This window comes from Nocardia sp. NPDC102475 (assembly GCF_055584605.1).
Genome location: NZ_JBVJLS010000004.1, coordinates 1 through 115343, shown reverse-complemented (window position 1 = coordinate 115343; position 115343 = coordinate 1). Strand labels below are relative to the sequence as shown.

Genomic DNA, 115343 nt, shown 5'->3' with positions numbered 1-115343 from the left:
TTCCGCCCGCTCGGCGGTCATCTTCCCCGCACACACCGCCGCCGCCAACGAGGCAGCCACCAGTCCGGACGTCCGGACCCGCCGCCGCAAATACAGCTCGACCGTCGCGACATCGCGCACCACGCCGGACGCCACCGCCTCCTCCACACCGCCGGAATGCACATGTCCCCCGATCGGCAGCCGCGAGTCCGCCAACGCGAACAACGTCGCCAACCCCGTGGTCCCCGCATCCGATCCGTGCACCCGTCGATCCTATGCGTGACACGGCCGGGCTCCCTCACCCCGACCGGGCCACACATGATCTTCGGACCGGAGCGGGCTCGGGATGTCTCCTGCCACCGCTGGGGGTCTGGAAACATCGACGCGATGGGGTTCGATGAGAACATCATGCGCGTCGTCTCGGTCCGGCGCGCCGACGCGGTGACGCAGGTGATCCAGAGCATCGGCAATGCCGGAATGCGCATCGAGGTACTCGAGATCGTCGCGCTGGCCGGGGTATTGGCCGTGGTCGCGACGCGGAGCTGGCGGGTCGGTGGTATCGCGGCGGCGAGTCTGTTGCTGGGCGATTTCATCGCGCATTGGCTGAAGCAGGTGGTCAGGCGGCCGCGGCCGGGTGGAGAACTGACCTTGTGGCCCGAAATCCACAGCTGGGCAATGCCTTCCACGCATGCTGCGGCTACGTCGGCACTGGCGATGGGCATCTTCCTGGCGGTGCAGTGGCGCTCGCCCCGCATGCGCCGCGCGGCGGGCACCGCGCTCGTTGTGGTGGTGGTGTTCGTCGGCGGGTGCATGGTGTATCTCGGTGCGCACTGGCCGACCGATGTGCTGGCCGGTTGGCTGCTCGGCGCGGGCGTCGGCGCTGCCGTCGCGTGGACGGTCGACAAGTTGCGCCCGAACCGCGATATCGCCAACCACTTACCATCCGACACGCCCGGAGTGCGATGAGTTTCGGGGGTCGGCGCGGTCTATCTTCCTGAGGCCGTATCGGTCTCGCGGTTACGAGGAGGGCCGATGTCGGATAAGGAACCAACTGGACAGCGACGATTGGCGGAGCATCCAACCGTCAAGCGGATGACCGAAATGGCGCGCACGACACCGGATCCGGTGCTGAATGCGGCGCGGCTGCGCGAGCTCTGCCTCGCGGCCGGAGCCGACGATGTGGGCTTCGTACCGGTCGACGATCCGAGGGTGGCGGTCGAACTCGAGCATGCGCGCGAAATCCTGCCCTCCGCACGCACTTTCGTGACCTTCTGTGTCCGGATGAACCGGGACAACCTGCGCAGCACCATGCGCAGCCTGGCCAATACCGAATTCAACCACGCCGACGACGAGACCAACGAGGTGTCGCGCCGCATTACCAGGGCCCTGCAGGATGCCGGGTACCGCGCGGTCTACCCCGCGCCCGGATATCCGATGGAGGTCGACAAGTTCCCGGGTCGGATCTGGGTGATCGCGCACAAGGTGGTGGCCGAGGCGGCCGGATTGGGCGTCATGGGTATCCACCGCAACGTGATTCACCCGAAGTTCGGCAATTTCATCCTGCTGGGCACGGTGGTCACCGATGCGGTGATCGACGAGCCGAGCGCCGCATTGGATTTCAATCCGTGTCTGGAATGCAAGCTGTGCGTATCGGCCTGTCCGGTCGGCGCGATCACCAATGACGGCGGCTTCGATTTCCAGGCCTGCTATACCCACAACTATCGAGAGTTCATGGGCGGCTTCACCGATTGGGCCGAAACCATCGCCGACAGCGATAGCGCCGCCGACTACCGCGAACGCGTCACCACCGGCGAATCGTTCTCGATGTGGCAGAGCCTGTCATTCAAACCCAACTACAAGGCCGGATACTGCATGGCCGTCTGCCCGGCCGGCGAGGATGTGATCGGCGCCTACCTCGACGATCGCAAAACCCACCTCGACGATGTCGTGCGTCCGCTGCAGAACAAGGCCGAACCCGTCTACGTCCTGCCGGGATCGGCAGCGGAGGAGCACGTCACGCGCCGATTCCCGACCAAGACGCCGAAGGCTGTGACCAATGGTTTCCCAGACGAGGTCAATGTCCTGCTCGATCAGATCGGCCCGCGGCCGCGCCGGACACGTGGCGTGTAACGATCAGCGAGGAACGCGTGTTCCATGAAACGCTGCGCCCGTCCTCGGGTCAGATCGGACCACGCCTGGACCCCCGGCGACCACCAAGGCGCGATCTTGCGTGGCTTGGCGGCGACGGCGTGACAGACCAGATCGGAGGCTTCGTCGACGGTTAGCCCGGGAACGCGACTGAAGTCGGTCGGCGCGCTCATCCTGGTGTGCACGAGCGGCATGTAGATAGCGGTTGTCGTCACCTTGTCGGCGGCGATTTCCGCTGCGGCACTGCGCAACCAGATATCGAAGGCGGATTTGGAAGCACCGTAGGCGGCCCACCGCGGGGCGGGCGGCATGAGCACGCCCCAGGTGGAGATATTGACGATATGGCCCTGTTTGCGTTCGCGCATACTCGGCAGCAAGGTGAGCAGCAGCCGGACCGGACCGAGATAGTTCACATCGATGGTGCGCGTGAAATCGTGGAAGCGGTCGTAGGATTCGTCGATCGAACGGCGAATCGACTTGCCCGCGTTATTGATCAGCACATCGATATGACTGTGCTGGGCGAGTATGTCGCGCCCGAGTTTTTCGACGGCGTCCATATCGGTCATATCCGTCGGGTACACGTGCGCGGTACCGCCCTCGGCGGTGATCTCGGCTGCCACCTGCTCCAGAGCGTCGACAGAGCGCGCAACCAACAGCACGATCCCACCGGCCGCGGCCAGTTTGCGCGCGCTCGCCTTACCGATACCGTGCGACGCGCCGGTTACCAGCACGGTCCGGCCCGCGACCTCCGCGCGCAGGGATTTCTCGCGCGGCCGGGAGGTCGGGTACAGCAGCCAGGACGCCACTCGCTCGGCGAGCGGGCGGCCGTTGCTCGATTCGGGAGTGTCGTTCACCTCTCGACTGTATGCGCCGACCTGCCCTGTTCGCGATCATTTGCCGAGGTGCGCAGGAGCTCGGGCAGATCCTGTCGGGGCAGGTAGGCCGCGATCCGCAACCCGTCTTCGGCACGGCGCACCAGGAAGTCGCTGTAGACGTCGAGGGACCGTTCGCCGAGCGACAGCGCCCACCGCGCCGAGGTCAGCCAGCAGTGTCCGCCCAGTTCGAAGGTGGTTTGCTCGACCAGACGAGTGCGCGGCGTCGACCCCGCACCGAACTGGTCGGCCCGCGCTCGGGCGGCGGCCACGAACTCCTCCCGGCTCACACAGCGACTCGATGTCGGGGTGGTCACCAGGATCACCGGCTCGAAAAGGCTTGGCAGTGCGGCGAAATCCGATGCCGCGACGATTTCGTCGTAGCTGCGGATGAAACCCTCGATCGAGGTGATGTCATGCGAAATCATGACATCTGATTATATCGCGAATCGCGGCCGAATCCGGGGAGGCGCGCCGTCAGCGCCGGGGTGCGAATGCGGCGACCGCCGCCATCACCACCAACAGCAGCGCACCGACCGAGGTCGCGACATGCATTCCGGAGACAAAGGATTCGCGTGCGGAATCGATCAGCGCGGAATTGCCGCCCGCATGCTGGATCGTCTCACCGAGGGTGTCCGCATAGTCGCCACCGGACCGGAAGACCAGTGCCGCAACCGAACCCAGCAATGCGAGGCCGAGCGCGTTGCCCAATTCGAAACTGGTCTCGGAGATCCCGACCGCGGATCCGGCCCGCTCCGCCGGCACCGAGGACACCGCCACTTCCGACACCAGGGTGAAGGCCAAGCCGTAACCGATGCCCGCAATCGTGGATCCCACAAGGTACCAGGCGATTCCGCCGTCCACGCCGACACCGATCAGCATCAGATTGCCGATAGCCGAGGCCAGCAGCGCCAGCACGAAGGTGGGACGCACCCCGAGCTTGTGTCCGACCCGCGCACCACCCATCGAGCACACGAATACCGCGATCGCCATCGGAATCCCGAGCAGCGCGGCCGCGAGCGGGTCACGGCCGGTCACCGATTGCAGGTAGACGCTGGTCAGATAGCTCATCGCGGCCAGCGACATCATGCCGACCAGGCTGGAGCCGATGGCGACCGAGAACTGCGCCCGCCGGAACAGTCGCATATCCAGCAGCGGTTCGGCCAGCTGCCGCTGGCGCCGCACGAAGATCGCGAGCAGCACCGCACCGATGAGTCCGATCACGAGCGGTTCGACATCGAACCCTTCCGCGGCGATCTGCTTCACCGCGTACACCACCGGCAAAATGCCGCCGATCGACAGCAGCACACTCGGAATATCCAGCGGACCGACCACCCCGGCGCGATGTTCCGGCAGCACGAACGGACCGAAGGCGAGCAGGATCAGCAGTACCGGAATATTGATGAGGAATACCGAGCCCCACCAGAAGTGGTGCAGCAGCAGGCCACCGAGGATCGGGCCGACCGCCGATCCGCCCGCGAAGAATGCGGTCCACACACCGATTGCGGCGGCACGCTCACGGGCGTTCGGGAACAGACTGGAGATCAGCGCCAGACTCGACGGCAGCAGCGTCGCGCCGCCCATCCCCATCAGCGCCCGCGCGATGATCAACACCGCTGCGCTCGGCGCGAAGGCCGCCATGATCGAGGCGATACCGAAGATCGACGCACCGACCAGCAGAATATTGCGCCGCCCGATCCGGTCGCCGAGATTGCCCATGGTGATCAGCAGGCCCGCGATGAGGAAGCCGTAGATATCGAGAATCCACAGCTGCTGCGCGGCCGAGGGGTCGAGATCGAGGGTGAGCGTCGGCATGGCCAGGAACAGCACCGAAATGTCCATCGACACCAGCAGCACCGGCAACAGCAGTACCGCGAGACCGAGCCGAGCACGCCGCGAACCGCTCGGCGCCGCCTGCGCGACCTCCACCTGTGTCATGTCGATTTCCTCTCCCGTGTCGCGTACGGCGTACGCATCAATCCGGGTACAGTGTACGCATGCGGTCCCAAAACCGGAAGCGAGTCATGGGATGACCGAGCCGAAGCTCACCCAGGCGGCCATTGTCGACACCGCGATCACCCTTGCCGACGAGGCGGGGCTCGACGGATTGTCCATGCGACATATCGCCGAGCAACTGGGTGTCGGAGCCATGTCGCTGTACCGGCACGTCGCGAACAAGGACGAACTGCTCGCGCTGATGACCGACGAGATCTCGGCCCGCAACCCGTATCCGTCGCCGGAGGGCAAGAACTGGACCTGGCGCGACCGGGTCCGCATTGCCGCCGAAATCGATTGGGCGCTCTACCAGAAGCATCCGTGGGTGCTGCTCACCTTCGCGATGCCTCGCTACAGCTTCGGCCCGCAGGGACTGGCCTGTTTCGCCTGGCTGGTCGAGGGGCTGCGCGAGCTCGATGTCTCGACACGGGAGGCGTCCACCATGGCCTTCGCGGTGTGGAACTACATCTCCGGGGCCACGCTGCCACATATCAGCGGTGCGCTGGTCGCGCGCAAGGGCATGAATCCGGAGGGCTCGAACGGACTGCGGGCGTTGCTGGAAGGAACATCACAACTGCCGATCCCGCCCGCACTCGCCGATCTGAACGGCAGTGGCGTCAGCGACCTGACCTCGGAGGATCTGCTGCATATCGGATTGTCCGCGCTCTGCGACGGATTCGAGGCACGATGCTCGAGGTCTGCCACCACTTGACCTGAACGGCACTTCAGGTTGCAGGGTGGGCTGGTTCGCCGACGAATTGGAGCCACCGTGCACGCCATCCGCCTTCACACCTTCGGACCAGCCGAAAATCTGCGCTACGAAACGGTTCCCGATCCGATGCCCGGATCGGGTCAAGTGCTCATCCGGGTCGCGGCGGCGGGCGTGCATTTCATTGATACGGCCTTGCGTCGTGGTGCGGCCGGTCCCTATCCGCCGCCCACGTTGCCGACGATCCCGGGGCGCGAAGTCGCCGGGACCGTGGACCAGATCGGACCCGACGTCGATGCGTCCTGGCTCGGTAAGCGGGTCGTCGCGCATCTCGGCCAGGAGCCCGGTGGCTACGCCGAGTTGGCCGTGACGGAAACGGCTCGGCTGCACGAGATTCCGGCCGAACTCGATCCGGCGGAGGCGGTCGCGATCGTCGGCACCGGGCGAACGACCATGGGGATTCTGTTGTTCACCGAACTCGGCCCCGACAGTGTTGTGGTGATCACCGCCGCCGCGGGCGGCATCGGGACCCTGCTTGTTCAGCATGCGAAGAATGTCGGCGCGACGGTCGTCGGGCTGGCCGGTGGACCCGCGAAAGTCGAGCTGGTGCAACGCAATGGCGCGGATATCGCGATCGACTACCTTCGTCCCGACTGGCCCGAGCAGGTGCGCATCCAACTCGGCGACCGCAGGGCCACTGTGCTGTTCGACGGTGTCGGCGGCGAAATAAGCCGCACCGCAATCGATCTGCTCGGCAAGGGCGGTCAGCATCTGATCTACGGCGCGGCCGACAGTGCTCCGCTATCGCTTTCGGAGCAGGAGTTGGCCACGCGCGGCATCACCTCCGAGATGGTCGTGGGACCCCGCATGCTCCAGCGCGTCGGCGGCGATCTGCGCCCGCTGGAGGATAAGGCAATGGCCGAGGCCGCAGCCGGGCGGCTGCGGCCCGCGGTCCAGCGTTTCGCGCTTGCCGATGCGGCAGACGCGCACCGCGCGCTGGAGTCGCGCGGCACCGTCGGCAAGGTGGTGCTTCAGGCGTAGGAGCGGTAGCCCGGATCGTTCTCCTCACGGAACCCCTCGACCGTTGCGCGCATCGCTCGGTCGAGGTTGTCCGTCGCTCGAAGTCCATGACGCACCCCGCCGCTGTTCGGTTCCACCCGATCACGCCCATCCGCCGCCCCCACGCCCGGATCACCGGCGAAATCGCGCACCGGAGATCCGAGCTGCCGTGTTCAGTCGAGGACCTCACCGTTGACCACGGCGTAGGCGAAACCGTCCCAGCCCTTGCTGCCGACGGTTTGCACAATGGTGGCGTCGAGGCTTGGCTCGGCGGCGAGCAGGTCCACCAGATCACGACTGGCCTGGACCGCCGGATCGTCCGAATGGTCGTCGGCGACAGCGCCATTGCGCACGACGTTGTCGACGATGATCACCGAGCCGGGCCGGGTCAGGCGCAGCGCCCAGAGCACATAGTTCGAATTGTTGACCTTGTCGGCGTCGATGAACACCAGATCGAACGGCTCCGGATCCTCCTCCGCCAGCACGGGCAGACTGTCCAGCGCCGCACCCACTCGGATCTCGACCCGGTCCCCGACCTCGGCCCGATCCAGATTCTCCCGCGCCACCCGTGCGTGCCGCGGCTCGAATTCCAGGGTGACGACCTGGCCGTCCTTACCCACTGCCCGCGCCAACCAGATCGTGCTGTAACCGCCGAGCGTGCCGATCTCGAGCACCCTCCGCGCCCCGATCGACCGCGCTATCAAATGCAGGAACTTCCCTTGCGCCGGCGATACGTCGATGGCGGGCAATCCGGCTGCCGCATTCGCGGCCAATGCCGTCGCGGTCGAATCCTCGCCTCCCACCAGAGAGTCCACGATGTAGCTGTCCACGTCGGCCCACTCGAACGTCGTCATGCCATGAAGTCTGCCACCGGCTGCCCGGATACCGCCGAAACTGAAGCCGACACCCGCAAAACTGGTCGCCGTCGATCTCGGCCTGAAACTGGACGACCGAACCTGCAGCTCCGATGTCGAGTCATCGCCCGGCAAACAGCCCTTCCCCGCACCAGTAATCAGAACAGGAAGTAGCGCTGGGCCATGGGCAATTCGGTGGCGGGCTGCTCGGTCCAGACCTCGCCATCGATGCGCACGGTGAAGGTGTCCGGATCTACTTCGATCCGTGGCATGGCGTCGTTGTTCGGCATATCGGCCTTGGTGACACGACGAACGTTCTTGACGGAAGCCAGTTTTCGGCGCAGGCCCAAGCGGTCGGCGAGGCCGTCCTCGATGGCGTGTTCGGAGACGAAATGCAACGAGGTCGCGGCGGCGGCCAGTGGTGCGGCGCCGAACATGGGGCGCGGCAACACCGGCTGCGGAGTGGGGATGGAGGCGTTGGCATCGCCCATGGCGGCCCAGGCGATCGCACCGCCTTTGAGGACGGCATGCGGGCGGACACCGAAGAACGCCGGATCCCACAGCACGAGGTCGGCGAGCTTGCCCACCTCCACCGAACCGATTTCGTGGTCGAGTCCGTGGGCAATGGCCGGGCAGATGGTGTATTTCGCGATGTAGCGCCGCACGCGGGCGTTATCGGCGGCGCCGTCGCCGGCCAGCGCACCGCGGCGGCGCTTCATGACGTGCGCGGTCTGCCAGGTGCGCATGACGACCTCGCCGATGCGGCCCATGGCCTGGGAGTCGCTGCCGATCATGGAAATCGCGCCGAGATCGTGCAGCAGATCCTCCGCGGCGATGGTGGAGGGCCGAATTCGACTCTCCGCGAAGGCCAGATCCTCCGGGATGGACGCGCTGAGGTGATGGCACACCATGAGCATGTCCAGGTGCTCGTCCAAGGTATTGACGGTATGCGGGCGGGTCGGGTTGGTCGAACTGGGCAGCACATTGAGATGTGCAGCGACGGTGATGATGTCGGGTGCGTGCCCGCCGCCCGCGCCCTCGGTGTGGTAGGCGTGGATGCCGCGACCCGCGATGGCGGCGAGCGTGTCCTCGACGAATCCGGCTTCGTTCAAGGTGTCCGAGTGCAGCGCCACTTGCACACCCGCCGCATCGGCGACGGTGAGGCAGGCATCGATGGCGGCCGGAGTGGAACCCCAGTCCTCGTGCAGCTTGAAACCCGCCGCGCCACCACGCAATTGCTCCCACATGGATTCGGCGCTGACGGTATTGCCCTTGCCCAGCAACACGATATTCATCGGCCAGGCGTCGGTGGCCTCCAACATCCGGGCCAGATGCCAGGATCCGGGCGTCACGGTGGTCGCCTTGCTGCCCTCGGCCGGACCGGTGCCGCCGCCGATCAATGTGGTGATGCCGCCGCCGAGTGCCTCGTCCATCAGCTGCGGGCAAATGAAGTGCACATGACAGTCGATGGCGCCCGCGGTGAGGATACGGCCGTTGCCCGCGATGATCTCGGTATTCGGGCCGACCACCAGATCCGGATGCACTCCGTTCATGGTGTCCGGATTGCCCGCCTTGCCGATGGCACTGATGCGGCCGTCACGAATTCCCACGTCGGCCTTGATGATTCCCCAGTGGTCGATGATGACCACGCCGGTGATCACGGTGTCGGGGGTGCCGTCGGCGCGGGTGGCGCGGGCTTGGCCCATGGATTCGCGCAGCACCTTGCCGCCGCCGAAGACGGCCTCATCGCCCGCGAGTCCCGGTCCGCCGCTGCGGTCTTCGGTGATCTCGATCAGCAGATCGGTATCCGCCAGGCGAATTCGGTCGCCGGTGGTCGGGCCGAACAGTTCGGCGTAGCGCGCACGGCTCAGATCACTCATGACGCACCGTCCAAACGTCCGGGGGGATTCAGGCTGATGCCGTGCACTTCGCGCGCCCCGCCGAGCGGAATCAGCGAAACCCGTTGGCCGAGACCGGGTTCGAAGCGGACCGCGGTACCGGCGGGAATATCGAGCCGACGTCCGTGCGCGGCCTCTCGATCGAAACGCAGCACGGCATTGGCCTGCGGGAAATGCACATGGCTGCCGACCTGGACCGGTCGGTCACCGGTATTCACGACATCGAGCTCGATGCGGTCGGCGCCCGCGTTCAGCTCGATAGTGCCCTCGGCGCAGAGGTATTCACCCGGAATCATGGTCGCCCTAGCCGATCGGATGGTGGACGGTGACCAGCTTGGTGCCGTCCGGGAAGGTGGCCTCGACCTGCACGTCCTGGATCATCTCCGGCACCCCGTCCATCACATCGGCACGCGTGAGGACCGTTCGCCCCGAAGACATCAGCTCCGCGACCGTGCGCCCGTCGCGCGCACCCTCGAGCACATGATCGGTGATCAGCGCGACCGCCTCCGGATGGTTCAGCTCGAGCCCGCGCGCCTGCCTGCGCCGGGCCAGTTCGGCCGCGTAGCTCAGCAACAGCCGTTCCTGCTCGTGCGGCGACAGTCGCATCCGGGCTCCTCAGCGCTCGTGGATCGGGTGACGGTAATTCTGGCACGCCCGTTCCGGGAACGCCGATCAATCCCGTGCGGGCAGGTTCTGCAGCCGGACCTGACCGCGCGCCACCGTGCGACCCTCGCCATCGGTCAGCACGACCTGCCACAGCTGCTGCAGGCGGCCGCGGTGCAGCGGCGTCGCCTCGCCTAAGACCTTGCCCTCGCGGACCGAGCGCAGGAAGTCGGTGTTGTTGTTCACCCCGACCACGGTGCCCTTATTGCCCTGGGCGTTGTACCAGACCCCACCGCCGACGCTGGCCAGCGTTTCGACGACCGTGCAGTACACGCCGCCGTTGACAATGCCGGCCAGCTGCAGCAGCTGCGGCCCCGCGGTCAACTCGCCGCGCACCCGATCCGGCGTGACCTCGGTGAATTCGAGGCCGATCAGATCGGTGAAGGTGTTCTTGCTGAGCTCGGTCATCAGCTCGGGCGTCACGTCGGCCAGCGACTCGATCTGGGCAACTTCCTGCTGTGTCATGCATTCACCTTGACACAGGGCGTCCAGGCCCTCGCACGACGGCTACTTCCCGGCGTTCGGTCGCGAGACAGAGCGGCGGGCTCCACACGCACATGGAGCCCGCCGCGGCAGTGGATCGGGGGTTCTCGGCAGCCCTCCGGAACACTCGGCCGATCCCAACGCCGAAATTACTATAGGTCAGGCTTACCTAAGTAAGCAACTCCTGCCGCTCGGACTCTGCATGCGGTGGCGCATTCGACCAAGGCCATGGACGTCCAGACACTTTCTGCCATAACCCATTCCACGCACGACTAGCGCCGCGATCGTCGACATGGCCCGACGAACCGGCTCGGCACGCAACCGGCAACCATGGCGATTCATCGCGGTGACCACCGAGACGCTGCGGGTAGCAGTCGAGCAAGCCGCTCACCTGATAGGGCCTACCGAACCAGGCACCCCATAACGCGTCGCACCGGCAAACCACGCTCTTCCAGCGTCGACAGCAACCCCTCACCCCGGCGCGCACCGATCAGCGAATCCGTCCGCGCCAGATCCGGCACGTAAGTGGCCGCACCGACAATGGATTCACCGACCAACGACCAGAATCGACGCTCGCCGAGCCCTGCGCAGCCCGCCAATGTCCGCTGGATCAACCGCAACGACGGCTCACACCGATGCACGAGCCAGACGTACATCGCCCGCTCGCACGGCAACGTGACGACCCCGGCCTCTCCTGCAAGCCGATCACCGTCGAGCACCCGAATCGTGGTGTCCGCCAAGCCCGCCCAGTCGATGCCGCCGTCATTGTCGGTGTGCAGCCACAGATTCTCGAGACCGGGATCCCAGACCCGCCCCTCGGCCACCAGCAGCGCGACCACCCGGCCGATCACCGCGTGGATCAGCGCGGTAGCCACCACCTCGGCGGCGGTATCGGCGCTGATCATCTCCGCGGCATGCCGCCGATACATCAGCTCGATCCGCCCCTCCCGCAATCCGTCGGCCAACCGCCACCAGCGCCGTTTGCCCTGCTCGGACATGGCGGCCACCGCATATACCCGCGGATGTTCGGGCTGCAACGAGCGCAACCGGGCACAGGCCCTGCCGAATGCCACCTGGGACTGGCGAGGCATATAGGTCGTGACTGGCTCGGACATCGAACCTCCTCGGGTCGGCTCAGTGATGGGTCGGATCGAAAAGATAGGTTAGGCTTACCAGACCTAGCAATCGGACACCAGATATCGAGTCAGGAGTAGTTCGTCGCCGTGACGGCATCAGGCACCATCGCGCAGGCGGCGCGACGAACGAATACGGCGCGCCGTCGCCGGCTCGGACTCGTCGCGTTGACCGCACTGCTCCTCGTCGCCACCGTGGCCAGCATCGCCATCGGCACCCGATCACTGTCCCCCGGCACCGTCTACGACGCCGTGCACAATGCCCTCAGCTGCCCAGGCGGGCCGTTCACCTGTCCGGCCGGGTCGACCGCGGAGGAGATCGTGCGCGGACTTCGCCTGCCGCGCACCGCACTCGGGCTTGTCACCGGGCTCGCACTCGGCATCGCGGGTGCGCTGATCCAGGGCTATACCCGCAACCCGCTCGCCGACGCGGGCCTGCTCGGCTTGAACGCGGGCGCGGCCTTCCTCGCGGCACTGAGCATTTACCTGTTCGCGCTGACCGCACCCGAGCAATACATCTGGTTCGCTTTCGCGGGGGCGCTGATCGCTGGGCTGGTGGTGTTCGGTGTGTCCGCGATCGGCGGCGGCAAGGCGAGTCCGCTCAGCCTGGTGCTGGCCGGCGCCGCGGTGACCGCATTCCTGCAGGCGATGACAAATGCCATTGTGCTCATGGACAATGCTGCGCTGGACACTTACCGATTCTGGGTGGTCGGCACGGTGAACGGGCGCGACGCCCAGGTGTTCTGGCAGGTGCTGCCGTTCTTGGCGATCGGCGTTGCGCTGGCCGTCGCGGCTGCACCGGGCCTGAATCTGCTGAGCCTCGGTGACGAGGTCGCGCGCGGACTCGGGGTGCATATCGGAGGCAGCCGTGCGCTCGGCCTGGCGGCGATCGTATTGCTGTGTGGTGCCGCGACAGCGGCGGTCGGCCCGATCGCATTCATCGGATTGATAGTGCCGCATGTCGCAAGGGTTTTCACCGGCCCCGACTATCGCTGGCTGATCCCGTACTCCGGACTGCTCGGTGCAGTGCTGCTGCTCGTCGCCGATGTGGTCGGGCGAATTGTGGCGCGACCGGGCGAATTACAGGTCGGCGTGACGATCTCGGCCCTGGGTGCACCGTTCTTCATTCTGCTCGTTCGTCGCAAGAAGTTGGTGAGCCTGTGAGGGAGATGTCACAGCGATCGCCGCGCACGAATTCGCGGGCGACCGGGGAGCATCCGTGAGCGAACGAATCATGGACGAAATCTCTGCGCAGAACACCGCGACCGGGCCCAGCGGTACTCCGCCGGCAGCGCCGTTGCGCCGCATCCGCCCCGCCCTGCGCCTCGGTCCGGTGTCGATTGTGTTGCGCCCCACCATGGCGCTCATAGTTCTGGCGCTCGCCGCGACCGTGCTCACACTGTTCTGCCTCGATATCGCTTTCGGCGACACCCACATTCCGATCGGCCGAGTACTCGATGTGCTCAGCGGGGGCGGCACTCGATCCCAGCGCTTCATCGTGCTGGAGTCCCGATTGCCGCGTGCGCTCACCGCCGCGGTCGTCGGTGCGGCACTCGGCATCGCGGGTGCGATCACCCAATCGATCCTGCACAACCCGCTCGCCGCACCGGATATGCTCGGCATCACCACCGGCTCGAGCCTCGGCGCGGTCGCGGTACTGGTCGGAACCGGCGGCGCGACAACGGGACTCGCCGCCAGCGTCGGCACACCACTGGCAGCGCTGACCGGTGGTCTGCTCACCGCGGTCGTGATCTACCTCCTCGCCTGGGGTCGCAGCGTGACCGGCGACCGCGGCGTCACGCCGATGCGATTGGTGCTGATCGGCATCGGTATGAACGCATTGTTGTTGTCCGGCATCAGCTTTCTGCTCACCCGCGCCAGCCTGCAGGATGCCGCCCGCGCGCAACTCTGGCTCAATGGCTCGCTCAACAGCGCGGACCGCACGAAACTCGTCCCGGCCGCGCTGGCCCTGGCCATCGTCGTCGTGGTCGCGGTGGGCTCCGCGCGAACCCTTGCCGCACTCCGTCTCGGCACCGACACCACCCGCGTGCTCGGCGTGCGGATCCAGACCCAGCAGACGCTATTGATCGGCGCGGCCGTCGTGGCCGCGGCCGTCGCCACGGCGGCTGTCGGCCCGGTCACTTTTGTGGCGCTCGCCGCACCGCAGATCGCACGCCGACTACTGCGAACTCCCGGCGAACCACTCATCGGCTCCGCGCTCATCGGTGCCATCCTGGTAGTCGGCGCGGATGTGGCCTCGCGCACGCTGTTTCCGGTCGATCTGCCGGTCGGTGTGGTGACCGCCGCCTTCGGCGGACCGTTCCTGCTCTACCTGCTCGTGCGTATGAATCGGAAGGCGACCCTGTCATGACCAGCGATACGCGGCTCTCCGCACAGGAAGTCACCCTCGGCTACGGCGACCGCATCATCGTCGACGGACTCGATATCGATATCGCACCCGGCGTCGTCACCACCGTCATCGGCCCCAACGGCTGCGGCAAGTCGACCATGCTGCGCTCGCTCGGGCGGCTGCTGCGTCCGCGACAGGGTCGAATCCTGTTGGACGGCAAGGCGATTTCGACGATGAAGACCAAGGATGTGGCACGCATCATCGGCATGCTCCCACAGTCTCCGGTCGCGCCCGAGGGGCTCACCGTCGCGGATCTCGTTGCGCGCGGGCGTCATCCGCATCAGTCCTGGATCCGGCAGTGGTCGGCCACCGACGAGGCCCAGGTCATGTCCGCACTCGCGGCGACGGGCATCGCCGACCTGGCCGATCGCTCACTCGACGAGTTGTCCGGCGGTCAGCGCCAGCGCGCCTGGATATCCATGGCACTGGCCCAGGGCACCGATATCCTGCTGCTCGACGAGCCGACCACCTACCTCGACCTCGCGCATTCGGTCGAGGTACTGGATCTGATCGACCGGCTGCACGACGACCTCGGCCGCACCGTGGTGATGGTGCTGCACGATCTCAACCTGGCCATTCGCTACAGCGACCGACTCATCGTCATGCGCGACGGACGCATCGTCGCCAAGGGCGCGCCCGCCGATATCATCGATGTCGCCCTGCTGCGCGAGGTCTTCGATCTCGACGCCTCGGTCCTCGAGGATCCGGTCTCGGGCCGTCCGATGATCGTGCCCATCGGAACCCGGCACGTTTTGCCCGGGTATGACAAATGACACACCAGCTATCAGGCAGTTACGACGGGGTGTAGTACGCAATTGTGTCGTTGAGTCCGTAAACTTGTGGAATGGCAGGACTTGGTGAACTCGAGAAAGCGGTCATGGACCAGCTGTGGTCCAGTGACGAGCCGCAGACCGTACGGCAGGTACACGAGGCTTTGGCCGCCCGCCGTGAGCTCGCGTACACCACGGTGATGACGGTGCTGCAACGGCTGGCGAAGAAGAATCTGGTGGTCCAGCGCCGCGACGACCGCGCCCACCGCTACGCCCCGGTGCACACCCGTGACGAACTGGTGGCCAGCTTGATGGTCGACGCATTGCAGCAGGCCGATGTGGCGGGCAGCCGTGCGGCGGCGCTCGTGCATTTCGTCGAACAGGTCGGCAGGGACGATACGGACGCGTTGCGGGAAGCACTCGCTAAGCTCGAGGCATCCGAAGATACTGCGCCACCGAAGCAGTAGTCTTGGGATCCTGGCCTCACAACGAGGTGAGACCCTGGCCCCACAACGCAGTGAGCTGAGTCGATGAACGCAACCGCGCCGGTCTTCGCCGGTCTCGCTTTGCTTCTCGCGGGGCCTGCCCCAGCGCTGCTGAGCCGCGCGACCTGGCCGTATCGGACTCCGCGCGCCGCGCTCGTGTTATGGCAGGCCATCGCGCTCGCCGCCGTGCTCAGCGCATTCGGCTCGGGCCTGGCCATCGCCGCCCAACTACTCGTCCCCGGACCGAACGGTCGCCCGACCACCTCCCCGGCCCGGGAAATCGACGCGCTCGGACTGCCGCTGTGGCTGGCCTATGTCTTCGTCTTCGCGCTGACCCTGCTGGTCGGCGCGCGACTGATGTACGCGATCGTGCGCGTCGGCGTGCACACCCGCAGGCGCCGGGCGCGCCACCGCATGCTGGTCGATCTGCTCGACCAGAGCGGACCGCAGCGCCGCGCCGCCGATATCCGGGTGCTCGCCTCGACCGAGCCGATCGCCTACTGTCTGCCCGGCCTGCGCCAGCGGGTCGTACTGAGCGAAGGCACGCTGACCAGCCTGCAGGACGCCGAGGTCACCGCCATCGTCAGCCATGAGCGCTCGCATCTGCGCGCGCGGCACGATCTGGTGCTCGAGGCGTTCACGGCGGTGCACGAGGCCTTCCCCCGGGTGGTGCGCAGCAAGGCCGCGCTCGGATCGGTGAAGCTGCTGATCGAACTGCTCGCCGACGACTCGGCGGTGAAGGTGACCGGCCCGAAGCCGCTGGCCCGCGCGCTGGTGGCGTGCGCCAAATCCACCGCTCCGCAGGGCGCGCTCGCCGCCGGCGGGCCGACCACCCTGATCCGCATCCAGCGCCTGGGGGGCCGGATCGGCGATATTCGGGTGGCCTCGGCGGCATATCTGGGGTCGGCGGCCATCCTGGTGGTCCCGACCATGGCCGTCGCGGTACCCTGGCTGGTCGAACTGGATCGACTGCTGCGTAACTGATTCCTCCGGTTCTCCCCGACACACCCGGTCCTACCGCATTCCGATGACCGGGCCCAACCATCTCGGCGGCACCACGCGTGCCCGGATCCGCCAGCGCCGAGACATGAAAGGCACACAACACCGTTGACCTCCTCCACCCCTGCCACCACCTTCGCGGAGCTGGGCCTACCCGCCGTGCTCGTCCAGGCGCTGCGCCGCGACGGCATCGAGGCCCCGTTCCCGATCCAGGCCGCGACCGCGACCGATGCGCTGGCGGGTAAGGATGTGCTCGGACGCGGCCCGACCGGCTCCGGCAAGACCCTGGCCTTCGGGCTGCCGATGCTCGCGCTGCTCGCGGGGGCCCAGGCCAAGCCTGGTCGTCCGCGCGGCCTTGTACTGGTGCCGACCCGCGAACTGGCGGCTCAGATCGAAAAGGCGCTGGACAATGTGGCACTGTCGCTCGGGCTGCGGATCGCCTCGGTGGTCGGCGGCGCGCCGATCAAGCGACAGGCCGACCGGCTCGCACGCGGTGTCGACCTGCTCATCGCCACGCCCGGGCGGCTGGAAGACCTGATCAACCAGCGCTCCGCCGACCTGTCCGAGGTGCGGATCACCGCACTGGACGAGGCCGACCACATGGCCGATATGGGCTTCCTGCCCCAAGTCACCAAGCTGCTCGACCGGACGCCGAAAGATGGTCAGCGCCTGCTGTTTTCGGCCACCCTCGACGGTGAGGTCGACAAACTGGTCAAGCGCTACCTGCGCTTCCCGGTCACCCATTCAACCGCGCCACCCTCGGCCTCGGTCGCGACGATGTCGCATCACCTGCTGTACCTGCGCAAGGCCGATAAGCGCGAGATCACCGCGCAGATCGCCGCCCGCGACGGGCTGACCATCATGTTCGTGCGCACCAAACACGGTGCGGACCGGCTCGCCAAGCAGTTGCGCGCGGCCGGAATCGCTGCAGGCGCGCTGCACGGCGGGAAGGCACAGAACAACCGCGTGCGGACGCTGGCCGCATTCGCCGACAATACGACTCCGGTGCTGGTGACCACCGATGTAGCCGCGCGCGGTATCCATGTGGACGGGATTTCCCTTGTCGTGCACGTGGATCCGCCCGGGGAATCCAAGGCGTACCTGCATCGCGCGGGCCGCACCGCCCGTGCCGGTGAGGACGGCGTCGTCGTCACGCTGGTCACCGAGGAGGAACGCACCGAGGTCGAGAAGATGACCCGCAAGGCGGGCGTCGATGTCGACGGCGTGCAGGTCCGTCCGGGCGATCGGCGCCTGATCCAGATCACCGGCGCGAAGCAGCCCTCGGGCGTACCGATCGTCGCGGCGAACTCGGCGGTCACGGTGGGTGACGAGGGTGAGTTGAACGTCGGTAGGTCGAGCCGCCGGTCTGGTCCGGGTTCCGGCGGTCGTGGTCGCGGCACACGGTCGGACGGTGCGGGCTCAGCCGGTGCCGGGCGGCGTGGTGCCGGTGCTGGTGCCGGTTCGAGTGGTCGCGCCGGAGGCGCGAAGAAGTCCTCGGGTGGTTCGTCGAGCTCCACCGCGACTTCGAATCGGCGCAGTGTCGCAACGTCGGGTCGGGGGACGACGGCCGCCCCTGCCACGGGTCGGACCACAGCAGCGGCGACGGCTGCCCCCCGCCGGAGCGCCGGGTCGGCGAACACGGCTCTGGGGCGGACCGCGAGCGCGGCATCGGCCGCGCCGGGTCGGGCTGCCGGGTCCGCCAAGGCAGCCCACGGAACGGGCTCATCCGCGCGCGCTACGTCTGCCGGCCATGGCGCAGGGGCCACTTCCGGTCGTGGCGCCGGAACCGGTCGCACCGCTGCGACCAGCGGCGACACGCCCGGGCGCACGCGTCGACGCGCCGGGCGAGCACAGGGGGTGCCGGGCGGCCGCAATCGCGGGGCAAACTGACCAGGTGGCGAATCATCAGGTGGGTGCGGTCGTCTGCGCACTGATCGGGGCATTGCTCTTCGCGGTGGCCGCGGTCGCGCAGCAGCATGCGGCGGCCGCGGTTCCCGAGGACGAGTCGCTCATGCGTTCACTGCTGCGCAATCCGCGCTGGTGGGGCGGAATCATCGGGGATGCGGGCGGTTACGCCATGCAGGTCGCCGCACTCACTCTGGGTGCGGTGCTGCTCGTCCAGCCGATTCTGGTGAGCATGCTGGTCTTTGCGCTCCCGCTATCGGCCCGCATCAACCGCCGCCGCATCACCCCGCGCACCTGGGCGACCGCCGTCGCACTCGCGGCAGCCCTTGCCGCCTTCTTGATCATCGGCGATCCGACCGAGGGCAATACCAATGCGCCCCTGCGTGATTGGATCCCGCCGCTCGCCGCCCTGCTCGGTGTGCTGGCAGTGGCCGTCGTCGTCGGCCTCGGGACCTCCGACCCGACTCGCCGCGCACTCCTGTTCGGCACCGCGGGCGGCGCCCTGTTCGGTCTGGCCGCCGCGCTCACCGAGTACGTGACCGAACTCTTCGACGGCGGCCTCATCCACGTGCTGGGCAGCTGGCAAACCTGGGCCCTGGTGGCCTCCGGTTTGATCGGCCTCTATCTCCAGCAACGCGCCTTCCAATCCGGCCCCCTCGTCGCATCGTTGCCCGCCGTCACCATCGCCGAACCGCTGGCCGCCGCCTTCATCGGCATTACCGTCCTCGACGAACGCCTCCGCACCGACCACATCGGATTCACGGTGATCACCGTCGCCGTAATCATCATGTGCGCGACCACAATCCAACTCTCCCGCGCCCAAGCCGACGCGTGACACGCACGACTCGAGATCAGATGAACACCGGCGCATAGGGAATGCTGGGTGATTGCACGGAACTCCGGCGCACCGGTTAGAATCGGTTAAGTGCAGTTTCTCCCTGGTCATCAGCCGCCGTACGACCTGACCTACGACGACCTCTTCCTCGTCCCGAATCGGACGGATGTCGCGTCACGGTTCGACGTCGATCTTTCGACCGCAGACGGGTCCGGCACCACCATTCCCATTGTCGTCGCGAATATGACCGCGGTCGCCGGACGCCGGATGGCCGAGACGGTCGCCCGTCGCGGCGGCATCGTCGTCCTACCGCAGGATCTTCCGATCGCCGCGGCATCGGAAACCATCGCCTTCGTCAAGAGCCGTTCGCTTACCGCCGATACCCCGGTCACGCTGGATCCGGAGCGTTCGGTCTCCGAGGCCGTCGCCCTGATGCACAAGCGCGCCCACGGTGCCGTGGTCGTCGTCGACGGCGGTAAGCCGGTCGGTGTGGTCACCGAGGCGTCCTGCACCGATGTCGACCGGTTCGCCCGGCTGCGCGATGTAGCGGTCACCGATTTCGTGCAGGCGCCGGCCAGCACCTCGCCGCGCGATCTGTTCGACCTGCTCGAGGCCGAGCACGCGCAACTTGCCGTGCTCATCGCCGAGGACGGCGGCCTCGCCGGTGTGATGACTCGCACCGGAGCCATCCGCGCCGGCATCTACCAGCCCAATGTGGACGCCAACAACCAGTTGCGCGTGGCCACCGCGGTCGGCATCAACGGCGACGTGGCGGCCAGGGCAAAGGCGCTCGTCGACGCGGGCGCGGACCTGCTCGTCATCGATACCGCTCACGGCCACCAGGCCAAAATGCTCGAAACCCTCAGCGCCATCCGCGATCTCGGCCTCGGTGTGCCGCTGGTCGCGGGCAATGTGGTCTCCGCGCAGGGCACCCGCGATCTGGCAGCGGCGGGCGCGGACATCATCAAGGTCGGTGTCGGCCCCGGCGCCATGTGCACCACCCGCATGATGACCGGCGTCGGCCGTCCGCAGTTCTCCGCAGTGGCCGAATGCGCCACCGCCGCAAAGGAACTCGGCGTGCACATCTGGGCCGACGGCGGGGTCCGGCACCCGCGCGACGTCGCTCTCGCACTGGCCGCGGGCGCGTCCAACGTGATGATCGGTTCCTGGTTCGCCGGCACCTACGAATCCCCCGGCGACCTGCGCGTCGACCGCGACGGCAATGCCTACAAGGAAAGCTTCGGCATGGCCTCCAAGCGCGCTGTCGCCGCCCGCACCGCCACCGACAGCGGCTTCGACCGCGCCCGCAAGGCACTGTTCGAGGAAGGTATCTCCAGCTCGCGCATGCGCCTGGATCCGGAACGCCCCGGCGTCGAGGACCTCATCGACCACATCTGCTCCGGCGTCCGCAGCGCCTGCACCTACGCGGGTGCCCGCAGCCTCACCGAGTTCCACGACAAGGCCGTGCTCGGCGTGCAATCGGCCGCAGGATTCGCCGAAGGCCGCCCGCTGCCGAGCGGCTGGTAGACCGCTCAGCGTGGATAAAAGCTGAGCCGTCCTGCCCCAGCTGACCCCGACGGAGCGAGTCTTACGAGCGACCGTTCGCGGCCCGTCTCGCATCCGAGGGGCCGAAGCGCATGCGCCGCAGGCGCGAGTCTCGGCCCCTCGGATGCGAGACACCCGGGGGCCGCGAACACGCCGCGCCGCAGGCGCGGCCAATCAGACACAGCAATACCGGCCCACGCGGGCACGCGCGTGGGCCGGTAGCATAGTGGTTGCCGGTTTCCGGTTACACAAACCCATTCGCCGAGAGGAACAAGTTGTCACCCGCGTCCGAGGGCGCCGCACAGGAGGGCTCCTCTACCGAGCCGGGTGACAAACCCGGCGCCCTCCTTCCCACAGCCGCCCGATCCGATTCAGCTCATCGCATGTCTCGCAGGTGGTGCTGACGATGTCCGTCGTGCTCACCGTGCTCAGCCTGATGGGGTTCATCGCCCTCACCGTCGGCACCGCGTTGTTCGTTGCCGCCGAATTCTCGCTCACCGCTCTGGAACGCAGTACCGTCGAATCGCATGTGCGCACGGTCGGGGACGCCCGCTCGCGCATGGTCCGGCAGGCGCACACCACATTGTCGTTCCAGCTCTCCGGAGCCCAGCTCGGTATCACCATCACCACGCTGATCACGGGCTATATCGCCGAACCCGTCCTGGCCCGGCTGCTGTCGCCGCCGTTCACCGCGCTCGGTCTGAGCGAGGGTGCGGCGCACGGTATCTCGCTCACGCTGGCATTGCTGCTCGCCACCTCGCTGTCGATGATCTACGGCGAGCTCGTGCCGAAGAACATCGCGATATCGAAGCCGCTCGGCACCGCCCGGGTGACCGCGGGCCCGATGATCGCCTTCTCGGTGGTGTTCAAGTGGATGATCCACTTCCTCAACGGCACCGCGAACTGGGTGGTCCGCCGCCTCGGCGTGGAACCGGCCGAGGAGCTGCGTTCGGCGCGCTCCCCGCAGGAACTCGGCTCGCTGGTGCGCACCTCCGCACTGCGCGGCGCGCTGGACCACCGCACCGCGCAGCTGGTCGATCGCTCGCTGCAATTCGGTGAGCGCAGCGCCGAGGAGCTGATGACACCGCGGGTCAAGATCGAATCCCTGGACAAGTCCGACACCATCGCCGATCTGATCGCGGCCGCCAGCCGCACCGGTTACTCCCGGTTCCCGATCATCGACGGCGATCTGGACAACACCCTCGGCGTGGTGCACGTCAAACAGGCGTTCACCCACGCGGCGAATGTCCGCAACACCATCCCGCTGCATCTGCTCGCCCGGCAGGTCCCGATCGTGCCCGCCAGCCTCGACGGCGACGAGGTGCTCGAGCGGGTGCGCGCCGACGGCATGCAGGTCGCGCTGGTGGTCGACGAATACGGCGGCACCGCGGGCATCGTGACCATGGAGGATCTCATCGAGGAAATCCTCGGCGATGTCCGCGACGAGCACGATGAGGAAGAACGCGATGTCCGCCGGGTCGCCGACGGCTGGGACTGCTCGGGGCTGCTACGCATCGACGAGGTCTCCCGGGCCACCGGCTACGACGCGCCGGACGGCGAATACGAAACCCTCGGCGGTCTGGTACTCACCCAGCTCGGCCGTATCCCGGTTACCGGTGATGAGGTGGTACTGCCGAATCCGCGGTCCTCGCATCGCTATCCGAACGACGATGACGGAGGCTGGATCGCCAAGGTCGAACGGATGGATGGGCGGCGTATCGATCGGATCCGGCTGGTCCCGGTCGCGGCCGCCGTACTGAAGGAGAACAGCCATGGGTGATCTCCTCGGTGTGCTGTTGACGGTGGTGCTGCTGGCTTGCAATGCCTTCTTCGTCGCCGCCGAATTCGCGCTCATCTCGGCCCGCCGTGACCGGCTCGAGGCGCTCGCCGCACAGGGGAAGCGCAAGGCGCACACGGTGATCCGGGCCGGTGAGAACCTATCCATGATGTTGGCCGCCGCGCAGCTCGGCATCACCATCTGCTCGATCCTGCTCGGCCGGGTCGGCGAACCCGCGGTGGCGCATTTGCTGGAGGTGCCGTTCGAGCTGGTCGGCCTGCCCGAACAGCTGCTGCATCCGGTGGCCTTCGCCATCGCGCTGGCGATCGTGGTGATCCTGCACATTCTGTTCGGCGAGATGATTCCGAAGAATATCGCGCTGGCCGGACCGGAACGCAGTGCGCTGCTGCTGGTTCCGGTGCATCTGATGTGGTTGCGCTTGGCGCGTCCACTCATCGCCCTCTACAACCTGGCGGCGAATCTGTCGCTGCGCATGTTGCGGATCGAGCCGAAGGATGAGCTCGAGGCGACGGTCTCGAGTGTCGAGCTCGCCGAGATGATCGGTGAATCCCGTTCGGAGGGCCTGCTCGACGAGGAGGAGCACCGCCGCCTCACCCAGGCGCTCGGCACCTCCGATCGGGTGGTGGGCGATGTGATGGTGCAGCTGGCGACGACCCGCTCGGTTCCGTTGCGCGGCAACGGCACCACGCTCGGCGATATCGAAACCGCGGTCGCCGAAACCGGTTTCTCCCGGTATCCGGTGCGCGCGAGCGACGGCTCGCTGGTCGGGTATCTGCATGTGAAGGATGTGCTCGACAAGGTCGCCGACGAAAGCGCCGGACCGAATACACCCATCCCGCGCACGGATATTCGTCCACTGCCGACGGTGAGCGCCGGTACGCCCCTGTACGAGGCGCTGGCCCGGTTGCGCCGCACCAACTCCCACCTCGGCCGTGTCGTGGACACTCACGGAAATACGGTGGGCATTGTGGCGCTGGAGGATCTGGTGGAAGAGTTCGTCGGCACCGTGCGCGACGGGACGCACCGGGTGATCGAATGATCGTGCTGGCCGAGTCCGAGTGGCGGACCAGTGCCGCCGCGCACCGGGCTCGGCTGGACGAGCTCGTCGGACCGTATCTCGAGCGGCGCGCGGCGGGGTCGTCGCATCCGGTGATCGACTTCCTGTTCACCTACTACGGACACAAGCCCGCCCAATTGCGGCGCTGGCACCCAGGATTCGGTGTCGCATTGGCGGGCGCGCGGGAGTACGACGGGGCTCGCGGGTATCACCGGCACGACACGCGTTCCGGCGCGGGTGTCCATACCGCCGACCCCGCGTTTATCGGGCGGCGTCGCGACACCGTCGAGTTCATCGCAAAACTGCTGCGCGCCACGGCATCCCGCCCGGCACAGCTGTCCTGCTTCGGCCTGCACGAGTGGGCAATGGTGTACAAAACCGACGAGGTCCGCCACCAACAGGTGCCGCTGCGCCTGGGCAGCACCGGCACCGATACGGTCGTCGAATCGATGTCTCTGCGCTGCACCCACTTCGACGCGTTCCGCTTCTTCACCCCGGACGCGGTCGGTCGCAACGCGGAACCGTTGACCCGCGCCGACCAGGTCGCCCGCGAGCAGCCCGGCTGCCTGCACGCCAATATGGACCTCTACAAATGGGGTTTCAAACTGACCCCGCTCATCTCTTCCGACCTGCTGCTCGACTATTTCGAATTCGCCTGCGCCGCACGCGAACTCGATATGCGCGCCAGCCCGTACGACCTCACCGACTACGGCTACGAGCCGATCCGCATCGAAACACCGGTGGGGCGTGCCGAATACGTCCGGGCGCAGTCGGCATTGGCCGAGCGGTCGACGGGACTCAGACAGTCCCTGCTCGACGTCTGCACATCACTGCTGACAGGTGAGACCGAGGCACTGACCGCCAGCTGAGCTTCGCGGCGGAACATGTCAATTACCTGGCATTTTCGCCAAAACTCAGCTGTAAGTAACTGCCCGTTACTACCATTCAGTCAGTTCATACTCCGTCTGAGTCGGCGCGGCCTGTGCCCATGATGAGGAAAGTTGGGATGCAATGATGCACCCGAAGCTGAGACTGTGTCGTGCCCGGCCCTTGGCCTTGTTCGCCACCACGATCGTGGCCGCAATGATGGTGCCCAGCACCGCATCGGCCGATCTGCAATCCGATATCGCCACCGCGGTCCAGGAATTCTTCGATGTCGGCCGGACCTCGGTACCCCGGGCGGACTGCGGGCCGGGATCGATGCCGGAAACCGGGCTGCAGGGCGATGTTTCGGCCGCCGACCGCGACAGTCGGCGCAGCACTCAGGGCTACACCTGCAATATGTCGATGGTCGGCAATTACGCCGGACGCGGCGCGGGCATCACCTCCACCAGCTTCGATCATTGCGCCTACCTGGGTTCGTTCTTTCCCGGCGACCTGATCAGCGAGGGCCGCGGCGTCCAGGTGCTCGACGTCTCCGATCCGGCGCACCCGCGCCCGACGGTCACCCTGACCGAACCCGCGATGCTCGCGGGCACCTGGGAGAGCCTCAAGGTCAATACCGAACGCAAACTGCTCGTCGGGACCGGTGTGCCGGTCGGCGAGGGTGTCGGCTATCTGTCGGTCTACGACGTCTCCGATTGCGCGTATCCGAAGCTGCTCAATCCGGGGCCGGGCACGAATCTGCTGATGCCGCTGCCGATCACCACACACGAGGGCGGCTGGTCCCCCGACGGCCGCACCTACTGGGCCTCGGGCGTCGCCCCCGGTTTCGTCAGCGCGGTCGATCTCACCGATCCGACCGATCCGCATGTCATCTGGCAGGGGCTGACCGGAATCGAGGCGCACGGCTTCGGCATCAGTCCGGACGGCAACCGCATGTACCTTTCCGCGCTCGGCGGATTCACCGTGCTCGATATCAGCGCGGTTCAGCGCCGCGATCCCAACCCGCAGGTCACCCATATCGGCCGCACCTTCTGGACCGACGGCTGGGCCACCCAGCACAGCATCCCGGTGACCTATGACGGCAAGCCCTACCTCTACACCGTCGACGAAGGCGGTTCCGGCGGTGTGAAACTCATCGATATCTCCAACGACACAGCACCGAAGGTGGTCGGGAAGGTGAAGCTGGAGATCAACCTGCTGCAGAACATCGACAGCAATATCGGTAGTTCGATGGGCGGTTCGGCCTTCGCCTACGAATCGCACTACTGTGCCGCCGACCGCCCGGACAACCCCACCGCCCTCGCCTGCGGTTGGATCTCCTCCGGCATCAGGATTTTCGATGTCCGCGATCCGCACGATATCCGCGAGATCGCCTACTTCAATCCACCCGCACGAACCGGCCAGAACCTGAGCCTGTGGAACTCACCGCATGCACTCGCGTCGATCATCGGTGTGCCGTTGATGAGCACACCACCGGCCGCACGCGCGGTGTTGGAGGGTCAATTCAATCCCCTGGACGCGCTTACCCCGCGCACCGGCAACCTCGCCTTCGGCGATGTCTCGACCGACTGGTGTTTCTCGCCGCCGGAGTGGCGCGGCAACCAGCTGTATGTCGCCTGCTCCGATAACGGATTCATGGTGCTGCAACTGGAGAACGGCGCTTATACGGTGCCCGAGAATCAGCAATCGACCGTCGGGTCGTAGCTGTGTCCCGTTGGTTCCGAGTCGCGGCGCTCGCCTCGGTTGCGTTCGTCCTGGTTGTGCTCGGCGCGGCGCTGCGGCCGCTCGTATTGCCCGAACAGCATACGACCGCACCGGTTCTCAACGCGGTCGAGATCGGATTCGCGCAGGATATGATCGCGCATCATCAGCAGGCGCTGATCATGGTGCAGCGCTTGGATCGTGATGCGAACCCGACCGTGCTGCGGCTGGGACAACAGCTTTCGGACGCGCAGCGCATCGAGATCGGGACCATGCTCGGGTGGCTGCGGCTGGCCGATGCGTCGCCGCTGTCGTCGCATCCGATGGCGTGGATGCACGCCGATGCGGCTGTGTCGCAACATCATCCGAGTGCGGGTCGGTCGAGCGGCGATGCGATGCCGGGTATGGCGACAGCCGCCGAACTCGACGCCCTGTCCGCAGCCCGCGGTCACAATGCCGAAATACTGTTCCTGCAATTGATGTTTCGTCATCATCAAGGCGGACTGGTGATGGCTCGTGCCGCCGACGAGCTTCTGACCTCGGGCCCGGTCAAGGAAACCGCGCGCTCGATGTTCCAGAGCCAGAGTCAGGAGGCCGGTGTGATCAGCGTGCTGCTCACCCAACTCGGCGGTAAGGCCACGCAATAGCCGACCCGGTACGGTCGATCCAGATCGACGGCACAGAAAGGCGCGAGCGACCCGTGATCCAGACCGAGACAGTCACCGTCCCCGAATACGTGCACGGATATCCCGGCGTCGCGTTCGGCGGCTACGTCGCGGGCCTGCTGGCGGGCCCGTGCGAGGCCACCGAGATACGCGTCGACTTCCGTGCCAGGGTGCCGCTGGAGACCCCGATGTCATTGCGCCCCACCAGATCCGGTGGATATACGCTGACCGATGCCGACGGCGCGTTACTCGCCGAATCCACTCCGGCGGTGCTCACCATCGATCCACCGCCCGCCCCGAGCTGGGCCGAGGCGAAGGCCGTCACCGACGCGGCCATAGTGTCGCGCCGCGTCACCGACTGCTATGGCTGCGGCGCCGCCTGCGCACCCGGCCGCGGCCTGCGCCTGCTCACCTGGGACACACCGGATCACGATCTCGTCATCGCCGCCTGGACTCCGGATCCCGGCCTGGCCGACGAATCCGGCCGACTCCCACCGGCAGTCGTCTGGTCCGCTCTCGACTGCCCCGGCGGCTGGACCGCCATGCGAAAACAAGGTATGAGCTTCGGCGGCGTAACCGCGGCCCTCACCGCCACCCAACTCCACCCCGTCTACCCCGACTCCCCTTACATCTCCTGCGCCTGGCCCATCAGCCACCAAGGCCGCAAACATACGGTCGGCATCGCCCTCGCCACGTCCTCCGGCGATCTCTGCGCCGTAGCCGAAGCCCTCTGGATCGAACCCAAACCCTGAACCAGTGGTCACTTCATGGTGGCCAGGTTGTGCCAGAGGTTGCGGAGGCTGTCGGTCCCGCCGAACAGCGTGGTGAAGTTGGTGGAGTCGATGAGCACCATATCGCCGGCTCGCCTGTCGGCGGGTGGCATCCAGATCAACGTATTGAATTCCGTATTGCCGGCGGCGGTGAAGGGATGGGGTCGCTGGGGGTCGACACGCTGGCGGCCCAGGACACGAAGCGAGTCGGATTCCGGCGCGGTGAGCTCGTAGTGCGGTAGATGGGGGTGGAAGTTGAACGTCGTCACGTTGTCCAGCAGCCGGGGCGCGTCCAGATCGCGGAACCCTGTCAAGGGTGCGATCTCATTGGTGCCGTCGACGACCGCGGGGCGCAGGCCCCATTTGTTGTGCACCGGCACGTCGAGGGCCCGCATGAGCGAGCGTGTGTACTGGCCGAATCGTTGCTGCCGCGGCACCAATGGATCACCGTGATGCGCGTATTCCATTTGTCGCTGCGCGTAGTCGTCGGTGCACCCGACGTCGTGGTGCGGTGCCAGCAGCAGGCAGGTGCCTTCGCGTTGCAGCCAGTCGCGGATCGCCTCGATCTCGGCTGAGGCGGCTTGCTGCTCGGAAAGAACGTGATCGAGCCCGAACACCATCAGGGTGTCGGTGTCGGCCAGGATCCGCTCGTCGATCGGCAAGGTGTAGCCGGCCTGGTCGATGCGCTGGAACACCGCGACGGGGTGACCGGTGGCCTCTTCGGCCAACTGTTGAAACGCCAGCGTCGAGCGATGGAACAGCTCGAGCGTGCCTGCGATGCCCTGCAGGAAGTGCGCGGCGTCGTATTCCGGAGTCTCGTAGCTCGGCCACAGCACGTTGCGGACCTCGGTCATCGTCGAGAAGCGGTTGTACATCTCGGCGGGATCGCGCTGCGCCTCCCATGGATAACTCCATGTCCAATAGATGCTCATCCGCCGTCGCCCGTCGTGCTTGCGCGGAATGTGGTTCTGGTTGTAGGTGCGTGCCGACGGCAGGGTGCTGCTCATGGTGTCACCTCTCGACTGTCGAGCGTGGCCAGGTATCGGAGAGCGCTGATGCCCGGGAGGAAGAAGTACGCGCCGCCCCTGAGCGTGGTGAAGGCCGGCAGTCCCTTGTGCACCTTGCGGATGGGCCGCTTGGGGATCGTGAAGTCGAGGGTGCCGTCCTGGGTGCCGCAGATGGGGTCGTGTTCGTTGCCGAGTTCGTGGAATGTCTTGTCGTTGATCCAGACGTTCTGGGCGAACTCGAACTGGCGTACCAGGCTGGCGCAGATGATGAACGCGGCGATCCCGCGGTCCACTCCGTCGTCGGGGGCATCCTCGGGTAGCGCGGGCCCGTAGGTGGCGCCGCGGCGAATCATTCTGCGGCGGTTCATGTTCGCCGCGGTGTCACGGGGGTTCAGACGCCGCGCGTGCGCGCCGAGAGGTACCGAGTAGCCGTGCGGATCCATTTCCTTGTAGCTGAAGTCGTTGTTGCGCATGGGATCCGCACCCAGCGCCGGATCATCCCGGTCCGGTGCCAGCACCAGGGGTGCGCCGCTGCGCCAGCGCCCCATGAGCTTCGCGGCGAGCAACTCCTGACCGTCCGGGGTATCCGAGTGCTCACGCAGATAGTTCCGAAACGCGCCGACGTGTTCTTGCAGGCGCCGGTAGGCCATATAGCTTCCGTTGCGGAACAACACCTCCGGCTGCGGCAGCGCTCGCGGTGGCCCCTCCTCGTCCGGATAGCCGAGGATGAATTCGCCGGGTTGCAGCGCTGCTCCCGAGCCGGGGGTCGGCGTGTCACCGGATCCGGCGATCACCGGCTGGGACAACCGATCTCGGAACCCGAAATGATCGTGGGCGTAGTCGAAGGGCGGCGTCGCGTTCAGATCCAGGAACGACAACACGCGCACACCGGAGCAACGGGCGATCAGTTTGTGGTGTTCGGTGGTGCAGCGCTGGTGCTCGGCATCGGTGCGGGCGAACAGGATCGCGATGGCGTGCACGTCGTCACCGGCCAGTCCGCCCACCCAGTTGCCGGGAGAACAAGCGCCCGTGTCACCCAGGATGTCAGCGCGCGCGGCCATGCCTTCGCGGAACTCGTCCGGGAAGGTGGCGAGCGTTTCCTCCGGTACGCCGAGCGCCCGCAGCCCGCGCCAGGTGAAGGCCAGCGTGACCCAGCGGTCGGAACTGTCCATCGTGGCGCGCACGTCCGCAGCCGATTGCACACGGTCCACCAGCGGCGTCAACCAAGCCCGCGCCCCTGCGGGATCGTCGAACGACAGGAACTCGTAGCGGCCGGTCACCGCCGGGGTCCGGGTCAGCAGGATGTGCTGAATATCGTCGAGTTCGAGCATGGCCCAGGGGTTACTGCATCTGGTCGAGCATGTCGGAAAACGCTGCTTTCAGCCGCAGCGCCTTTTTGATCTCGTCGGCGGTGACGTAGGGGTACTCGCCGTATTCGAGGAAGCTCGGAAACTGGTGTTCGCGAACAAATTTCACGAACGCCTCCGGGTTTTCCTTCCAATCCTCCGGAAATCCCTCGAGATTGGTGAAAACCGTGGTGATACCGGTCTGGGAGAACAGGGCCACGGCGTCCTCGGTGTATTTGTCGAAATCGGTGTCGAAAATGCCCTGATATTGGAAATGCAGTCCCGATCCGACGTCGAACAACACCCAACGCAGATAGTGCAGCCGCAGCGGTGCCAGCACATCCGGACCAGCTGCTACCGCATCCTGGATCTGCTTGCCGTATGCGCGAATAGCCTCCTCGCGACCCGGTTTCACCTTGGCGATGATCGAGAACCCGTAGCAGGCAGGCGTCCGGGGATAGAGGGGACCGTATCTGCCCCGCTCCAGCTCGAAATACCCCTCCGCCGGGATGGCCACGGCCGCCGGTTTACCCCAGTCGGGCTCGGTCGTCATATCTTCACCCACCTTCCGCACCGCAGTAAGCTGGACTTTCAATATGCTATGCCTCGGCCGATCTCGCCGAAACCCACACAGCACCCGCAACCAGGACGGAATTCGATCAACGACGTCGGTACGTTGAATTCTGTGCCAGGAGCACAACGAGGAAATCAGACCCGGACCGGAAATCCAGCCCAGCGGCGCTCGGATTTGACAGGATGACGCCATGTCGACATCGCCGCAACAGACCGAGCCGACCCCGCACCGGTTGTCGACACCGCGAGCGGCCGCACTGGCCGGAGTGGTCTTCGCGGTGTTGTTCGGCACAACGCTGATCTTGATCCGTATCGACATGCCCGACGGCATCGAAGGCTCGACTCGTTGGCTGAACAGTCAGCAGAACGCGATCAGAACAGCGACGGTGCTCATGCCGTTCGCCGGCATCAGCTTCCTATGGTTCATCGGCGTCGTCCGTGACGGATTCGGGCGCTATGAAGATCGGTTCTTCCTATCGGTATTCCTCGGTAGCGGCCTGCTGTTCCTGGCGATGATGTTCGTCGGCACCGCCGTCGCCGCCGGTCTGGTGTCCAGCAACACCGCCGTCACCGACCCGGCCGCCCGCGCCGCAGTGGTCGACTTCGGCAAGATGATCGTGGTTTCGGCATGCCAGACCTACGCCCTGCGGATGGCGGCCGTGTTCATGATCTCGCTCGCGACGATTTGGCTGAAGACCGGGCTGATGCCCCGCTGGCTCGCCGGTCTCAGCTATCTGGCGGCCCTGGCACTCCTGGTGGCCGGCGAAACGAGCAGATGGATGACGCTGGCCTTCCCGGCGTGGGTGCTTCTGGTCAGCATCCTCATCCTGGTTCGCTCCGCATCCCGAACGTGACAAACACCCACCAGCTCTGCGCGAGTGTGCGACAGTACCCCTTGTGGACGAGCCGGCTCCTCGCCGTTCGGCTGATCTGGATGCGGTCTACCGGACCGTGGCGGACCGACGTCTGCAATACGAGAACCTCCTCTGGCAGGTTCCCGCCCTCAGCCTGACTGCCCAGGCATTCTTGTTCAGTATCTCGATGGGAGCCGGAAACGACGCCATCGCGCGGATAGCCTCGTCGCTACTCGCGCTGATCGTGTCGGTCATTTCGATCATGCTCATGGCGAGCCATCGCCTCGCCGAACGCAAGGATGCCCGATGGCTGCAGCGATTCGAACAACAGCAGCTCGGCGCGGGCGCCTGGGGCGCACACGGCACCGTCTTCGAGGCGCATCAGGATGGCGTCGATCTCGAAGTCGACTGGCTGAACAAATTGATACCGATGCGGCAGATGTTCACGGTATGGGTCGTCGGACTGGCCTGTTTCGGCGTGGCCGCCATCTTCATGATTGTCCGGACGCTGATCGGTGTCGGGCACTGAGCCGTAGAGCGGTGACGGCCTCGGCCGATCCGGTCAGGTGTTCTCGACGAAGCGGTACCAGCGATCGTGGAAGGGTTCGTAGCCGACGCCGCCCGGTCCGGCGGGACCGATGCTCGGGGCGCTGTCCGGGAAGTAGGCGAAGCCTTCGGAATTGGTGGCTCCGCCACTGACGTAGAACAGGCAGGCGCCGTCGCGGCGGGTGATGTAGGTGACGGTGTAGACACCGAGGCGGGTGCGATGGCCCGGATTGGCGCAGGCGGTGGCCTGATCTTCCAGGATTGGCCGGGACAGGCGCCAACCGGTGGTTTCGGGCACTTCGTACCACACCAGCGCGGCGAGCGCGGCGATCAGTAGCGGTGCGGTAAGGCTCACGAGGACAGCGTGATAGCGGATCAGCCCCAGGATGGCGAAGACGATCGCAACAAGTCCGACCACCGAAAGTCCCACCCACAGCAGCACTTTGGCCGGAAAGCTGCCCTGAGCAGCCAATTCCCAGCACAGCGCGGCACAGAGCAACGCGATGACGGTGGTGATGGCGCCCATCCAGAGCTCGAACCATAACGGTGTCGGTCGGGGGCCACTGCTCATGCCAAAGAAGATACGTCGATCCGCCCTGTCTCCGAAGGGAATCGGCTCACCGTCTGTGGAGATATCTCACCGGGCACAGGAAACCCCCGGCCTCGGCATCCCATCGAGGGTGCCGGGACCGGGGGTCGTCGTACCAGACGTTCAGCTCGGCTATTACAGCGGCGGGAAACCGGCCGAACCGGTGGCCATCCAGTTCCAGAACATCGCCGCGCGGTTCACAACCAGGGCGAATACATCAAGGACAACGCTTCCCATAAAACTTCCTCACATCCGACTGTCTCGTGCAGCGCCCAGGGTAACGGATCGTTATGTGGGTCGAAACCGGTCATCCGCCCCGTCGACGGTCGTCGTGTGGTAAAGGAATCCCCCCGCCCGGCAAGCGCCCGGGCGGGGGGATTCACGAGTTACTCAGACGCGCAACGCCTTAGACGCAAGCCAGCGCCTTGGCCTCCCGGCGACGGCGGTGCAGGATCGGCTCGGTGTAGCCGTTCGGCTGCTTGGTGCCTTCCAGCACCAGTTCCTTCGCGGCCTGGAACGCGATGCTGCCCGCGAAGTCCGCCGCCATCGGCCGGTAGTTCGGATCGCCCGCATTCTGCTTGTCCACCACCGGCGCCATCCGCTCCAGGCTGGCCACCACCTCATCGGCGGTGACCACACCGTGGCGCAGCCAGTTCGCCATCAGCTGGCTCGAAATGCGCAGGGTCGCACGGTCTTCCATGAGACCGATATCCCGGATGTCGGGCACCTTGGAGCAGCCGACGCCGTGGTCGATCCAGCGCACCACATAGCCGAGGATGCCCTGGGAGTTGTTGTCCAGCTCCTGGCGCTTCTCCTCGTCGGTCCAGTTCGGGTCGGCCGCGAGCGGGATCTCCAGGATCTGATCGACGGTGGCGCGACGACCACCGGCGGCGATCTCCTGCTGCCGCTCGAACACATCGACCTGGTGGTAGTGCGTCGCATGCAAGGTGGCCGCGGTCGGCGAGGGAACCCAGGCGGTGTTGGCGCCCGCGCGCGGGTGGCCGATCTTCTGCTCGAGCATGTCGTGCATCAGATCCGGCATGGCCCACATGCCCTTGCCGATCTGCGCCTTACCGGGCAGGCCGGCGGCCAGACCGGTATCGACGTTCCAGTCCTCGTAGGACAGGATCCACTGCTGGGTCTTCATCTCCGCCTTGCGGACCATCGGCCCGGCCTCCATCGAGGTGTGGATCTCGTCGCCGGTGCGGTCCAGGAAGCCGGTGTTGATGAACACCACGCGCTCGGCGGCCGCCTGGATACAGGCCTTCAGATTGACCGTGGTCCGGCGCTCCTCGTCCATGATGCCGACCTTGAGGGTGTTGCGAGTCAGGCCGAGGACGTCCTCGATCCGGCCGAACAGCTCGTTGGTGAAGGCGACCTCGTCCGGGCCGTGCATCTTCGGCTTCACGATGTAGACCGAACCGGTGCGGCTGTTCTTCAGCTTCGTATCGCCGAGCAGGCTGTGCTTGGCGATCAGCGAGGTGATCAGGCCGTCCATGATGCCCTCGGGCACCTCGTTGCCCTCGGCGTCGATGATCGCGTCGGAGGTCATCAGGTGGCCGACATTGCGCACGAACAGCAGCGACCGGCCGTGCAGCACCAGCTCGCCGCCGCCGAGCGCGGTGTAGACGCGATCCGGGTTCATGGTGCGGGTGAAGGTCTTGTCGCCCTTGGTCACCTTCTCCGCCAGCTCGCCCTTCATCAGGCCGAGCCAGTTGTGGTAGCAGAGCACCTTGTCCTCGGCGTCCACCGCGGCGACCGAATCCTCGAAGTCCATGATCGTGGTGACCGCGGACTCCAGCACCACATCCTTGACACCGGCCGGATCGGTCTTGCCGATCGGCGAGGCGGCGTCGATCTGGATGTCGACGTGCAAGCCGTTGTGCTTCAACAGGATCGAGGTCGGCGATGCCGGATCGCCCAGGTAGCCGACCAGTTCCGCGCCATCGGTGGCCAGCGTGGTGACCCCGTCGTCGCTCAGCGTGACCGCCAGCTTGCCGCCATCGATCGCGTAGTGCGTCGAGGACCGGTGCGAGCCGTTGGCCAGCGGGGCGGCGGTATCGAGGAACTTGCGCGCGAACTCGATCACGCGGCTGCCGCGGACCGGGTTGTAGCCGGTGCCCTTCCCCCCACCGTCGGCCTCGGAGATGGCGTCGGTGCCGTAGAGGGCGTCGTAGAGCGAACCCCAGCGCGCGTTCGCGGCATTGATCGCGAAGCGGGCGTTCATCACCGGCACCACCAGCTGCGGGCCCGCGGTGGTGGCGATCTCGTCGTCCACATTCTGGGTGGCGATCTCGAAATCGGCCGGTTCCGCGCGCAGGTAGCCGATATCGCCGAGGAAGCTCTTGTAGGTGGCCTTGTCGTAGTTCGCGCCGGGATGCTCGGCGTGCCAGGCATCGAGCTTGCCCTGGATCTCGTCGCGTTCGGCCAGCAGGGCGCGGTTGCGCGGAGCGAGGTCATTGATGACCTGCTCGGCTCCGGCCCAGAACGCGGCGGAATCTACGCCGGTTCCGGGGAGCGCCTCGTTCTCGATGAACTCGTGGAGAACGCTGGCCACCTGGAGCCCGCCGACCTGAATCCGCTCTGTCATCTACTGCCTCACTTTTGAGAAAGCCGGGTGGGAAAAATCGCAACCAATGTTACCCATCGGTAGTGATGTGACGGTCTGTCGGGGCCTTGATTGTATCGTCCGGCGGAATTAATGTACTGATTGGAACATTACCGGCAGCCGGAGCAATGGAGCGCAATGCCAGGACAGTCGTTAGCGGATAAGGTCGCCCTGGTCACGGGCGGTAGCCGCGGGCTCGGACGGGAGATGGTGCTGGCCTTCGCCGCGGGCGGTGCGGATGTGGTGATCGCAAGTCGCAAACTCGACGGGTGTGTCGAGCTGGCCGATGAGGTGAAGAACATCCATGGTCGGCGCGCATTGCCGGTGGCGTGCAATGTCAGCGATTGGGCGCAGTGCGATGCGCTGGTCGAGGCGGCCTACGCGGAGTTCGGCAAGGTCGATGTGCTGGTCAACAATGCCGGGATGTCGCTGCTGTATCCGAGCCTGGATCAGGTGAGCGAGGACATGTTCGACAAGGTGATCGCGGTCAATCTCAAGGGCCCGTTCCGTTTGTCGACCTTGATCGGTACCCGGATGGCCGCCGCCGGTGGCGGTTCGATCATCAATATCTCCTCGATCGAGGCCGAACGACCGGAACCGCTCGCGGTGCCCTATGCGGCCGCCAAGGCGGGGTTGGCCAATCTCACGGGCGGACTCGCGCAGAGTTTCGCGCCGACGGTGCGGGTCAACACGATCCAATGCGGTCCGTTCGAGACGGATATTTCCAAGGCGTGGCCCGATGAGTTGCGCACCGAGCTGACTCGGCACATGGCACTCGGGCGGATCGGCCGCCCGGACGAGATCGTCGGCGCGGCGCTGTACTTCGCGACGGATGCGTCGGCGTATTGCACCGGCGCAACTCTGGCACTGGACGGTGGTTGGCGATGAAGGCATTGACTTACCAAGGACCGCAACAGATCTCGTACACCGAGGTGCCCGATCCGATGCTGCCGGGCCGCGACGGCGCAATCGTTCGGGTGACCGCCGCCGGAATCTGCGGTAGTGATCTGCACATCTATGCCGGGCACGGCTTCACCGACGGCACCGGATACAGCGTCGGCCACGAGGCGGTCGGCGAGATCGTCGAATTAGGTTCGGATATGCAGGGATTCACGGTCGGCGACCGGGTGCTGGTCTCCGCTTCCGTCGGCTGTAACCGCTGCGCGAAGTGCAAGGCCGGCATTGTGGCGGCGTGTGAACGCCATCCGCTGCCTGCCGACGCCTGCTATGGACTCGGCGGATCACTCGCCGGTGCGCAGGCGGAATATCTCGCGGTCCCCCACGCCGAGGGGAATCTCGTACGGCTGCCCGATTCGGTCAGCGATGAGGCCGCGATCGTGCTCACCGACAACGCGCCCACTGCCTGGTACGGCGCGCGCCGCACCCGCATTGCACCCGGTGAGACCGTGGTGGTGATCGGGCTGGGACCGGTCGGGCTGATGGCCGTGCAGTCGGCATTCGCGATGGGCGCGGCGCGGGTGCTCGGAGTGGATCTGGTGGCCGACCGCCGCAAGCGCGCCGCCGAATTGGGTGCGGAGATAGTCGAATCCGACGAACCCAAGACCGTCATCCGCGAAATGCTCAGCGGCGGTGCGGATGTCGCGATAGAGGCGGTCGGCGCCGATGCGACCATCAAGCTCGCCATCAGCGCCGTCGGGCATCGTGGCCGGGTCGGTGTGGTCGGCGTCAGTCATAATCGCGCCTTCCCGTTCCATATGCAGTTGGCACAGGTCAAGGAGCTCGAATTCCATATCGGACTCTGCTCGATCCAATACGAGCTGCCGGCACTGCTGCGACTCACCGCCGCCGGTCGCATCCGGCCCGAAGCGGTTGTCACACACCGATTCCCGATGACGGACGGCGCGAACGCCTACCGTATGTTCGCCGACCGTGCCGACGGGGTTTCGAAGGTCGTCCTGGATCCGCGCCGATGACCGCAGCATCGCGCAGCGATTCCATGAGGGGTGGTGGCCGGGTGACGGGTGGGCCTGAACTTGCCTCGCCTCGTCGTCGCGGTCGTCCACCGGCCGCGGAGACCACGGCCGAGGCGACCAGGGCGCGCATCGTGACGGCCGCGGTGGAACTGTTCGCGGAGCAGGGTTTCCACGGCACCGGCGTCGCGGAAATCGGTGATCGAGCGGGGGTACAGCGGGGTGCGCTGTACTACCACATCGGTTCCAAGGAAGAGCTGCTCTGGCAGATCCTGCGCGACTACATCCAGCTCATGCTCACCGATGCCCAGCGGATCTCCCGCGGCATCGACGACCCGATCGTCAAGTTGCGCAAGCTGATCCACAGCCACGTCGGGCTGATCATCGAGCACCGCCGCGAAGTCGCCATCCAATTGCGCGACGTCACCGCGCTGACCGGTGAGCGCGGCGAAGAACTACAGGAGATGCGTGACGAAATACAGGCCTGCTGGCAGCGCGTCATCGACGCGGGATATGTGGCGGGCCTGCTGCGCACCGACGACCACGTGGTCACCAACAGTGTGCTCGGCATGCTGAACATGGTGACCTTCTGGTACCGCCCGCACGGCGGGCGCTCCCCCGACGAAATCGCCGACATTGTGGCGTCCACCGTTCTCGACGGCATCACCGACACGAAAGGCTGACCATGTCTTGGGATTTCGAAACCGACCCGGAATACCAGCGGAAGTTGGACTGGGCGGCGGAGTTCGTCCGCACCGAGGTGGAGCCCCTCGATCTGCTCTACCCGAATCCCTACGACCGCACCGATACCGAGGCGATGGCGCTGATGCGGCCGCTGAAGGAGAAGGTGAAGGAACAGGGACTGTGGGCCTGCCATCTCGGACCGGAACTGGGCGGCCCCGGCTACGGGCAGCTGAAGCTCGGGCTGCTCAACGAGGTGCTCGGCACTTCGGTGTGGGCGCCGTCGGTATTCGGTTGCCAGGCACCGGATTCCGGTAACGCGGAAATCCTCGCGCACTACGGCACCGAGGAACAGAAGGCCAGGTACCTGGGGCCGCTGCTGGCCGGTGAGATCGGTTCCTGCTATGTCATGACCGAACCCACCGGCGGCTCGGATCCGACGCTGTTCAAGACCCGCGCCGTGCGCGACGGCGACTCCTGGGTCATCAACGGCGAGAAGTGGTTCAACTCGAACGCGCAGTTCGCCAGCTTCCATATCGTCATGGTGGTCACCAATCCGGATGTCAGCCCGTACCAGGGCATGTCGATGTTCATCGTGCCCGCCGACACCCCCGGCCTGGAGATCGTGAAGAACTTCCACGTGCACGGTTTCAGCGAGCACGAGGGACATCTGCGCTTCACCGATGTCCGGGTGCCCGCCGACCACCTGCTCGGCCAGGAGGGTACGGGCTTCATCGTCGCGCAGACCCGCCTCGGCGGCGGTCGGGTGCACCACGCGATGCGCACAGTCGCGTTGGTGCGCAAGGCCTTCGACATGATGGCCGAACGCGCGGTCTCCCGGCCGATGCGCAAGGGGGCACTCGCGGGTTTGCAGATGACCCAGGAACGCATCGCCGACAGCTGGATCGAGATGGAGCAGTTCCGCCTGCTCGTCCTGCGCACGGCCTGGCGCATCGATAAGGAACAGGACTATCTGAAGGTCCGCAAGGACATTGCCGCCATCAAGGTGGCGATGCCGAAGGTGATGCACGATATCGCCCAGCGCGCACTGCATCTGCACGGCGCCATCGGCGTCAGCCAGGATCTCCCGTTCGTCGACATGATGAATTACGCAGAGGTCATGGCGATCGCCGACGGCCCCACCGAGGTCCACAAGATCACCCTCGCCAAGGAAGTCCTGAAGGATTACACCCCGGGCGACCCGGTGTACCCCAGCGGCTACCGCCCCGCCCTGCGCGAACAGGCCCGAGAACTGGTGGCGCGCCGCCTGGAACACATTGTCGGCAACCTCTGATATCGCTATTGGGCGGTCACGGGGTGAACGCTCAGCGTGCAGGTGTCGATGGTGGTACTGACCGCGTGCGTGTCCGTGGTGTTCGGGGCGGTGACCAAAAGCTTCGTATACGTGGGGCACTGGTTGCCTTCCGCATCGACCGCGCCGCCCTCGACCACCGCCTCGGCATTGTGGTCGTGGTCCAGGACGACGGTCGGTGGCGTATCGATATCGGCCGGGAGACCGCCCAGATAGCCGCGCAAGGTGCGTTCGGCGTGCAGGAGCGGCCCGCCAGGGCCGGTATCCACGCCCGGGTATCCGGTCAGTGTGCACGCACCGCTGGCGCCAACGACCGAGAAATGCACACGCACACCACGGTGGCCCGCGCCGGGTGACATCGGTTCCACGCCGACTATGAGCTGGCTGCCGACGCACGCCGGTATCGGCGGCAACGGCGAAGCCGGTTCGCCGGTCGCTCCAGTTGGCTGGTCTGTGGCTACCGCACTCGGCCCCGGCACGCGGCTACCGATGCTGGTCGGCACAGCGCTCGTGCCTGGGGCCGTACCGTGGCCATGATCACCGCCCGCGCAACCGGCCAGCGCGAGAACCGCGCAGCAGCCCAGCGGCACCAGATATTTCACCGTCGATATCGACATCGGAACACATCCCTTGCGTATTCGATTCGAACTGGTGCCCCGCCATTCGTTGCGGACGCCACTTCCGGAACTCCCCATTCGACACGCGGTCCCCCCGAGCGGACGAGCCTGTCGAGCTGTTTATCGGCCGCACCCGTCGAACGTTATCGGTGCACACCCGAATATCCAGGTCTAACCTGGATGCCCGGAGGTAACCGAGTGATCGCATACGAGGTGCGGCGGGTGCACAGCTGCGAGTTCTGCGGTACCGACGACCAAGCCCTCGGCACCGACAGCTCGTTGGACCGGGCCAAGTCGATCGCCGAACGCGACGCGGGCCTCGCTCTCGAATGGGCATGGTTCATCGCCGACGGCGAGTGGCCGCTGAGCGCCGATCCCGGGGACGGCGTCTACCGCTACTACATCTACGCGCGAGAGACGACTGCGTAATACCGACGGCTATGGCGCCCGCACGCTCAGCCGCAAGACCGTGACAGCCGACGCACTCGTCGATACCGTCCGGCTGGCCATCGAAACCGTTGGCGGCGTGGGCTTTTCGCGCGGCTGCGAGCTGGAGATGTGGTACCGCGACATCCACGGCTGCCTGTTCCACCCGCTGCCGCGGGCCGAGCAGACCCGGTTCACCGGCCGAGTTCTGTTGGGCCACACGCCCATCGGCTGACCCGGCCTTCTCGAACGACATATGCTCGAAGCCGGGACGCACGCCTGCCGATCGGGGTTCAATGGATGGGCACACGATGATGCACGGGAGGGAGTCATCGGTGTCCTGATAACCACCACAACCGTGGACGAGGCGGTGACTGCCCCTCGGACACGATGAAGGAGTCGCGCACCCCCTCGCCCGCGGCTCCTTCATCCCGCCGCGCCGGGCGAATCGTCGGCATTGTGCATTGTGTTAAAAATGTTCGGCGTTTGTCACGGGTTGTTCCCGCATCAACCCCTGGTCAGACCGTACGGTTGTCTCCGACGCGACGGCAGGCAGTCGCGTACGGCCCCCGGCCGCTTCGGACCCAGCAAAACCGAGGTGTGGACCATGTTTATGCGCAAGATGATCGGTGCTGTGGCGGGAACCGTCATGGTAGGTGCGGCGGGCGCAGTCGGCGGTGCCGGCGCGGCGACGGCGGCGCCCGATGGCTGCCCCGACCTGTATGTCGTGGCGGTACCCGGCACGTGGGAGACCTCCGATGCCAATCCCGGCGAGGGCATGCTCGCGAGCGTCACCGATAACCTGCCGCGAAATACCAGGACCGACTACGTGACCTACGCGGCGACCGCTTTCCCCTGGGAGACCGATGTTTACGGGCGGTCCAAGCGACAGGCCATCGATAATGCCCGCGGCCTGGTCACGGCCATGGCCCAGCAGTGCGCCGAGACCAAGATCGCGCTGATCGGCTACAGCCAGGGCGCGGATGCGGCAGGCGATCTCGCCGCCGAAATCGGCACCGGACTGAGTCCCATACGGCCCGAACGCATCGCCGCGGTCGGGCTCATCTCGGATCCGCGCCGCTCCCCGGCCGACGCACTCATCGGCCCGCCGGTCGACGGCGCCGGCGCGGGCGGACCGCGCATCGGCGGCTTCGGCTTCCTCACCCAGAAGACCCGCACCATCTGCGCCGTCGGCGACCTCTACTGCGCCGCACCGCCCACCGACTTCGCGACCCGCGTCGCCGGCTTCCTGGCCCAGGCCTCCGATCCCGACCCGGCTCAGCTGTGGCGCTATCAGCAGGAGGCGTTCGCCATCTTCAACGACCTGATGGCCACCGGGGTGGCCCCGCTGGTCCAGAACCAGCTCGCCGATCCGGAAATGAACGAGCGCAAGCGGGAATTCGAGCGGTTCTACAACTCGTTCGTACACCAGAACTATCCGACCTACGTCGTGGATTCCAACGGCGCCACCGCCACCTCGTGGCTGCGGCAGTGGCTGGTCGGCCTGGCCTGAAAAACCCTTCGCCAGCGGTGGGCGCGCTGTGCCACCATGAGTTTCGATGATGATCACCCCGATTCCGCGGGTGCTCACGAGCATGAGGAAGGAGGCGGCGGCCGTGACCATTGTCGTATCGAGCTTGCGTCGGTATGACGCGCGCGTCGAGCAGGAACTGCGCCGCCTCCCGGCCGGTAACTGACCGACCCTCGCCTTCCGAATCCGCTCGCCCTCTCGAAACATGGTGACTCCCATGACGTTCCACCGTGCCACCGATCCGGTGGTGTCTACTGTCGACAACTGGATACACACCCGGGTCCTGGTATTGAACGCCAGCTACGAGGCGCTCACCGAGATCAGCGCCGACCGGGCCGTGGTGCTGCTCATGGGCGGCGCCGCGGAGTCGATCGCGGATCGGGAGCCGCACCTCCCGATCCGGTCCAAGCACCTCGAGCTCGCGCTGCCGGAGACGATCCGGCTGCTGCGGTACGTATACCTCGACCATGTGACGCGAGTACACGACGGCAGTCGCGCGACACTGGCCGGTGTGCTGCGCCGGGACCACCACCGGTGCGGATACTGCGCGTCCTGGGCACGCACCGTAGACCACATTCGGCCCCGCAGCAGGGGTGGTCCGAACACCTGGGACAACCTGATCGCCGCGTGCGCGCCGTGCAACTCGAGCAAGGCCGACCGGACGCCGGAGGAAGCGGGCATGCGGTTGCTATGGCAGCCGAAGGCGCCCGACCACCTGGCCAAACGGCAACAGCGGATCTGGAAGCAACTGGCCGCCACCTGAGCCGAGAGAGAAAGGAGAAGGCTCGAAATGACCGTCGAATTGGAGACCAGCGCGGTTGTCGATCTGACCGACCTGCTCCCGCTCTCGGATTCCCGAGAGTGGCATCGGGCGGCCTGCCGCGGTGATCCGAATCACGAGGCGTGGTTCCCGTACCCGTCGCAGGACTTCGAGTACGCGCGTGCGGTTTGCGCGGGCTGCCCGATTCGGGATGCCTGCGGTGAATTCGCCGCGCGGACTGGACAGTCCGGAGTTTGGGGCGGACACGAGTTCGACCGCGGACGGATGATCCGCGCCTAGCCGGACGTCGACGCCACGCCGTGCCGGTGCGCCGCACCGGACACACCGGCACGGCAAATCTCGCGTGAACATACACTGAGGATCGTGGGCACACATCGCAGCGGAACCAGGTCCCGGGGCGTCAGCAAAGGTCCGGTTATCGCAGTGGTTGCCGTTTTGCTGCTAGTCGCGGCGGTCTTCGCGTTTTTTCAACTGAGTGATCGCGCCGCGAACCGGGACAAGTCGGCCGCGGCGGAATGCAAGGAGGGGCCGTCGACCCTGTTCGTGACGGTCGATCCGGATATCGCCGATCCGGTGCGGGCCGCGGCGGAGCGCTACAACGCGACCAACCCAAAGGTGCGCGATCATTGCGCGAAAGTGGTGGTGACGGCCCAGCCGTCGGCGGCGATCGTCGCCGGGTTCACCTCGGGCACGCCGTGGAACGGTGCGCTCGGTCCGCAGCCTGGGCTGTGGATCGCCGATTCGATGCGGTCCATCGAATCCATGCGGGTGCCCGGTCTGATCGAGGGCACACCCGCGCCGGTTGCGATGAGTCCGATCGTGGTCGCCGTTCCCGAGGATCTGCGGGGTGCGCTCGAGCAGGCCAAGATCACCTGGGCGGATTTGCCACGGCTGCAACAGGGTTCGCTGGACGAACTCGGATTGTCCGGGTGGGGTGGGCTGCGGATGGCAGTGCCCGCCGGGGATTCGACCTTGGCGGTGGCAGCAGCGGTCGGCTCCGCGGTTTCGGGAACCGATCCACTCACCGATCAGGTCGCGCAGTCCGGTCAGGTTGTCGCGGCGATCTCCGGGCTCGCCGCGAAAGCGCCGCAGGCGGCGGACACCACTGCCGCGTTGGCCGCGATCGGCGGGACGAATTCGCCCATTCATGCGGTAGCGGCTACCGAGCAGCAATTGAAAGCTGTTGGTAGTACGTCGGAATTTCGGCCAATGGGGACCGCACCCGTTGCCGATCATCCCGCCGCGCTGATGTCCGGGGCGTGGGTGGACAAGACCCAGAATCTGATCGCATCACTGTTCACCGACTACTTGCGCGCACCCCAACAGTCCTCGGCCTTCACCGCCGCCGGATTCGCCGCGGCACCGGCCGTCGCCGCACCCGCCGCGCCGCGGACCGCACTGGACAAGGTGCGTGCCACACTCGCCAATCCTGTACTCGGCGTGCAGGCTACGGTGCTGCTCGACGTCTCGTCCTCGATGGGCAACAACGACGGATCCGTCGCCCGGCTCTCGAATGCACTCGGCGCGCTGCGCTCCACGATGAATGTGATGCCGCCGGACTTCGGACTCGGCGTGTGGACATTCGGCAAAAACCTCGACGGGACAACGCCGTACAAGATCCAAACGCCCACCGCGCCACTGAACAATCAGCAGCGCACCGCGTTGGATACGGCGCTGGAGGCGGTGAAGCCCACCGAATCCCGTACCGACCAGGCTTATCCGTCACTGATCGCCGCCTACAAGTCGGCTGTTCGCGGATACACTCCGGGGCTCACCAATTCGGTTCTGCTCATCGCCGACGGCCCGGATGACGACTCCACCACCACCGGAGCCAAACTGCTGACCGAGCTGACCTCCGCCGCCGATCCGGCCCACCCGGTTCGCATCGATGTCATCATCATCGGGGGCACTGGCACGGAGACCCTCCAAGGCGCCGCGCAGCGAACCGGTGGCACGTACACCCGGCTGCCGACCTCGGATGACGTCAGCTTCGGGACCGCAGTTATGCACGCGTTGACGACGCCGTGAATGATCGCCTGGGCAATCTCCCTGACATCATCGATGTCGAGGAGATTGTTAACTTCGCTACGGCACCGATCTACTACCGCTCGTTCATCACTCACGAACCGCTGACCACGCAAGACACCCTCCGCGCGACCGGTGCCGCACCAGTCGCGGCACGTGCCGGTGCGATCTGACGGCCGATCGGGGCACAGTGGAGCAGCCCGCAATGCAATGATGACCCGGTGACTTCCTGGCTTCCGCTTCTCAGCTCGCTCATCGTCGCCGCCGCGGCGCTCATCGGCGTCCTGATCAACAACCGGACGAACCGCGACGCGATCACCGCGGCCGACGAGCGCAACCGGACCACACTTGATGCCGCACAGGCCAATATCGAGACAACCCACGCCGCCGCGCAACGCAACATCGACAACGCCAACGCCGCCGCAGAACGCCGCGAACAAGACAAATGGCGACGCGACTCGATTCTGACCGCGATCTCCTCGGTACTGCTCGCCGCCGCCGACGTCCGCCAAACCCTGTGGGACACCCTCGATTGGAAGGCCGAATCCGTCGAGGAGGTGGACAGTTTCGGCAAGGAAGTACAGCAGAGCATCTCCGCATGCAACGGCTACATCACCCGCCTGCGCGTCCTGGCGAACCTTAAGATCCCGCAGCGCTGCGAAGATCTCCTCCGAACCCTCACCGCCGCCCAGAGCATCACCGTGCAACGCCTCAAGGTGGAACTCGACCACGAAGCGACCATGGACGACGTCAACGCGATCCGCGCACTGTGGCACAAGGCGATTGCCAACACCGTCCAAGACGAACGCGCAGTCATCGACGCGACGCGGTCGGAACTGGGAATCGAAGCCCTCAGCGAGATACCGGAAATCGAACCCGAGGCCGCGCCGGACCCAGCGTGACTCGCCTGGTCGATACCTACGCCAAAGCGGCTGCCGCACAGTGACGATGGCTACCGAGCCGCACCTGCAACGGGGTCGAGGTGCGGCTCGGTGGCCGTCAGTACGCGTCCAGCGGCGGGCAGGAGCAGACGAGGTTGCGGTCACCGTAGGCGCCGTCGATCCGCCGCACCGCTGGCCACACCTTGCCCCGCGCCGGATCCAGCCCCTGCGGATACACCGCGACCTCCCGGCTGTACGGGTGGTCCCAATCCCCGACCAGGCAGGCCGCCGTATGTGGCGCACCGCGCAGCGGGTTGTCCTCGACCGGCCACACACCCGCGGCGACCTGATCGATCTCGCCCCGGATCGCCGTCATCGCGAGGATGAATTCGTCCAGCTCGGCGAGGTTTTCGCTCTCGGTGGGCTCCACCATCAATGTGCCCGCCACCGGGAAGCTCATGGTCGGCGCATGGAATCCGTAGTCCGCCAACCGCTTTGCCACATCGTCGACGGTCACACCGGTCCGCTTGGTGATCTCGCGCAGATCCAGAATGCACTCGTGCGCCACCATCGAGTTCTCACCGGTGTACAGCACCGGGAAGTGCTCGTTCAACCGGCGCGCGATGTAGTTGGCTGACGCGATCGCGGTCAACGTGGCCTTACGCAGGCCATCCGCCCCCATCATCCGGATATAAGCCCAGGTGATCGGCAGGATCGACGCCGAACCGTACTTTGCCGCCGACACCGCGTGCGAACCCGGCTCGAGCGGGTCACCGGGCAGGTACGGCGCAAGATGCGAGCGCACCGCCACCGGGCCGACGCCTGGACCACCGCCACCGTGCGGAATGCAGAAGGTCTTGTGCAGGTTCAAATGGCTGACATCGCCACCGAACCGGCCCGGACGAGCAAGGCCCACAAGGGCATTCAGATTCGCGCCGTCGACGTACACCTGACCACCCGCATCGTGCACCAGCGCGCACAACTCGGCGACCTCATGCTCGTACACGCCGTGCGTGGACGGGTAGGTGATCATGATGCAGGCCAGCCGGTCGGCGTGGTCGGCGATCTTGGCGCGCAGGTCGTCGAGGTCCACATCGCCGTTCTCCCGGCACTTCACGACCTCGACGCGCAGCCCCACCATGGTGGCCGAGGCCGCGTTGGTGCCGTGCGCACTGGACGGAATAAGGCACGTATCCCGGTGTGTATCGCCACGATCCAGGTGGTAGCGCCGAATGGCCAGCAACCCGGCGTACTCACCCTGGCTACCCGCATTCGGCTGCAGGCTCACCTGGTCGTACCCGGTGATGGCCGAGAGCCAGCCCTCCAGATCGGTGATCACCCGCAGCAGACCGGGCGCATCCTCGACCGGCGCGTACGGATGGACCCGAGCGAAACCGGGCCAGGTGATGGCCTCCATCTCGGCGGTGGCATTGAGCTTCATGGTGCAGGAGCCGAGCGGAATCATGCTGCGGTCCAACGCGATGTCCTTATCGGAGAGCCTGCGCAGATAGCGCAGCATCGCGGTTTCGGTGTGGTAGCTGGTGAAGGCCGGATGGGTGAGGAATTCCGAGGTGCGGGTCTCGATCGAACCGTCGGTCACGCTCGGCACACCGCCCGGATCGCCGACGCCCGACGGCAGTCCGGTGCTGAAGGATTCGAGCACCGTGGTGACGTGCGCCTCGGTGGTGGCCTCGTCACAGGCGATGCCGACGTGATCGGCATCCACCAGCCGCAGGTTGATCCCGCTCGACTTCGCCTTGGCGACAACGGATTCCGCGCCGCCGGGCACGCGCACCAGCAGGGTGTCGAAGAAATTCTCGTGCACCACGACACCAACGAGCCCGGCCGCGATGGCTGCCGCGCGCGCATGAACGCGGCGGGCGATCGCCCGCAGTCCGTCGGCACCGTGGTAGCTCGCGTACATCGCGGCCACAATGGCCAGCAGCACCTGTGCGGTACAGATATTGGAGGTCGCCTTCTCCCGGCGAATGTGCTGCTCACGGGTCTGCAGCGCGAGCCGGTACGCCCTGTTGCCATCCGCGTCCACGGAGACGCCGACCAACCGGCCAGGCAGTTGCCGCGCATGCTTGGTGCGCACCGACAGATATCCGGCGTGCGGACCGCCGAAGCCCATCGGCACCCCGAAACGCTGTGTGGTGCCGAAACATACGTCCGCACCCTGCTCCCCCGGCGGCGTAATCAGGGTCAGCGCAAGCAGATCCGCGCCGACCGCCACCAATGCACCACGCTCGTGCGCCGTCTCGATCACCGGCCGCCAGTCCACAATCCGCCCCGACGCACCCGGAACCTGAACCAGCACGCCGAAGAACTCGCCCTCGGGCAATTCGCCACCGGACAGATCCGCCGAGACGATCTCGATGCCCAGCGGCTCGGCCCGGGTGGCCAGCACGGTCTTGGTCTGTGGGAACAGATCGTCATCGATGAGCAGACGTGCGGACTTGGACTTGCCCGCGCGGCGCAGCAGCGTCATCGCCTCGGCGGCGGCGGTGGCCTCATCCAGCATGGATGCATTGGCCACCTCCATCCCGGTCAGATCCGACACCATGGTCTGGAAGTTGAGCAGCGCCTCGAGCCGCCCCTGGCTGATCTCCGGCTGGTACGGCGTGTAGGCGGTGTACCAGGCCGGATTCTCCAGCAGGCTACGCACCAGCACCGGCGGGGTCAGCGTGTCGTAGTAGCCGAGCCCGATCATCGAGGTGGCGACGGTATTGGAGTGCGCGAGCTCGGCGAGTTCGGCGAGCACCTCGTGCTCGGTGGCCGCGGGCGGCAGCACCTCGAGGCCGGAGCCGTCCAGAATGCTCGCGGGCAGTGCCGCGGCGGCGAGCTCGTCCAGCGAGCCGACGCCGACGACGTCCAGAATCCGGGCAAGTTCGGCCTGGTCGGGTCCGATGTGGCGGTCGGCGAATGATCGAGTCACGGCAGCTCCAAGGTCGGGCGGGGTCGACCAACAGTGGTCGACGGGTACCAGCCCTCCCCCTCTGTCGTGGAGCCTGAGAGATTCGGACGCCGCGACACCCTGCCTCGAACGGACAGGGCTCAGGACCCCTTTCCCCATGGGCGGGCGATCGCCGCGTTGTGCGCCAAACACCACTTTCCAGAGACGTCGAAGCCCGTACGGTCCTTTTGCCTGAGAGATTGACGGGGAGGTGCTGCTCCTTCGGCGCCCGGACTCTTGTGAAGTCCGAAACTCTCCCGCACGGCGGCGACGCATGGCTAGTTTATGCCGCGCGCACAACAAATGACGCCACCGGACCCCGGATGGGCGTGTAGCGCTCATCACTCCGGCGCATATGACAAGTGCCCGCCGCGGCGGCGACGGGCACTCGACACGATCTCTAGCCGGTCTTCCGGTTCATCCGAGCCTTACGACGGAAGGACAATTCGTCCTCTGGACGCTCGCTCGCACTGCCGCTCACCGCCCGCTCGGCCGGGAAGTTGGCGATGGCTCCGGTCAGTTCCCGCATGGCGCCGCTGACCGCGATTCCGAAGACGCCCTGCCCACCCTGCAGTAAATCGACTACTTCCTCGGGCGAGGTGCATTCATACACCGAGGTACCGTCGGAGAACAGCGTGATACCGGCCAGATCCTGCACGCCGCGGCTGCGCAGATGATCGACCGCGATGCGGATGTTCTGCAGCGAGATGCCCGCGTCCAATAGTCGCTTCACGATTTTCAGGACCAGAATGTCCTTGAACGAATACAGCCGTTGACTGCCCGAGCCCGCTGCACCTCGGATGGAGGGCACGACCAGTCCGGTCCGCGCCCAATAGTCGAGCTGCCGATACGTGATCCCGGCCACCTGGCATGCGCTGGGTACGCGGTAGCCGACCAAATCGTCGGGCACCGAATCATCCGGGAACAGGCCTGGCTGTACCACATCCTGCGATTGCTCTGCCACTGACCACTCCCTTGCTTCGCCGACGCCTTGCCTCATCGATGACCCGGCTCCGTAACGACCAACGACCGGCCATAACGGACGTGGCCCAACTATCGAGATTACTCTCCCTGATTGTCCCGGGAGCGGCATCATCCGACCAAACGCGACGCGCGGTAAGAGTCTCGACCTTTCCTTTAGGGCCAGTAGAGAATTCGCGTTCTCCGCGAACTCGACCACCGCGGAGCGAGTCCCACGAGCGACGTTCGCGGCCCGCCTCGCGTCCGCGCCGCAGGCGCGGCCATCGAACGCAGCCGAGTCGTCGAAGCGCATGCGACGAAGCCGCGAGTCTCGACGGCGCCGCTACCGACTTGCTTGCAGGTCGCTCGAAAGGGTCAGCCGCAAGACACCAGGGGGCCGCGAACACGCCGCGCTGAAGGCGCGGCCGAAGATTCAGCTATCGGTGGCCTTGAAATCGTCCGGCGAGACGGACTCGAGGAACTCCTTGAACTTCTCCACCTCGTCCTCGCGTTCGTCCGGCATGACCAGCCCCGCCTCCTCGAGCACCGGCTCCTCGGCATAGATGGGGCAACCCACCCGCAAGGCGATCGCTACCGAATCCGACGGCCGCGCCGAGATCCGCAGATCGTTCTCGAAGACCAGATCCGCGTAGAAGGTGCCCTCCTGCAGATCCACGATCCGCACTTCCTTGAGGGTATGCCCGAGGTCGGCGATCAAGATCTTGATCAGATCGTGAGTCAGCGGACGGATCGGGGTCACCCCCTCTTGTTCGAGCACGATCGCGGTCGCCTCGGCCTGCCCGATCCAGATCGGCAGATACCTGTCTCCGGACGCCTCGCGGAGCAACAGCACGGGCTGGTTCTGTGGCTGCTCGACACGAATGCCGATTACGCGCATCTCACTCATCGCACTGCCTCCCAATGACTCGCCGGCCGCCCGGCATGACCGCTGCAGAGCTCGCCGTACCACGAGTCTAAGCGAACCTCGAGGCGTGCAGCATTCCCTGTGCACAGCCGAAATCGGCGTGTTGTCCGTCTGGAACGCAAAGCGAACTTCGGATGCACCCGCCGAACTCAGCCGCCGAGCGAGGACCGCACCGACGCTTTCACCAGGCAGGTGTGCAATGTCAGCGACAATGCCGCCAACTCCCGCACCGTCTCCTCCGCACGTGCGCGCGCACCGGCATCGCGACTCTTGGCGATCGGGGCGGCGATCTGCGCCACCAGCGCGGCCTCGCGGTCCGCGGCCAGCTTGAAGGCGCGCAAATGCCGTGCCTCCAGGCCGAATTCGGCCATCGCCTTGGCGGTTTTGGCCAGCGTCACCGCATCCTCGTCGAAGAAACCGGCGACGCCGGGGGTGATCAGATTCGCTCGGATCAGATCGGCGAGGAATTTCTCATCGATCTCGGCCTTGCCAAGCAGATCCGCCCGGGTGAGCCGGATTTCGTGATCGAATCGCAGCTCATCGGGCGAGATTTCACCGGGCACGACGCCGAGTTTGCGCGGCGCCACAGTACGGGCGCTATGGTGCGCCGCGGGTGTTGCGGTTAGCTCGGAGTCGGGCGTGACGTGCCCCGGCTCCGGCGCACCGTTGCGGCCGGAGTGCGCCCGGGCGCGGGCTTCCCGCACACCGAGCGTCGCCGCACCGCTGTCGATCGCTTCGAGCTGCTCCTTGATCACCTTCAAGGGCAGGTACTGATCACGTTGTGCGGTCAGCACAAATCTGAGCCGCTCGCAGTCCGCGATCGAGAACCTGCGATAACCCGACGGCGTGCGCTCGGGTCGGATCAGCCCCTCGGCCTCGAGGAAACGGATCTTCGAGATGGTGATATCCGGAAAGTCCGGTCGCAGCAGGTCGAGCACGGAGCCGATCGACATGCCTCCACGAGCCCACTGCGCCGCGCCCGTCATAGCACCGAGTCTTTCATGACACAGCGTTCTTCCCTGTCAACACTGCCGACACGCGAAATCCGTGCCGCTGATGTCACAGGCTGCCCGCACCCGCCGACGAATCGCTCTGCTGGACCCGGGGCCCAGTGAGGAAGACGAGGCGGAACTTGCCGATCTGAACTTCGTCACCGTTCTGCAACTCCGAGGAGTCCACCGGCTCCCGGTTGACGTAGGTGCCGTTGAGGCTGCCCACATCGACCACCTGGAAGGAATCGTCGTCCTGCCGGAATTCGGCATGCCGACGGCTGACGGTGACGTCATCGAGAAAGATGTCACTGTCGGGATGGCGGCCCGCCGACGTGGTCGGCTGATCGAGCAGGAACCGCGAGCCCGCATTCGGGCCTCGCTTCACGACCAAGAGGGCAGCACCAACCGGCAGACCCTCGACCCCTTGGACCGGCTGTTCGCCGGTCGCCTCAGCGGAGCGCGACGCGTCGACCTCGTTCAGGAAATCCGCGCGGAAGACCGACGTCGTCTCGGCCGCGGTCTCCCCGTAACCCGGGTCTTTGTTCTCGCTCACCGTTTCTCTCCTCCTCGAACCTGATTATCCATGCAAGCAGGTGCTGCCTTCACCGCCACGACCTGGGGATCCTGACGCTAGAACACCGGCTGCCAAGCACCGGCACATCTGTTGGCATTGACCGTACCCTGCCAGGGCGTACCCGTGCAGGTAGAACTGGGAAGGCTGGGTCAGCCCCCGATAACTCCTTGATAACCTGCGGCATCCAGTAGTTCACCGAGCGCGGCATCCACGCCGGCCTCGTCGCTCAATTCGAGCTCGAAGATCCACCCGTCGCCATAGGGATCGGTGTTCAGCGTTTCCGGCTCCGTGTCCAGAACATCGTTCACCGCAACAACTTTCGCGGCCAGCGGAGCGTAGATATCGGACACGCTCTTGGTCGACTCCACCTCGGCGATGCTTTCCGCGGCCGCCACATCTTTGTCGACCTCCGGCAACTGCACGAACACAACGTCACCGAGTTGAGACTGGGCGTAGTCGGTGATGCCCACCCGAACCCGGGTCGGGCCGATCCGCCGCACCCATTCGTGCTCTTCGGTGTAGCGCAGATCCTCGGGGGTCTGGGTCACAGGCCGTCCTTTCATCATGCTGACCTTCTCGAGCGATCTGCAAGCAGTCGCCAGCGGGTTCCACGCAACTCTAATCGCTACTCACTGCGGTGTGGCACAGCCGGTATCGCTCGCGCGACGGCGAAAGCCTTCCAGACGTAGAGCACGCCGGTCCACACATACACCGCCGTGCCCCAGACCAGGAATGCCCCGCCGAAGGCACGACCGAAACCTGCCAGCGCCCAATCCATCTGACCGGCCAGCAACCATGGCAGCGCCGACATCAGCGCGAAGGTGGCGGCTTTACCCAGGTAGATGACCTCGGGTGGATCCAGTTGGCGGCGTTTGTACACCGAAAGAGTCAAGGTCAGGACGGCGTCGCGGCCGATCAGGATCACCGCGACCCACCAGGGCAGCAACCCGCGGATCACGAATGCGGCCAGCGTGGTCACCAGATACAGCCGATCCACGAACGGGTCGAGCAGTGCGCCGAGTCGCGACGACTGGTCGAGCAGCCGGGCCAGCTTGCCGTCCAGGAAGTCGGTGACGCCGCTGAGCACCAGCAGTGTGAAAGCCCAGCCGTCGGCGCGCACCACCAGCAGCAACCACAGGAAAAGTGGCACACCGGCCAGTCGCAATACGCTCAGGACATTGGGAACGGTGAAGATGCGGTCGGCGAAGACGCCGCCCGCGGCCGGATCGCCCGCTTTTCCCGGGTTGTCCGCGCCGGAGCCGGCGCGTTCGCCCGGTTCCGTTTTCCCCGATTCGGTTGTCACAGCCCGTGCATACCGCACCGACCCCGGTTCACGCCATCCGGGCACGCCGGACGCGCATACTTTCGGTACCCACCTGCTGTGCGATATGCCGCACCGACCCGGGTGACAGAATGAGTGTGGAACCATCTCACACGGTTGTCGCACGGTTCAGAGAGGGAAACCATGCCAGCATTCGACTACGACGTGGTAGTGATCGGCTCCGGATTCGGCGGCAGCGTCAGTGCGCTGCGCCTGACCGAGAAGGGCTACCGGGTCGGCGTGCTCGAGGCCGGACGGCGCTGGCCCGCCGAGGATATTCCGAAGACGAATTGGAATGTGCGCAAATCGATCTGGGCGCCGCGCCTCGGTTTGACCGGACCGCAGCGGATCAGTGTGCTCGGTAAATGCGCGGTCTTTTCCGGCGCGGGCGTCGGCGGTGGTTCGCTCATCTACGGCAACACCCTCTACGAGCCGCTGCCGAACTTCTACACCGATAAGCAGTGGGCCCATATCACCGACTGGAAGGCCGAACTGGCGCCGTACTATGACCAGGCGCAGCGCATGCTCGGCGTAGCCCCGAATCCGCGGATGACACCCGCCGACGAGGTGATCAAGGAGATCGCCGACGATCTGGGCGTCGGCCATACCTTTCACCCGACCAATGTGGGTGTTTTCTTCAACGAGACCGATCCGGGCACCGAGGTCGAAGATCCCTACTTCGGCGGCGCGGGTCCGCACCGACGCGGCTGCGTGCACTGCGCGCAATGTTTCACCGGCTGCCCGAACAATGCCAAGAACACCACCACGACGAATTACCTGTATCTGGCCGAAAAGGCCGGTGCCGAGGTACATCCGCTGACCACCGCGACTACGGTCCGGCCGCTGTCCGGCGGCGGATATGCGGTCGAGACCGAGCGTTCGGATCGCTGGATCCGCAAGCAGCGCAAGACATTTACCGCCGAGCAGGTAGTTTTCGCCGGTGCGGCGCTCGGCACGCAGAAGTTGCTGCACAAGATGCGCGACGAGGCAATACTGCCGGATCTGTCGCCGCGCCTCGGTGAGCTGACCCGCAGCAATTCCGAGGCGATCCTCAATGTGGTGAGCCGCTCACGCCGCGATTTCGCCGAGGGCATCGCGATCACCTCCTCGATCCATCCGGAGGCCGATACCCACATCGAGGTCTGCCATTACGGCAAGGGGCAGAACGCGCTGTTCCCGATGTCGGTGCCGATCGTGGACGGCGGGGCGTTCCGATTCCTGCGCTTCCTGCTGGCAATCGTGTTGCATCCGTTGGTTTTCCTGCGCAGTCTCAATGCCCGCCATGCCTCGGAGAAGTCGGTGATCCTGCTGGTGATGCAGTCACTGGACAATTCGCTGACCTCCTACCGCAAGCGCGGGCAATTGAAGACCGAACAGGGCACCGGCGAACCGAATCCGACCTGGATTCCGCTGGCGCACGATATCGGCCGACGGTTCGGCGCCAAGGTGAACGGCGATACCCACGGCCTGATCATGGACGTGCTGAATATCCCGGCCACCGCGCATTACATCGGCGGTTGTGTGATCGGCGATGGTCCGGAGGCCGGTGTGGTCGACCCGTATCAGCGGGTATTCGGACATCCCGGGCTGCATGTCGCGGACGGTTCGGCGGTGACGGCGAACCTCGGTGTCAATCCGTCGCTGACGATCACCGCACAGGCCGAGCGCGCAATGGCCTTCTGGCCCAATAGGAACGAGGCCGATCCACGCCCCGAACTGGGTTCGGCATATCAGCGGATCTCCCCCGTCGCCCCGAACCATCCGACGGTGCCCGCATCCGCCCCAGGCGCACTGCGCTTGCCGATCACACCGGTCGACCCCGTGGTACCCGCCACCTGAGCAGGCTGGGTACGTCGGGGCCCCGATACCCATCTCGCTCGACCACCGCGGAGCCGAGTCTTACGAGCGACGTTCGCGGCCCGTCTCGCGTCCGCGCCGCAGGCGCGGCAAAATCAGCACAGTGTTGGACGGTGGTATTGATCTTCGCTCGTATGTTCCTGCCGAGGATGTCCGCGCCCGCGGGCGGGCGCTGCGTCAGCGGGTTCCGGTCGGTGCCCGGGATCGAGCGGTCACCTGGTCCACGCGACCTGATGTGCTCGACTTCATCGCCGCGAGCAATGCCGGTCGGTTGCCGCATCTGGTTCCGCTACGGGTCGGTCGCATGCTCGCCTCGCCGTTCACCTTCTATCGCGGTGCGGCCGGGTTGATGGCCGCCGATCTCGCGGGCAGTCCGGACACCGGCGTGCCCGCGCAGATCTGCGGTGACGCGCACGCCGCGAATTTCGGTCTGTACGGCACGCCACGCGGCGAAATCGTCATGGACATCAATGATTTCGACGAAACGATCGTCGGCCCGTGGGAGTGGGATCTGGAGCGGCTAGCGGCCAGTCTGGTGCTGGCGGGCCGCGAAGGCGGTGCGGCCGAAGACGATTGCCTGCGGGCCGCCCGGGATGCGGCCCGAAGCTATCGGCTCGCCATCGATCATCTCGCCGAGCAACCGTTCATGGAATCTTGGAGCGCGCTGCCGGACGAGTCGATCATCAGTAGGGCAAGGGCCGATGATCTGCTCGACGACTTCAAGAAGGCCGCGAAGAAGGCGCGCAAGAACACCAGCGCCAAGGTGGTCGAGAAGTGGACCGAACATCTGGAGGACCACGAGACCGGGATCAGCAAGCACCGATTCGTCAGTGACCCACCGATTCTCACAGCGGTCGGCGCCAAGGTCGCCGAGGAGATCATCGACGGGCTGGAGCGCTACGGCGATACCCTGCGCGAGTCCCGGCGCAATCTGCTGGCCCGATTCGCGGTGTCCGACACCGCCTTCCGCATTGTCGGAACCGGAAGCGTCGGACTGCACAGCTATGTCGCACTGTTGCACGGCAATGATGGCGAGGCGCTGGTACTGCAGCTGAAACAGGCCAACCCCTCGGCGCTGGCGCCATTCCTGCCCGCGCCGCCGCCCGCGCACGAGGGTGAGCGAATCGTGCAGGGCGCCAGGCTGGTTCAGTCCGAGACCGATATCCTGCTCGGCTGGACCACACTGCGCTTGGAGACCGGCGAACTACCGTTCACGGTGCGCCAGTTCCGCAATATGAAGGGCAGTATCGATCCGGCCGAGCTGTCCTCGGACGATCTCGACGATTACGGCAGGCTGGCCGGTGCGCTGCTGGCTCGCGCACATTCGCGTTCCCTCGATCCGCGCCTGCTCGCCGGGTATTTCGACGGTGACGAGGCGTTCGAGGATGCGGTCGCGCGCTTCGCGGTTCGCTACGCCGATCGGACCGAGGCCGACCACGCCGAATTGGTCGATGCGGTGCGGGCTGGAAAGATCGCCGCGGAACAACCGCAGTGACACGCCGCGTCTGCTCGTAGGCGCGGCGAACCGGGCAGAGTTGTCCGTATCCTTGCCAGCATCGAGTGATGACGTGAAGGGCGGTCGCGAATGCTCGTGCGAGTACAGAACCCGGCAGGCACCAATGCCGAGCGGGCGCTGATCGACTGGCTGCGCACCTGGAAGGATCCGGCCAGCCCGCATGGCGTCGCCACGGTGAATTGCAGTCTGTTCCACAACGATCGGCTGCATCAGTTCGACGCGGTGGTCTGGACTCCGACCAGTTGCGTGGTGATCGAGGCCGAGGCGCTGGTCGCGCGCCAGGACGGCGTGCTGGAGGTGCCGCTCAGCGGTCCGTGGACCATCTCCGGCGCACCGATCGCCAGCGAGGCCCGCGATCGCCGCACCCCGCTGGACAGATCGCGCGAACACACACTCGCACTGCAGAATTGGCTGGCCGCGCGCGGTCTCGGTCAGCGCGCTGTGCACGGTGTCGCGCTGATCGTGCCGCTGCGCGGCGCCGAGCTGTCGGTCAAACAGGAATGGAGCGATCCAAGTTTCGATGTGATCCTCGGCAGCGATCCGGAACGGCTGCGGCACTATTTCGAGACGCTGGCCGATTCCGAGAAGAACATCCACCTGTGGACGGGCAACGATGTCGCGGTGGCCTTCCGCAGCCTGGGCATCCTGCCCGCCCTGCCTGCCCCGCAGGATCTGGTCAACGAGGGCTTCCTCGGCCCGATCGATATCACGCTGTGGCACGGCGGTCCGAACCAGGCGCAGGCGGAGGCCTATGCCGAGGAGTTGGCGCAGGCCGAAAAGGATGCCGACGCACCGGCCCTGGTCATCGAGGCGCCCTGGTACAGCCCGTGGAAGCTGTATCCGCGGCAAACCGGCGATATGGATCTGGGGCGGGCGTTCATGCGCATCACGCTGGCGGCGGGCATGCTCATCGCCTTCGCGTGGATGATCTGGTTCGTGATCACCGCGGTATTGACCTACGGGCCGGGGTGAGCACGGACGTCGACTGTTCCGCGGACTGTGTCGCCTCCCGAAATCCGGACTCGCCCAGCGCATTCCGGTATTCGGACAGGCGCTGGTCGCGGGCCGATTGCGGAATGCCATGTACCGCACGCAGATGCCCGGCGACGATGGTGAGCGTCGCGGCTCAGGTATCGCAGACGCCCGCGCTGTAGTAGGCCCGAGCGCACTGGATCCGAGGCCCAATGGAGTGCGGCGGCGGTACGGAGGCGGCAGGGGCACTCACTTGCGCGCGACCGACGGTGCTGTTCGCGGGTGCCTTATCGTCGAGCGGTGATCGTCGAATGGAAGGCGCTGCTCGTCGCGATACGAGCGAACCTCGTCGCGCTGTGCGTGGTGCTCGTCGGCCTCGGCATCGCCGTAACGCTGCCGCTGACCTTCCCCGGCGACGGCGCGGCCACCGATCTGGATCGCGAACTCGCCGAGCCGATCCACTCGGCGCTGGACGACCATCCCGGCGGCTACGAGGCGCTGGTGATCCCGAGCAACGGCTACATCCTGATCCCGCTGTTGCTCGCGGCTGCCGCCTGGTTCGGCTATCGGGGGCAGTGGCGGCGGGCCGTGGCAATGGTGGCGATTCCCGAGGTTGTGGTCGCAATCAACAGCTGGGTGCTCAAACCGCTGTGGGATCGACCGTTGCACGACTATCTCGCGTATCCGAGCGGACATACCGTGCATCTGGTCGCGATCGCCACCGCGTTCGTCGTGCTGACCGACTCGACGCGGGCGCGCGTCGGCACCTTCGTGATCGCCACCGCCGCACTGCTCTGCGCCGCGGTCGGCATGATCGGCCTCGGCTATCACCTGCCCACCGATATTCTCGGCGGCACGGCGGTGGCGATCGCACTCGTCGTCGTCTGCTGGAAACTTACCGAGCGATTTCTCTCGGAGCAGGCGCGCGTCGACTCCTAGATCCGCGACACCGTCGTATGACTACTGGTCCGATCGAACACGCTCGCATCATCCAGCAGCGCCGAACGCAGCATGCTCTCCGGCACACCCATGCCCTCGACCAGCGTCAGCGCATCCGGGCGCAGCCGGTCGACCAGTTCATTGACACCGCGACGCACGGCCTTCGCCCGTTCCACCGACATGAACCGGTGCATGATGAACCACGCCTGGTTCTCCTCGAGCATCGAGTAGACGTACAGATCGCAGACGGTCTCGGCGAGTTCACGCGCCTCCGGATCCGCGATTCCGGCAATACCTTCGATGAACGCCTCGAGAATCAGTCGATCGATATGTGCGGCGCCCGCGGCGAGGATGTGGTCCTGCGCATTGTTGAACGCCTCGAACGGTGCGGTGTCCTTCGCGCGGGCACGCAGCCGGTGTCCGGCTGTGCGCACCAGATAATCCTCGCGATCGGCGAACAGCTGCAGCTGCACCGAGCGGCGGGACAGATCGCCGTCGTCGACCGTGTCGTCACTGCGGTCGCGCAGCGTCTGGATCAGTTGGCGCACACCGGAACGCTTGCGGACCACATCGCCGGCCATGGTCGCGGCGAAGCGCACCCAGCCGAGCGCGTCCAGATCGCGGATCTCATCGGAGTAGGCGGTGAGCAGTTCCTTGGCCACCAACTGGGTGAGTACGACATTGTCGCCCTCGAAGGTGGTGAACACATCGGTATCGGCCTTCAGTGTGACCAGCCGGTTCTCGGTGAGATAGCCTGCGCCGCCACAGGCTTCGCGACATTCCTGGATGGCACGGGTGGCGAATCCGGTCTGTGCGACCTTGAGTCCGGCGGCCCGCTTCTCCAGGGCGCGCTGCGCGCCGGGATCGAGATCCTGGCCGGTCTGCACCAGATGCATGCGGCGGACCAGATCGTTCTGCGCGAAGGCAAGCGCATACGACCGGGCGATCAAGGGCAGCAGCCGTCGCTGATGACTGCGGTAGTCGAGCAGCAAGGTCTCCTGGCCGCTGTCCGGATCCGAGAATTGCCGGCGCTTCAGCGCGTATCGCGTGGCAATGCTCAATGCCACCCGCGCACCGGCCGCGGCCGCACCCCCGACGCTGACCCGCCCGCGCACCAGAGTGCCCAGCGTGGTGAAGAATCGGCGGCTCGGGTTCTCGATATCGGAGCTGTAGGTGCCATCCGGGGCGACATCGGCGTACCGGTTCAGCAGGTTCTCCCGCGGAATGCGGACCTGATCGAAAACGATGCGGCCGTTGTCGACACCGAGCAGGCCACCCTTGAGGCCGTCGTCGTAGGTGGTCACGCCCGGCAGGTCGGCGCCGTGCTCATCCCGGATCGGCACCAGGAAGCAGTGCACGCCCTGGCTCGTCCCCTCGGTGATCAACTGCGCGAAAACCGCTGCCATCCCGGCATGTTCGGCCGCGCCGCCGATGTAGTCCTTACGAGCCGACGGTGTCGGGGAATGGACGACGAAGTCCTGGGTCTGCGGATCGTAGGTCGCGGTCGTCTCCAGATTCGCGACATCGCTGCCGTGCCCGGATTCGGTCATCGCGAAACAACCGAGCAGATCCAGTGAGATCAGCCGCTTGACCACATCGCGATGCCGTTCGGTCCCGAGGTTCTCCACGGCCCCGCCGAACAAGCCCCACTGCACACCCGATTTCACCCACAGCGACAGGTCGGCGTACGCGAGCATCTCCAGCCCTGTCACCGCCTCCCCCGGCTCCCCCGTGCCCCCGTTCTCGCGTCGGAACCCACGCTCCGCGTAGCCCATCGATGCGATCGCCCGCATCTGCTCGAGCACCCGTGCCCGTGCCGCGTGGTAGTCGAGATACGGATCGCCGGTGAACTGGTCTCCGGCCAGTTCCACCCTGGCCTCGGCGCGAACCGCGCGCCATGGGCCGTCGAGTGCGTCGCGGAGGTGATCCGATGTCGAGACGTTCTCGGTGTCAGGCATACCCCGACAGTAGCGTTTCGCAGACGTCCAGCGGTCGGTAAGCGCCGATGAGATGCCGACCTCCGTGACCGCTTCCAGGGCGCTGAACAGCACGTTCTGCCGTCACAAATATCGTGACACGACAACTTCGCCGAACCCTTGCTTTACCATTGAACGCGTGTTTAATATACTAAACATGTGTTCAACCAGAGAGCCGTATCGCAAGGACCCGCCGAACTAGGAGGCGCCGCGTGACGTCGACCCCGAATTCGGACCTCACCACCGCCGCCCGCATTCGCGATATCGCGATCGAGGTGTTCGGTGACAACGGATTCCAGGTCGGAGTGCGCGCGATCGCCGCAGCGGCCGGTGTCTCCCCTGGACTGGTCAACCATCATTTCGGCTCGAAGGACGGCCTGCGGGCCGCCTGCGACGACCGGGTGCTGGAGTTGATCCGGGACCAGAAGTGGAAGACCGCCACCGAGACGAACGTCGCGAAAAGCATGCTCGACGCGATGTCCGAGATCGAGGCATACGGCCCGCTGGTCGCCTACATGGTGCGCAGCCTGCAGGCGGGCGGACCCTTGGCCGAATCATTGCTCGAGCACATGATCTCGGATGCCGAGGACTACATCCAGGCAGGCGTCGAGGCGGGCACCCTCAAGCCGAGCCGCGATCCGGCCGCGCGGGCCAGATATCTGACGATGGTCAATGTCGGCGCGACCGTTCTGTACTTCACCCTGCGGCAGCAACGCGGCGAAAAGCTGGACTATCGCAAGCTCGTTCGCACCTTGACCGAGGAGTTCATGCTGCCCGCCGCGGAGCTCTACGCCCAGGGATTCCTGACCGACCCAACGATTTTGGACACCCTTACCAAGGAGACCTGATGTCCGACATCATCGAAGTTCGCGATCTGCACAAGAACTTCGGCCACTTCGCCGCCCTGACCGGGCTGGATCTCGCGGTCCGCGAGGGCGAAATCCACGGCTTCCTCGGCCCGAACGGCGCGGGTAAGTCGACCACCATCCGTATCCTGCTGGGGATCCTGCGCGCCAGCTCCGGCGAGGCGCGGCTGCTCGGGCGCGACCCGTGGACCGATGCGGTCGAACTGCACCGCGAAATCGCTTATGTACCAGGCGATGTCACACTATGGCCATCTTTATCCGGTGGGGAAACCATCGACCTATTGGCCAGAATGCGCGGTGAAATCAACCCGCAGCGTCGCACCGAACTCATCGAGCGATTCGACCTGGATCCGCGCAAGAAGGCACGCACCTACTCCAAGGGCAACCGGCAGAAGGTCGCGCTGATCTCCGCGCTTGCCTCCGATGTGCGTTTACTGCTACTCGACGAACCGACCTCGGGTCTGGATCCATTGATGGAGCAGATCTTTCGCGAATGCGTCGAAGAGGCCAAACAGCGCGGCACCACGGTCCTGCTCTCCAGCCATATCCTCTCCGAGGTGGAGGTGCTCTGCGACCGGGTGACCATCATCCGGGCCGGGCGCACCGTGGAAAGCGGATCGCTCGCGGATATGCGCCATCTGTCGCGCACCTCCATCACCGCCGAATTGCTCGGCGACCCAGGCGATCTCAGCCGCATCCCGGGTGTCGAGGACATCGAACGCGACGGTTCGACGCTGCGCTGTCAGGTGGACGGGGAACATCTCGGCGAGTTGATCCGGATCCTCGGCGATGCCGGAGTGCGCAGCCTCACCAGTGCGCCGCCCACGCTGGAGGAGCTGTTCATGCGGCATTACCACGTCGACGGTGCGACGTCCGAGCAGGCGAGGGCGACCATGGAGAAGGTGGGATCATGACAACCGCAACCGTGGGCGGCAGACATTACGCCACGCCCGCCGTGCGCGGGTCGGCCGACTTCGCCGGTACCGCCCAATTGCTGCGACTTTTCCTGCGTCGCGACCGAATTGTGTTGCCGCTGTGGGTATTTGCTTTCGGCCTGCTGCCCGCCGGCTATGTCAGCAGCGCCAAGGCCGTTTACACCACGCAGGCCGACCTCGATCATGCGGCGCGGTCGGTCATGGAAAGCCCGGCGCTCATTGCCATGTACGGGCCGGTCTTCAGCACCGATCTGGGCTCGGTCGGGCTGTGGAAGGCCGGCCCGTTCTACGCGATGATGGCGATCGCGACGATTCTCACCGTCATCCGGCACACCCGGGTCGAGGAGGAGACCGGTCGTGCGGAATTGGTCGGCGCCACGAGTATCGGCCGCTACGCGGGGTTGACCGCCGCCATGATCATGACGGCGACCGGCTGTCTGATCGTCGCCATCCTGAGCGCCCTCGCGCTCTACGGCAGTGACCTGCCCGCCGCAGGTTCGCTGGCCTACGGCGCGACACTCGGCAGTTCCGGTCTGGTCTGGGCCGGGGTCGCCGCCATCGCGGCACAGGTGAGCGTGGGTGCGCGGGTCGCGCGCGGGGTGGCGTTCGGCGCACTCGGCACGGCCTTCGCGTTGCGCGCGGTCGGCGACGCCGGAAACGGTGTGCTGTCCTGGTTTTCGCCGCTCGGCTGGTGTATCAATATGCGGCCGTACGCGGATGAGCGCTGGTGGGTGTTGATTCCGCTGCTCACCGTCGCCATCGTGACCACGATCGCCGCGTATATGCTGCTGCGGCAACGTGATACCGGATCGGGCCTGCTCGCCGAGCGGCCGGGCGCACCGGTCGCGGCCCCCACACTCGCCGGTCCGGCGGGGCTCGCGTGGCGGCTCCAGCGCGGCTCTCTGCTGGCCTGGTCCATCGGCTTCCTGCTCTACGGATCGCTGATGGGTGGTGCCATCAACAGCGTCGGCGACATGCTCGACAACAGCAAGCAGGTCCGCGATGTGATCAACCGGATGGGCGGCACGGATATGCTGCAGAATTCGTTCATCACCTTCGCCCTCAGCATGCTGGCCATCGCGGCGTCGGCCTACTCCATCTCGGCGGTGCTGCGACTGCACGAGGAGGAGTCCAGCCAGCGCGCCGAGGCAACGCTGGCCGGTTCGGTAAGCCGAGAACGCTACGCGCTCAGCCATATCGGCATCGCGCTGCTCGGACCGGTGGTGCTGCTGTTCCTCGCGGGTGCGGCGGTCGGAGTCATCTACGGCATCTCCGACGGCGATCTGGCGGGCAAGCTCGGCGACTGCCTCGGCGCAGCGGCGGTGCAACTGCCCGCGGTGTGGGTGCTCACCGCGATCACGGCGGCGATCTACGGGCTCGCGCCTCGCTACACGCCGGTCGCCTGGGGCGTGCTGAGCACGATGATCATCATCTTCGTCATCGGCGCGCTCGACGGACTCCCGCAGTGGGTCCGCGATCTGGTCCCCTTCGTGCACCCGCCGAAGCTGCCCGGCTCATCGTTCGAGGCCACGCCGATCCTGTGGCTGCTCGGAATCGCGGTCGTGCTGCTCGGGGTCGGGATCGTGGGCTTCCGCCGCCGCGATCTGCGCTGAGATTCGGATAGCAGTGCCCCGCAACGAGTTTCACCGCTCGTTAGGGGGCACTGTGCCGCGCTCTCGGTCATCGAGGAGCCGCCATCGGTGCCGGCGAGTCCGGCCCGGGTTCGGTGGGGCGGCGATATGGCCGCCGATCGGTGCGTGATTCGGAACGGATTCGCGACGGATGGCGGCTGATCTCGCGGGCGGCGGCGATGAGGATGATCTACATGAATCCGACCTGGAAGCATTTCATCCCGTCTCTTCCGCGGATCGACATGGCCGAATCGCGATGAGTACCACCGACCTCGCCGAGACGTGGGAACGGTCCACCGGCACTGGATCCGGTGAACGAGGCGGCCGTGCACGAAGGCATCGAACGCCTGATGGCGCCGGACGGTGGTGCTGGTCGCGCATCGATTGCGGACCGTTCAACGCACCGATCGCATCGTCTTCCTGGACGGCGGCCGGATCGTCGAACAGGGCACGCACGACGAACTCCTGCACCGAGCTGGGCGCTACGCCGAGTTCTGGAATGTCGCCGTGACAGCTTGACCAGCCGATACGGACAATCGGTATGCCGGTGCCCGTTTCACCGATGGGAACACCCACCCTCTATGGGTAACGTCTGCTTCGTTACCAAAGCGAAATAAGCAGACGAGGCATATGTCGAGAATTACCCAGCGCTTTACCCGACTGACCGCGGCCACTGCTGCGGGTTTGATCGGACTCGCCGTGGCGGCACTGCCCGCGCAGGCACAGCAGAGTCCGGACAACCCGCAGTACGCGCCGACCATGCTCATTCTGGACGCGTCCGGCTCCATGCAGCGCCCAGATCCGGCGGGCACGATGATGGATGCCGCCAAGAACGCCGTGCGCAACTTCGTCGGTTCCGCACCCGCGGATTCCAAAGTCGGACTGACCGTTTACGGCACGAACACCGGAAATACCGAGGCGGAGAAGGCATCCGGCTGCCGCGACGTCCGGGTCCTGCATAAACCCGAAACCCTGGACCGGACCGCACTGACCAGCGCGGTCGACGGGATCAAGGCCAGTGGTTGGACACCGATGGGCACCGCACTGCGCCAGGCCGCCGAGACACTGCCCAAATCGGGACCGCGCTCGATCGTCCTGGTCTCCGACGGCGACGACACCTGCTCCCCGCCCGAACCCTGTGAGGTCGCGCGCGAACTGAAAAAGCAGGGGCTCGATCTCATCGTGCACACCATCGGATTCGCCGTCGACGCCAAGGCCCGCGCGCAGCTGACCTGCATGGCGCAGGCCACCGGCGGTACCTACAGCGACGCCGCCGACGGTCCCGCGCTCGAACGGACACTGCCGCGCATATCGTCGGCGGCCCTGCGCAATTACCAGGCCGTCGGCATACCGATCACCGGCGCACCAACCTACGGCGCGGCGCCGGTCGCGACCCCGGGCCAGTTTCTGGACACCATCGGTCAGAAGGAAAAGCGTTACTGGGCAGTCGATGTCCCGGCGGGTGCGACCGCGTATTTCAGTGGCACCCTTTCCTTTCCACGGCTGCGTGATATCTCCTCGACCGACGATCTGAACTCGCTGCAAATGCGGATCTACGGTGCGGACGGCGAGGACTGCAATGTCTTCGAATTCGAGAGCTCCACCAAATCCAGTGACGGCGTCGCGCTCACCGTGGCCAAGGCCTTCGACGGTGCGACCAAGGAACGCAAGGGCAACGGCAGCTCTGATAAATGCAAGGGCGGCGGTCGCTACTACTTCCAACTGACCTGGGAGAAGGTGTCCGCCGGTGTGCCGGAACGACTTCCGATCGAGCTGATCGTCGGTATCGAACCGGCGGTGACCGATGCCGGTCCGGTCGCGGTCGCACCGCCGACGACCTTCGTCGAACCGAGCGGTGCGGGTACGCCCGTATCCGGCGGCTCGTCGTTCACGGTGGCCGGTACGCTGCCGGGCAGCGGTCGCTATACCGACACGCTCCAACCAGGCGAATTCGTGTTCTATCGCGTGAGATTGGACTGGGGTCAGGGTCTGGCGTATCGAGTTCGCTTCGGGGCCAATGGCGGTCGCGGACTCGACAACCTCTCGAATGTCCGGACCACCCTCTACAGCCCGATCCGCGAGGAGATCGATTCGGACTTTGCCTCCTATACCGGCACCGAGGCCGTGCTGCCGACGGATAAAGCGATCGCCACCGTTCCGATTCGGTACAACAACCGCAAGGCCGATCAGCTGGAGTCACGGCGCGAGGCGGTGGCCGGTTGGTACTACATCGCCGTCAAACTCGGCTCGACCTTCGAACAGAGCGAAAACCGCCCGGTGTCGGTGCAATTGGATCTGACCGTCACCGATACCAAGGAGAGCGGTCCGACGTACGCGAGCACTATCGGCGATGGCGTTTTCGGTGAGAAATCGAGCGGTGTGAAGACACCGACGAGCCGCACACCCGGTGCGGCCCCCGCGGTGGCGGAATCGAGGGCGTCCGAATCGAATTCGTCGACCGCCGTGATCGCGATCGCCGTGATCGGCGTTGCGATCATCGGCGTGGCCGGTGTACTGATCGGATTGCTCGTGGCACGCAGGCGACGCGGTTAGCGGAAGGCCCGCTGACGCCAGCGGGGATGGCAGCCGGCGGAGCCGGCGGGGTGGGTAAATATTGGTGTCAGCGGGCTGCTTCGAGACCGAGCTTTCCGGCGAGTCGGGTCAGGTATGCGCGCACGTCATCGGCATCGCGATCCGGTAGGCCGAAAACCGCTTCGGTGATACCCAATTCGGCCCACTGCGCGAGCTGCGCCGCATCATGACGTCCGGCCAGCGCGATGATCTCCGGGCTGCCCTCGCGCTCGTGTTCGCGCCAAACCCGGTGCAGCAGTTCGATTTTCTCCCCGAGGCCGTCCTCGGTGGGGGTGGTGAGCCAGGCATCGGCATTCTTGGCCAGCCAGGTGAACGACTGCTCGGTCCCGGCCGCGCCGAGAATCACCGGAATCCGTTTCTGCACCGGCTTGGGCCAGGACCAACTCGGCCCGAAATTCACGAATTGCCCGGCGAAGCTGGCTTCCTCCTCCGACCACAACGCGCGCATGGCATCCAGATGTTCACGCAATACCGTCCTGCGCTTGTTCGCGGGCACCCCGTGATGCGCCATTTCGTCGGTATTCCAACCGAAACCGACGCCGAGGCTGACCCGGCCGCCGGACAGATGATCCAGCGAGGCGAGGGTCTTGGCCAGGGTGATCGGATGGTGTTCGGCGGGCAGGGCGACCGCGGTGGACAGCGTGATCCGGCTGGTCACCGCCGCCGCGGTGGCCAGCGCGACCCACGGGTCCAGCGTGCGCAGATACCGGTCGTCGGGCAGGCTCGCATCCCCGGTGCGCGGATGCGCCGCCGCCCGGACCACCGGAATATGGGTGTGTTCGGGCACGTAGAAGGCGTCGAATCCGGCTTGTTCGGCGGCCGCGGCCGCATCGGCGGGCGTAATGCCCCGGTCACTGGTGAACAACACAATTCCGTACCGCACCGTGCACACTCCCATCTGCAAATTAGAACAAGTTCTATCACTTTTCCCGGCTCCGACCAAGTGTCCGGACATCCGTCTAGCCACCGAATGGCCCCTCGGACCACCACGGATGCGAACCAAGGCCTCGGTTGACTACGGTCGCGCTCATGGGTCCGGACACATTTCCAGGAGGAGACGACACCGCCCCGGGCGATCAGGCGGCCAGGCGGCCGCGATTGCGCTTCCTCCGCGCACCCCGCATTCCGGTCGTCAAACAGGCGGTCGACCTGCTGGTCGCCGACCGTCCGGCCACCGCCGACCACATCGTCGCCGCGCCGACGCCGCTGCAGCCGATCGATCTCACCGACGATGCGCGCGTCGCCGAGGTGCTCGATCTGGCCGTGCGGGTGGGCGAGGTGGTGCTCGCTTCGGGTACGGGTGTCAACGACACGATGGCCCAGGTGCGCTTCATCGCCGCCACCTATGGACTGGCCCGCTGCGATATCGACGTCACCTATGACGCGATCAGGATCTGGGCCGACCGCGGTCCCCTGCTGCCGCCCGCCAGCACCATGCGGGTGGTCAAATACCGCTCACTGGACCTCACCCGCCTCGCCGCGGTCGACCGGCTCACCCGCCGCATCCGCAATGAGGTCGTCCCGCCCGGCGACGCGCGTGCCCGCCTGGACGCGATCACCTCCGCGCCGCATCCGTACCACCGGTGGGTCGCCACCTTCGGCTGGTCGCTGCTCGCCGCATCGATCGCGGCGCTGCTCGGCGGTGGCTGGCTCGTCGCCGCGGTCAGCTTCGGCACCACCCTGGCCATCGACCGCGTCAATCGCGTCCTGAATCGCTACGGTCTGCCGTTCTTCTTCCAGCATGTGGTGGGCGGCGCCGTCGCGGCGACACCGGCGCTGCTGCTGGCCACCCTGGCGGCAACCCTGCATATCGATGTGGATCCGACATTGGTCATCGCCGCCGGAATCACCGTGCTGCTCAGTGGATTGCAGCTGGTCGGCGCGGTGCAGGACGCGATAACCGGGGCGCCGATCACCGCGACCGCCCGCATGCTCGAGGTCATGATGATGACCGGCGGCATTATCGCGGGCATCGCGATGGCACTGCGGGTGGGCGATATCCTCGGCGCCACGATTCCGCCGGTCTATCTGACCTCCAGCCGCGATATCACCGATCTGCCGATCAAGATCGCGGCCGGTGCGGTGGCCGCGCTGGCGTTCGCGCTGGCCTGCTACGCCGAGCGTCGCGCCCTCGCCGCTGCCGCATTCGGCGGTGCCGCGGGCACCATCTGTTTTCTGCTCGTACAGCACCTCGGCTTCGGTCCCGTGATCTCCTCCGCGGTCGCCGCGACGCTGGTCGGCCTGGCCGGTGGTCTGATGGCGCGCCGGGCGCTGACTCCCCCGCTGGTCGTCGCGCTGGCGGGCATCACCCCGCTGCTGCCGGGTCTGAAGGTGTATCGCGGGCTCTATGCCCTGCTCAACGACGAACTGCTGATCGGAGCCAATCAGGTGCTCGCGGCGGTCGGCGTCGGTTGCGCGCTGGCCGCGGGCGTCACCCTCGGCGAGTGGTTCGACCGCACCGTGCGCAGACCGCGCATCCTGAGCCGATTCGGCTCGATCCGCCGGCCGGTCATCGTGCGCATACGCCGGCTCCCGCGCCACCCGGGGCGTCGGGAATCCGGCCGTCGATCATGATGCACAGGTAGCCGCCAGGGTCAGCCTGTATGGTTATTCGAATTAGTTAGGGTGCCCAAAGCCCTCGCTCGTCAGATTCAGTGAGGTGGTTCAGAAATGTCGGATACGGTCCCGTTCTCCACGGCGATCCGCACCGCCACCGCACAGCAGCACGAAGAGGCGGAGAACGCCTCGTTCATCGGTGACATGCTCGGCGGCGAACTCGGCATCGACTCCTACCACCGCTACACCGCCCAACTCTGGTTCATCTACCACGCCTTGGAAGACCGCTGGGACGCCCTGGCCGATGATCCGATCGCGGGTCCGTTCATCCGTACCGAACTGGCCAGGACCGCGGAGCTGGAACGCGACCTCGCGCACCTCATCGGCCCCGACTGGCGCGCGGCCCTCGAAGCGCTGCCCGCCACGGCCGCCTACGCCGCCCGCATCGACGAATGCGCCCGCGAGTGGCCCGCCGGGTACATCGCGCACCACTACACCCGCTATCTCGGTGACCTGTCGGGCGGCCAGGTCATCCGGGGGACCGCCGAGAAGTTGTGGAATCTCCCGCATCGCGGCGACGGTGTCCGCTTCTACGTCTTCGACGCGCTCGGCAATCCGGCGGCCTTCAAACGCGAATACCGCGGTCTGCTCGACCAATTGCCGCTCGACGATCTCGAACGCCGCCGGGTGCTCGACGAGGGACAGCGGGCCTTCGCGCTGAATACCGCGGTATTCGCCGAACTCGCCGCCGAATTCCCGGCCCGTCGCCCCAGCTGAGCTCAGTACGCACCCTCCCCGCGCGCGACCGCGCCGATCGTCTTGGCGATCAACAGCAGATCCAGGATCATCGACCAGTTCTCGACATAGGACAGGTCGAGGCGCACCGCATCCTCGAGCGATAGATCCGAGCGTCCGCTCACCTGCCACAGACCGGTGACGCCCGGCTTCACCAGCAGCCTGCGCCGCATATTGCCGTCGTAGGTGTCGACCTCGCGCTGCACCTGCGGACGCGGGCCGACCACGCTCATCTCACCGCGCACCACATTGAGGAACTGGGGTAGCTCGTCGAGGCTGAATTTGCGAATGACCTTGCCGATCGGAGTGATTCGCGGATCGTCCTTCATCTTGAAGAACACCGGATTGCCGCCATTCGCCTCGATCAGCGCCGCGGCATTGCGATCGGCGTCAACGTACATGCTGCGGAACTTGATCATCTGGAAAGGCTTGCCACCGCGCCCGATTCGTTCCGAGCGGTAGAAAACCGGACCGGGACTGGTCAGCTTGACCAGCATCGCGATGCCGACCATCGCGGGCAGGATCGCGAACAGCACCGCGCCGGCGAAGCACATATCGAAGACCGCCTTACCGGTCGACTTCGCGCGGTCGTACTGCGGTTTGGCGATGTGCAGCATCGGCATGCCCGCGACCTGACGGTTGGTCTGCCGGGTGCCCGCGATATCGACGACCCCGGGCGCGACGATCAACTCGATGCCGAGCGGATCGAGATCCCATGCCATCCGGCGCAATTCGACGGGTCCGAGGTGATCGGTCGCGGTCACCGCGACGGTATCTGCCCCACTGCGGCGCACCGCGTCGAGCACCGAGCGATCGTCGCCGACCACCGAGAAGGACTTTCCGGATGCCCGGATCGCGTAGTCGGTCGCGTCGGTGCCGCCATCCGGAATGCATACGCCGACAACCTGATAACCGGAATCCGGATCGCGGGAGAAGGCGGTCGCCATCGCCTGCGCCGCCTCGGGCCAGCCGACGACGAGTACCGAGGTGCGGTATTCGCCCTCGCGCCTGCGTCGCTGTCTGGTGTGCAGTCGCCGGAGCAACCGGCTGACCATCAGTCCGACCAGACCCAGCGGCAGCGCGATCGCGAGATAGCCTCGCGCGAACTCGATCTGGAAGATCAGCGACATGATCGCCAAGGCCCCGAACAGTCGCAACGTGGCCGAAACCAACCGCCGATACTCTTCGGACCCGGACCCCACCACCTGTGGCGACCGGGAATTGCATGCCGCGAGGAAAGCGAGCCAGGTGAGCGCGAGCAACACCGAGACAACGGTGTAGCCGATCTCGTACGGCATCGGCCAGGCCAGCGGCGGCGCGACGGGGCCGCCGAACCGGATCAGTTGTGCAAGGCCGACGGCCACGGCGATCACCGCGAAATCCGTTGTGGCCAGGCGCCGTACATACTCCGCCTGCCAACGTTCGCGCTCAGATCGCGGCAGGGTCGGTGACGGGCCTGCGAGATCCAGGTCGTCATCGTCGGTGAGCTCGTAGCTCATTGAACAAACACCTCCCCCTGGGAGTTTTTCGTTGCCCCCGATCCCCGTCGACCGGTCCCCTCGACGCAATCCGACCGCCCGGGGTGTTCCTTCAGTCGGCGGTCAGAAGGTGATTGTTACAGAACACAATCCACTCCACACGCTGAACAGAAAGCGCCGCAGAGTATTCCACGGAGTAGCCAACCTTCGGACGGTCGGTTTTTCGACCCTTGACACAAATGCGTCGCCGGGAAAAGTCGGCAGGTGACGCACCCGCGCCCACACCAGATGGAAGTGACGATGGGGGCTCCGCCACCAAGAGCGTTGTTTGCCCACCAGATGCCCATGGTTGGAGCGACCTCGGAATCGTCCGAAAACCGCTACCGCACAATCGATTCCATGAGCCGTAAGCAAGCGATTCGCTGTAACGTCTCACTTGATCGCGCCGACGTCATCGGCATGCCGGTAATTCGCCGGGCCGATCCACGCGGCAGGAGGCAGGGGGCCAGGATGCGTTGTCGACTTTGTGATTCCGAGCGTATGTCGAGTGTGCTCGACCTCGGCGCCACACCGCCGTGCGAGAAATTTCTCGCGGTGGACGAACTCGATCTTCCCGAGCCGACCTATCCTCTGCACCTGCGGATCTGCGAGGACTGCCTGCTGTTGCAGATCCCCGCATTGATCACGCCGGAGGAAACATTCACCGAATACGCGTATTTCGCCTCGTATTCCGATAGTTGGGTACGGCATGCCGAAGTCTTCGTTTCCGAAGCTGTCAAAAAGCTTGACCTCGAGACCGATTCGTTCGTGGTCGAGGTCGCCAGCAACGACGGGTACCTGCTGCGGCATGTGGTCGCCGCGGGCATCCCGTGCCTTGGCATCGAACCCTCGGTGAATGTCGGCGCGGCCGCGCGCAAACTCGGCGTGCCGACCGAAACCGCCTTCCTCGACGAGGAATTCGCCAAGCGGATCCGCGCCCAGCACGGGCCCGCGGACCTGGTCGTCGCCAACAATGTCTACGCCCACATCCCCGACCTGCGCGGATTCACCCGCGCACTGCGCGAACTGCTCGCCGATGACGGCTGGCTCTCGATCGAGGTGCATCACGCGCTGAATCTGATGGAGCTCGGCCAGTTCGACACCATCTATCACGAACATTTCCAGTACTACACGGTGCTCTCGGCCCAGCGCGCGCTCGCCACTGCCGGATTGGCCGTGGTGGATGTCGAACTGCTTGCCACCCATGGTGGTTCGATCCGGCTGTGGGCCCGGCCGGAGGCGGTCGCGGACGCACCGAGCAGCCGGGTGCGCGAGGTGCTGCACCGTGAGCAGACCGCGGGCCTGCACCGCCCCGAGGGCTACCGGCACCTGGAGACCAGCGCGCGGCGCGTCCGTCAAGAATTGCTGCGGTTCCTGCTCGACGCACGTGCCCAAGGCAAGCGGGTGGTCGGCTACGGCGCGCCCGGTAAGGGCAACACCCTGCTCAACTATTGCGGGATCCGACCCGACCTGCTGAGCTATACGGTCGACCGAAATCCGTACAAGCACGGGCGATTCACCCCGGGCACCCGGATCCCGATCTACCCGACCGCACACATCGATCTCGATCGACCCGATGCGGTGCTGGTACTGCCGTGGAATCTCGAGGCCGAGATCACCGCACAACTGAGCCATATCGCCGATTGGGGCGGCGAACTGGTCTATCCACTACCGACTTTGCACAGCGCCGTGCTCGGGGAAACGAAGATTGCTGAATCGAGGGGAAGGCACGCGCGATGAAGGTTGTGCTGTTCTGCGGCGGGTACGGGATGCGGATGCGCGACGGCTCCGACATGCTGCCCAAGCCGATGCAACTGGTCGGTCCACGGCCGCTGCTGTGGCATGTGATGCGCTATTACGCGCACTTCGGCCACAAGGATTTCATTCTGTGCCTCGGCTACGGGGCCGAGCACATCAAGAACTTCTTCCTCACCTACCAGGAGTCGGTCTCCAATGACTTCGTGATCCGCGACGGTTCGGTGGAGTTGCTGCGCACCGATATCAGCGACTGGTCGATCACCTTCGTCGACACCGGTCTCGACTCGGCCATCGGCGAGCGGCTGCGCCGGGTGCGCCCATATCTCGAGGGTGAGCAGACCTTCCTGGCCAACTACGCCGACGTGCTCACCGACGCACCGCTCGACGAAATGATCGAGCGCTTCGACGCCTCCGGCGCGGCGGCCTCGATGATGGTGGTGCCGCCGCAGCAGTCGTTCCACTGCGTCGATATCAAGCCCAATGGCGAGGTCAAGGAAATCCGGCCGGTTTCGTCGATGCCGCTGTGGGAGAACGGCGGATACTTCGTGCTCAGCCACGAGGTACTGGATCTGCTGCCGCCCGGCGGCGATCTGGTGGCCGACGCCTGCGGCAGGCTGGCCGGACAGGGCCGGCTCTACGGCTATCAGCATCTGGGCTTCTGGAAGCCCGCCGACACCTTCAAGGAACGCGCCGAACTCGACGCGGCATACCGATCCGGCATCCGTCCGTGGATGGTCTGGGAGAAACAGTTCGCATGATCGCGCTGACCACCGGGTCACTGACCGAGATCGCGGTGCTCGGGGCGCACTGCGATGACATCGCGATCGGCATGGGCGCGACGCTGCTCACCGTGGCGCGCAAGCATTCCGGCCTGCGGGTGCGCGCACTGGTGCTCACCGGTGCGGGCACGGCGCGCGAGGACGAGGAGCGGGCCGCGCTGGCCGCGTTCTGTCCGAACGCGGATCTGCGCGTGACGGTGCTCGACCTGCCCGACGGCCGAGCACCCGCGCACTGGGACCGAATCAAGCAGGCGCTGGCCGCCTTCCGCGCGAGCACCGAACCGGATCTGGTCTTCGCACCGCAGCGCGGCGACGCGCATCAAGATCATCGGCTGCTCGCCGAACTGGTACCCACCGAATTCCGGGACCATCTGGTGCTCGGCTACGAAATTCTGAAGTGGGAGACCGATACGCCGACCCCGACCGTATTCGTCCCGATATCAACGGAATTCGCCGAGGAAAAGGCGCGGCTGCTGCAGAAGCACTACCCTTCTCAAGTGGGGCGGGACTGGTTCGACGAGCAGTCGTTCACCGGTCTGTCCCGGCTGCGTGGGGTGCAATGCCGGGATCGGCATGCCGAAGCATTCGTTGTCGACAAGGTCGTCATCGATTTGGGTCTGTCATGACTGTTGGAGCTCAATTGACTGCCGAAGACACAGGCATGCGTGTACTGCTTACCGGACATCAGGGTTATCTCGGCACGGTCATGGCACCGGTGTTGCGCGCCGCGGGCCACGAGGTGGTCGGGCTCGATGCCGGATTCTTCGCCGATTGCGTCCTGGGCCGACTGCCCGGCGATCCGCCCGGTCTCGCGGTCGACCTGCGCGACGTGACCGTCGATCAGCTCACCGGATTCGACGCGGTGATCCATCTCGCGGCGTTGTCCAACGATCCGCTCGGCGCACTCGATCCCGAAATCACCTACGCGATCAATCATCACGCGTCGGTGCGGCTGGCCCGGCTCGCGAAAGAGGCTGGGGTGCGGCGGTTTCTATACGCGTCGACCTGTTCGGTGTATGGCGCGGCGGGCGAGGATCTGGTCACCGAGGACGCCCCGCTGCGTCCGATCACGCCCTATGCCGAGAGCAAGGTGCGGGTCGAGGACGATGTCGCGGCACTGGCCGATGCCGGCTTCACGCCGGTATTCCTGCGCAACGCAACGGCATTCGGCTTCTCGCCGCGGCTGCGCGCGGATATCGTGCTCAATAATCTGGTCGGGTACGCGGTGCTCACCGGCGAGGTCAAGGTGCTCTCGGACGGGACACCGTGGCGGCCGCTGGTGCATGCCGACGATATCGCCAAGGCCTTCGCTACCTGCCTGACCGCGCCGCGCGCGGCGATCGACTGCCGGGCATTCAATATCGGGACCGAGGCGAACAACCTCACGGTTGCCGAAATCGCCGATGCCGTGGTGAACGCAGTGCCAGGCGCGCGGCTGTCCATCACCGGCGAGAGCGGTGCGGACCCGAGGTCCTACCGCGTCGACTTCTCCGCCGCCCGTTCGGTTCTCGGCTACCGCGCCACCTGGACGGTGACCGCCGGGGCCGAGCAGCTGTATCGCGAATACACCGCCAGAGGACTGACCAGTGACGATTTCTTCCGCCGGTTCACCCGGTTGCCACATCTGGAGAAATTGCGAGATACCGGGGTGCTCGACGCGTCGATGCGTCGGATCACCGCGGCTCGGCAAGTTTCGTAAGCAGCTGTCGCCAACTGCCGGCAGCTCGGTCGCGGGCCGAGACCACGGTGACCGGCAGCGGCCAGGCGATGGCCAGTTCCGCATCGTCGTAGGCGACGCCGATGTCCTCGGCCGGATCGTGCGGACGGTCTATCCGGTAGCAGACATCGGCAGCCGCGGTGAGCGCCTGGAAGCCGTGCAGGAAGCCCGGCGGCACATAGAGCTGCCGGAATTCGGTGTCGTCGAGTCGAAATGCCTGCTGCCGCCCGAAACTCGGCGAATCCGGCCGGATATCGACGAGCACGTCGTGCACCGCGCCGTGCGCGCAGCGCACCAGCTTCGCTTCACCGCGCCTGGATCGTCCGTGCATGCCCCGGATGACTCCGCGTGCCGAACGGGATTGCGAATCCTGCACGAATGCGGCCGCCGTACCGGGTGCGCCGAGGTAGGCGTCGAACTCCGTGGCGTCGAAGGTGCGGGTGAACAGGCCGCGGTCGTCCCGGAAGGGTTCGGGCACCAGCACCAGGACATCGGCGAGATCGGTATGTTCGATACGCACCAGGCCATCGTGTCATGAACGCCACGGTCCCGGGTCGCGGTTGCCGCGGCTGCTCGAGTTCAGAACTCACTCCGGTGCTCGATCTCGGTAAAGTTCCTGCCGCCGACCACTTTCCGCTCGCGGGCAGTGCGATCGAAACCACCGAGATCGCGCATCCGCTGCGCATGGATGTCTGCGGTGCCTGCGGGCTGGCACAGTTGGCCGAGGACGACACCCGAACCGCGGAGCCGCGCGGTATCGAACCGCAGGCGCTGGGCGATCAGGCCGCCGACGCGGTGGCACGGGTGGCGCGCGCTGGTCTGTTGCGCGGGCGGACCGTGCGCGAATTCGGCAGTCCGCACGGCGGTACCTGGCTGCCGTTGCTCGCGGCGCGCGGGTTCGAATCCGTCGACGGGGTCGCCGATGTGGTGCTCGACTGCTTCGGCATCATGCACGAGCCGGATCAGCGGGCCGCCTTCGCGCAGCGGGCCGCGGCGACCGCACCGACGGGTCTGCTGCTGCTCCAGTACCACTCGCTGGCCACCATTGTCGCGGCAGGTCAGTGGAATGCATTGCGGCACGGGCATTTCGCGTACTACTCGCTCGGCGCACTGCACCGATTGCTCGAGGCCGCCGGGATGAGTGTGGCAAGGGCGTGGGAGTTCGATCTGTACGGCGGCACCGTCCTGATCGGCGCGGTGCACGGCACGGTCGAACCGGACGAATCCGTGCGCGCGATTCGCGCCGCGGAGGCCGGATACACCGATCTCGTTGCGCTACAGGGCCTTCAGCGCACGACCGACGAGCATGCGCGGCTCCTGCGCCGCTGGCTCGAGGCGATGGCGGCGCGCCGCAGACGGGTGTACGCCTATGGGGCGGCATCGCGCGCGGTCGCGCTCTTCAGCATTGTCGGAGTGCACCGCGGACTGATCGCCGCGGTCGCCGATGCCTCACCAGCCAAACAGGGCCGCCGGATGCCGGGCACCGATATCCCGATCATCTCCCCTGCCGAACTCGTCTCCGCCCGACCGGATTTCGTGCTGCTGACATTGCGCGATCTGCTCGCCGAGGTCCGTGCCAGGTTTCCCGAACTCGACGGCCGCTGGGTCGTCGACGACCCGGCCGGTCCCTCGGAAGGGCGGTGAACATATGTCGTGAGTTCGCTGCGTCGTAGCGGGATCGGCGTCGGCGATGCGCGTTTTGCTGTAGAGACATCTGTTATGGGGAACCTGAGGGGAAATGATGAGGGAGAACACACTCCGTAGCCGGAGTCTGCGCGCGTTCATATTGGCCTCGGTAACGGCTTCGGGTCTGGCCTTTACCACCGGCGCCGCATCCGCGGCGATCGATAGCACCAGTCAGATCGTCGATCGGCAGGATCGGACGGTCGAGGCGATTCAATCCGATACCCGGATCGATTTCGTTCCACCGCTGGACGGCAATCCGCTGACCCGCGAGTGGTTCCACAACGGGGAGGCTTCCTACCGCATCTCCGGACCGAACGCCCAGGACTGGTCGGGCCACATCACGGTCGGATATCAGGTCGGATATCCGGCCACGGTAAATGGCCGGATCCGGTTCCAGTGGTACACGCCGGACCTCGGTCTCGATCTCGGTGGCGCCGACGGCTCGGCGCTCAAGCTCAACGGACTGATCCCGCGCGCGGGCGTCGAGCTCGAGGTGGGTTTCGGGCCCGGCATCCAGACCTTCGAATGCACGGGCGGCGACGTCTCCGGCTCGGAGGGCTTCATCCGGATGTCCGGCTTCCACGGCACCGTCACCGGCGTGCTCGGTCAGACGACCATTCGCCCGTTCGTGCGGGTGATCAGCGCCAACGGTGATGCGGTGTACACCTACGGCAGGCTCTGGACCATCTGAGTCGGCAGTGCACAGCAGTGTGGCGTCCGGTCATCGGGCGCCACACTGCTGTGTGGGCACCCTGGGGTGAGAATCACCCACCCTCGGGTTTGCTGGGCGATCCCTGAGGTCTCTGGTCCACGAGGCGCGGACACCGGAAAGTTGTTCGTGTTCCCGTTTCCCGATCCCCGGAGGAATCCCCCCTATGCAGCCGAGCTACGTCCACCAGGTCCGTCGGCAGGTATGCGAATACGGGGATACGAGGTCCTACACCTATCTGCGTGAGGTCGGTCGCGAGTTCGTCGAGGAGATCGTCACCTACCGCGAACTCGATCGTGATGCCAGGGCCGTGGCCGCTTGGTTGGCGACACGTCGAGAAGCCGCGCAGCCGGTCGTGCTGCTCTATCAGGACGGCATGGCCTTCCTACGGGCTTTTCTCGGTTGTTTGTACGCCGGTGTCGTGGCCGTGCCGGCGCCGCTGCCGCACTACGAGAGCAGCGCGCAGCGGGTCCGCGGCATAATCGCGGACTCCGGTGCCCAGCTGGTGCTCACCAGCGCCGATGTGCTCCCCCTGGTCGTGGCGGCCACCACGGCGACCGTCGTCGCCACCGACGATCCGCTCGGCGACCCGGACGCCTGGCGCATGCCCGACATCGATTCCGCAGCGATCGCATTCCTGCAGTACACATCGGGTTCGACGGGCGCACCGAAGGGTGTCGTCGTGACACACGGCAACCTCATGCACAACGAGGCCGCCATCATGGCGATCGGACTGGGTGAATCGACGACCGCCGTCAGCTGGATCCCGCATTTCCACGATATGGGGCTGATCGGCCTGCTGCTCGCGGTGGTCTACGGCGGCGGGAATCTCGTATTCATGGCGCCGACGACCTTCCTCAAGCGTCCGGTCCGCTGGCTGCAGGCCATCGACAAATACCGGGCAACCATCACTGCCGCACCGAATTTCGCATACGACCTGATCCTCCGGCGGGTCAGCGACGAGCAGTTGGCCGAACTCGATCTCAGCACCCTGACCATCGCGCTGTGCGGGGCCGAGCCGGTCCGTGAGCGGACCGTGACGGCGGTGCTCGAGCGGTTCGCGCCGACCGGTCTGCGGCCCACGGCATTCCTGCCCGCGTACGGCCTTGCCGAAGTGACGTTGCTTGCCAGCGTAGGAGCGGTCGACGCGGCGCCGGTCTACCTGGACTCCGAAAACGGCGCCCGGATCGTCGGCTGCGGTTCGCCCGCCCGCGGTCTCGATATCCGCATCGTCGACCCGGACACGCGAGAGCAGTTGCCGGACAGCACGGTCGGTGAAATCTGGATCCGTGGTGACAGTGTCGCCGTCGGATATTGGAACCGTCCCGCCGAAACCGTGGATACCTTCGATGCCTACATCGGCACCGAGGGACCATTCCTGCGCACCGGTGACCTCGGTCTGTCGCGCGATAACGAGTTGTTCGTCACGGGTCGCCGCAAGGACCTGCTGATCATCAACGGCCGCAATGTCTATCCCCAGGATGTCGAAGAACTCGTGCAAGAGCTGCATCCTGCGCTCGCCGACAGTGCCGGTGTGGCCGTCGCCGTGGACGCGGGCGGACGGGAGCGAATGGTCGTGGTGCAGGGCGTGCAGCCCGCACGGCTCGCTGGCTCGACGCTGGCCGAGCTGACCTCGTCGATCAAGGTCGCCGTGGCACGTGGCTTCGATGTGCCCGCACCGAATGTCGTTCTGGTAGAGCGCCGAGCGGTGCATCGCACCACCAGCGGCAAGGTGCAGCGCGGCTCGATGCGCGATGCCTTCCTCCAGCACCGCATCGAGGGCGTACTGCACGAGGATCTCGAACCGGCACTGAACCGAGCACTGACCGTCTGAATCAGGAGTCGAACTTGTTCACCACCAACACCTTTGCCCGCTCGACCACAATCGAGGGCTGGCTCGTGACGCGCATCGCCGACTACACCAACCGTGCCCCGCACCAGGTGAATCCGACGGTCCCGCTGGCCGAACTCGGCCTCGACTCCGTTTCGGCGGTGAGCCTGTGCGGCGAGATCGAGGACCGCTGGCAGCTCGATCTCGACCCGACCATGGTTTTCGACTACCCCACCATTACCGATATCGCCGAATTTCTGACCACCGAACTCGCCGAAGTCGCATGACGGATATCGCCATCGTCGGCCTGGATTGCCGATTTCCGCACGCACCGGATCCCAATGCGCTGTGGCAGATGCTGCTCGACGGACGCGACGCCATCTCAGAGGTGCCCGCGAATCGCTGGCATGCCGACGACTTCCACGACCCCGCAGGTGCACCCGGCACCATCAATACCCGCAGCGGCGGATTCATCGAAGACGCGGACGCATTCGACCACGAATTCTTCGGCGTCGCGCCGCGCGAGGCCGAGGCGATGGATCCGCAACAGCGCCTGCTGCTGCAGGCCACCTGGCGCGCCTTCGAGGACGCGACACTCGATCCGCGGGCCCAGTCCGGTTCGCGCACCGGGGTTTTCGTCGGTGTGATGGCCAACGAGTGGGCGAATCTGCAGATGAGCGATTATGCCGCGATCACGCCGCAGCACGGTTCGGGCAACGGGTATTTCATGACCGCGAACCGGCTGTCCTATCAGCTCGATCTCCGCGGTCCGAGTATCGCGGTCGATACCGCCTGTTCGTCATCGCTGGTCGCGATCCATCTCGCCTGTGGTGCACTGGCTTCCGGCGAGTGCGATCAGGCGGTCGCCGGTGGCGTGAACCTTGTTCTCACCCCGGCCGTCGGTGTGTTCTACACCCAGGCGGGCCTGTCCGCGCCAGATGCCCGCTGTAAACCGTTCAGCGGCAACGCCGATGGGATCGTGCGCGGTGAGGGCGTCGCCGTGCTCGTGCTGCGGCGTCTGGCCGATGCGGTGGCCGAGGGGCTGCCGGTATACGCGGTGATCAAGGGCAGCGCGGTCAACTCCGACGGCCGCAGCAACGGCATCACCGCGCCGAACCGGTGGGCGCAGCAGCAGGTGATCACCGAGGCGTATCAGCGGGCCGGTGTCCGGCCCGAGGACGTGGACTTCATCGAAGCACACGGCACCGGAACGATTCTCGGTGACATGATCGAGGTCAAGGCGCTCGGCGCACTGCACGGGGCGAACCGAGCCGAACCCTGCGCCATCGGCTCCATCAAGGGCAATCTCGGCCATACCGAGGGCGCTGCGGGCGTCGCCGGACTGATCAAGGTCGCGCTCGGTCTGCACCACGGTGTGGTCGCGCCGACGAGATTCGCCGAACAGGAGAACCCCCGGCTGCGGATGAGTCACCATGGTCTGCGCCTGGTCGCGGAACCGATGCCGCTGCACCGACCGGCGCTCGGCGGGGTCAGCAGCTTCGGGATCGGCGGCACGAATGCGCACATCGTGCTGGCGAGCGCACCCGCGAAGCACGCTCCGACGGCGTCCGGTGGTGGCGTACTCACGTTGTCGTCGAATGATCAGGAAGGACTGCGGCGCAACGCGCTTCGACTCGCCGACGTGTTGGCGACGGTACCGGAGGATCGGTTCGCGCAGCTGTGCTGGACCAGTAACCAGGTCAAATCTTCCGGGCGCACTCGAATGGCGATTGTCGCGACCGATCGTGGCGACGCCATCGCACGCCTGCGGGGCGAACCCGAAATCGGTGTAGCACAAGCGGTCGGCACCGGTTGGATGTTCACCGGTCAGGGCTCGCAATTCGCCGGTATGGCACGGGCATTGGACGCGGCGAACCCGCTGTTCCAGCACGCCCTGTGGGCGGTCGACGATTGCATGATCGACCACCTGGGTCGCTCGGTGCGCGACCTGCTGCTCGATGAGAGCACCGAAATCGACCGCACCGACCTCGCGCAACCCGCGATCTTCGCGATGGAATACGCACTAGCCCGGTCACTCGCCGACGCGGGCGTGCGGCCCACATGGCTCATCGGGCACAGCATCGGCGAATTCGCGGCCGCGGCGGTGGCGGGAGTTTTCGACCTCGACGACGCGTGTCGGTTGGTGGTCGCGCGCGGACGGCTGATGCAGCAGTTGCCGACGGGCGGTGCGATGCTCGCGGTACGCGCGGCCGAAGCCGGGGTGGCCGATCTGCTCGCCGAGGAACCCTTGGTCGCGGTCGCCGCCGTCAATGGTGCGGCAGATCTCGTGCTCTCCGGCCCGGCCGCGGCGATCGAGCGGATCCGGGCGGCACTCGACGCTCGTGCGGTGATCACCAAGGCGCTCAACGTTTCCCACGCGTTCCACAGCCCGCTGATGGAGCCGATGCTGGCGGAGTTCGAGGCCATCGCCCGGGACTGCGTCTACCGTGCACCGAATATTCCTGTCTATTCGACCGTGCGCGGCCGCCTGCTCGATGCTTCCGAGCCGATGGATGCCGCGTACTGGACCGAACACGTCTGTGCCACCGTCCGATTCGCCGACGCGGTGGCGGCAGCGGTAGACACCGAGCCCAGCCATATCATCGAGGTCGGCCCGCGAAAGGTCCTGGCGGCGCTGGTCGGCCGGATTCGGCCCGAGCTGACGGCGCGCTGCCTCGCGCCCAGCCCCGGACCGGGTGCGACCGGCACCGAATTCGCGCAGACCCTTGCCGCGCTGTACCGCGACGGGTTCGCCCCCGATTGGGATCGACTCTACGCATCGGCGCAACGAGTCCGTCGCCGCCTGCCGACCTACGAGTTCTCGACCGAACACCGATTCTGGGTCGAACCTCCCACCCACACAACGACTTCCACAACACCTGAGGCAACAACCACTATGGATCAATTGATCGCACTCTTCCGCGAGCAGGCCGCCGTATTGGCCAGTGTCGCGACGGGATCCACCGAGATCCGGACACCGGACACCGAGCGGTCGTCGGTCAGCCCGGAGGCGATCGCCGGCATCGTGCGCGCGGAGGTGGCCCGGGTCAGCGGCTTCCCGGCAGACCTATTGCGGGACGACCGGACGATCACCGACGGCCTCGGACTCGATTCGATCATGCTCACCGACCTGTTCGGCGGACTCGTCCGCAAACTTCCCGGACTGACCATCGATCCGAGCTGGTTCACGGCGACGACGACCCTGGGTGATGTCATCGGCTATGTCGCGGATCAGGTCACCGGTGCGCCCGCACCCGCCGCGCCGGAACCCGAGCGCGTGACCGTCACGCCGGAGTATCGGATCTCCGACTTCGCCGAGGTGCGGGCGATCGCCGATCGGCTCTCCGGCGGCGAGGCGCTCGGGTTGTCGAATCCGTACTTCCTGATCAACGACGGCGTCACCCGGGACACCTCGGTGATCGACGGCGCACCGGTGCTCAACTTCTCCAGCTACAACTACCTGGGCCTGTCCGGTCATCCGGCGGTCGTGACGGCAGTTCAGGATTCGGTCGCCCGCTACGGCAGTTCGTGTTCGGCCAGCCGCGTGCTCTCCGGCGAGAAGCCGGTGCACCGCGAACTGGAGGCCGAACTCGCCGGGTTACTCGGCACCGAGGATGCGATCGCACTCGTCGGCGGCCATTCGACCAACGTCACGATCATCGGGCACATTGTCGGGCCGGAGGATCTGGTGATCCACGACAGCCTCGCGCACGACAGCATCCTGCAGGGCTGCAAACTCTCCGGTGCGACGCGGCGGCCGTTCCCGCACAACGACCATGCGGCACTCGACCAGCTGCTCACCGAAATCCGGCGCCAGTACCGCCGTGTGCTGATCCTGATCGAGGGCGTATACAGCCAGGACGGCGATATTCCGGATCTGCCCGCGATCATCGAGGTCAAGCGGAAGCACCAGGCGCTGTTGATGATCGACGAGGCGCACAGCATAGGTGTGCTCGGCGAACACGGCGGCGGGATCGGCGAATACTTCGGCGTCGATCGCAGTGATGTCGAATTGTGGTCGGGCACCATGTCGAAGGCACTGGCAGGCTGCGGTGGTTATGTGGCGGGCAGCGCCGAGCTGATCCGCTTCCTCAAATACACCACACCGGGATTCGTCTACAGCGTCGGCATGACCCCGATGAACGCGGCCGCATCGGCGGCGGCGATCCGCCAGCTGCGCGCCGACCGCACACCGCTGGATCGCCTGCGGCACAACGCACAACTGTTCCTGCGCCTGGCTCGCGACGCCGGTGTCGACACTGGTGACAGCGCGGACACACCGATCATCCCGTGCATCATCGGCGACTCGTTGCAGACGCTGACACTGTCGAACGCGCTGCTGCGCCGCGGCATCAACGTCAACCCGATTCTGTACCCTGCGGTCCCGGAAAACCTTGCCCGCCTGCGCTTCTTCGTCACCGCATGCCACACCGAGGACCAGATTCGCGACACGGTGAAGATCCTCGCCGAGGAGTTGGCCCTGCTTCGGTCGGCCGGCTCAGCGGAACTCACTACCGATCTCGGCGAATAGCACCGGGGCGTCGGCGCCGAAGGTGAGTGCGGCGGTATGCAGTGTGGCTATCGCTGCGGCCAAAGCGTCCGGCTTCGCCGCATGCTCGATGGCGCTCAATGCGAAGTAGGGGCGATGCACGGGACCGTTATCGAAGGGATTCGCCTGCGAATGCGTCGACTCGACGATCGCCGCGACGAGTTGCCGCGAATTGTTCTCGGCAGGTCCGAACTCCTCCTCGTCCAGACGCTCGAAGGCGGACGGCATGTCATCGAACGGTGCGGGTAGCGGATTCCCGTCGCCCAATGCGGTCAACGCCTCTGCCACCCAAAGTCTTTCGGCGATACCGGCCAACTCGCAGGCCTTGACCGCGCACCGTCGAGCCAGCCGTCGCAAGCTCGGCTCATCCATGGCGGCGATCGCCTCGGCGAGCGGACGGTCGAAGCCAGCCAGCTCCGCCGCCGAAAAGTATTCGCGCAATTCCGGTATCGGATCGCCGCCCCATGCCACGCGCTGGGCCGCCGCAGCCTCCGCCTCGAGGTCAGCGACCTCGACGCGGCGGGTACCGGTGGAGTCGATGACGACAATCCACTGTGGCTCCGTGGATTCCTCCGCCGCGGTCCGCTCGGGTATCGGCACGTTTTCCGGGATGCCGTATCCCGGCATATCCCACTGTCGGGGCGGCAGGAGATCGCCACCATCATCGGGCCACATCCGAATCCGCCAGATATCACCCGGCGTCGTGGTTCCCGGCCATCCGTAGTTCACGAATCCGCGACCGCCGACTTCGATCAGATAGTCGCCGGGCGGCACCGGACACGGGTCGGCCCAGGTACCGGGCGGTGACGAAATCCCCAGGGCCCCAACGGAGTCCACGCGAATCCGACCTTCGCACACCTGCTGCCAGTCGTCGCGATCGTTCGGCGGCCTGCCATCCCACACCTGCACCGCGATCGACATCTCGAAATTGTTCTGATGCGGGCTCAGCACGAGCAGTGCGGTACCGTCGCCCGCGCACGGCCGCTGCGCCAATGCCTGATCGAGCAGGTCGGGCTCGGTATCCGGATCGCCGAGACCGCCGTCTATGCAGAACTGACCGTAGTCCATCATCAGCTCGACGGTGTGCTCGGCAATTCGGTTCGCCCCGTTTGTCATTCGGCCATCCTGGCATCCGCCCGGCGAACAGATTATCCCGCCAGTCGCTCCGCCGCGATGGCGAGATCCTTATCGCCGCGCCCGGAGAGGCCGAGCACCACGATCGAGTCGGCGGGTAGGTCACCGCGTTCGGCCAGTTCGAGGACATACCCGACGGCGTGGGCGGATTCGAGGGCGGGAATGATGCCTTCGGTGCGGGTGAGGGTGTGCAGGCCGCGCAGAGCCACGGCATCGGTGGCAGTGCGGTAGGTGACGCGACCGATGTCCTTGAGGTAGCTGAGTTCCGGGCCGACGCCCGGATAGTCGAGGCCCGCGGCGATGCTGTGGGTCGGCGTGACCTGCCCGTCGTCGTCCTGCAGCAGATAGCTGTAGGCGCCGTCCATTTCGCCGGGACTGCCCGCGCTCAGGGTGGCGGCGTGAACCCCGGTCTCGACGCCGAGGCCCGCGGCCTCGACACCGATCAACCGAACGTCCGGTTCATCGACGAAGGGGTGGAACAGGCCGATGGCATTGCTGCCGCCGCCGACACACGCCACGAGGTAATCCGGTAGTCGGCCTTCGGATTTCAGGATCTGCAGCCGGGTCTCGCGACCGATGACGGTTTGCAGATCGCGCACGATCATCGGATACGGTGCGGGCCCGGCCGAGGTGCCGAACAGGTAGTGCGTGGTGTCGAAGTTCGACACCCAATCGCGCACCGATTCGCTGATGGCCTCCTTGAGTCTGCGGCTGCCGGTCTCCACCGGACGCACCTCCGCGCCGAGCAGTGTCATCCGCATGACATTGGAGGCCTGGCGATGCATATCGTGCGCACCCATATAGATGACGCATGTCATGCCGAGCATCGCGCAGACCGTCGCCACCGCGACTCCGTGCTGACCGGCACCGGTCTCGGCGATGATCCGGGTCTTGCCCATCCGCTTGGCCAGCAATCCCTGGCCCAGTGCGTTATTGATCTTGTGCGCACCGGTATGGGTCATGTCCTCGCGTTTCAGATACACCCGCACGCCAGGCACCGCGAGCGACTCGGCGAAGCGCGGCACCTGATGCAACAGCGTGGGACGGCCGACCCGAGTGCGCAGCAATTCGCGGAGTTCGTCGCGGAATCCGGCATCGGCCCGCGCCAGCGCATACGTCTGTTCCAGTTCCAGCAGCGCCGCCATCAGACCTTCGGGCACATACCTGCCGCCGAACTCACCGAACCGCCCGCGCTCGTCCGGAAGTGTGCTCGATAGCAACGCGCCCGGCGACACATGATCAATAACCATCCACACCAACGCTTCCTGCCGCGAGTCCCAAGCACCTGTCTACTTCGACTCGCCGCAGGGCGCGCGCCCGCAACGGATTAGTTAACAGACTCTTTAGTTTGTCGAATCGGGATTCACCGCATCGGCAGACCGGCGAAACTGCCGGTTCATGTGTCAGACCAGCAAATCCGGGCGGTTGCGGACGGTGGCTACGGTACGCACCCGCAGGCGATGCAGTGCGGCCTTGGCCAGACGGGCATCCCCGGCGAGCACATCGCCGCGGTGGACCAGATCTGGGTAGTCGTTCGCGATGCGGTGATGGAAGCGATACATATCGGTCAGTTTGCTGACGGTGGAGGTCTGGCTGCACAGGTTGAACGACGAATTGCGCCAGGCGGCCAGGATTTCGGTCATGCCGAAGAAGGCGCCGAAGGACGAGACCCGCGCGAACAGGTCGACGTCCATGGGAAAGACCAGGTCACCTCGCAAACCGCCGACGCGGTCGTAATGCTCGCGGTAGAACATTGCCGCCGCGGTCGGGCCGAAGTCGGCGGGGCCGCGGCGGACGATGGTGCGCGCCAAGGCACGTGGGGTCTGTCGGCCGAGCAGCCCGGCAAGTCCGAGTTCGGTCTCCAGCACCTCCCCCGCCTCATCGATCACCTCGAAACGGCTGGAGGAGATGGCGATCGACGGATCGGTCATCACCTCGAGTTGGGTGGTGATCGCAGCGGGACGCAGTACATCGTCGGCGCAGACGACCTTGATGAGTTTCCCGGTGCAGGCTCGGATCGCCTTGTCCCAGTTGTCGCCGATGGCCAGCACGGTGTCGTTGCACAGCAATCGGATTCGTGGATCGTCGAACGATTTCGCGACCTCCGACGTATCATCGGTACTCGCATTGTCCAGGATGACCAGTTCGAATTCCGCATCCTGATCGAGGATCGATCGCAGGGTGGTGGCTAGCGTGCGGCCGGAGTTGTAGGCCGGAACGCAGAGCGACAGCGTCGTCACTACAGTTATCCCCCTGATCGTGGGACCGGCCGAACCGGTCCGTTTTCCACCAATCCGAATACTCGTGCCAAACCACTCCGGCCCGCATCGATCTGTTCGACGGCCCGCTGTTGCAGTGGATCCCGGAGCGCAGGTGCATCGTCCCACAGCTCGTCCAGCGCCATGGTCAATTCCTGTTCCAGTTCGGGATCGTTCAGATGCACCACGCGCAGTCCGGTCCCGAACATCTGCGCCAGCCCGTGGAATTTATCGTCGTAATACTCCGAGGCGGTGATACCGACCGCCGGAATCCCCTGGGACAGCGCGAAGACCGCCAGATGATAGGCACTGGTCACCAATACGCGACACCGCCCGACCTGCCGGGCCACATCCGCCGGGGTGCCGCCGCGACCGACCGGCGGCAGCGCCTTGTCCGCCCCAGCCAGCAGCGGCAACGTCGAAAGCCGGTCCTCCGAGGCGTATTCGGAGATGATCAGCGGCACCAGCCCGGCATCCAACTCCGCGGCGCGGGTGCGCACCACCTGCCCGACGATCCCCTGGGCTTCCAGGCTGACCTGCGCATAATCCGCGACACGCAGACAGACGCCGATCTCGGTGCCGATCCTGGCATCGCGACTGCGATAGGCGAATTCGACCGCATCGTCACCGGTGACCAGCACCCGATCCGACTCGACGCCGAATTCACCGAGCAATTCCGGGCCCCGCCGCCCTTCGCGCAGCGCGACGAAATCGACCTTCGGCAGCACCTCCTCGGCTCGGCGGACCAGATATGGGTCGCGCATCGGTCCCATGCCCTGACCGATCAGCGCCGACGGGATGCCGCGTGCGGAGGCGTATTCGAGTAGGTTCAGGGTGCGGTGCGCCTGATAGCGGTCGACATCGGTCATATAGCCGCCGCCGATCGCGAGTACCAGCGAGGCCTGTTCGACCGCCGCCGGAATCTCCACCGGGAATTCGAGTTCCGGTGCTACCGGATTCGGCTCGGCATCATCGGACTCGCCGCGACCGCGGGTGCGGATGGCTCGCAGCCGGTCCTTCGGTCCGTCCGTGGTCGCCCGCCACCACAATGCCGCCGGGCCAACCACTTTCGTGCCCGCGGTACGCGACAGCACTCCTTGCCAGCCGTCGGATCCCCAGCGCCAATCGGGCCCGCAGATCGGCTCGGCCTCCGGCATCAGCCCCTGTAGTACGCCGGGCTGATGGGTCAGCACACCGATGCGCGCCCGCGGCCAATGCGCACGAATCCGCTCGACGGTGACCACCATCATCGCGATATCACCGCGATTGCGCAGCCAGTACTCGCCGTTCTCGACGAGCACCCGGATCTCACGTTCGGCGATATCGATGTGCTCAGCCACAGACCCCTTGGTCCCCACTGTCCTAGTCCCTCCCGCTGGTCCCCCGCGGGTCGGTCCGCGCCCGGCACGAACTCGATGTGAAATCTACCCCACTCAATCGATGTGGGCCAGCTGGCTAATCCGTTGTCCGCTCGGCGATCTGGCCGCTGTAGACCGCACGCAACGAGGCGCCGGCGAAGGCCGCGCAATAGTCGATGAGATGGTCCATCGGCACGTCCAACCGACCGCCCTGCTTCTCCACGATCACCCGCTCCAGCATCCCGACCACCGACAGCGCGAAGATATCGATGATCTCCGCGGGCGGCTGCGCATCCGGCCGCGCCTCGGTGGCCGTGGCCGCGACCAATCGGGCGAAGCGCCACAGCGCTTCGCGCATCCGACATTCGGCACCGGCCGCGGCGGGTTCGACGAAAACGATGCGCAGCTTGCGCGGATCCTCGGCCAATGCGGTGAGATACGTGCCGATCCCGGCCCGCAGCTTGCGCGTGCCGCGCGGCTCGGTCGCCTCGACCGCCGTGGCCACGGCCGCGAACAACTCGTCGATGACGTGGTCGAAGACCGCGGCGAACAGTTCCTTTGTGCCGGTGAAGGATTCGTAGAAGTACCGGTCGGTCAATCCGGCCGCCCGACACAGGTCCTTGACGCCGGTCGCCGAATATCCGCGCGTGCCGAACAGCTCCAGCCCGGCTTCCAGGAGTTTGCCGCGCCGCGCCGCGACTCGGTCCTCCGCGCCGATACCGCCGTAGGTCCGCACCGGGCGTCGCTGCATCGTCATCTTCGCATTGTCTCCCATCCCGACCCACGATCTGATAAATATGACGATCGAAATAGTCAGATTTAGGGGTCTGCAGTGACAGCTCAGCATCGGGACAACCACATCAGCAGGCGCTCGCTGCTGCGCGGCGCGGCCGTGGTGGCGGGTACCGCGGGAATGGCGACATCGACCGGAATCGCGGCGGCCGAGCCGATGCCGCGACGCCGAAACGGCCCGGCGCGCGATACCGTCGCGGTGCTCGGCGCGGGCATCGGCGGTCTGACCGCGGCGCATGAACTGGCCGAACGTGGTTTTGCGGTAACGGTTTTCGATCGCAAGGAACTCGGCGGCAAATCTCGAACGATTCCGCTGCCGGGCACCGGGGTCGGCGGCCGCGCGCCGCTACCCGGCGAACACGGCGCGCGCGGTTTCACCTCGTTCTACCACCACGTGCACGACACGATGCGACGCATTCCACTGCCGGGCACCCGAAAGTCGGTATACGACAATCTGATTCCGTTCTCGGTGAGCGATCCGCGCTATCCGCGCGCAGGCAATCTGCCCGACGGCTTCCCGCTGATGTTCGGATTCTATTTCGATCCCGCACAGGCGCTCACACCCGAAGGACTGCAACGCATCCTGGTCGAGGTGTTCATGAAGAACAATCTCGTTCCGCTGCCGGAGGCCATGTATATGGCAGGGCGGGTTGTCACCTATCTGACCTCGAGCGAGGAGCGTCGCTTCGGCCAGTGGGAACATGTCAGCTGGTGGGATTATGTCGGCGCGGCAAGCAGATCCGCACAGTTCCAGGCACTGGCCGCCACCGGTCTGACCCGAGCGCTGGTGGCCGCCAAGGAATATGTGGCCAGCACCAGGACCATGGGCAACATGATGGAGGGCTTCTTCATCGCACTGCTGCAAGAACTGATCGGCGGCCCGAAGGTCTACGAGGTGCTCAACGGACCCACCAACGAGGCCTGGCTCGATCCGTGGATTTCGCTGCTGGAGGGCATGGGTGTGCAATTCCGGCCCGGCCACGCGCTCGAGGAACTCGTGGTGACCGACGGCCGCATCGACGGTGCGCGCATTCGGCGCCCGAATGGCGGCACCGAAGTGTTCGACGCGGATTGGTATGTGTGCGCGGTGCCGACCGATCGGGCCCGTCGGCTGTGGTCACCGGAAATCCGCGAGCTGGATCCGGCGCTCGGCCGAATGGATGCGCTGACCGTCGACTGGATGAACGGCATGCAGATGTTCGTCACCGAAAAGCTGGACCTCGGTAGGGGATACAACATCTACCTCGATGCCCCCTGGCGGCTGACCTCCTATACCCAGCGCGCTTTCTGGAACGTTGATTACGCCGCGAAGTACGGTGACGGATCGATCGTCGACGGCCTCACCATCGATATCGCCGACTGGGATACCCCGGGCATTCTGTTCGGCAAGACCGCCAAGGAATGCACGCGCGACGAGATCTACCAGGAGACATGGGCGCAGATGTCCGCCGCGCTGAACGACGACGGCCGAATCCAGTTGAAGGACGGCATCGTCCGCGAGTGGATGCTCGATCCGGGCATCGAATGGGCGGACGGACAGAACACGAATGATGAACCGCTGCTGGTGAATACGATCGGCTCATGGGCGGATCGCCCGACCGCGCACACGCAGATCCCGAACCTGTTCCTGGCCGCCGACTACGTGCGGACCAACTTCGATCTGGCGACCATGGAGGGCGCGAACGAGGCGGGCCGCACCGCCGTGAACGCACTCCTGGACGCATCCGGCTCCTCCGCCGTCCGCGCCCAACTATTCACTCGCGATTCGATTCCCGCTTTCGAACCGTTCCGTCAAATGGATGCCGCTCGTTATAAGGCCGGTCAGGCAAATCTGTTCGACCTGGGCTGACCGACAACGGACTGGTCATTCGCCCTGGTCGCAAGTTGATCTCACCCCGCCGGAACCATCGAACTCCCCTAGACTGTTGCGCGGGAAGCGAGTTCAGATAGCGGGCTCGTCCCATCATCGCCAGAAGTAGGGGGCCGCGATGACGGCAGCGACCGGGGCATTGCGTGTGCATATGACGGGTTCCGAATGGTTCTCGGCAGCACCGGGCGGACTGAATCGTTATTTCACCGAACTATTCCACGCACTCGCACGGCAACCGGGCGTACAGGTTTCGGCGTCGGCATTCGGCACGACCGGTGCCGATGATCCGCCCGGCGCTCGGTCGTGGGGACGAACCGGCGGTTCGACCATCTCCCGGGCCCGCTCCGCATTTCTGGAACGGGCCGAACTGGGCCGCGCGGATATCCTTGATCGGCACTTCGCGCTGTATGGTCCGGCGGCCTTCGCGCGAGGCGGGCAGGTGCCGCTGGTTGTGCACTTCCATGGACCGTGGGCCGCCGAGAGCCGCCTCACCGGACAGAGCGAGATCGGTGCACGGGCGAAGTATCTGCTCGAGCGGATCCGCTATGCGGGTGCGGACCGATTCGTGGTGCTGTCCAGTCACTTTCGTGAAGTGCTCAGCGACGACTACCGGGTCCCGGCCGACCGGATCCGGGTCATCCCGCCGGGTGTGGATCTGACCCGATTCCGAGCCTCACCGATACCGACCGGTACCCACCGAACCGTGCTGTGTGTGCGCAGACTCGAACGCCGGATGGGCATCGATACACTACTGCGCTGTTGGCCGGGCGTGGTCGCCGAACATCCGGACGCTCGACTCGTCCTCGTCGGAGCCGGTACCGCCGAGGGCGAATTGCGTGCCCAGGCCGCCGGTGCCGGGCTGGACGGCTCGATCACCTTCGCGGGCAGTGTCGACGACCGACAACTCACCGAACTCTATGAACGGGCCGCACTCACCGTTGTCCCGACCACCGCGCTGGAGGGATTCGGGCTGATCGCCCTGGAATCCCTCGCCGCGGGTCGTGCCCCGATCGTCACCGACTGTGGCGGACTACCGGATTCGGTACGCGGACTGGATTCTTCGCTCATCGTGCCTGCCGGGCAGGCCGAGGCACTGGGCGCGCGGATCGTGGCCGCACTGAACGGTGCACTGCCGACGCCCGAACAATGTCGCGCGCATGCGGAAACTTTCTCGTGGGATGTCACAGCGGAGCGTCATCTCACGATGTATCAGGAATTAAGGCGATGACCCCATCGAGGACGACCAAGGCCCTCTTTCTCGCGCATACCGCGGCGCCCTCGGGCGCGGAACTGGCGACGCTGCGGTTACTTGCCGCGCTGCGCGAGTCGGGGCTCATCGATGTCGCTCAGATCTACACGGAGGACGGCCCGATGGTCGAACGCATGCGGGCGCGCGGAGTCGAGACCCGCGTCGTGCGTAACGCTTTCGACAGCCGTGCCATGACCATCGGGTCCGGGCCGGTGCGGCTGGTCGCAGGATTCCTTGCCCTGCTGCGATTGGGCTGGACGCTCGGTGCGACCGCGCGCGAACTGGGTGCCGATGTGCTGATCGCCGAGAGCACCAAGGCTTTGGTGATGGGTGCGATCGCGACGCGACGGGCGGGAATTCCGCTGGTGTGGCAGGTGCACGATCGAATCTCGGTCGACTATTTCGGCCGACTGCCGACGGTCGTCATCCAGCTACTCGGCCGGCTCATGGCACATGGTTATCTTGCCAATAGCCGAACCACCCTGCGCACCTTGTGGATCGGCCGTCGTCCGGCGGTGGTGGCCTATCCGGGTGTAGAACTCGCCGACGATCTCGAGCGCGCCGCGCAGCGTGCGCCCACCGAAACGACCCTCGTCGCCGTCGGCAGGCTGACGCCGTGGAAGGGCCAGGACGTGCTGCTGCGCGCCGTCGCGGCGACGAAAGTGCAACCGCGACAGATCTTTCTGATCGGCGGCACATTCTTCGACGAGGAGCCCTACCAGGCCGAATTGGCATGCATAGCACAGGAATTCGGGCTGCCGGTTACCTTCACCGGTCACGTCGACGATCCCGAAGGCTATCTGCGCGACGCCGATATCCTGGTGCACTCCTCTGTACTTCCCGAACCATTCGGACAGGTCGTGGTCGAGGGTATGCACGCCGGCTGCGCGGTGATCGCTTCCGGACCGGGCGGCCCTGCCGAGATCGTCGAAGCCGGTGTCAACGGACTGCTCGTAGACGGCGGCGATCAGCGACAACTCACCACCGCACTCGACACCCTCATCGCAGATCCGGCGCTGCGCACCCGTCTGGCCACGGCGGCGCGCACCCGCGCCAGGGATTTCGACATCGAAGCTTCGGCGCACACCGTCGCCGCTTTCCTGAATTCCATAACCCAACGCAACGGCGCTCTATCTAATCGGCGGCGCTCCCGGGGCTCTACGTGGTCACGCTCCGCTACCGCCTCCGGGCCCGTCGCTCCCGCCGCGGGGGGCCACCAGAATCCGCGAGAACGGACTCCGCATGTCTGAACACAAACATGCCGCAGGCCAGCCCACCGAACCACCGACACCGACCGCCACCGGCGGAGCCCATCGCAAGGACGAACGCGGCGCACCCGGCGGCGGCCTGCACCGATCACACGGCCTCGGCGGGGTACTGCGCGATATCGGCTACGTCACCTTCGGCAAGTACGGGCAGTACGTCATCACGATCGTCACGGTTCCGCTGATCGCGCGAGTGCTCGGCACACACGGCCTGGGCCTGTTGGCAATCGGGATGTCGTCGTATTTCATCGGCTCGCTGCTGGTGGATCTCGGCATCACCTCGTTCCTGGCCGCGCGGGTGCACGATTCGCGCGAACGCGATGGCGAGAGCGCGCGGCTGCAGATGATCAATCAGTTGCGCGGCGATTATCTGGCGATCCGCGCGAGCACCCTGGGCGTCATCGGGATCGCCCTGCTGCTTTGTCTGGCGGCGAGTGCGTCGGTGCAGGTGGACATGATCCTGTTGGGGCTGTTCGCCGGCGGATTCTGGTCGGTCTCGGAGGACTGGCTGCTGATCGGGCAGGGCCGGTTCGGAGCGTCGACCGCCTATCAGGCGGTCGGCCGGGTCGGCTATCTGATCCTGCTCGTCGGTCTGCTTCCCCGGATGCCGAGTGCGCAGCTCGCACTGCTATGCCTGCTGCTATCGTCGGTGCCCACAGTGGTGCTGACCTGGTGGGATTCGCTGCGCACCTTCGGCCCGCCCGCGCCGCCTCGGCAGTTCAAGAGCGTATTGCGTACGGGCGCACCGGTTCTCACATCGCGGGTGCTGGTGACATCCTACGGTCAGGGCGCGGCGGCGGTGTATTCGGCTGTGCTGGACACGGTTTCGCTCGGTCTGTACTCGGCGGGCGACCGGCTCGTGCGCGCGATCCAATCCACCCTGGATCCCATCGGATTCGCGTTGCTGCCCCGCATGGCGCGACGCAGCACCGATCACCGATTCTGGCGGCATGCCCTGCTGGCGCTGGCGGCCTGCATCTGTGTCGCCACCGTCGCGGCCGTGGCAGTCTGGCTGGCCGCGCCGCTGTTGATCCGGCTGGTCTTCGGTGACGAATTCACCGGAGCCGTCGGGCTGTTGCGGGTCGAGATCTTCATGCTGCCCGCCACCACGATCACCTCGTTCGTCACCACGGCGCTGCTGCCGGTGCGGCAGGACACCACCGGTGTGCTCATCGGTGCGGTGCTCGGCACCTGTGTCGCAGGCGTCGCACTGTTCATTGCTTTTCGGACTCATTCGGTCTGGACACTCGTCTACGGCAGTGTGCTCGTCGAATTCACTACGGCTATCTGGTATCTCGCTCGGGTCCGCACATTGATCGTGCGCGAACGCACGGTGTCCGTAGCCTCGAGTCCCGCCGTGGTGCTGATGCGCGAGGAGGGCACCGCGTGAAGATCTTGTTCATCGGGGACGACTGGGTCGGCAGCAATGCACGCTCGCTCGCGGACGGCTTCCGGCAGGCGGGCCACGAGGTGGTGGTCATCGACTCCACCCCGATCACCCTGCCGACACGACTGTCACCGCCCTGGGTCTATGCCAAGTTCGCGCGGCGGCGCGCGCCGTGGACCGTCACCGACCTGCACGCCGAAATCGACCGTGCCGCAGCGCAGTTCCGGCCCGACCTCGTCTTCGCGTTCAAAGCCGTACACCTCGACCAGCGCAGGTTGTTGGACATCCCGGCGCGGCTGTACGTGCACTACAGCCCCGACGATATCGCCAATCCGGCGAACATCAGTCCGGAATACCTTGCGCACGAGCCCGATTGGGATCTGATCGTCACCACCAAGCAGCACAATGTGCCCGAACTCCTCGACCGGGGCGCGAAGGCGGTCGGTTTCGTCCGCAGCGCCTACGATCCGGCGTGGCATTATCCGGCCGCGCGCGGACGGACACCGCGCTACCTGGTCGGCTTCATCGGCGTCTGCCGCCCCGATCGCCGGGCCGATCTGGTCGCGCTGGCCCGCGAACACGGTGACCGGATGCTGGTGCGCGGTCCGGGCTGGCGGCGCGTTCCGGAATTGCGCACCACCCGGGCCACGGTGGGCGGCCCGGTCTACGGTTCGCGCTATTCGGCCGTGGTCGCCGATATCACAGCGAATCTGGTGCTGCTCAACTCCGACAACCGCGACACCCACACCTGCCGCACCTTCGAAGTGCCCGCCGCGGGTGGGCTTTTCGTCGGCGAACGCACCGACGAACATGCCGAACTCTTGCGCGACACCGTCGAATGCTTCCTGTTCACCGATCAGACCGAACTGCGCGAAATCCTGGACTGGTGCGCGCGGCATCCGGAGAAGGCGGATGCGATCGCCGAGGCCGGATATCGGCGGATCGCCGACGGCGGGCACCGGTACGTCGACCGAGCTCGCGAGATCATGGACGTACTCGAGGCGCAGTCATGAGCGAGCGAACAATCAACACAGCCGCCCAGGCGGGCATGACGGAGCCGAGCGCCTGCGAGGCGCAGACATGACCGCCTATTCCGAGATCATCGCAATCGCTTGCGCCCTGGTCACTTTGGTGGTTGCGTCGGCATGGGTGCCCAGCGTCGCACGGGTTTTCATCATCGCGCAGGCGGCATTCTGGTCGCTGTCCTACCTCGCCCGGCCGCTGGTACTGCTCGCAGTGCAACCAGAACCGCACTACGGCGACAATGTGCCCGATCCGCGACTGGCCGTACTCGGCTACGACCGCGGCATCGCACTGGTGCTGCACCATGTCGTCTTCGGCTTGTGGGTATACGCGATACTCATTGTCGGATATGCGATCTGGTCGCGACATCGTCCGGTGCAGGGTCCACCCGCGATAACGGGCAATCCGGATTTCGTGCCCGCGCTCGTCACGATCTACGTTGTCGGCCTACTGGGGCGGGGCGCCTCCTACGCCTCCGGATCCACCGGCCACGCCGGTGATGTCGACAGCGCCAATCCGATTCTCGCCTTCGTCAGCATTCTCGCGACCGTCGCGGCGCTCGGACTGATCATCTTCATCCGACCGGCCCAGCCGCGCACCACCGCGCTGTTGATCGGTGCGCTGTTGGCCGGGGAACTGATGTGGACCGTGGTCGTCGAATCGAAGACCCCGATCCTCGGTGCCGCGCTGGCGGTGGCGGTCCGCTTCGCGATACTCGGCTGGACCAAGGCCAAGGTGGTCGGTGTGCTGGCCATCGCGGTGCTCGGCATCGGCGGTTTCGGGTGGTTGCAGTCGTTCAAGACCACCGAGGTCGGGAAGGCCGAAACGGCGATGACCAGTTCGGCGTATCCGCCTTCGGTGCGACCGTTCCTGAGTATCCTGCGGCGCTTCGATCTGCTGGAGGCCGCGACCGACTCCTACTATCACGGCACCGGATATTGGCTCACGCCCGCCGAGGAGTTCCGCCACGCCGCGCTGAGCCTGATTCCGACCCAATTGCTGGGTGCCCCGAAATTCCAATCCGGTACCGCATGGGCAAATGACGTTCGCGGCGCCTCGGTGGATATGACGCGGGTCCAGGTGTCACTCGCGGAGGGAAATGTCAACGAGGGTTATGTGATCGGCGGCTATACCGGCATCGTGGTGAGCGTCGGCTTCACCTTCGTGCTGCTGCTCGCCTGGGCCAAAGCGCTGTATTCCCGGTACTTCCCGATGGTGGTGCTCGCGCTCGCGCTGACCGGAGCCTCCTCGCTGTTCGAGCGCGGCATCCTCGGCAGCATGGAGGCGCTCGGCAAATTCCTGCAAGCCGCGGTGCTCGCGACGCTGCTCTATTTGGCGGTCAGGGAATATCGCCGCCGCGCGAAACCTCTCGTCCTAGCGCCGCCACCGCAACAGCCTTTGCTCGTCATCGGGAAAAGAGGTTCCGAACAATGGGGTTGATCGATTACTGGCATATCGCGCGCCGTCGCTGGATGCTGATTCTCGGCGTGCTGGTGCTGTGCCTACTCGCGGCGGTGGGTTACGCACGCAGCCAACCGACGAACTATGTGGCCACGAGCAGCGTCTACATCTCGATGGCGACCGGAACCTCGGTGAACGATTCGTATCAGGGCGGACTGGCCGCCCAGCAGCGCGTGCGGTCGTACCTCGACTTGGCCACCAGCGCCAATGTCGCCAAGCGCACCATCGACGATCTCAGCCTGAAGATGTCGGTCGACGAACTGCGCGGCAAGATCACCGCCGCCTCGCCGCCCGCCACCACCTTGATCGTCTTCTCGATCAAGGACAGCTCACCCGAACGCGCCCGTGATATCACCAATACCGTTGTCGCACAGTTCCGTCAGCTGATCGCCGAGCTCGAATCCATCGAGAAGGACGCCGCACCCGCCGCCCGCGCCGAGGTCGTGGACCGGGCCGAACTGCCATCCGGAGCGAGCGGTCCGCAATCGACCCGGCTGCTCGCGCTCGGTGTGCTGGCCGGACTCGCGCTGGGCGGGCTGGCCGCCTTCGTCCGCGATCGCACCGACCGCAAGCTGCGCACCTCCAATGATCTGGAGGCGGTGCTGGCCGGCCCGACTCCCGGATCGACGCGCACCGGTGCACCGGTGCCGATCCTGGGCATCATCGATCTCGGTCGTCCGGGTGCGGTCGAGGAAACCCGTAGGCTGCGAACGCGTTTGCAGCGCAACGGCGAGGCGACGACGGTGCTGCTGTCGAGTCTGTCGGCCCGGTCGGAGCCGGAAATCGCGATGGCACTGGCCAAGTCGTTCGCCGATACCGGTCGGCATGTGGTCTATATCGACGCCGACACCTCCGGTCACGGCGGATCACAGCAGATCGTCCTCGGGGCGGTGCCCGGACTGGCCGGTGTCCTGCACGGATCGTTGCCCGTCACCGACGCACTGACCGGCTGGCCGCAGGCCGGGGTGACGGTGCTGCCGCTGGGCGAGCTGGATGAGCACACCTCGGATCTGCTCGCCTCCGACCGGTTCGCGGCCGTGGTCGCCAAACTGCGCACCGACTACGACCATGTGGTGATCCAGGCCGCGCCGGTCGCCCACGCCGCCGATGCGATCGCCCTTGCCCCGCTGTGTGAGCAAACCGTCGCGGTGGTCGAACTCGGCACCAGCATCGCACCGCGAATCCGCGGCGCGCTGGCCACATTCGGGGACAACCTGCTCACCGGCGCGGTAGCGTACAGCAAGCTCGGCACGGGTATACAGCGGCTGGTGGGGAGGCTGCGCCTTTGAATTTCGAGGCTGTCCATCGACGACGACTGCTGGCCGCATCCCTCGGCGCCGCCGCCGCGGTACCCCTGGCGGCCTGCTCCTCCTCCGACTCCCCCGGTGTCGAATTCCGGTCACCGCATGTCACCGACGCACCGGCGGCGCGCAATGTCCGCGACTTCGGTGCGGTCGGGGACGGCGTCGCCGATGACACCGCGGCGATCCGGTCGGCGGCAGCCGTCGGAGACGCGCCGCTCGTACTGTATCTGCCCGCAGGCCACTACAAAGTGACCTCCTGGCCCGATTTGCCCGACTACGCAACGGTTCTCGGCGACGGCGGCGATGTCACGCTGGTCACCTGTGATGCCGACATCACGCTCATCACACTGCGCAAACGCAGCCGGGTGCGGTTCTCCCGCATCGGCTTCTTCCTGACCGGTCCGCGCGCGACGGCGGTGGTGCTGTCCGAATCGTTCCGCTGCTCCTTCGACGGGGTGGTGATCCGCGGCAACCACCTCAGCGACAACCATCCGCGCTTCCTGCAGCAGCGTGGCGTGGTCCTCGAAAACAACACCGGCGGAACGGCATTCGTCAACTGCGATATCAATAACTTCGGCTTCGGCATCGTCACCTCCTGCATCCAGAACTATGTGACCTCCTCCAAACTCACCAGCAACTACATCGGGGTGCTCGGCACCGGCAACAACCACACTGCGGGGCTGTCGCTCACCAATGTGGAATTCGTCTCCGACGAGGATCCGCGCACCACCGATCGGCATATCAGCATCGACGGTGCGGCCAATGACTGGTGGCTGACCAACGTCTGGTTCGAAGGCGCCGATACCGCGCTGTCGGTGGGCCAGCGCGATCGCGGTGGACCCGCCCAGTTCGGCATGATCAACTGCAAGGTCGCCGCGCGCACGGTCGGGCTCGACCTCGTCTACTGTCGGCAGCCGTATCTGGCCAATGTGCAATTCGACAAGGACTCCGACCGGCCGCCGATCGAGTTGTGCATCGATGCGACGGGCTGCCCGGAGGGCACCGCGGTCAACCTGATCTCCAGTGCCTCCGATGATCTCGCGCCCGCCATGTTTCCGGAGAAGTGGCACGTCATGGGGCGCGACGGCATGCACGCGCCGCAGTACAGCGGCACCATGGTCGGCCGGGCCGGTCAGGGCAATGCGGATATATACCAGGCGCAGGCCGCCGACGGCACCGTACGATCGGCCGTATTGTCCAGCGGCGCTTGGCTTTCCGACCGTGCGGAGAGCGGGATCGTGCTCAAGGACGCGGCGGGCGGCTACTGGCGCCTATCGGTCGGCACCGATGGTGCCGTGAAAACAACCTCGCTCGGCCGCCAACGACCCCGGGAGTGAGCATGTCCAGCAGTTCCTTGTCCGGAATCCGGCTCGAGCCCATGACATTGCACGGCGCGACGGTCGTGCTGCGCCCGCCGCGGGTCGACGACTACGCGCAATGGCGGCGGATCCGGCTACGCGATCAGCGCTTTATCGAACCCTTCTGGTCGAGTTCGCCGTTGGACTGGGACGCGCGACATACCGGAAAGCTCTGGGTCCGTGAATGTCTCAGCGTACGTGCGGAGGCGCGGGCGGGTCGCCGACTGTCCTTGGTGATCGAGGTCGACGGCAGACTCGCGGGTCAGATCGAACTGGTTTCCATCGAATCCGCGACCGGCTCCGCCGAAATGGGGATCTGGGTGGATGCGGAGGTGGCACGGCACGGCATCGGTGGCCTGGCCTCGTCCATGGTGCTGGATTTCGGTTTCGGACCGGCAGGTCTGCAACGCATTACCGCCCCGATCTCCCCCGCGAATCTCGCCACCGCGCGCGGCGCCGCCCTCATCGGTTTCCAGCGCGAAGCGATGATGACCAGATATTTCGACGTCGGTGGGGCTCGGCGCGACCACGAATTGTGGGCGATCACCAATGCCGCGATCCCACCGAACGGCTTCGCGCGGCACTGGATCGACAGCCACTCGACCCAGCATCCGGAAACGCGGCCCGACCGACCGGACATCGGCACCGATACACCGCTGAACCGGACCACCGTGCTTGCCGCCGTCGCCCGGTACTACGCGGGCCGGGCATTGCACCGATTCGATCCGCTGCGCTCACCGCCCACGGCCCGCCTCACCGATCCGGACGATCCGAGGGTGGTGCTGCGCAGTCGGCACCTCCTGGACCGGACCCGGTGGCGGACCGCGCGAATCCGTAATCGCGCCGCGCTGGATTCGGAGCCGAACGCACCGGCCGCCGCGTGGGAGCGCCGGCACGGACGAATCGCCTGGCTACGCGAATTCTTCTGTGCTCGTGCGGGATTGCGATCCGAGCGGGGTCTGGTGCTGGCGGTCGAGGTGAACGGCGATTACGCGGGCGAATGCCGATTGTTCGATCTGGATATGTTCGATCGCAATGCGCGCATGTTCGTGTGGACCGATCCGGCCGTCGGCGGTGAGCAGATCCGGATAGCGGCCACCCGCCTGCTACTCGACCACGCCTTCACCGCACTCGGCCTGTGCCGGGTGGCGACCGCCATCGAACCCGGCGATGTGCATTCGGCCGAAATCGCCGCACGCGTCGGCATGATCCGCGAGGGACGCATGCGCTGCTTCGTCGGCGCCACCGGTCGCAGGGCCGATCACGACCTGTGGGCGGTTACCACCCCGATCGCCCAGGGGTGACGAAGTTGCGCGGACACGGCGCCCCACCGGACGTACAGTGAAGCGGAGAACCTATCGCGCGCAAGCCGATTCGTGCCGGGGGCCCTGTGTGCGCGTGCATCATCTCTGCCAGGAGTTCAGCATGGACCACGTTGACCGCGGCCATACCAACCCCGACAACCCCGCGGCTACCCGCACCCGTTTCGCGCGCAGCAACGAGCTCCAGGCGCGGCTGCACGATCTGGTACCCGGCGGTGCGCACACCTATGCTCGCGGACCGGATCAGTATCCGGAGTTCAGGGCGCCGATTCTGGTTCGCGGCGAGGGCTGTCGGGTCTGGGATGCCGACGGCAATTGCTATATCGAATACGGCATGGGCTTGCGTTCGGTCACTCTCGGCCACGCGTACCGCCCGGTGCTCGACGCCGTGACCAGGGCGATTGCCGACGGAGTCAGCTTCAGTCGACCCACCGAGCTGGAAGTGCTTGCGGCACAGGACTTCCTGTCACTGGTACCGGGCGCCGATATGGTCAAATTCGCCAAGAACGGCTCCGACGCCACCACCGCCGCGGTGCGACTGGCCAGGGCCGCGACCGGACGCACCGTCATCGCGGTCTGCGATCAACCGTTCTTCTCGGTGGACGACTGGTTCATCGGGACCACCCCGATGGACAGCGGCATACCCACCGAGGCCGTCGCAGGCACGATGAAATTCCAGTACAACGACCTGCCGTCGCTGGCCGCCGTGCTGCAAACCGGCGCGGTCGCGGCCGTGGTCATGGAGGCGGCAACCGCACTGAACGAACCCGCACCCGGCTTTCTCGAAGGTGTGCGCGAACTCTGCGATCGGCATCGCACCCTGCTCATCTTCGACGAGATGATCACCGGGTTCCGGTGGTCGGTGGGCGGGGCGCAGGCCATCTACGAAGTGACACCCGATCTGTCGTGCTGGGGCAAGGCGATGGGCAATGGATTTCCGATTTCGGCGCTGGCGGGTAAGCGCGAGTTCATGGAGCTCGGCGGGTTGCGTACCGACCGCGATCGAGTGTTCCTGCTGTCCACCACGCACGGGCCGGAATCGGCTTCGCTAGCGGCGTTTCGGGCGGTCGCGCACGCGTACACCACCGGCGAGCCGATCGCACGGATGGAATACGCCGGTCGGTTGCTCGCCGACGGTGTCAACGCGATCGCCACCGATCTCGGTATCGCGGACTACCTGCAGGTACTGGGACGTCCCTCCTGTCTGATCTTCGTGACCCGCGATCCCGAGGGCCTACCATCCCAGGAGTTCCGCACGCTATTCCTGCAGGAACTGCTGGACCGAGGTGTGCTCGGTCAATCCTTCGTCACCTCGGCCGCGCATACCGAATCCGATATCGGCCGGACGATTACGGCGTGCCGTGAGGCGGCGAGCGTGTACCGCAAGGCAATTGAGCAGGGCACGGTCGACGGGTTGTTGGAGGGCCGCCCGGTGGCTCCGGCCATTAGACGCAAGGCCGAGCCCCGGCGCATCGACTCGGTGGCCGAATGAACTTGCCGAACAATGGGACCGGATCGCCGCGGATCGCGATCGTGCACGAACGGTTCACCGAATTCGGCGGATCCGAGGCGGTGGTCGGCGAATTCGTCGAAACCTGGCCCGACGCACAGGTATTCGCGCCGATTATCGATCCGGCAGGCATCCGACCGCCGCTGACCGCGGTGCAGGGCACCTGGCTCAGCCGCGCATACGCCGCCACCGGTCGTCGCTCGCACGCCCCGCTGTTGCCATTCGTGCCACGCGCCCTTCGACAGCTGCCCCTGCGCGGACGGTTCGACGCGGTCCTCATCAGTCATCACGCCTTCGCCACCCAGGCCGCATTCGCCACGGACGCACCGACCATCGTGTACGTGCACAGTCCGGCCCGCTGGGCCTGGGATCCGGAATTCCGCGCACAGGAGTCGGGCGGCCGCGCCGGACAACTCGCACTCACCGCCCTGGGCCGACTGGCCCGCCGCGGCGAACTGCGCGCAGCCCCACATCTCACGCACGTAATCGCCAACTCGCACGCGGTGGCCGATCGCGTCCGCGACTGGTGGCGGTTGCCCTCGACCGTGGTCAATCCCCCGGTTCAGGTCGATAATTTCACCCCCGACCCGGCCGTGCCCCGCGAAGACTTCTTCCTCGCCGCCGGCCGCCTTGTCCCCTATAAGCGCCCCGACCTGGCCATTCGCGCCGCCCAGCGGGCGGGTGCGCGCCTGGTCGTCCTCGGCGACGGCCGCTTCCGCCCCCACCTCGACGCGATCGCGGGCGCCGAAACCACCTTCCTCGGCGCCGCACCCTTCCAGACCCTGCTGGACATGTACCGCCGCTGCCGCGCCCTGCTCATGCCGGGCATCGAGGATTTCGGCATCGTCCCCGTCGAGGCAATGGCCTGTGGCACACCGGTTCTCGCGGTCGATCAGGGTGGGTCCCGCGACACCGTGCGCCCCGGAATCACCGGCGAATTCATCGAACACGGCAGCGACGAGCACGTCATCACGAGCCTGGCGCAGGCCATGTGCGACTTCGATGCCACCGTCTACGATCCGACAGTCATCCGAGCCCACGCGATGACCTTCTCCCCCAAGTCATTCCGCGCCGGCATCGCCGACATCGTCAGCAACACAATCGGATCCGGATAGCCGCTCGATCGGCCGAGCCGGTCCGCCCACCCGCGCAGACCTGCCCGGCCAGCGCGCCGTTCACCGTCGGCACGGGCAGTCTGCCCCGGCGCTAGTTGAGCGGTTCGGACATGTCGGTCTTCAAGTGCTCGAGCCCCGCCCGGATCCGGGATTTGACCGTGGGGAGACCGACCCCGAGACGCGCCGCAACTTCGGGATAGCTGAGTCCGGAGTAGTACGCGAGCGCGATGGATTCGTGCTGGAGTGCGGTCAGATGGGTGAGGCTGCGACGCAGGGCGTCCCTTTCGTCGTGCCGCACCGCCGCCTCGGCCACCACATCGGTCGGGGGCTGATAATCGCGACTGCCCCAGGAGTGATTGTGGTCCATGGTGGCGCGTTCGTGCCGGACCCGGTCCACGGCCTGGCGATGGGCCAGCATGCGTAACCAGGTGAGCACGGAACCGCGGCGCTCGTCGAACCCGATCGCACAGCGCCATACCTCGAGGTAGACGTCGTGACAGGTCTCTTCGGCATACCCACGATCACGGACGATCGCCAGCACCCGGCGATAGACCAGACCGCGAGTGCGGCGGTAGAACTCGGCGAAGGCATCTTGATCGCCGTCGCCGATGCGATGTACCAATTCCGCATCGACAGCGTCGGATTCGATATCAATCCGATTACGAACCGGCCGAGCGACGGACCGCAGAGTGGTTGGAAGTCGTTCGGACCGATGTGAATTGTGTTCGGACCGAGATGAAACGAGCAGGATCACGATTGCCCCCAGACAAACAAGTGATGCGACATGCAGGTTGATTTCGACGTATGAAGCTGCGTCGAAGCAGACCGTCGAGGGCATGGACGGCACTGGCGGAGAACGGAATCGGCCGGGGACTGGGGCCGATAGTCCAACTTTCACATTACCGCGCCGCGCGCAAATGATCATGCACTTTCGCGGAGTAATGGATTACTCAGACGCGCAGGCCGAGTTCGACGATCCCTTTCGCCACCGCATGTACGGCGACCCGATTCTTGCGAGCATGCGTGCGGATCAGTTCGAACGCGACCTCCGGCGTGGTCCGCCTGGCATTGGCGATTACACCCTTGGCCTGTTCGATGACTATCCGCGAATCCAGCGCATGCTGCAGCTGCGCGGTCAGCCGCTGCTGACGGCGTAACACGTTGGAATTGACGATGTGACCGGTCGCCATGCTCGCCAGCAGTCCGCCCACCGAGAGATCCTGGTCGGTCCAGGCCCGTCGGCTAGGGCCGTACAGGCCGAGCGCACCGACCGTGGTCTCGCCGACCCGCATCGGGATCTCGGCCAGCGACGACAACCCGTGCCGGACCGCCTCGGCGGCGAACTCCGGCCAGCGCTCGCCGTGTCGACCGATATCGTCGATTGCGATGGGTTTGCCGGACCGGTACGCGTCCACGCTCGGACCGCGTTCGCTGCGATGCTGGCAGAGTTCCATGGCCACCAGTTCGTCCGGAGCCGCGGCGGCCATCCGGGAGCGCTCGTCGGGCGTGAGCGTCTCGTCCGGCATCAGCATGACGGTGCAGCCGGCCAGATCGAGCGCCACGATCGCGCTGTTCATCAGCTGGCGCACCATCTCCGCTGTGTCACCGATCGCAGGTAGCAGTTCGGCCAGTCGCGCTGCCGCGGCAACCAGCACTTCGTTGTCAGACACCCGAATCACCCCACACGTGCGAAAGTCGGTCGTCCCCTCAAGTCCCGCGCCGCACTTGCTGACGTTTCCATGGTATGGCTAAGCGAAGTAACACACCACAATTTCGACACCACCATGCTCCTTTGAATTATCCAGCTACTCATCGGATTCCGTTGACCGGCCATCAGATAGTGGCCGACATGACTAATATCCGAATGCCACGATGGACGACAGGCTCGACCTGACCGTGCCACAACGATGTGCCCGGTGAGGCTTATTTTCGCTGAATTCTCTCCGCTTAAATGTGCCACATTGCGGCGAGTAACAAACACCGCGACCGGGAGACTGCAATGGCGCCCCCATTCGACGATCGGCAGCACGACCGATCATCCGAGCCGCTGCCGGATTCGATCCAGTTATTACGGTCACTTGTGCGCGCGGTCGACTCGCTGGCGAGCGATTTCGACGTTGTCGAACTATGTCAGCAGCTACTGGAAGCCTGTACCGAAGTCACCGGCGCAAGCGATGCCGGATTGTTGCTAGCCGACCAACGCGGTGAGCTACAGGTACTTGCCTCTACCAACGAGTCGGCCCGACTGCTCGGTTTGTTACAGCACGAGGGACCGAGCTTGCATGCCTACTGGAACAAGACCGCGGCATCGGTCCACGATCTGCGCGCCGACGCGGATCAGTGGCCGGAGTTCGCACCCGCGGCATCGGCCGCGGGATATCGCTCCGCCTATGCCGTGCCACTGCGGCTGCACCGCGACAGCATCGGCGCGCTCACGATCCTCGCCACCTCGGCCGCCGCGCTCGGACAGCTGGATCTGCGCATCGGGCAGATCCTCGCCGATATCGCGGCCGTCGGCATCGCGCAACACGTGATGCTCGCACAGGGCGCGACGATCCAGGCGCAGTTGCCGACCGCGCTGAACACGCGCGTCGCCATCGAGCAGGCCAAGGGTGTGCTCGCCGAGCGCGGCGACCGCGATATGGATCGTGCGTTCCAAATCATGCGCGGACATGCTCGCGCCACCGGACGACGACTCACCGATATCGCCGGTGACATCGTCGAGGGGCGCATCGATCTGCGTGCCGACGCGGCGGACTGAGTCAGGTATCGAAGCGCAGCCGGTCGGCCACGACCAGCGCCGCGACCTCGGCCAGCGACAGCCCGTGTGCAAAGGCATAGGCGCGCAGCCGCGCATATGCGTCGGGTGCGCGAATGTCCAATTGTGCGAGCACGATTCCCGCCGCCTGGTGGATCGTGCGACTGGTCAGCGGCTGATCCCACCATTGCGCGGCGGCGTGCGCGGATTTCGCCGATCCGGCCACCAGCTGCGCGATGACCAGATCGGCGATGTGCAGCCCCGCCGAAATCACGTACGGTTCCGGTTTGCCCGGTTCGGCCCGATATAGATCGAGCACGCCGAAACGCACCACCCCCAGCTGTAACGGCACCGCGACCATCGACCCCGCGACCACCGCGACGCGGTTCAATTCATCGGCGAAACCCGGCCATCGCACATCGGTTTCGGCCAGATCGGCCACCAGCACCGGTACACCGGCGACGGCGGCGTCCACGGCAGGCCCCTGCCCCGCGGTGGCCTGCACCGCCTCCACCCGCGCCGCCACCGAATCACTTGTAGCCCACGGCTGCAGTCCCGCATCGCGCTCCTGGATCAGGATCGCGGCACGCTGCACCGGCAGCACCCGCACACAGGCGCCGCACAGGGCGGTCATCCCACCGCCTTCGGCCGACAGCTTTTTCAGAAACTCGAGGGCCGAGAAGAATTCATCGGTCAACTGATCGAACTGCCCCACACCATTCCTACGAAATTTCACGACCGTTATCCCTGCCACGAGTTCGACGGTCCCTTGCCCCAGGATTCGTCACCACCCCGGTACTGGACCGCAACTACGCGCAGGAAATACGGCAGGTCGGCACCCGCAAGAATACGAAACACCGATCGTCCACACCAGGGCCGAACGTCCCACGCTCGCCGCAGCAGGCGGTTTACATCGGGACGATCAGCCCATGATGGGATCTATTACCAATGTAGGCCGGGGATTACGCGGGTAACCCGCGCGGCCGGGCTCGGCAGTGCCATCAGCGGCAGTACTACCGGCGCGAGGTAGGACAGCGCATTACGACCGGAGTCCTGATCCGCATCGTCGGTTGCGGCGGGTGCCACCGTCTTCTGCTGCTTCCCCTGTGCGGCATGCGATTCACCGAACCAGCGGAACCCCTGGTGCATGATCGTCCGCTTGACCGACGGCATCAGCAACTCGACCGCCTGGGCGAAGGTGCCGACCGGGGTATCGATGCGGTGCGGGCGATCCTCGATGGCGCGCACCACGATTTCGGCGGCGCGGTCGGGGTCCGGCACCGGCAGCGAGCGATAGATATCGGTCGGCGCGATCATCGGCGTACGCACCAATGGCATGCGCACGGAGGTGAAAGTGATTCCCGCATCCCGATTTTCGACGGCAGCAATCTCGCTGAAGTTGTCCAGCGCGGATTTGCTCGCCACATACGCGGCGAAGCGCGGCACCTTGGTCTGCACGGCAATCGAGGAGATGTTCACGATATGTCCGAAACGCCGCGCCCGCATCGACGGCAGCAGCGCGAGAATGAGTCGCACCGCACCGAAGTAATTCACTGCCATGGTCCGCTCGAAATCGTGCATGCGGTCGGTGGAATTGACCACCGAGCGACGGATCGACCGTCCCGCATTGTTCACCAGATAATCGACATGACCGTGATCGGCGAGCACTGCGGCGACCAGTTCGTCCACGCCGTCGGAATCGGTGATATCGCACGGATAGGCATGGGCGACACCACCTTCGGCCCGCACCGACTCCGCCGCGGCGTGCAGATCGTCGACACCGCGCGCCACCATCAGCACAGTCGCACCGCGCTGCGCGACGGCATGGGCGGTGGCCAGGCCGATACCGGAGGACGCCCCGGTGATCAGGACGACGCGACCGTCCAGCGGATCACCGCTGTCGCCGGGCCGTCCCCGGTTCGGGTCCAGGTTCTCGGCCCAGTACTGCCACAGCCGCTCGGCGTAGCTGTCGAACGACGGCACCGCCAACCCGGTCCCGCGCAGCTGTGCCCGCGTGGAGTCGGAGACGAATTCCGCCGCGAACGAGGCGTGCGGTGCGACCTCGGCCGGAATTCCCAACTGCTCCAACAGGAAATCGCGAACCGTCGCGACACCCGGGATGTGAGCGAGTCCGTTCAGCGCGAGTCCGCTGCCGGGCACCGTACCGATGCCGGTCGGCGCACCCGCCGCGGCCGCGAGCGCACCGTAGATCTCACCGAACGGCTGCGGCTCGGGGTTGACCAGGTGGAATGTGCGTCCGTCGAGCCCCTTGCGGCGCACCAGCTCGACCATCGCGCCCGCCACGTAGTCGACCGGCACGATATTGGTCGCACCCAGATCCGGCAGCAGCATCGGCAGTTCGGCGGGCAGTGCGCCGAGGCGCGAGATGGCCGGGAAAAAGTAGTACGGACCGTCGATCTTGTCCATCTCACCGGTGCGCGAATCGCCGACCACGATCGCCGGTCGATACACCCGCCAGCGCACCCCCTCGGATTCGCGGACCAGCTTCTCCGCGGCGAATTTGGTCCGGTGGTACGGCGAGGTCAGCCGCTGGCCGAGGTCGAAATCCTCCTCGAAGAATTTGCCCTTGTGGTCACCGGCCACGGCCACCGAGGAGACGTGATGCAGCACCGCGCCCAATTCGCGGGCCAGCTCCAGCACCGAGCGCGTGCCCGCGACATTGGCCGCGTGCGCGGTCTCCTCGTCGGCGGTCATGTCGTAGACCGCACCGAGGTGGATCACATGGTCGGCCTTGGGCGCGTCCTCGATCAAACCGAGACCTTCGGCGGTCAGATCGCCGAGCATCGGAAATGCGCGTTCGCCACCCGTCCAGCCCGCGGTGAGTTCACCGAATTTCGCCACCGACGCGGTGCGAACCAGCACATGCACAATGGCTTCGGAATCGGCCGCCAGCAGTTCCTGAACCACCCGCCGGCCCAAGAATCCGGTTCCGCCCGTCACGATGAAAGTTGTCATCGCATTTCCTCCTGCTGTCGCACTCGAATTGAGTTGTCACACATGCGCGCCCGGCATGCAGCAGTGAATGCGGACATCATTGATTTCGGCTTCCAGCCACCAGTTTGCTGAGCCAATGCAGGAACACCGTTGCCCTACTGGTGGGTAACTTTAATCGGCGCAGCTAGCCCCGGGCAAGCGAACGACGGCCAAGGGCGATGTGTGAATGGTCACCAATGGCCGTCGCTAATATTGTGTGTTACAACAGTTTTCAGATAATGTCCGAACGCGAAACCTTAATCGGGACACCGCGTTTGCCCACCGGCTCAGCGCTTCCCGGCGCGGGCGGGCGGGGATTCCAGCGGGGGGCGGCCCTGCAGATAGGTCTCGAAAGCATCAAGATCGATGGGTCCGACAGTCTTGTCGGTGCTCTCGGTGAAGACCGTGAAACCGTCACCGCCCGAAGCCAGGAAGCTATTGGTGGTGATGCGGTAGGTGGCGACCGGGTTGAGGGGTTGGCCACCGACGCGCACGCTGTCGGCGACGACCTTGCTGCCCTTCGGACTCGACTCGACATAGGTATAGGTGAGCCCGGCGGGCGAGAGCACGGTCGCCTTGCCGTTGCTCCATTGCTGTTCGAGCAGACGCAGGATCTGACTGCCCGTCATGGTGACGGTGACGACCTGATTGCCGAACGGCTGCACGCTGTAGATATCGCCGTAGCTGATCTGACCGGACTTCAGGTCGGTGCGTACACCGCCCGGATTCATGAAGGCCGCGACCGCCGCCGCGGGTGCGGCCGCGGTGACCGAGAGCATCGAATCGGCGATGACATCACCGAGCGGCGATTCGCCGGAGCCTGCCGGTTCGTGCGGCAGCGACGCCGCCGCGACGCCGACCGGCCGCTCCGCGCGCGGCTTGGCCTGCTCGGCATAGAAGTCGATCAGCGAGGTGGTGGCCGCGTCCGGAGTGACCTCCCGGGTCACCACCCGGTTGACCGCCGATGCCTGCACACCGTCGGCGCCGAAGCGCAGGGTGACATCGGTTATCAGCCGACCGTAGGAGGCGGCTTGGGTGACCACCTTGCCGTCGATGGTGCAGACATACGGCTGATGCGAATGTCCGGTGAACAGCACCCGCACCGCGGGATCGACACCCGTTGCCAATGCGGTGACCTCGGAGGAGATATTCGCACAACCGTTGTAGTCGACCGCCGCATTCTGCGCTGTTTTCTGAACGCCACCGTCGTGCACCAGCGCCACCACCGTCTGCGCACCGGCCGACTTCACCTCGGGGACATAGCGATTGATCGCCGCGACCTCGTCGCCGAAGGTGTAGCCCCGAATGCCTTCCGGCAGCACGATACTCGCGGTCTCGGGCGTCACCGTGCCGATGACACCGATCTTGTGTCCGCCGACCTCGAGCATCGTCCACGGCCGCAGCGTCGGCGGCAACTTACCATCCGCACCGGTCACATTGGCGGCCAGAAAGGGAAACTTCGCTCCGGTGAACGGCGCGCCGGGCGAGCATCCGGTCAGCGCGCAACCGCCCTGCTGCAGTCGCGCCAATTCGACGACGCCGCTATCGAATTCGTGATTGCCCACCGAGGAGGCGGCCAGTCCGATGGAATTCAGGAAGGTGATGGTCGGCTCGTCGTGGAAGAGTCCGGAGACCAGCGGGCTCGCGCCGATATTGTCCCCCGCCGACACCACGGCACTGGCCGGATACGCCTTCTTCAACCGAGCCAGATGGGTCGCGAGATAGGCGGCACCGCCCGCGTCGTGTCCGGCGATCTTGCCGGTCGAGCCCGTGGGTGGTTGCAGATTGCCGTGGAAATCGTTGAGCCCGAACAGGTGTACCTCGTCCGACTGCGCGCCGCGCAGATCGTCGGTCGAGATGAGCGGGATCACCCCCGGGGCCGTCGAGGTGGTGGGGTGACCGCTGTCGGATGCGGTACCGCACCCCGCCACCAGGGCGATGCTCACGAGTCCCGCAATGATCATGCCGATGCGACGGTGCGCTCTCATACTTCAGACTGTCCCACGCCAGGGTGCCGTCGGCATGAATCTCGTGCGAACACACCGACGGCGGGGCCGATGCTCGACCCCGCCGCGCGGATTTCCCGGTTATACCCGGCCCGCCGCGAAATTCGCGGCCGGCCAGAACGCCCAGCCGTAGTTCGTATGCTGGCTCGGGTCGAAGCCGCCACCGCAGATCGGATCACCACCGGTGCAGTAATCGGCGGTCTTCCAGGCGTAGTTGCCGGGGACGCCCCAGCCGATCAGGCGGAGGGGATCGCCGAACAGCAGAACCGCGGAGACCTTCCATTCGAGATCGCCGGGAAGCACATAGATCCCGGGCAGCGCGGTCACGATGCCGGTGCCGACGACACCGTGCACGACGGCCGCGCCCTGCGAGTAGCCGACCAGGATGAACTGCTGATCCGGGCACATTTGCGACTGCCGAATGACATGGTCGGTCATGTCCTGGGTACCGCGGCTGAGCGACGTGGAGTCGAGCAGGTCCGCGGGATAGTCCACCCGGTAAGCGCTGCTGCTCACCGGAAGTGCTTGGAGCAGCGTGTCATACAGCGGGTCGCCGACGACGGAGCCGAGCCACCCGGGTTCCCCGGTGCCCCTGGCGACGACCACATCGACCGCGGCACAGTCCGCCCGTGCCTGCGCGCCGATGCTGGTCACCACCCCCGCCGTCGCGACGAGCAATAGCACAGCGAATACCCGTGCCGGCCGCCACTTCTCGAAGATTCTTACCTTCCGGATTTCCATCGTGATCACCTCTCACGCCGTTGTGAGAAGCCGAGTGACGCTTGTCAGCGACAAGTGTCACTCGGCTATATCCGCGAAGGTAAGAACGATAGAGAGTTGCGTCAAGCAACTCAGCTGAAGCGAGACCGGTTCAGCGCTGAATCGTGTCCTGGAATCCTTTCCCGCGCACGACGATTCGGGCGCTTATGGAATGAGAACCGCTGCGCCGGCGAAACGTCCGTATGCGAGATCCGCGAGGGCTCGATCTGCCGTACCGAGGGAGTACCCCGTAGTGGTCACATGTATACGGTGTTCGCCCGCCAGCGCGAGGAATTCGCGCGCGTCGGCGCGGGTATTGGCAGTCACCGAGCGAATCTCGCGCTCCTGGAACAGATGCCGCTGATAGTTCAGCGCCGGGATATCGCTGAGATGGATGCCCGCGATGGCGAGGATGCCGCCACGATCGAGCGCTTCCATAGCGGGCAGCACCAACTCGCCGATCGGCGCGAACAAGATCGCCGAATCCAATTGCACCGGAGGCCGATCCGCCGCACCCTGCACCGAGGCCGCGCCGAGGTCGGCGGCCAGCTCGCGCGCGGCCGGATCCCTGGTCATCACATGCACCTCGGCACCGCGCGCCAGCGCGACCTGCGCGGCGATATGCGCGCTACCGCCGAAGCCATATATCCCGAGCCGTCCACCCGTGGGCAGATCGGCCCGCTGCAGCGCCCGATAGCCGATGATCCCGGCACACAGCAGCGGCGCGGTTTCCATATCGCTGTATCCGTCGGGCAGCCGGTGGGCGTAAGCCGCTGGGACAGTGGCATATTCGGCGTATCCGCCGTCCGCGTCCCAGCCCGTGTACTCCGAATTCGGGCAGAGATTCTCCGCGCCGCGCAGACAGTACCGGCAGATTCCGCAGGTGTGGCGCAACCAGGCAATGCCGACGCGATCACCCACCGCGAATCCGGGAGCCGAAGAGCCGAGTGCCCCAGCGGATCCCGGTCCCTGCGCCACCACCTCCCCCACCACCTCGTGCCCGGGCACCACACCGGGCCGATGCACCGGCAGATCACCCTCGGCGACATGCAGGTCGGTGCGACAGACCCCGCAGGCCAGTACCCGCACGAGGAGTTCGCCGGCCGCGGGTTCGGGCACCGCGTCGCGAACGAAGTCGAGCGGTCCCCCATCGATCGGTCCCGGCCGTCGCACCCGCCAGCCGGTCATGCCCGTGGTCGCCGCACTCGCATTCATGCCGATCACTCCTCACCGACAGGGAGAACGGTCTCTTCGGATTATCCCTGCCGACCGGGCTGGTTCACCCGTTCCGCCGAGGGCGAGTCGGGCTTCTGATACATTTCTGTATTGAATACATTCCTGTATCGAATGGACCTGATGTCCGAGGAGGTGCACATTGGCCTCGACCACCGCTGCGGAGACCCCGACGCGCCGGGTGACCCGCCGGCGCACCGAAACACGTAAACGCCTGCTCACCGCCGCGTATCAGGTCTTCGCCGAGGAGGGCTTCGGCCGCGCCTCGGTGGAGCGCGTCTGTGAACGGGCCGGGTTCACCCGTGGCGCCTTCTACTCCAACTTCACCTCGCTCGACGAGTTGTTCCTGGCCATGTGGGAGCAGCGATCGGCAGCCATGATCGCCGGTATCCGCGCGACCCTCGACGGCTTCTCGGTCGACGGCGTCGCCGATATCCGCGCCGCGGTCGAACGGTTGGACCGCGCCGTGCCGATCGATGAGGACTGGTTCCGCATCACCGCCGAATTCACCTCGCACGCGCTACGCACACCCGGCCTGCGGCAGGTGATGGCCGGACGCGAGGAGGCGATCGTCGCGGCACTGATGCCGACGATCGTCGCCGCGCTGGCCCGCGTCGGCCGGACCGTGCCCGATCCCGTCGCCCTCGGGCAGGCCCTGGTCGCGGTACACGACGGCACCGCCGTTCAGGTGCTGATGGAACCCCGCAGCCGCAAAGTGCGCATGCGACGCACCGACCTTTTCTGCCACATCGTGCTGGCCTACAGCACCGAAACCGAAGGACTCTCAATGATCGTGTCAAGCCGCGACTGCCGTCGGGACGGGTGTGTCGAGGGTGAATTCTCTCCCGTCGCGCAGTAGTGCCCACAGGACGTCGACCAGGCGCCGGGCCAGGGCTAGGAGGGCCTGGGTATGGATGAGTCGCTCACCGCGCTTACGGTCGTAGTACCGGCG

At 65.9% G+C, this 115343-nt stretch carries 105 protein-coding genes, 3 pseudogenes and 1 riboswitch (1 of these 109 running past the window's edge); of the genes and pseudogenes, 67 read left to right on the top strand and 41 right to left on the bottom strand.

What is annotated here, in order from left to right:
• A protein-coding gene (locus ACZ60G_RS08750) for an urease accessory protein UreF (protein WP_465808579.1) crosses the window boundary here: on the bottom strand, nt 1–243 show its beginning. 414 nt of this gene lie to the left of the window's left edge; only the first 243 of its 657 coding nucleotides appear in the window; it begins with the start codon at nt 241–243; its stop codon lies off the left edge, out of view.
• Nucleotides 244–366: 123 nt separating this feature from the next.
• Between ACZ60G_RS08750 and ACZ60G_RS08745 the strand changes: the two genes are divergently transcribed.
• Together ACZ60G_RS08745 and ACZ60G_RS08740 are read left to right on the top strand one after the other, a co-directional pair.
• Complete coding sequence (locus tag ACZ60G_RS08745; protein ID WP_465808578.1) at nt 367–945, top strand: phosphatase PAP2 family protein; 579 nt, start codon at nt 367–369, stop codon at nt 943–945.
• A 66-nt stretch (nt 946–1011) separates the two neighbouring features.
• On the top strand, nt 1012–2109 hold the full coding sequence (locus tag ACZ60G_RS08740; protein WP_465808577.1) for a 4Fe-4S binding protein: 1098 nt from the start codon (nt 1012–1014) through the stop codon (nt 2107–2109).
• On the opposite strand, the gene ACZ60G_RS08735 is transcribed toward ACZ60G_RS08740, so the two are convergent.
• The 3 genes from ACZ60G_RS08735 to ACZ60G_RS08725 are packed head-to-tail and all read right to left on the bottom strand — an operon-like array spanning nt 2070 to nt 4937.
• Nucleotides 2070–2981 (bottom strand): SDR family NAD(P)-dependent oxidoreductase, encoded by a 912-nt coding sequence (locus tag ACZ60G_RS08735; protein ID WP_465808576.1) that lies wholly within the window; start codon nt 2979–2981, stop codon nt 2070–2072. The genes ACZ60G_RS08740 and ACZ60G_RS08735 overlap by 40 nt on opposite strands.
• Nucleotides 2978–3427 carry a Cif family virulence factor gene (locus ACZ60G_RS08730; protein ID WP_387292848.1) on the bottom strand — a complete coding sequence of 150 codons (450 nt, stop codon included), beginning with the start codon at nt 3425–3427 and terminating at the stop codon, nt 2978–2980. Before ACZ60G_RS08730 ends, ACZ60G_RS08735 begins: the two co-directional genes overlap by 4 nt.
• A 49-nt stretch (nt 3428–3476) precedes the next feature.
• The gene (locus ACZ60G_RS08725; RefSeq protein WP_465808568.1) at nt 3477–4937 is read right to left on the bottom strand and encodes an MFS transporter; all 1461 of its coding nucleotides are present in this window, start codon (nt 4935–4937) and stop codon (nt 3477–3479) included.
• A 91-nt stretch (nt 4938–5028) separates the two neighbouring features.
• On the opposite strand from ACZ60G_RS08725, the gene ACZ60G_RS08720 reads away from it, so the two are divergent.
• Both ACZ60G_RS08720 and ACZ60G_RS08715 read left to right on the top strand, forming a co-directional pair.
• Nucleotides 5029–5706 carry a TetR/AcrR family transcriptional regulator gene (locus tag ACZ60G_RS08720; protein ID WP_465808566.1) on the top strand — a complete coding sequence of 226 codons (678 nt, stop codon included), beginning with the start codon at nt 5029–5031 and terminating at the stop codon, nt 5704–5706.
• 57 nt (nt 5707–5763) lie between these two features.
• Complete coding sequence (locus tag ACZ60G_RS08715; protein ID WP_465808564.1) at nt 5764–6744, top strand: zinc-binding dehydrogenase; 981 nt, start codon at nt 5764–5766, stop codon at nt 6742–6744.
• Here ACZ60G_RS08715 and ACZ60G_RS08710 read toward each other — a convergent pair.
• From ACZ60G_RS08710 to ACZ60G_RS08685, 6 genes are all read right to left on the bottom strand, one after another.
• A complete protein-coding gene (locus ACZ60G_RS08710; protein WP_465808562.1) occupies nt 6735–6914 on the bottom strand; it encodes a hypothetical protein in 180 nt (59 codons plus the stop codon). The two genes, ACZ60G_RS08715 and ACZ60G_RS08710, sit on opposite strands and share 10 nt — an antisense overlap.
• Before the next feature lie 21 nt (nt 6915–6935).
• Nucleotides 6936–7616 carry an O-methyltransferase gene (locus tag ACZ60G_RS08705; protein ID WP_465808560.1) on the bottom strand — a complete coding sequence of 227 codons (681 nt, stop codon included), beginning with the start codon at nt 7614–7616 and terminating at the stop codon, nt 6936–6938.
• Between the two features lie 158 nt (nt 7617–7774).
• Nucleotides 7775–9496: an urease subunit alpha gene (locus ACZ60G_RS08700; RefSeq protein WP_465808558.1), complete on the bottom strand. Its 1722-nt coding sequence runs from the start codon at nt 9494–9496 to the stop codon at nt 7775–7777.
• Nucleotides 9493–9810, bottom strand: a complete 318-nt coding sequence (locus ACZ60G_RS08695) for an urease subunit beta (protein WP_397047343.1) — start codon at nt 9808–9810, stop codon at nt 9493–9495. Before ACZ60G_RS08695 ends, ACZ60G_RS08700 begins: the two co-directional genes overlap by 4 nt.
• Nucleotides 9811–9817: 7 nt before the next feature.
• Nucleotides 9818–10120 carry an urease subunit gamma gene (locus ACZ60G_RS08690; RefSeq protein ID WP_465808556.1) on the bottom strand — a complete coding sequence of 101 codons (303 nt, stop codon included), beginning with the start codon at nt 10118–10120 and terminating at the stop codon, nt 9818–9820.
• A 66-nt stretch (nt 10121–10186) separates the two neighbouring features.
• Nucleotides 10187–10585, bottom strand: a complete 399-nt coding sequence (locus tag ACZ60G_RS08685) for a PaaI family thioesterase (protein WP_465809147.1) — start codon at nt 10583–10585, stop codon at nt 10187–10189.
• Nucleotides 10586–10919: 334 nt separating this feature from the next.
• Here ACZ60G_RS08685 and ACZ60G_RS08680 point away from each other — a divergent pair, with 334 nt between their 5' ends.
• On the top strand, nt 10920–11084 hold the full coding sequence (locus ACZ60G_RS08680) for a nitroreductase family protein (protein WP_465809145.1): 165 nt from the start codon (nt 10920–10922) through the stop codon (nt 11082–11084).
• On the opposite strand, the gene ACZ60G_RS08675 is transcribed toward ACZ60G_RS08680, so the two are convergent.
• Complete coding sequence (locus tag ACZ60G_RS08675) at nt 11062–11775, bottom strand: hypothetical protein (protein ID WP_465808554.1); 714 nt, start codon at nt 11773–11775, stop codon at nt 11062–11064. The two genes, ACZ60G_RS08680 and ACZ60G_RS08675, sit on opposite strands and share 23 nt — an antisense overlap.
• Nucleotides 11776–11883: 108 nt before the next feature.
• Between ACZ60G_RS08675 and ACZ60G_RS08670 the strand changes: the two genes are divergently transcribed.
• The 14 genes and pseudogenes from ACZ60G_RS08670 to ACZ60G_RS08605 all read left to right on the top strand — a co-directional run bounded on the left by ACZ60G_RS08670 (nt 11884) and on the right by ACZ60G_RS08605 (nt 27600).
• Nucleotides 11884–12957: a FecCD family ABC transporter permease gene (locus ACZ60G_RS08670; RefSeq protein ID WP_465808553.1), complete on the top strand. Its 1074-nt coding sequence runs from the start codon at nt 11884–11886 to the stop codon at nt 12955–12957.
• A gap of 70 nt (nt 12958–13027) precedes the next feature.
• Nucleotides 13028–14164: a FecCD family ABC transporter permease gene (locus tag ACZ60G_RS08665; protein WP_465809144.1), complete on the top strand. Its 1137-nt coding sequence runs from the start codon at nt 13028–13030 to the stop codon at nt 14162–14164.
• Nucleotides 14161–14976: an ABC transporter ATP-binding protein gene (locus tag ACZ60G_RS08660; protein WP_465808551.1), complete on the top strand. Its 816-nt coding sequence runs from the start codon at nt 14161–14163 to the stop codon at nt 14974–14976. The genes ACZ60G_RS08665 and ACZ60G_RS08660 overlap by 4 nt, the downstream gene beginning before the upstream one ends.
• 71 nt (nt 14977–15047) lie before the next feature.
• The gene (locus ACZ60G_RS08655) at nt 15048–15440 is read left to right on the top strand and encodes a BlaI/MecI/CopY family transcriptional regulator (protein WP_040689937.1); all 393 of its coding nucleotides are present in this window, start codon (nt 15048–15050) and stop codon (nt 15438–15440) included.
• Nucleotides 15441–15503: 63 nt separating this feature from the next.
• Nucleotides 15504–16442 carry a M56 family metallopeptidase gene (locus ACZ60G_RS08650; protein WP_063037376.1) on the top strand — a complete coding sequence of 313 codons (939 nt, stop codon included), beginning with the start codon at nt 15504–15506 and terminating at the stop codon, nt 16440–16442.
• Between the two features lie 123 nt (nt 16443–16565).
• A pseudogene (locus ACZ60G_RS08645) lies at nt 16566–17909 on the top strand (DEAD/DEAH box helicase); the annotation flags it as partial.
• Between the two features lie 442 nt (nt 17910–18351).
• Complete coding sequence (locus tag ACZ60G_RS08640; RefSeq protein WP_465808549.1) at nt 18352–19197, top strand: DMT family transporter; 846 nt, start codon at nt 18352–18354, stop codon at nt 19195–19197.
• Between the two features lie 90 nt (nt 19198–19287).
• The gene (locus ACZ60G_RS08635; RefSeq protein WP_465808547.1) at nt 19288–20724 is read left to right on the top strand and encodes a GuaB1 family IMP dehydrogenase-related protein; all 1437 of its coding nucleotides are present in this window, start codon (nt 19288–19290) and stop codon (nt 20722–20724) included.
• A 424-nt stretch (nt 20725–21148) separates the two neighbouring features.
• A complete protein-coding gene (locus ACZ60G_RS08630) occupies nt 21149–22522 on the top strand; it encodes a hemolysin family protein (protein WP_465808546.1) in 1374 nt (457 codons plus the stop codon).
• Nucleotides 22515–23579 (top strand): hemolysin family protein, encoded by a 1065-nt coding sequence (locus ACZ60G_RS08625; protein ID WP_465808544.1) that lies wholly within the window; start codon nt 22515–22517, stop codon nt 23577–23579. The genes ACZ60G_RS08630 and ACZ60G_RS08625 overlap by 8 nt, the downstream gene beginning before the upstream one ends.
• Complete coding sequence (locus tag ACZ60G_RS08620; RefSeq protein WP_465808542.1) at nt 23576–24466, top strand: 3-methyladenine DNA glycosylase; 891 nt, start codon at nt 23576–23578, stop codon at nt 24464–24466. The genes ACZ60G_RS08625 and ACZ60G_RS08620 overlap by 4 nt, the downstream gene beginning before the upstream one ends.
• A 214-nt stretch (nt 24467–24680) precedes the next feature.
• Nucleotides 24681–26186, top strand: coding sequence for an LVIVD repeat-containing protein (locus tag ACZ60G_RS08615; RefSeq protein WP_465808540.1), 1506 nt, complete (start codon nt 24681–24683; stop codon nt 26184–26186).
• 2 nt (nt 26187–26188) lie between these two features.
• Complete coding sequence (locus ACZ60G_RS08610; protein ID WP_465808538.1) at nt 26189–26830, top strand: DUF305 domain-containing protein; 642 nt, start codon at nt 26189–26191, stop codon at nt 26828–26830.
• Between the two features lie 53 nt (nt 26831–26883).
• Nucleotides 26884–27600, top strand: a complete 717-nt coding sequence (locus tag ACZ60G_RS08605; RefSeq protein ID WP_465808537.1) for a hypothetical protein — start codon at nt 26884–26886, stop codon at nt 27598–27600.
• A gap of 8 nt (nt 27601–27608) precedes the next feature.
• Here ACZ60G_RS08605 and ACZ60G_RS08600 read toward each other — a convergent pair whose 3' ends face one another.
• From ACZ60G_RS08600 to ACZ60G_RS08590, 3 genes are read right to left on the bottom strand one after another with little or no spacing between them, the layout of a single operon-like run.
• On the bottom strand, nt 27609–28625 hold the full coding sequence (locus ACZ60G_RS08600) for a hypothetical protein (RefSeq protein ID WP_465808535.1): 1017 nt from the start codon (nt 28623–28625) through the stop codon (nt 27609–27611).
• Nucleotides 28622–29956, bottom strand: coding sequence for a Dyp-type peroxidase (locus ACZ60G_RS08595; RefSeq protein WP_465808533.1), 1335 nt, complete (start codon nt 29954–29956; stop codon nt 28622–28624). Before ACZ60G_RS08595 ends, ACZ60G_RS08600 begins: the two co-directional genes overlap by 4 nt.
• A 10-nt stretch (nt 29957–29966) precedes the next feature.
• Entirely contained in the window at nt 29967–30524 is a 558-nt protein-coding gene (locus ACZ60G_RS08590) for a hypothetical protein (RefSeq protein ID WP_465808531.1), read from the bottom strand.
• A gap of 211 nt (nt 30525–30735) precedes the next feature.
• Here ACZ60G_RS08590 and ACZ60G_RS08585 point away from each other — a divergent pair, with 211 nt between their 5' ends.
• Together ACZ60G_RS08585 and ACZ60G_RS08580 are read left to right on the top strand one after the other, a co-directional pair.
• Complete coding sequence (locus ACZ60G_RS08585) at nt 30736–31398, top strand: hypothetical protein (protein ID WP_465808529.1); 663 nt, start codon at nt 30736–30738, stop codon at nt 31396–31398.
• 43 nt (nt 31399–31441) lie between these two features.
• Entirely contained in the window at nt 31442–31927 is a 486-nt protein-coding gene (locus tag ACZ60G_RS08580) for a hypothetical protein (RefSeq protein ID WP_465808528.1), read from the top strand.
• Nucleotides 31928–31960: 33 nt separating this feature from the next.
• On the opposite strand, the gene ACZ60G_RS08575 is transcribed toward ACZ60G_RS08580, so the two are convergent.
• Complete coding sequence (locus ACZ60G_RS08575; RefSeq protein ID WP_465808526.1) at nt 31961–32515, bottom strand: hypothetical protein; 555 nt, start codon at nt 32513–32515, stop codon at nt 31961–31963.
• Nucleotides 32516–32939: 424 nt separating this feature from the next.
• The gene (locus tag ACZ60G_RS08570; RefSeq protein ID WP_465808524.1) at nt 32940–35123 is read right to left on the bottom strand and encodes a malate synthase G; all 2184 of its coding nucleotides are present in this window, start codon (nt 35121–35123) and stop codon (nt 32940–32942) included.
• A 156-nt stretch (nt 35124–35279) separates the two neighbouring features.
• Between ACZ60G_RS08570 and ACZ60G_RS08565 the strand changes: the two genes are divergently transcribed.
• Genes ACZ60G_RS08565 through ACZ60G_RS08550 form a run of 4 tightly spaced genes read left to right on the top strand, consistent with a single transcriptional unit; the run spans nt 35280 to nt 39047 of the window.
• Nucleotides 35280–36029, top strand: coding sequence for an SDR family NAD(P)-dependent oxidoreductase (locus tag ACZ60G_RS08565; protein ID WP_465808522.1), 750 nt, complete (start codon nt 35280–35282; stop codon nt 36027–36029).
• Nucleotides 36026–37075 carry an alcohol dehydrogenase catalytic domain-containing protein gene (locus ACZ60G_RS08560; protein ID WP_465808520.1) on the top strand — a complete coding sequence of 350 codons (1050 nt, stop codon included), beginning with the start codon at nt 36026–36028 and terminating at the stop codon, nt 37073–37075. Before ACZ60G_RS08565 ends, ACZ60G_RS08560 begins: the two co-directional genes overlap by 4 nt.
• Nucleotides 37072–37755, top strand: a complete 684-nt coding sequence (locus tag ACZ60G_RS08555) for a TetR/AcrR family transcriptional regulator (protein WP_465808518.1) — start codon at nt 37072–37074, stop codon at nt 37753–37755. The genes ACZ60G_RS08560 and ACZ60G_RS08555 overlap by 4 nt, the downstream gene beginning before the upstream one ends.
• A gap of 2 nt (nt 37756–37757) precedes the next feature.
• Nucleotides 37758–39047, top strand: coding sequence for an acyl-CoA dehydrogenase family protein (locus ACZ60G_RS08550; RefSeq protein WP_465808516.1), 1290 nt, complete (start codon nt 37758–37760; stop codon nt 39045–39047).
• Nucleotides 39048–39052: 5 nt separating this feature from the next.
• On the opposite strand, the gene ACZ60G_RS08545 is transcribed toward ACZ60G_RS08550, so the two are convergent.
• Nucleotides 39053–39682: a DUF4232 domain-containing protein gene (locus tag ACZ60G_RS08545; protein WP_465808514.1), complete on the bottom strand. Its 630-nt coding sequence runs from the start codon at nt 39680–39682 to the stop codon at nt 39053–39055.
• Nucleotides 39683–39880: 198 nt separating this feature from the next.
• Between ACZ60G_RS08545 and ACZ60G_RS08540 the strand changes: the two genes are divergently transcribed.
• From ACZ60G_RS08540 to ACZ60G_RS08500, 9 genes are all read left to right on the top strand, one after another.
• On the top strand, nt 39881–40111 hold the full coding sequence (locus tag ACZ60G_RS08540) for a hypothetical protein (protein WP_327098343.1): 231 nt from the start codon (nt 39881–39883) through the stop codon (nt 40109–40111).
• 40 nt (nt 40112–40151) lie between these two features.
• A complete protein-coding gene (locus tag ACZ60G_RS08535; RefSeq protein ID WP_465808512.1) occupies nt 40152–40343 on the top strand; it encodes a hypothetical protein in 192 nt (63 codons plus the stop codon).
• A gap of 378 nt (nt 40344–40721) precedes the next feature.
• Nucleotides 40722–41621 (top strand): cutinase family protein, encoded by a 900-nt coding sequence (locus ACZ60G_RS08530; protein WP_465809142.1) that lies wholly within the window; start codon nt 40722–40724, stop codon nt 41619–41621.
• A gap of 46 nt (nt 41622–41667) precedes the next feature.
• Nucleotides 41668–41805, top strand: coding sequence for a hypothetical protein (locus tag ACZ60G_RS08525; protein WP_465808511.1), 138 nt, complete (start codon nt 41668–41670; stop codon nt 41803–41805).
• 51 nt (nt 41806–41856) lie between these two features.
• Nucleotides 41857–42402, top strand: a complete 546-nt coding sequence (locus ACZ60G_RS08520) for an HNH endonuclease (protein ID WP_465808510.1) — start codon at nt 41857–41859, stop codon at nt 42400–42402.
• A 27-nt stretch (nt 42403–42429) separates the two neighbouring features.
• Nucleotides 42430–42699, top strand: coding sequence for a WhiB family transcriptional regulator (locus ACZ60G_RS08515; protein WP_063037408.1), 270 nt, complete (start codon nt 42430–42432; stop codon nt 42697–42699).
• Nucleotides 42700–42783: 84 nt separating this feature from the next.
• Nucleotides 42784–44448 carry a VWA domain-containing protein gene (locus tag ACZ60G_RS08510; RefSeq protein ID WP_465808509.1) on the top strand — a complete coding sequence of 555 codons (1665 nt, stop codon included), beginning with the start codon at nt 42784–42786 and terminating at the stop codon, nt 44446–44448.
• The gene (locus tag ACZ60G_RS08505) at nt 44445–44618 is read left to right on the top strand and encodes a hypothetical protein (RefSeq protein WP_465808507.1); all 174 of its coding nucleotides are present in this window, start codon (nt 44445–44447) and stop codon (nt 44616–44618) included. The genes ACZ60G_RS08510 and ACZ60G_RS08505 overlap by 4 nt, the downstream gene beginning before the upstream one ends.
• A 48-nt stretch (nt 44619–44666) precedes the next feature.
• The gene (locus ACZ60G_RS08500) at nt 44667–45347 is read left to right on the top strand and encodes a hypothetical protein (protein WP_465808506.1); all 681 of its coding nucleotides are present in this window, start codon (nt 44667–44669) and stop codon (nt 45345–45347) included.
• Nucleotides 45348–45444: 97 nt separating this feature from the next.
• On the opposite strand, the gene gcvP is transcribed toward ACZ60G_RS08500, so the two are convergent.
• From gcvP to ACZ60G_RS08465, 7 genes are all read right to left on the bottom strand, one after another.
• Complete coding sequence (gcvP, locus tag ACZ60G_RS08495) at nt 45445–48264, bottom strand: aminomethyl-transferring glycine dehydrogenase (protein WP_465808505.1); 2820 nt, start codon at nt 48262–48264, stop codon at nt 45445–45447.
• Between the two features lie 188 nt (nt 48265–48452).
• Nucleotides 48453–48552, bottom strand: a riboswitch (glycine riboswitch).
• Nucleotides 48553–48682: 130 nt separating this feature from the next.
• Nucleotides 48683–49282 (bottom strand): MerR family transcriptional regulator, encoded by a 600-nt coding sequence (locus ACZ60G_RS08490; RefSeq protein WP_040689886.1) that lies wholly within the window; start codon nt 49280–49282, stop codon nt 48683–48685.
• 393 nt (nt 49283–49675) lie between these two features.
• Nucleotides 49676–50149 (bottom strand): bifunctional nuclease family protein, encoded by a 474-nt coding sequence (locus tag ACZ60G_RS08485; protein WP_040689884.1) that lies wholly within the window; start codon nt 50147–50149, stop codon nt 49676–49678.
• 167 nt (nt 50150–50316) lie between these two features.
• The gene (gene ftsR / locus ACZ60G_RS08480; RefSeq protein WP_465808503.1) at nt 50317–51153 is read right to left on the bottom strand and encodes a transcriptional regulator FtsR; all 837 of its coding nucleotides are present in this window, start codon (nt 51151–51153) and stop codon (nt 50317–50319) included.
• A 73-nt stretch (nt 51154–51226) separates the two neighbouring features.
• On the bottom strand, nt 51227–51712 hold the full coding sequence (gene garA, locus ACZ60G_RS08475; protein WP_040689879.1) for a glycogen accumulation regulator GarA: 486 nt from the start codon (nt 51710–51712) through the stop codon (nt 51227–51229).
• Nucleotides 51713–51882: 170 nt separating this feature from the next.
• Nucleotides 51883–52281 (bottom strand): glycine cleavage system protein GcvH, encoded by a 399-nt coding sequence (gene gcvH, locus ACZ60G_RS08470; RefSeq protein WP_465808501.1) that lies wholly within the window; start codon nt 52279–52281, stop codon nt 51883–51885.
• 77 nt (nt 52282–52358) lie between these two features.
• Nucleotides 52359–52928, bottom strand: coding sequence for a CDP-alcohol phosphatidyltransferase family protein (locus tag ACZ60G_RS08465; protein WP_465809140.1), 570 nt, complete (start codon nt 52926–52928; stop codon nt 52359–52361).
• A gap of 270 nt (nt 52929–53198) precedes the next feature.
• On the opposite strand from ACZ60G_RS08465, the gene ACZ60G_RS08460 reads away from it, so the two are divergent.
• The 4 genes from ACZ60G_RS08460 (at nt 53199) to ACZ60G_RS08445 (ending at nt 58338) form a co-directional block, all read left to right on the top strand.
• A complete protein-coding gene (locus tag ACZ60G_RS08460) occupies nt 53199–54893 on the top strand; it encodes a GMC oxidoreductase (RefSeq protein WP_465808499.1) in 1695 nt (564 codons plus the stop codon).
• A 121-nt stretch (nt 54894–55014) separates the two neighbouring features.
• Entirely contained in the window at nt 55015–56406 is a 1392-nt protein-coding gene (locus ACZ60G_RS08455) for a DUF2252 domain-containing protein (RefSeq protein ID WP_465808497.1), read from the top strand.
• A gap of 90 nt (nt 56407–56496) precedes the next feature.
• Nucleotides 56497–57399, top strand: coding sequence for a nuclease-related domain-containing protein (locus tag ACZ60G_RS08450; protein ID WP_465808495.1), 903 nt, complete (start codon nt 56497–56499; stop codon nt 57397–57399).
• A 300-nt stretch (nt 57400–57699) separates the two neighbouring features.
• Nucleotides 57700–58338: a phosphatase PAP2 family protein gene (locus ACZ60G_RS08445; RefSeq protein WP_465808493.1), complete on the top strand. Its 639-nt coding sequence runs from the start codon at nt 57700–57702 to the stop codon at nt 58336–58338.
• Here the strand turns inward: ACZ60G_RS08445 and ACZ60G_RS08440 are convergent.
• Entirely contained in the window at nt 58335–60296 is a 1962-nt protein-coding gene (locus tag ACZ60G_RS08440) for an acyl-CoA dehydrogenase family protein (protein ID WP_465808491.1), read from the bottom strand. The two genes, ACZ60G_RS08445 and ACZ60G_RS08440, sit on opposite strands and share 4 nt — an antisense overlap.
• A 230-nt stretch (nt 60297–60526) precedes the next feature.
• On the opposite strand from ACZ60G_RS08440, the gene ACZ60G_RS08435 reads away from it, so the two are divergent.
• The 5 genes from ACZ60G_RS08435 to ACZ60G_RS08415 all read left to right on the top strand — a co-directional run bounded on the left by ACZ60G_RS08435 (nt 60527) and on the right by ACZ60G_RS08415 (nt 66299).
• Entirely contained in the window at nt 60527–61162 is a 636-nt protein-coding gene (locus tag ACZ60G_RS08435; protein ID WP_465808489.1) for a TetR/AcrR family transcriptional regulator, read from the top strand.
• Nucleotides 61162–62094: an ABC transporter ATP-binding protein gene (locus ACZ60G_RS08430; protein ID WP_465808485.1), complete on the top strand. Its 933-nt coding sequence runs from the start codon at nt 61162–61164 to the stop codon at nt 62092–62094. Before ACZ60G_RS08435 ends, ACZ60G_RS08430 begins: the two co-directional genes overlap by 1 nt.
• Nucleotides 62091–63728, top strand: coding sequence for an ABC transporter permease (locus tag ACZ60G_RS08425; protein ID WP_465808482.1), 1638 nt, complete (start codon nt 62091–62093; stop codon nt 63726–63728). Before ACZ60G_RS08430 ends, ACZ60G_RS08425 begins: the two co-directional genes overlap by 4 nt.
• 381 nt (nt 63729–64109) lie before the next feature.
• Nucleotides 64110–64265, top strand: coding sequence for a hypothetical protein (locus tag ACZ60G_RS08420; RefSeq protein WP_465808480.1), 156 nt, complete (start codon nt 64110–64112; stop codon nt 64263–64265).
• Nucleotides 64266–64376: 111 nt separating this feature from the next.
• The gene (locus ACZ60G_RS08415) at nt 64377–66299 is read left to right on the top strand and encodes a vWA domain-containing protein (RefSeq protein ID WP_465808478.1); all 1923 of its coding nucleotides are present in this window, start codon (nt 64377–64379) and stop codon (nt 66297–66299) included.
• Between the two features lie 67 nt (nt 66300–66366).
• On the opposite strand, the gene ACZ60G_RS08410 is transcribed toward ACZ60G_RS08415, so the two are convergent.
• On the bottom strand, nt 66367–67221 hold the full coding sequence (locus ACZ60G_RS08410; protein ID WP_387293222.1) for a TIGR03619 family F420-dependent LLM class oxidoreductase: 855 nt from the start codon (nt 67219–67221) through the stop codon (nt 66367–66369).
• A 146-nt stretch (nt 67222–67367) separates the two neighbouring features.
• Between ACZ60G_RS08410 and ACZ60G_RS08405 the strand changes: the two genes are divergently transcribed.
• Both ACZ60G_RS08405 and ACZ60G_RS08400 read left to right on the top strand, forming a co-directional pair.
• On the top strand, nt 67368–68912 hold the full coding sequence (locus ACZ60G_RS08405; RefSeq protein WP_465808476.1) for a threonine/serine exporter family protein: 1545 nt from the start codon (nt 67368–67370) through the stop codon (nt 68910–68912).
• Between the two features lie 96 nt (nt 68913–69008).
• On the top strand, nt 69009–69671 hold the full coding sequence (locus ACZ60G_RS08400) for a biliverdin-producing heme oxygenase (RefSeq protein WP_465808474.1): 663 nt from the start codon (nt 69009–69011) through the stop codon (nt 69669–69671).
• 2 nt (nt 69672–69673) lie between these two features.
• On the opposite strand, the gene ACZ60G_RS08395 is transcribed toward ACZ60G_RS08400, so the two are convergent.
• Nucleotides 69674–71188 (bottom strand): sugar transferase, encoded by a 1515-nt coding sequence (locus ACZ60G_RS08395; RefSeq protein ID WP_465808472.1) that lies wholly within the window; start codon nt 71186–71188, stop codon nt 69674–69676.
• Nucleotides 71189–71677: 489 nt separating this feature from the next.
• On the opposite strand from ACZ60G_RS08395, the gene ACZ60G_RS08390 reads away from it, so the two are divergent.
• Genes ACZ60G_RS08390 through ACZ60G_RS08375 form a run of 4 tightly spaced genes read left to right on the top strand, consistent with a single transcriptional unit; the run spans nt 71678 to nt 75442 of the window.
• Entirely contained in the window at nt 71678–72946 is a 1269-nt protein-coding gene (locus ACZ60G_RS08390) for a methyltransferase domain-containing protein (RefSeq protein WP_465809137.1), read from the top strand.
• The gene (locus tag ACZ60G_RS08385; protein WP_433621519.1) at nt 72943–73722 is read left to right on the top strand and encodes a glycosyltransferase family protein; all 780 of its coding nucleotides are present in this window, start codon (nt 72943–72945) and stop codon (nt 73720–73722) included. Before ACZ60G_RS08390 ends, ACZ60G_RS08385 begins: the two co-directional genes overlap by 4 nt.
• Nucleotides 73719–74369, top strand: a complete 651-nt coding sequence (locus tag ACZ60G_RS08380; RefSeq protein WP_465808470.1) for a PIG-L deacetylase family protein — start codon at nt 73719–73721, stop codon at nt 74367–74369. Before ACZ60G_RS08385 ends, ACZ60G_RS08380 begins: the two co-directional genes overlap by 4 nt.
• Nucleotides 74370–74404: 35 nt before the next feature.
• A complete protein-coding gene (locus ACZ60G_RS08375; RefSeq protein WP_465808468.1) occupies nt 74405–75442 on the top strand; it encodes an NAD-dependent epimerase/dehydratase family protein in 1038 nt (345 codons plus the stop codon).
• Here the strand turns inward: ACZ60G_RS08375 and rfbC are convergent.
• The gene (gene rfbC, locus ACZ60G_RS08370; RefSeq protein WP_465808466.1) at nt 75417–75980 is read right to left on the bottom strand and encodes a dTDP-4-dehydrorhamnose 3,5-epimerase; all 564 of its coding nucleotides are present in this window, start codon (nt 75978–75980) and stop codon (nt 75417–75419) included. The genes ACZ60G_RS08375 and rfbC overlap by 26 nt on opposite strands.
• Before the next feature lie 14 nt (nt 75981–75994).
• Between rfbC and ACZ60G_RS08365 the strand changes: the two genes are divergently transcribed.
• The 5 genes from ACZ60G_RS08365 (at nt 75995) to ACZ60G_RS08345 (ending at nt 84217) form a co-directional block, all read left to right on the top strand.
• Nucleotides 75995–77104 (top strand): class I SAM-dependent methyltransferase, encoded by a 1110-nt coding sequence (locus tag ACZ60G_RS08365; protein WP_465808464.1) that lies wholly within the window; start codon nt 75995–75997, stop codon nt 77102–77104.
• Nucleotides 77105–77201: 97 nt separating this feature from the next.
• A complete protein-coding gene (locus ACZ60G_RS08360) occupies nt 77202–77837 on the top strand; it encodes an MspA family porin (protein WP_465808462.1) in 636 nt (211 codons plus the stop codon).
• Nucleotides 77838–78021: 184 nt separating this feature from the next.
• Nucleotides 78022–79689, top strand: coding sequence for a fatty acyl-AMP ligase (locus tag ACZ60G_RS08355; RefSeq protein WP_465808460.1), 1668 nt, complete (start codon nt 78022–78024; stop codon nt 79687–79689).
• Between the two features lie 14 nt (nt 79690–79703).
• Nucleotides 79704–79973, top strand: coding sequence for an acyl carrier protein (locus ACZ60G_RS08350; RefSeq protein ID WP_465808458.1), 270 nt, complete (start codon nt 79704–79706; stop codon nt 79971–79973).
• On the top strand, nt 79970–84217 hold the full coding sequence (locus ACZ60G_RS08345) for a type I polyketide synthase (protein WP_465808456.1): 4248 nt from the start codon (nt 79970–79972) through the stop codon (nt 84215–84217). Before ACZ60G_RS08350 ends, ACZ60G_RS08345 begins: the two co-directional genes overlap by 4 nt.
• Here the strand turns inward: ACZ60G_RS08345 and ACZ60G_RS08340 are convergent.
• From ACZ60G_RS08340 to ACZ60G_RS08320, 5 genes are all read right to left on the bottom strand, one after another.
• The gene (locus tag ACZ60G_RS08340) at nt 84185–85351 is read right to left on the bottom strand and encodes a hypothetical protein (protein ID WP_465808454.1); all 1167 of its coding nucleotides are present in this window, start codon (nt 85349–85351) and stop codon (nt 84185–84187) included. The two genes, ACZ60G_RS08345 and ACZ60G_RS08340, sit on opposite strands and share 33 nt — an antisense overlap.
• Before the next feature lie 32 nt (nt 85352–85383).
• The gene (gene trpB, locus ACZ60G_RS08335; RefSeq protein ID WP_465808452.1) at nt 85384–86619 is read right to left on the bottom strand and encodes a tryptophan synthase subunit beta; all 1236 of its coding nucleotides are present in this window, start codon (nt 86617–86619) and stop codon (nt 85384–85386) included.
• 153 nt (nt 86620–86772) lie between these two features.
• Nucleotides 86773–87609: a glycosyltransferase family 2 protein gene (locus tag ACZ60G_RS08330; protein ID WP_465808450.1), complete on the bottom strand. Its 837-nt coding sequence runs from the start codon at nt 87607–87609 to the stop codon at nt 86773–86775.
• A 5-nt stretch (nt 87610–87614) separates the two neighbouring features.
• Nucleotides 87615–88967 (bottom strand): polysaccharide pyruvyl transferase family protein, encoded by a 1353-nt coding sequence (locus ACZ60G_RS08325; protein ID WP_465808448.1) that lies wholly within the window; start codon nt 88965–88967, stop codon nt 87615–87617.
• Nucleotides 88968–89082: 115 nt separating this feature from the next.
• A complete protein-coding gene (locus tag ACZ60G_RS08320; RefSeq protein ID WP_465808446.1) occupies nt 89083–89742 on the bottom strand; it encodes a TetR/AcrR family transcriptional regulator in 660 nt (219 codons plus the stop codon).
• 75 nt (nt 89743–89817) lie between these two features.
• Between ACZ60G_RS08320 and ACZ60G_RS08315 the strand changes: the two genes are divergently transcribed.
• The 11 genes and pseudogenes from ACZ60G_RS08315 to ACZ60G_RS08265 all read left to right on the top strand — a co-directional run bounded on the left by ACZ60G_RS08315 (nt 89818) and on the right by ACZ60G_RS08265 (nt 104641).
• Nucleotides 89818–91626, top strand: coding sequence for a hydroxysqualene dehydroxylase (locus ACZ60G_RS08315; RefSeq protein WP_465808444.1), 1809 nt, complete (start codon nt 89818–89820; stop codon nt 91624–91626).
• Nucleotides 91627–91798: 172 nt separating this feature from the next.
• The gene (locus tag ACZ60G_RS08310; protein ID WP_465809136.1) at nt 91799–92875 is read left to right on the top strand and encodes a glycosyltransferase family 4 protein; all 1077 of its coding nucleotides are present in this window, start codon (nt 91799–91801) and stop codon (nt 92873–92875) included.
• A pseudogene (locus ACZ60G_RS08305) lies at nt 92872–94044 on the top strand (glycosyltransferase family 4 protein); the annotation flags it as partial. The gene ACZ60G_RS08310 and the pseudogene ACZ60G_RS08305, both read left to right, overlap by 4 nt.
• A gap of 94 nt (nt 94045–94138) precedes the next feature.
• Nucleotides 94139–95551: a lipopolysaccharide biosynthesis protein gene (locus tag ACZ60G_RS08300; RefSeq protein WP_465808442.1), complete on the top strand. Its 1413-nt coding sequence runs from the start codon at nt 94139–94141 to the stop codon at nt 95549–95551.
• On the top strand, nt 95548–96561 hold the full coding sequence (locus tag ACZ60G_RS08295; protein WP_465808440.1) for a CgeB family protein: 1014 nt from the start codon (nt 95548–95550) through the stop codon (nt 96559–96561). The genes ACZ60G_RS08300 and ACZ60G_RS08295 overlap by 4 nt, the downstream gene beginning before the upstream one ends.
• 67 nt (nt 96562–96628) lie before the next feature.
• Nucleotides 96629–98011, top strand: coding sequence for a hypothetical protein (locus ACZ60G_RS08290; protein ID WP_465808439.1), 1383 nt, complete (start codon nt 96629–96631; stop codon nt 98009–98011).
• A complete protein-coding gene (locus ACZ60G_RS08285) occupies nt 98002–99321 on the top strand; it encodes a Wzz/FepE/Etk N-terminal domain-containing protein (protein ID WP_465808437.1) in 1320 nt (439 codons plus the stop codon). The genes ACZ60G_RS08290 and ACZ60G_RS08285 overlap by 10 nt, the downstream gene beginning before the upstream one ends.
• Nucleotides 99318–100673, top strand: a complete 1356-nt coding sequence (locus ACZ60G_RS08280) for a glycosyl hydrolase family 28-related protein (protein WP_465808435.1) — start codon at nt 99318–99320, stop codon at nt 100671–100673. Before ACZ60G_RS08285 ends, ACZ60G_RS08280 begins: the two co-directional genes overlap by 4 nt.
• Nucleotides 100674–100675: 2 nt before the next feature.
• On the top strand, nt 100676–101998 hold the full coding sequence (locus ACZ60G_RS08275) for a GNAT family N-acetyltransferase (protein ID WP_465808433.1): 1323 nt from the start codon (nt 100676–100678) through the stop codon (nt 101996–101998).
• 121 nt (nt 101999–102119) lie between these two features.
• On the top strand, nt 102120–103508 hold the full coding sequence (locus ACZ60G_RS08270; RefSeq protein ID WP_465808431.1) for a glutamate-1-semialdehyde 2,1-aminomutase: 1389 nt from the start codon (nt 102120–102122) through the stop codon (nt 103506–103508).
• Nucleotides 103505–104641, top strand: a complete 1137-nt coding sequence (locus tag ACZ60G_RS08265) for a glycosyltransferase (RefSeq protein ID WP_465808429.1) — start codon at nt 103505–103507, stop codon at nt 104639–104641. Before ACZ60G_RS08270 ends, ACZ60G_RS08265 begins: the two co-directional genes overlap by 4 nt.
• 91 nt (nt 104642–104732) lie before the next feature.
• On the opposite strand, the gene ACZ60G_RS08260 is transcribed toward ACZ60G_RS08265, so the two are convergent.
• Both ACZ60G_RS08260 and ACZ60G_RS08255 read right to left on the bottom strand, forming a co-directional pair.
• Nucleotides 104733–105263 carry a sigma-70 family RNA polymerase sigma factor gene (locus ACZ60G_RS08260; protein ID WP_465808427.1) on the bottom strand — a complete coding sequence of 177 codons (531 nt, stop codon included), beginning with the start codon at nt 105261–105263 and terminating at the stop codon, nt 104733–104735.
• Between the two features lie 328 nt (nt 105264–105591).
• On the bottom strand, nt 105592–106311 hold the full coding sequence (locus ACZ60G_RS08255; protein WP_465808425.1) for a GAF and ANTAR domain-containing protein: 720 nt from the start codon (nt 106309–106311) through the stop codon (nt 105592–105594).
• Between the two features lie 329 nt (nt 106312–106640).
• On the opposite strand from ACZ60G_RS08255, the gene ACZ60G_RS08250 reads away from it, so the two are divergent.
• Nucleotides 106641–107402 (top strand): ANTAR domain-containing protein, encoded by a 762-nt coding sequence (locus tag ACZ60G_RS08250; RefSeq protein ID WP_465808423.1) that lies wholly within the window; start codon nt 106641–106643, stop codon nt 107400–107402.
• A 1-nt stretch (nt 107403) separates the two neighbouring features.
• Here the strand turns inward: ACZ60G_RS08250 and ACZ60G_RS08245 are convergent, their stop codons facing one another.
• The 5 genes from ACZ60G_RS08245 to ACZ60G_RS08225 form a co-directional block, all read right to left on the bottom strand.
• The gene (locus ACZ60G_RS08245) at nt 107404–108135 is read right to left on the bottom strand and encodes a GAF and ANTAR domain-containing protein (protein WP_465808421.1); all 732 of its coding nucleotides are present in this window, start codon (nt 108133–108135) and stop codon (nt 107404–107406) included.
• A gap of 206 nt (nt 108136–108341) precedes the next feature.
• On the bottom strand, nt 108342–110375 hold the full coding sequence (locus tag ACZ60G_RS08240; protein ID WP_465808419.1) for an SDR family oxidoreductase: 2034 nt from the start codon (nt 110373–110375) through the stop codon (nt 108342–108344).
• Between the two features lie 305 nt (nt 110376–110680).
• Nucleotides 110681–112381: a bifunctional metallophosphatase/5'-nucleotidase gene (locus ACZ60G_RS08235; RefSeq protein ID WP_465808417.1), complete on the bottom strand. Its 1701-nt coding sequence runs from the start codon at nt 112379–112381 to the stop codon at nt 110681–110683.
• Between the two features lie 99 nt (nt 112382–112480).
• Nucleotides 112481–113140 (bottom strand): cutinase family protein, encoded by a 660-nt coding sequence (locus ACZ60G_RS08230; protein WP_465808415.1) that lies wholly within the window; start codon nt 113138–113140, stop codon nt 112481–112483.
• 183 nt (nt 113141–113323) lie between these two features.
• Nucleotides 113324–114373: a zinc-binding alcohol dehydrogenase family protein gene (locus ACZ60G_RS08225; protein ID WP_465808413.1), complete on the bottom strand. Its 1050-nt coding sequence runs from the start codon at nt 114371–114373 to the stop codon at nt 113324–113326.
• A gap of 160 nt (nt 114374–114533) precedes the next feature.
• Here ACZ60G_RS08225 and ACZ60G_RS08220 point away from each other — a divergent pair, with 160 nt between their 5' ends.
• Complete coding sequence (locus tag ACZ60G_RS08220; RefSeq protein WP_465808411.1) at nt 114534–115250, top strand: TetR/AcrR family transcriptional regulator; 717 nt, start codon at nt 114534–114536, stop codon at nt 115248–115250.
• Here ACZ60G_RS08220 and ACZ60G_RS08215 read toward each other — a convergent pair.
• Nucleotides 115188–115343: pseudogene (locus ACZ60G_RS08215) on the bottom strand (IS110-like element ISMav6 family transposase); the annotation flags it as partial. The gene ACZ60G_RS08220 and the pseudogene ACZ60G_RS08215 overlap by 63 nt on opposite strands.

Coding starts and splice junctions, on each gene's coding strand:
- ACZ60G_RS08690 (WP_465808556.1), bottom strand. CDS start 10,120: ATGCGACTGTCGCCGCACGAGCAGGAACGGCTGTTGCTGAGCTACGCG.
- ACZ60G_RS08595 (WP_465808533.1), bottom strand. CDS start 29,956: ATGCTCGAACTCGACGATATTCAGCACATCCTGCTGACCCGGACCCCG.
- ACZ60G_RS08360 (WP_465808462.1), top strand. CDS start 77,202: ATGAGGGAGAACACACTCCGTAGCCGGAGTCTGCGCGCGTTCATATTG.
- ACZ60G_RS08355 (WP_465808460.1), top strand. CDS start 78,022: ATGCAGCCGAGCTACGTCCACCAGGTCCGTCGGCAGGTATGCGAATAC.
- ACZ60G_RS08665 (WP_465809144.1), top strand. CDS start 13,028: ATGGACGAAATCTCTGCGCAGAACACCGCGACCGGGCCCAGCGGTACT.
- ACZ60G_RS08440 (WP_465808491.1), bottom strand. CDS start 60,296: ATGCCTGACACCGAGAACGTCTCGACATCGGATCACCTCCGCGACGCA.
- ACZ60G_RS08430 (WP_465808485.1), top strand. CDS start 61,162: ATGTCCGACATCATCGAAGTTCGCGATCTGCACAAGAACTTCGGCCAC.
- ACZ60G_RS08485 (WP_040689884.1), bottom strand. CDS start 50,149: ATGAGTGAGATGCGCGTAATCGGCATTCGTGTCGAGCAGCCACAGAAC.
- ACZ60G_RS08450 (WP_465808495.1), top strand. CDS start 56,497: ATGCTCGTGCGAGTACAGAACCCGGCAGGCACCAATGCCGAGCGGGCG.
- ACZ60G_RS08700 (WP_465808558.1), bottom strand. CDS start 9,496: ATGAGTGATCTGAGCCGTGCGCGCTACGCCGAACTGTTCGGCCCGACC.
- ACZ60G_RS08570 (WP_465808524.1), bottom strand. CDS start 35,123: ATGACAGAGCGGATTCAGGTCGGCGGGCTCCAGGTGGCCAGCGTTCTC.
- ACZ60G_RS08240 (WP_465808419.1), bottom strand. CDS start 110,375: ATGACAACTTTCATCGTGACGGGCGGAACCGGATTCTTGGGCCGGCGG.
- ACZ60G_RS08345 (WP_465808456.1), top strand. CDS start 79,970: ATGACGGATATCGCCATCGTCGGCCTGGATTGCCGATTTCCGCACGCA.
- ACZ60G_RS08385 (WP_433621519.1), top strand. CDS start 72,943: ATGAAGGTTGTGCTGTTCTGCGGCGGGTACGGGATGCGGATGCGCGAC.
- ACZ60G_RS08525 (WP_465808511.1), top strand. CDS start 41,668: ATGATGATCACCCCGATTCCGCGGGTGCTCACGAGCATGAGGAAGGAG.
- ACZ60G_RS08585 (WP_465808529.1), top strand. CDS start 30,736: ATGTCGACATCGCCGCAACAGACCGAGCCGACCCCGCACCGGTTGTCG.
- ACZ60G_RS08395 (WP_465808472.1), bottom strand. CDS start 71,188: ATGAGCTACGAGCTCACCGACGATGACGACCTGGATCTCGCAGGCCCG.
- ACZ60G_RS08520 (WP_465808510.1), top strand. CDS start 41,857: ATGACGTTCCACCGTGCCACCGATCCGGTGGTGTCTACTGTCGACAAC.
- ACZ60G_RS08730 (WP_387292848.1), bottom strand. CDS start 3,427: ATGATTTCGCATGACATCACCTCGATCGAGGGTTTCATCCGCAGCTAC.
- ACZ60G_RS08565 (WP_465808522.1), top strand. CDS start 35,280: ATGCCAGGACAGTCGTTAGCGGATAAGGTCGCCCTGGTCACGGGCGGT.
- ACZ60G_RS08275 (WP_465808433.1), top strand. CDS start 100,676: ATGTCCAGCAGTTCCTTGTCCGGAATCCGGCTCGAGCCCATGACATTG.
- ACZ60G_RS08290 (WP_465808439.1), top strand. CDS start 96,629: ATGACCGCCTATTCCGAGATCATCGCAATCGCTTGCGCCCTGGTCACT.
- ACZ60G_RS08560 (WP_465808520.1), top strand. CDS start 36,026: ATGAAGGCATTGACTTACCAAGGACCGCAACAGATCTCGTACACCGAG.
- ACZ60G_RS08545 (WP_465808514.1), bottom strand. CDS start 39,682: ATGTCGATATCGACGGTGAAATATCTGGTGCCGCTGGGCTGCTGCGCG.
- ACZ60G_RS08340 (WP_465808454.1), bottom strand. CDS start 85,351: ATGACAAACGGGGCGAACCGAATTGCCGAGCACACCGTCGAGCTGATG.
- ACZ60G_RS08375 (WP_465808468.1), top strand. CDS start 74,405: ATGCGTGTACTGCTTACCGGACATCAGGGTTATCTCGGCACGGTCATG.
- ACZ60G_RS08310 (WP_465809136.1), top strand. CDS start 91,799: ATGACGGGTTCCGAATGGTTCTCGGCAGCACCGGGCGGACTGAATCGT.
- ACZ60G_RS08705 (WP_465808560.1), bottom strand. CDS start 7,616: ATGACGACGTTCGAGTGGGCCGACGTGGACAGCTACATCGTGGACTCT.
- ACZ60G_RS08600 (WP_465808535.1), bottom strand. CDS start 28,625: ATGAGCAGCACCCTGCCGTCGGCACGCACCTACAACCAGAACCACATT.
- ACZ60G_RS08285 (WP_465808437.1), top strand. CDS start 98,002: ATGGGGTTGATCGATTACTGGCATATCGCGCGCCGTCGCTGGATGCTG.
- ACZ60G_RS08550 (WP_465808516.1), top strand. CDS start 37,758: ATGTCTTGGGATTTCGAAACCGACCCGGAATACCAGCGGAAGTTGGAC.
- ACZ60G_RS08685 (WP_465809147.1), bottom strand. CDS start 10,585: ATGACCGAGCTCAGCAAGAACACCTTCACCGATCTGATCGGCCTCGAA.
- ACZ60G_RS08725 (WP_465808568.1), bottom strand. CDS start 4,937: ATGACACAGGTGGAGGTCGCGCAGGCGGCGCCGAGCGGTTCGCGGCGT.
- ACZ60G_RS08380 (WP_465808470.1), top strand. CDS start 73,719: ATGATCGCGCTGACCACCGGGTCACTGACCGAGATCGCGGTGCTCGGG.
- ACZ60G_RS08265 (WP_465808429.1), top strand. CDS start 103,505: ATGAACTTGCCGAACAATGGGACCGGATCGCCGCGGATCGCGATCGTG.
- ACZ60G_RS08390 (WP_465809137.1), top strand. CDS start 71,678: ATGCGTTGTCGACTTTGTGATTCCGAGCGTATGTCGAGTGTGCTCGAC.
- ACZ60G_RS08630 (WP_465808546.1), top strand. CDS start 21,149: ATGTCCGTCGTGCTCACCGTGCTCAGCCTGATGGGGTTCATCGCCCTC.
- ACZ60G_RS08235 (WP_465808417.1), bottom strand. CDS start 112,381: ATGAGAGCGCACCGTCGCATCGGCATGATCATTGCGGGACTCGTGAGC.
- ACZ60G_RS08225 (WP_465808413.1), bottom strand. CDS start 114,373: ATGAATGCGAGTGCGGCGACCACGGGCATGACCGGCTGGCGGGTGCGA.
- ACZ60G_RS08655 (WP_040689937.1), top strand. CDS start 15,048: ATGGCAGGACTTGGTGAACTCGAGAAAGCGGTCATGGACCAGCTGTGG.
- ACZ60G_RS08530 (WP_465809142.1), top strand. CDS start 40,722: ATGCGCAAGATGATCGGTGCTGTGGCGGGAACCGTCATGGTAGGTGCG.
- ACZ60G_RS08650 (WP_063037376.1), top strand. CDS start 15,504: ATGAACGCAACCGCGCCGGTCTTCGCCGGTCTCGCTTTGCTTCTCGCG.
- ACZ60G_RS08320 (WP_465808446.1), bottom strand. CDS start 89,742: ATGACGATGCAGCGACGCCCGGTGCGGACCTACGGCGGTATCGGCGCG.
- ACZ60G_RS08270 (WP_465808431.1), top strand. CDS start 102,120: ATGGACCACGTTGACCGCGGCCATACCAACCCCGACAACCCCGCGGCT.
- trpB (WP_465808452.1), bottom strand. CDS start 86,619: ATGGTTATTGATCATGTGTCGCCGGGCGCGTTGCTATCGAGCACACTT.
- ACZ60G_RS08460 (WP_465808499.1), top strand. CDS start 53,199: ATGCCAGCATTCGACTACGACGTGGTAGTGATCGGCTCCGGATTCGGC.
- ACZ60G_RS08620 (WP_465808542.1), top strand. CDS start 23,576: ATGATCGTGCTGGCCGAGTCCGAGTGGCGGACCAGTGCCGCCGCGCAC.
- ACZ60G_RS08720 (WP_465808566.1), top strand. CDS start 5,029: ATGACCGAGCCGAAGCTCACCCAGGCGGCCATTGTCGACACCGCGATC.
- ACZ60G_RS08695 (WP_397047343.1), bottom strand. CDS start 9,810: ATGATTCCGGGTGAATACCTCTGCGCCGAGGGCACTATCGAGCTGAAC.
- ACZ60G_RS08250 (WP_465808423.1), top strand. CDS start 106,641: ATGGCGCCCCCATTCGACGATCGGCAGCACGACCGATCATCCGAGCCG.
- ACZ60G_RS08405 (WP_465808476.1), top strand. CDS start 67,368: ATGGGTCCGGACACATTTCCAGGAGGAGACGACACCGCCCCGGGCGAT.
- ACZ60G_RS08415 (WP_465808478.1), top strand. CDS start 64,377: ATGTCGAGAATTACCCAGCGCTTTACCCGACTGACCGCGGCCACTGCT.
- ACZ60G_RS08590 (WP_465808531.1), bottom strand. CDS start 30,524: ATGACGACCGAGCCCGACTGGGGTAAACCGGCGGCCGTGGCCATCCCG.
- ACZ60G_RS08660 (WP_465808551.1), top strand. CDS start 14,161: ATGACCAGCGATACGCGGCTCTCCGCACAGGAAGTCACCCTCGGCTAC.
- ACZ60G_RS08365 (WP_465808464.1), top strand. CDS start 75,995: ATGAACGCCACGGTCCCGGGTCGCGGTTGCCGCGGCTGCTCGAGTTCA.
- ftsR (WP_465808503.1), bottom strand. CDS start 51,153: ATGACGGGCGCGGCGCAGTGGGCTCGTGGAGGCATGTCGATCGGCTCC.
- ACZ60G_RS08425 (WP_465808482.1), top strand. CDS start 62,091: ATGACAACCGCAACCGTGGGCGGCAGACATTACGCCACGCCCGCCGTG.
- ACZ60G_RS08490 (WP_040689886.1), bottom strand. CDS start 49,282: ATGAGGCAAGGCGTCGGCGAAGCAAGGGAGTGGTCAGTGGCAGAGCAA.
- ACZ60G_RS08555 (WP_465808518.1), top strand. CDS start 37,072: ATGACCGCAGCATCGCGCAGCGATTCCATGAGGGGTGGTGGCCGGGTG.
- ACZ60G_RS08675 (WP_465808554.1), bottom strand. CDS start 11,775: ATGTCCGAGCCAGTCACGACCTATATGCCTCGCCAGTCCCAGGTGGCA.
- ACZ60G_RS08745 (WP_465808578.1), top strand. CDS start 367: ATGGGGTTCGATGAGAACATCATGCGCGTCGTCTCGGTCCGGCGCGCC.
- ACZ60G_RS08625 (WP_465808544.1), top strand. CDS start 22,515: ATGGGTGATCTCCTCGGTGTGCTGTTGACGGTGGTGCTGCTGGCTTGC.
- ACZ60G_RS08300 (WP_465808442.1), top strand. CDS start 94,139: ATGTCTGAACACAAACATGCCGCAGGCCAGCCCACCGAACCACCGACA.
- ACZ60G_RS08615 (WP_465808540.1), top strand. CDS start 24,681: ATGATGGTGCCCAGCACCGCATCGGCCGATCTGCAATCCGATATCGCC.
- ACZ60G_RS08400 (WP_465808474.1), top strand. CDS start 69,009: ATGTCGGATACGGTCCCGTTCTCCACGGCGATCCGCACCGCCACCGCA.
- ACZ60G_RS08575 (WP_465808526.1), bottom strand. CDS start 32,515: ATGAGCAGTGGCCCCCGACCGACACCGTTATGGTTCGAGCTCTGGATG.
- ACZ60G_RS08740 (WP_465808577.1), top strand. CDS start 1,012: ATGTCGGATAAGGAACCAACTGGACAGCGACGATTGGCGGAGCATCCA.
- ACZ60G_RS08230 (WP_465808415.1), bottom strand. CDS start 113,140: ATGGAAATCCGGAAGGTAAGAATCTTCGAGAAGTGGCGGCCGGCACGG.
- ACZ60G_RS08515 (WP_063037408.1), top strand. CDS start 42,430: ATGACCGTCGAATTGGAGACCAGCGCGGTTGTCGATCTGACCGACCTG.